Origin of the sequence: Bacteroides sp. DH3716P, assembly GCF_025914115.1 — a bacterium.
Lineage (GTDB): Bacteria > Bacteroidota > Bacteroidia > Bacteroidales > Bacteroidaceae > Bacteroides > Bacteroides ovatus.
The window spans coordinates 3476735-3570832 of sequence record NZ_CP083673.1; the positions used below are offsets into that span (position 1 = coordinate 3476735).

Genomic DNA, 94098 nt, shown 5'->3' on the forward strand with positions numbered 1-94098 from the left:
CGCCGTTCTTCTCATAGAGTTCCACGACCAGCAGCTTGTCGTCAGGAATGGTAAACTTCGGCAGGGCGTACACCGTGCGCACGGTCGATTTCCCGGCAATCTCTATCACCTCGTTGTAGCTGCGTACCGCATCCAGTACCGCTTCCTGAATAACCGTGCGTTTGGGCACTTTTTTATCGGTTATCTTAAACCTGATGAAGTCCGTGTCGAAAGGCACGTTGGAACTGTTCTTTGTCTGCGTGTGTACATAGAGCATCCCGTTATAGGTGTAAATCCCCTTGATTAAGAACTGTATGCCGAAACGCTTGCTACCCAAGTGGCGCACTTTCCGGTCATTGTTCTTGTAGATGCTCTGCATTATCAGCTTCACCAGTAGCGGGCTTTCACCCGCCAGTTCCCGGAAATGGATGTTCATCCGGGTATGCGAGAAGTCGGACGTATCTTCATTCTCCAAGAAGTCCTTCATTTCGATGTTGAGCATTTCCGGTTCACGGGCGTACTTGGCGTTGAACGAAAAGAAACTGCCGTCCTCGCAGATAACGGAGAAGTTCGTTTCTCCCGGAAAGCCCTCTGTCGTGGCTTTCACCCTGATTACGTTCTCCGCACCGTCCGCCTTGCCCGCTATGATGTGGTTGCTTCCCAAATCCACATAGCGGACGGCGGCGGGGAAGATGATATGCACCGTCTTGGCAAAGGTCACTTCCACGCCGTAGGGCGTAACCATTTGGCGGTACGGGAGTTTCCGGGTAATACCCCGGTACAAGTCGTTGCCAGCCGCATACTTCACGGTGTCAGCGGTTTGTGCGTTTGCCGCACACACGCCCAGCAAGAGGGCGAACAATCCAAAAATCTGTTTCATTGTCAATTGAAATTTTAACGGTTGATAAAATGGTTATTGTTGTTTGGCATACAGCATGACTTTATAGCCTGCTTTCAGCTTCACTTTCACGGTTCGGAACTTCTTGGCGAGGTAGCCGGACGTTCCTTGCAGCAATCCCCTTGTCACGTCCATAGCCACCTGCTGCCCGGCACTTTGGGCAAAGGAAATGCTTGTACCCAGCCCGCTTCCGATATTCGCCATAGCTTCGTTGAACGCTTCCTGCTCCATAGAGGACGGGACGGAAAGCCCCTTTTGCCCGTCCGTGTCGAACACGGCGAGTTCCACCGGGATGATGTTGCCAGCGTACTCAATCGAGGACACCAGTATGTCGAGCCGTTCGCCCTGCACCTTTGCCGTCCCCGCCACAAGGGTATTCTTCGGCACAACGATATTTCCCGCCTGCATGGGTTCGAGCAGCCGTAGTTTCACCGCCTGCCCGTCCACCAGCGTTTGGTCTTGGTGTATGCAGGCGGCTACCGTGTTCTTTCCCATAGCGTACCCTGTGCCTACCGCCGTGTTGAAGCCGTAGTTTCGTGGCTGGCTGTAAACCCGGATGAAATCGGCATCGCTCATGGGCTGCCGCAATCCCGAAACGGTCGTTTCCCGGATAGCCTGCACCGCCACCGCATCCGGCTTGCGTTCAATGCCGCCCGTTACCGGGACTTGTGCGACTTGTCCCTGCCCGCCGTTCATGTACCTTGCCGCCAGCTCGTAGGACTTTTCCAAGAGAGCCATTTGGTCGTCAGCCGTAGGCGTGGCGTTCTGCTGCTGTTTCAGTCGGTCGGTCAGTTCCGCCACCTGCCGTTTCAATTCCTCTTTTTCCTCGTCCACAGGGGGCGTTTCGTAGAACGTACTTAACTGGCGGTTGATGTCCCGGTAAGCCGCCCTTGAAGAAGCACCGCCGCCCCTTTGTGGCTTCGGATCTTCTTCCGGCATCAGATTGATTTCCTCTTGTGGTTCTTCCGTATCATCGTCCAGCGTGAAACCGAAGTCCTGCAAGGATTGTATCTTGTCCTGCTGTTTGCGGTTTGTCACCGCCTGCTCGTAAGCCTTTTGCTTGTCGGCTATAATCCCGTCCTCTGCGGGCAGGGGTATGTCGGCATTGAAGCCGCCCACGCTTTCCACATTCACGTCCTCTTTGCCGGAGGGTGCGAATATCAGGTACATGCACCCTGCAAAGGCAAGGAACATCAGCGGGAAGACTATCATTTTCCTGCGCTGCTGCACCTGCTGCGGGGTAAGTTCCCGTTTGGGTTTATTTTCCTTTTTCGGCTTCCCGTCCGCCTGCTGTGCGGTCGTGCCGTTCTCATTCTTCTGTACTTCTTCCATATTGCGGTCTGTTTAACGGGTTGATACTTTTGGTTGTGTCATTGCCGTGCAACGGCAGTTGTCTGATGTGTTCTATTTGCAGCCTTTGCCCGTCCCGTTTCCCGATATTGTAGATTGATGAAACGGTGATGTAGATAGACAAGCCGCCGAAAAAGAAGAACATCAGGAGGATAACCGCCAGCCTTTTGCCCGGCGTAATCCGTCCGCACATTCGGCGCAGGCGGTCGTCCGCCCAGTCCCGCACCTTTTCGATGTGGTTTCGTTTTCTCTCCATAAGGCTATCTTTTAATGGTCTGCAAATCCTTGTTCTCGGTAATGGTGAACGCTTCGATGATGAAGCCGTGCGGGTTGTTGTCGCTCCGTGTGGCGTTAAGCAACCGGCACGAGGTGACAAGGCTTCGCACCGTCAGGCTGCTTTCCCGGACAATCAACTGGCGGGCATACGTGTTCACCTTGTAGGGGTACTGGTCGAAGTCGCACTTCACGCTGTCAATCTCCACCGTCTGCGTGACGTTTCCGGAAATCACCCGGTTGTAGTAGCCCTTTTCCGCCAAGTCCTTGTAATAGTTGAAAGCGGTCTTGTCGGCGAGAAACAACGAGCGTTTGATGTTGCTTTCGATAGCGTCCTTGTCGGGTGAGAGCGTGAAGAAAAGTTCGTGGAAACGCCGCACGTGCGACTTGGCTTCCACGGGTCTGTTCTGTGCCATGTCCTGCGAGAGTGCCAGCATCAGGCTTTTGCCGTTGTCGAGGACGTATATCTTCTGCCGCTGCTTTTCGGCGAAGCTGTACGAGTTCCACACGGCAAAGCCCGTCACCAGTGCGCACAGGCAGATGAATACCAGCGCAAAGAGCCGGATTTGCCGGAAACTCGTTTCGATGTTCGTTAATGACTTAAATTCCATATACTAAATATTGATGTTGGTTATTTGAGTAGTTTCCCGGTTACTTTCCCGCTTGCCGCACCGACCGCAGCCCCGGCGATTGAACCAGCCCGTGCCACGTTGCGGTTATAGGCAGACGTACCGCCAGCCGACACTATCCAGCTTGCCACCGTTGGAATGGTGAAGTAGCCCACGATGCCGATAATCATAAAGATTATATACACGGTGCTGCTCCCGTCCGGGATGAAATCCGGGTCTGAAAGCTGCTCGATGTCTTTTTGGAGCATCAGGGTTTGTATGCGTGCCAGCACGCTGCTGAACAAGTCCGACACGGGCAGCCACAGGTAAATGGAGATATAGCGTGAAATCCACCGGGTCAGCGTGCTTTGGAAACCGTCATAGACGGAAATCGCAAACGCCAGCGGACCCAGTATGCTTAACACGATTAGGAAGAACGTGCGCAGCGTGTCTATAATCAGCCCCGCCGCCTGAAAGAGCATTTCCAATAACTCCCTGAACCAGTCCCGTACGGACTTCTTTATATTATAAGCCGTCCTGTCCATGTACATGCCCGTCATAGTCACCATGTCGGAGGGCGACCAGCCCAGTTCTTCCAGTTGTCGGTCAAATTCCTCGTCCGATGCGAGGTAAGCCGTTTCGGGGCTTCGCATCAGGGCTTCATATTCCAGTCGGTCTTTCTGCGCCCGGTACTCGTTCATGTCGAAAGTCTGCGTTTCCATAAGCTGGTTGCACCCTTTCACCACTGGCGACAGCACCGTGTTGATAGTCCCCAGCACGAAAGTTGGAAAAAACATGATGCACAGCCCCAGCGCAAAGGGACGCAGGAGCGGGTACACGTCTATGGGTTCGGCACGTGCGAGCGACTGCCACACTTTGGCGGCTACATAGAACAAAGCTCCCAGCCCGGCTATCCCTTTGGCTACCCCCGTCATGTTGCTGCACAAGGGCATCATTTCATCGTACAGCACCCGCAACACTTGGTGCAGGTTGTCAAAATCCACCGCTGCTAATAACATAGGCATACCGATTTATATGTTACCAGTAGCGTTCATCCGCCGAGCCGTAGAGAGCCAGCACCCGGTCGGTGTCGTTCTTCTTCTTCGCCCGCAGGTAGGACACGGATATGTTCTTTCGGGTGTAGTAGTTCACGAGGTTGCGGTAGTTGAGCAGGCTTTTATAGGCGTTGTTGATTACCGCCAGCCTTTCGGCATCCGTCAGCGACATGCCCGTCACGTTCACTACATTCTTCAAGTCCTGCAACACGTCCGCACTTTCGGAGAGCAGCTTTGCGTACCCGGCTGAAATGGCGGTGAGTTCATCCGGCGTGTAGTTCGGGTCTGCCAGCATGTTCTGATAATTTCGCACGTAGATTTCGGATATTTCCGCCACCAGTTCAATGGACTTCTTCACCTTGATGCCGCCCTTGACAACATCGTGTACCGCTTTGAGCGCATCGTAATATTTTTTACCCTGCTGGAAAATCTTCTGCGCTTCCATGAAGCCGTCCAGCGTGTTCTTGGCAGTGGTGGAAGTCTGCACTATCTGCTTGGTGGTGTTGATGATGCCCTGCGCCAAGTTGCCGGGGTCTGACACCACCCACTGTGCGGATGCCTTGCCGATGAAGCAAAGGCACACCGCCATAAGGAGAATTGTTCTTTTCATTATCTTTTGTTTTCAGGGTTTGTAACTCGTTTGTATTCGCCGCCGGGCATGAGCGTTATCCGGTCGGTCTTTTTGTCATAGGTGAACTGTATGCGGAAGCCCGTTTCGATGAACAGGCAGCCGTTCCGTTCTGTTACCGGGTAAGCCGTTTCCAGTATTCTGCCCCTGACATTCGCTTTCCGGGTGACGGTGTATCTGCCGCCCGTTTCCGAGAGTGTGAAAGCCGGGTGTCCCCTGACGTGTACCCAATAGCCCTGCATCCTTTCCAGCTCCTTGCTTCCGCTGTCCTCGCAGCCCGCCAGCAGGCAGGCGGACAATAGCGTGTATATCAGATTGTCAATCCATTTCATGTTCCTAATTTTTAAGTTGTTGATGATTGGGGATTTCTTTTGCTTTCTGCAAGCCGCTTGATAGCCAGTTCAAGGTTGCCGTCCAGCTTGTCGGCGAGGGCGAACAGTTCCATTTTCTCGCTTTCCTCGGTCGTGTACGTGTAATATTCTTCCAACGAAACTTCTGTGGCGTACACCGCCGATTGTGTGCCGCCCAGCGAGAAGAAAACTTCCTTGTACTTCCGTCCGGGGTGGTTCGCCATGTTGATAGACAATATCTGCGAACGCTCCTTGTCGGTCAGTCCCAAGAGGTTCTGTATGCTGTCGAACTTGTTAAGGTATTTCCTTTGGTCTAACAATATTTTGCAGTCCGAGTTATTGATGATACTTTCTTTCACGATAGGGGAAGAAATAATATCCTCTACCTCTTGCGTGACTACAATCGCTTCCCCGAAATACTTTCGGACGGTCTTGTACAAATATTTTATGTAGTCCGCCATGTTCGCCGATGCAATCGCTTTCCACGCTTCCTCAATTAGTATTAACTTCCTTATCCCCTTTAACTTGCGCATCTTGTTTATAAAGGCTTCCATGATGATGATAGTCGTTACCGGGAATAAAATTTTGTGGTCTTTGATGTTATCCAACTCAAAGACAATGAAGCGTTTATGCAACAAATCCAGTTCCTTGTCGGAGTTCAGCAGGTAGTCGTACTCACCGCCACGATAGTACGGTTCAAGCACGTTCAGGAAATTGTCAATGTCAAAATCCTTTTCCCTGACGTTCTTCTGTTCAAGCTGTCGGCGGTAATCATCCCGGACAAACTCGTAGAACGTGTTGAAGCAGGGCGTTACCGAACTGTCTTTGCCTATCAGGTCGATATAGGCACTTACCGCATTGGATAACGCCACTTCTTCCGACCGTTTGGGGGCTTCATCATCCCGCTTCCACAGGGTGAGTATCAGGGTCTTAATACTCTCTTTCTTCTCGATGTCAAATACCCCGTCCTCGACATAGAACGGGTTGAACGCTATCGGGTTCTCGTTGGTGTAGGTGAAATAAATCCCGTCCTCGCCGTGCGTGCGGTTGTGGATAAGCCGGGACAGCCCCAAGTAACTGTTACCCGTATCGACCAGCAGCACGTGCGCACCCTGCTCGTAATACTGGCGCACCATGTGGTTGGTAAAGAAGGACTTACCCGACCCGCTCGGCCCAAGTATGAACTTGTTTCTGTTGGTCGTGATGCCTTTCTTCATGGGCAAATCCGATATGTCGATGTGCAGCGGGCGACCGCTTACCCTGTCCACCATTTTGATGCCGAAGGGCGAAAGCGAACTCTTGTAGTTCGTTTCTTCCACGAACAGACAGAGAGCCTGCCCCAAGAACGTGTAGAAACTTTCCTCTGCGGGGAAGTCGGCTTCGTTGCCGGGTATGCCCGCCCAAAAGAGCGTGGGCGTATCGACCGTGTTGTGGCGTGGCTTGCACTCCATTAGCGCAAGCTGGCTTCCCACATCGTTGCGTATGCGTTTGAGTTCGTCCCTATCGTCACTCCATGCCATGACGTTACAGTGGCAGCGTACCGAAATAAGCCCCTTGCTGTGCGCTTCGTTCAGGTACTCGTCTATCCACTCCTTGTTCACTTGGTTGGCACGGGAGTAACGGGAGAGCGATTGCATGTTCCGGGCGGTCTGCTCGAAGTTCTTCAGGTTTTCGGCGTGGTCGTCTATGAAGATGAACTGATTATAGACATGGTTACACGACAACAGCACGCCCACCGGGGCGGCAAAACTTAACCTGCAATCGCTTCTGTCTGTGGACAGCTTCTCAAATCGGCAGTCCGTCCCGACCTTTCCGGGCAAATCTTCCACGTCTGAAAGCGTGTGCAGGCACAGTATATCGTCCCCGACCCGCATTTCTTCCGGGTACAGCCCGATGTCTTTCAGGCAAGTAGTGTCGGTTTGCGAGAGCGAGAAGTATTTCTCGATGATGCCCGCCTTTCCGTCCTGCCCGGTGATTTCCGATGCCGCCAGCCGGGTAAGGGTGACAAAACCGCTGTCGTTCATAATCCTTTCAAACTGCCCGACCGCTTCGATAAACTTTGCCGCCGCTTCCTTGTCGGCTATCTCCTGCGGTACAATCCTGCCCCGGCAGAGGGTGGAGAAGTCGCTCTGTCGGCGGCTTCTCTCCCTTGTCGTTTTCGTCAGGAACAGGTAGCAGTAATGGTTCAGGAACGGGCGTTCATTGAAGTGCCGTTCAAAGGAGCGGCTTAAAAAACTAAGCTCGCCCCTTTCGGTGTCGGGCTGGTAGTTCTCCTTGATGAAGAAGTCCTGCTTGTGTACTATGGAGTAGTCGGGCAGCACCTTGGCCGCCTTGTACCACGCCGAATGTATGGTTTCGTACTCGGCACTGGTGACGGTGAACAGTTCGGGCAGTTCCACCCTGAAAGCCACCGTTATGTCCGCATCCTTTGAAATGATGCAGCCGTTCTCCACCGCCAAAAGTGGAAATTTCCTTTCCAGCGTGGTAGCCTTTAACATATTCCTCATGTTCTTTCTTCCTTTCTTCTTTTGTAGTTGAACAGCCGGGGTATCGCCTTTCGGCTGATAATGAAGCGTGGGTGTCTTTTGCGTGCGGCAGCTTTCATCAGCCCGTGCGTGCCGTACTTGGCGTTGAGCCGGAACGTCTGCCACACGAGCAGCAGCGAAGCCGACACGATGAAACCGATACATAGCCACTGGTTCACGCCTGCCATGAACAGGACGATGAACACCACGAAGACGGCGAGCAAGCCGCCGCAAAAGATAAAGAGGTACTGGCTTTTCAGCCGTAGGCTAAGTACCCGGCGCCTTGTCGTATTACTACGGTAGGTTTCCAAGAACTCGCCTCCGAACCGTACGTACACGTCTCCATGTATACGGCTCTCCATTAACATATTCAGTCTATCCACCATGATGTATCTTTTTATGGCAAGGGATACAGACAGCCAATGTCTTCCTCCGACGTCCAATCATTTGGATTTCCCAAGGCTTTTTGCCTTTCAGGTCTTTGAGTTTTTTGACATGATGGATTTCAATACTCCCTTCTGAACCGCATAATTCACATTTACTCGCTTTCAACCGTTCCGTAAGACTGGTATAAGCTGTATTGTAAATTGTGTTTGCCAGATTATCACAATTTGATACTGTTGCGGTGGTTTTACGCTTAAAGCTACCGTTGAAGAAAACTCTCATTTTCCTTTCCCATTTCTTATTTTCATAGAATACTGCAAAATCCTTGTTATAGCGGTATTTGGCTATGATTCTGCGAACAGATATACGGTACTTTTTTGCAAAAGTCTTATACATACTGTATTGCATGATATATTTGAAAGAGTTAAGATGTGAACTGTTATTAGCAATAGAATAGTAGTTTGTAAAACCTCCTATTTCTGCATTGTAAGTGTCCAATATCTCAAGGTCGTCATTATGAAGCACCTTTGACCTGCTAATCGGTTTCCATTTCTCTTTATTTTCAAATTGATGAATTCTCATCACTTCGTAATAGAGAAGTTTTTTCTTCATAGCTTCCATTGGCATTTCTAATACTACCTTTTTACCATACACTTTAATCAGATTTCCAGATTTCTCACCTCTTTTGGTCATATCAGAGAACTTCCGAACATAGATTTCATATCCGAGGAATTTAGCATGTTTATTACCATGTGTTATCAAAGTTTTTTCCTCTGAAAGGGTAAGTTTCAGCTTATCATAGAGGAAGTTTTTAATATCCTCTTTGATTGTTTCGCTGTCTGCTTTACTCCCAATGACACCGATAATAAAATCATCCGCATATCTCACATACTTAATCCTTTTGTAATTCTCGTCCATCTCATCGACAGAGGGTATCAATCTTTTTTTCTGAATACATCTTATCGCTGTAATCAGTTCTTTCCGAGTAACTTCATTCTCGGTTTTCTTTAGCTTTGTGCCAAGCCACCAAATTTTTCCGGAATATCTTTTGTACTCTGGGTTCATTTTCCGTTTTATGCCTTTATCAAACTTTTCGGCATATTCTTTCATATACTTATCCAGTTTATCCAAGTATATATTAGCCAGAATCGGACTAATAATACCTCCTTGCGGTGTTCCGCTGTACGTTTTATGAAAGACCCAATCTTCGATATATCCAGCTTTTAAGAACTTTCTAATCAACCGAATAAAACGTTCATCAGCGATACGTTCTTTGAGGATTCCAATAAGTACATCATGGTTGATGTTATCGAAAAATCCCTCAATATCGCCTTCGACAAACCATTTGGTTGCAGTGAAGTTCTTCTGTACTTGTATTAACGCAGTATGGCAACTTCGTCTGGGTCTAAAGCCGTGAGACGTATTTTCAAAATATTCTTCGTACATTGCTTCTAACATCATTCTAATTACCTCTTGCACTAATTTATCATCGAAAGATGGTATTCCGAGAGGACGTAGTTTCCCGTTCTTCTTTGGGATATACGTTCTTCTCGCCGGATTTGGTTGGTACGATTCGTTTTTAAGCGCACCAATCAATTTTTCAATACGTTTAAGGCTCATTCCGTCGATTGTATTACCGTCGGAACCTGCCGTCATATTTCCGGGCTTACTCTGTATATTATTGTAAGCCAGCAGAAACATGTCTGCATTGTAAAGAACCCTGTAGAGCCGTTCAAATCTATAATCCGAACATTTGCTATGCTCTGACAGACTGTTTAATACTTTTTCTGGACTTCTCATGTCTCTCACATTTTCCGTTAATTGTATTAAAGATGTTAACTGCTTCCCTTCGCCATGTACGAGGCTTTCCCTCGCTCGGACTACTACGGAAGCTCCGTTACCGTGCCGGATATTCAGAAGCTAAACTTCATAGCCTTTCGGCATTCCGGTTTAGGTAATCCCCGTTTAGCTCTATGGCAACATAGCTTTGATAGATTGTCGGATACGACTTTCGTCCTTTACTGCTTATTGCAGTCGCGCTGTAACCTGTTCTGCTTCCAATTCTCAAAGGAGGAACTAAAAGTGTTACAGTATGGCGTTAATAACTACCTTCCGCCACAGTTCCGAGTTATACCGCTTGGACTATCGTTCAATCAATCCAGACTTTATCCTCATATCTATCGTTTCATCTCCTGATTCAGTCGCATATTGGTAGTTATATGACTTATCAGTTTATCGGCATGCTACACTCCCTGTCCGGTTTCCCTTTCAGATAAGCCGATTGATGATAGGCTATCGAACACTCGCCTAACGTCTTGCTATTGACGTATTTGCCAAAGAACCTCTACGGGCGCACCCTTGAACTCCACCGGCTTCCCGATACCCCTGTTTACCGGATATTCAGACATTGCCGCCTTTTTAGAGGAAGAACGAACGCAGGATAGTGGCGGCGACAATCAGGAAGATGCACGCCCCGAACCAACTGGCGGCGGTCTTTGAGGTGTCGGGGTCGCCGCTTGAAAACTTGTTATATACTTTTACCCCACCAATCAAGCCGCAGACCGCCCCGATTGCGTACACCAGTTTTGTTCCGGGGTCAAAATACCCGGTGATTAGGTTCGTGGCTTCGGTGATGCCCGCCTGCCCGTTTCCTTGTGCGTAGGCACTTACCACGGCGGCAAGTATAGCCGCCGACAAGAAGATTTTCTTTCTCATTGTGATTTGTTTTTAATGCCGGGCGGCGGGTGGATAGTCCGCCTTTCCCGGCTGGTGAATAATTTGAAATTTTAGTGGTCGGGGATAGTCCCGTTTGTCTGTTTGTTTTCAGGTTGCCAATCAACCGTAATCCCGTTGTTTCATGCTGTCAGGCTTATACATTATTATATTATAGGAAATCGTTCATGTCGAACGCTTCGTGTTCCTCGCTTGTATCGCCAGTTCCGGCAGGGACAGCAGCCGTAGCCAGTTCCGCTTCGTTGCGTCCCAGCAGTTCCGCCACCTTTGCCAGCCCGCCGTTGATGTTCTCCACCACCGCATCGTAGAGGTTCGTCCCCTCAATGCTTGCCAGTGTCCCGGCTGCTTGCCGTTTCTCCGCTTCGGTGGGGTTGTCGGCGTTCGCCGTGCGTACCGCTTCGCCCAGTTCATCGAAGCTCACGCCCGTAGCCCGCCCGGTATCATCGTCACCGTCCATGTACCCGGCTATTTCCTCGTCCTCGTAGTCGGGTTCGTCATTCTCGTAACCGGGCGTTTCTTCCGCTTCGGCTGCTGTTTCCGGAATGTTTTCTTCCGGCTGTCCGTCAGCCTGCGGCGCAAAAATAGTATCATTTTCAGCCGCTTGCGGGAGGTGTCCCGATTTGTCCTGCGCTGTCCCGATTAGTCCGCCCTTGTATCGGCTTTCACCTATCAGCGTGTAGCCTGAAACCCCGTTTCGTGGGAGTGGCGCATCATCCGTTCTGCCCGTTGATGTCCGGCTGTCCGTGTAGCGATACCACAGCCATAGGGCGATATAGTACACCAAAAGCCCGGTAAGTATGCAATAGATTATCATAGTCAGACAGGCTTTTGGAAGTGGCTTTCGTACAGGGTGTTTATCTCGTCTTGGTACTGCTCGAAGTGCCGCAGCAGAATGTTTTCCACGTAGCTGCTTACCGTCACCTTGCGCCCGCCTATCACTGTCACGATACGCATCAGCTTCTCGTGCGTGGTACGGCTCACGTATAAGGGCTGTCGGTCTGCCAGTTCCACTTTCTGAAAGTAGGTTTCCCGGTAGTCGCCCGAACCGCCCTTGCGCCTGCGGGGTGTCGGTTTCTCTACTTGCACCGTTTCTGTTTGTGTTTCTTGCGGTACATCATTCGTCTTATTATTATCTTGTTTACTGGGAACACCCTGCGAGATAAGCTCTTTCATGAAATCCTCGTCTATCTTCGGCATCCCGCCGCTTTGCTTTGCCATATCATTTTAATTTGATGTAGTACACTATTTCGGTTATCAGTTCTTCCAAGTTGCTTCCCCTTACCAGCGGGCGGCTGGCGGGAAAGAGCGTGGAGCGGAACACCGCCTTTTTATCCGCCACCAGTTCCTTTTTGTAGCGTTTGGTATCGGGGATAAAGGTTTTCATCAGCGGCAGTTCCAGTTCCTTAATGGTCTTGTCGTAGGCGGTGTAAAGGTCTGTTTTCTCCCTACCGTCCACCATGTTCCAAAAGAGGTACAGCCCGGCAAGTCGGCAGGCTTCATTCCTCACCAATAGCTTTTGGATAGCCATTGCGAACGACAGGCTGCTTTCCAGCACCACCTTGTCGGCTGAAATGGGGGTGAAAATGTAGTCCATGCCCGCAAGGGAGTTTATCACGCCCTCGCTGTTCACCGTGCCGGGCAGGTCGAAAAACACTATATCCGGCACGTGTCCGGTGGCTATATGTTCGTCAGCCGTTGCAATCGCCTTTTCAGGTGAACTGCACAATACCGGGTAGGCTTTCTTCCCCAGCCGGGTGAACTGCTCATACGCCATTCGCTTGTAATCTTCATCTGCCCCGACCTGCTCGGCATCCCGCTTGCGCATCCCGGCAATGGAGTGTTGCGGGTAGTCGCAATCGACCACCGCCACATCGTAGCCTTTGAGGTAATAGAGGTAACTCGCCGCCAGCACGGTAAAGGTGGTTTTGCCGACCCCGCCCTTTTGGGTGGAAAAGGCGACATAAAGGGGTGTTTTCTCGTTTTCCATATTGCTTCCGTTCATTATTGGTTGATAGATTTATTTATTGCTTTCAATCATTCATTCCATATTGCAATCTTGAAAGACTGTTTTATTTCAATCTTGTTTTCCTGCTTTCATTCTTTCTTGAAATATTGAAATCCTGCAATCACGTTTTATTGAAATCCTGCTTTCAATCATTCTTTCCTGATTGGAATATTTCTTTCAATCTTGCTTTCAATCTTGAAATCCGATGCAAAAAAAGGGAGAAAAAACGTCCCCTGAAAACCTTGTCCCGATTTGTCCTGCGCTGTCCCGTTTTGTCCACCAACCGCCTATTTTACAGCATTATAAATCACCGTTACTTTGCAGCGGAGTAACGAACCGCAGGGGGCGCAGGTGTAAAACAGGGCTGGTGAATGGCTGGGCTTATCGTTCCACGCTAACCCCAATCCGTCCGTGACGGATTTCGATTTTCGTCAGAAAATAGCAAGGTGTGTTTTGTATGCTACAAAACCGTTTTCCGTGCCTGAAAACGCCTTGCCCCTTGCGGGGGTAAAAATCACTCCGAAGTCGTAATTTTTTAATCCAAAGAAGTATGGAAACAAGAAGAACCAACAAGGGCGGTCGCCCCGCCCTCGCAGACCCGGCGAAGCATCGCCATGTCCTTTATCTGAACGACCGGGAGAACGCCCGCTTCCTCTCGCAGTGGGAGCAGTCGGGCGTCACGAGCAAGTCCCGTTTCATCGCCGCCCGGCTGTTCGGCGAACCGTTCCGGGTGGTGAAAGTGGACAAGTCGGCGGTCGAGTATTGCGCCCGCTTGACCGAATTTTATGCACAATTCCGGGCGGTAGCGGTCAATTACAACCAAGTTGTAAAGGCATTGCACAGCAATTTTTCGGAGAAAAAGGCACTGGCTTTTCTCTATAAACTGGAGAAAGCGACCACTGAATTATCTCTGTTGAACCGTCAGGTTATCGAGCTGACAAACGAGTGCAAGGAACTATGGTTGCCAAAATAAGCACGGGCGGCAATATGTTCGGCGCACTGGCTTACAACCAAAACAAGGTGGACAGCGAGGAAGCAAAGGTGCTTTTCTCCAACCGGATGCTGTTGAGCGAGGACGGGAATTTCTCTATCGGCGAGTGTATGCGCAGTTTTGAAATGCAAATGCCCGTCCAGCTATCCACCAAGAAGCCGATACTTCATATTTCCATAAACCCGCACCCGGAAGACGTGCTGACCGACCAGCAGCTTTCCGACATCGCACGGGAGTATATGCGGAAGTTGGGCTATGGCGACCAGCCTTATTTGGTGTACAAGCATACCGACATCGCTCGCCACCACATCCACATCGTGGGGTTGCGGGTGGACGAGAACGGCAAGCCGCTGAATGACAAGTTCGAGCATCGGCGCAGCAAGCAAATCACCCGTGAACTGGAAAAGAAATACGGGCTGCACCCGGCAGAGCGGAAGGAGCGTGCCGAACGCCCGGAACTGAAAAAGGTGGACTATGCCGCCGGGGACGTGAAGCACCAAATCGGTAATACAGTGAAAGCGGCTTGCCACGGCTACCGCTTCCAGTCGTTCGGGGAATACAAGGCTTTGCTTGCCGCTTACAACGTGTGCGCCGAGGAAGTCAAGGGCGAGATAAACGGCAAGCCCTATCAGGGCATTGTCTATTCCGCCATGAACGACAAAGGAGAAAAGGTGGGCAACCCGGTAAAGGCTTCCCGCATCGGCAAGTCGGTAGGTTATGAAGCGGTGCGGCGCAGAATGGAAAAATCGGGCGAAGCAATCAAGTACGGGAAACTGAAAGAGCGCACCCGGAAGATTGTCGCCACTGCCATGCAGACCGCCCGCAGCCGCAAAGAACTGGAACAGCAGCTAAGGAAGCGGGGCATTGACGTGGTATTCCGTCAGAACGACAGCGGGCGCATCTATGGCGTTACGTTCATCGACCACGACAGCCGGGTGGTGCTGAACGGTTCACGCTTGGGCAAGGAGTATTCGGCGAACGTGTTCAACGAACGTTTTTCGGGCGAAACCGGAAAGATGCACCAGCCCGAAGTGTCAGCACCGCAGCAAGACCACCCCACGCATCAGGAACAACCGGGCTTCACGCCGAAATCCGACTTCGTTCCGGGCGTGGCTTCCGTGCTGGGTGCTTTCGGCGGTTTGCTGGGCGGCGGTGCATCAGGCGGTGACGAGCCGCAGGACACCGCCCGCCAAAAGAGAAAGAAGAAAAAGAAGCGCACAAGGCGCATTGACTAACTTAAAAAAACATTACAATCATGCAACAGGAAGATGATTTAAGGGGGCTTGCACGGGTCATGGACTTTATGCGGGCTGTCAGTATTCTATTCGTGGGAATAAACGTGTACTGGTTCTGTTACTCCACCCTGAAAGAGTGGGGAGTGACCTTTGAAGTGATAGACAAGATACTGTGGAACTTCCAGCGCACTACCGGGCTGTTCTCGTCCGTGCTTTGGACGAAACTTTTTGCGGTGGTGTTCCTCGCCCTGTCGTGTATCGGCACTAAGGGCGTGAAAGAGGAAAAGATAACGTGGACGAAGATACATTGCAGCCTTGCGGCGGGTGTCGTGTTGTTTTTCCTGAACTGGTGGCTGCTGGAACTTCCGCTGCCACACACGGCGGATGCCGTGTTTTATATCGCCACGCTGTCGGTGGGCTATATCTGTATGCTCATGGCGGGTACATGGATGTCCCGGTTGTTGAAAAACAACCTCATGGAAGATGTCTTTAACACGGAAAACGAAAGTTTCCAGCAGGAAACAAGGTTTATCGAGAACGAGTATTCGGTAAATCTGCCTACCCGGTTCTACTATAAGAAGAAATGGAATAATGGCTGGATAAATGTCGTGAACCCGTTCCGTGCCAGCCTTGTACTGGGAACACCGGGTAGCGGCAAGTCGTATGCGGTGGTAAACAGTTACATAAAACAGCAAATCGAGAAAGGTTTTGCACTTTACTGTTATGATTATAAGTTTCCCGATTTGTCGGAAATCGCTTACAATCATTTGCTTAACCACTTGGACGGGTATAAGGTAAAGCCCAAATTCTACATTATCAATTTTGACGACCCACGCAAGAGCCACCGATGCAACCCGATAAACGCCAGCTTCATGTCGGACATTGCGGATGCTTATGAAGCGAGCTACACGATAATGCTTAACCTCAATCGCAGCTGGATAAGCAAGCAGGGCGACTTCTTCGTGGAAAGCCCGATTATTCTTTTGGCGGCTATAATTTGGTATCTCCGTATCTATCAAGGCGGTAAGTATTGCACGTTTCCCCATGCCATTGAACTGTTGAACAAGAAATACGCCGATGTGTTCACCATTTTGCGTAGCTATCCCGAATTGGAAAACTATCTTTCCCCGTTCGTGGACGCATGGGAAAGTTCGGCAGTTGAACAGTTGCAGGGGCAGATAGCCAGTGCGAAAATCCCGCTTTCAAGGATGATTTCACCCGCCCTTTACTGGGTAATGACGGGTGATGATTTCTCGCTGGACATCAACAACCCGAAAGAGCCTAAAATACTGGTTGTCGGTAACAATCCCGACCGTCAGAACATCTATTCGGCGGCACTGGGACTGTATAATTCCCGTATCGTGAAGCTGATAAACAAGAAAGGTCAGCTTAAAAGTTCGGTGATTATAGACGAGCTGCCAACGATTTATTTTCGAGGGCTTGACAATCTGATTGCAACCGCACGAAGCAACAAGGTAGCGGTTCTGTTAGGCTTTCAGGATTACAGCCAGCTTACCCGTGATTACGGGGACAAGGAAAGCCGGGTGATACAAAATACTGTGGGCAACGTGTTCAGCGGTCAGGTAGTCGGTGAAACGGCAAAAATCCTATCGGAACGTTTCGGTAAGGTGTTGCAGAAACGGCAGAGCATGACGATAAACCAGCGGGAAAAATCCACCTCGATAAGCACCCAAATGGACAGCCTGATACCTGCCAGCAAAATATCCAACCTCACGCAAGGTATGTTCGTGGGTGCTGTGGCAGACAACTTCGATGAACGGATAGAGCAGAAGATTTTCCACTGCGAAATCGTGGTGGACAATGAAAAGGTGAAGCGGGAAACCGCCCGTTACATGAAGTTGCCGCAGATAATCGACTTTACCGACAAGGACGGCAACGACCGGATGCAGGAGGAGATACAAGCCAACTATGACCGCATCCGTCAGGAAGTCCGGCAGATAGTCGAGGACGAGATAACCCGGATTAAGAACGACCCGGAGCTATGCCACTTGATTAAGGAGGAAGAATAGCTGTATATAATAATGTATGGAGTGAAGAACAGCCGATGTAGCTTTACGGTTGTTCTTCATTTTGCTTTTTGGTGCGGTAGGCTTCAAAACGCACTAATATTTCGTGCAGGTTCTTCAATGCTTCCACAGCCTTGCCTATCGGCGGCATCTTGCTTTTGTCGAAAGTCAGTTTCTTCAAATCGGTAGTGTACGCCGTAGCCACTTCGGGCAACGCCATGACCGCTTCGGCATCCTTGAATATCGGTGCATCAGCCAGCGACAAGTGCGAACGGGAGTTTTTATTTAGTCCGTCCTCTATCGTCACCCGGTACATGGCATCCAAGAAATCTTCCGAATGTAGGTAATCGTTATATTCCTGATTGTGGTAGAGTGCCGACAAGTCGTAAATGTCACGGATATGCTTTGCCAACAGTGCGGCTGCATCCTCATTGTAAGACAGCTTTACCAGCCTTGAAACCTTGTCGCATATAGTCTTTCGGGGGTTGATACATTGCGTTTCAAAACTTCCCAGCCCGTAGGTGCTTATCAGTTCCTCTTGCCCGATGCTTTCAAGAAAGGCGGTCACAATCGGTTTGATAACCCGCTTGTCCGCCGGGTAGAACATCAGTTTTTTGTCCGGCAGGTCACAGGATTTTATCTCTACTTCCAAATGTTCTTTCAGTCCCACGCCTTGAAATACATTGTCATACGAGAAATACAGTTTACGATAATTACCGCCCGTTTCCGACAAATCTTCCTTGTATATGTCACTATTGAGTTCGGCTATGTATTTGGAAAGTTTCTTGTTCAATGTCTTTTCCGCCTGCTTGGACGCACCTTTATCACCCGTGAACACGAACAAGTCCAAATCTTCCGAGAAACGTTCTATCAGCCCGTAGGCTTTGGAAAGTGAAGTTCCGCCTTTGAAGTAGGTCTTATCCGCATATTCGGACATGGAAATATCCCGCAGTATCTTCGATACCCAGTAATCCTTTTCCACGTGCGACTGCTCGTAGCTGAAATGTTCAGCCGCCAGTGCGATGATTTCCTTGAACGCTTCCTTGTCCGAATGTAAATTCATATTTCTGTCCTATGCTGTTTTATAATCCAAGTTGAACCGTGTCGTGGGAAGAATGGTCTTTGCCATTTCCGTTTGCAACACGGTTTGTCTGATGTCGCCCAGTATGTCCGCCACCACCTTTCTGACACGTGGCGGGTAACTTTTCGCCAAAGATACGATTTTTTCCAGTTCCGGCAGGCTATACCCGTTGAAATATTGGCTCTTGACCCGGTCGTAGATGTCCTGCCCGGTTGTTCCGGGTATGCGCTTCATGTCCTTTATCGCATCGAGCAGCCGCAAGTACGGGACAAGGCTTTCATCCGGGTAATCCATGCAGTAGGCTTTCACGCACTCTATATCCAAGTTCTTGAAACGGAAACGGCGAACCGGGTTAGGAGTGGCTATCGTTATGGTTGTGGCAACCTGTTCGGTCAGCCCCATTTTGTTATAGATGTAAGCCCCCGTGATATAGCCGTTCAGTTTTTCAGTCAGGTAGCGGAACTGTTCATCCTGATAGACAGGCAGCTTTCCCAGCCCCAGCACTGATTTCTTGGGACGGTAGTACGCCCCCTTTTCAACCCGTACCAGTACCCCTTTGCGGCTCTGTTCGGAAAGTAGCACCGCAACATTGGCGGTTTTTTCCGTTTCAAACGACAAATCCCGGAACGTGAATATACGCCCGGTATCTATCCGTTCAATCTGCCCAAGTATCTCTTTTCTGAATGAAGCCATATTTATCTCCTTTATTTCTATCTGCAAAGATAGTATATTATGTAATTACCTGCAAAAACATAACAAATATTTTACCGAAGATGTTTTCTTTTTGTCGTGTCACCTGATAATAGAAGAATAACGGAAACTCAATCAAAGGCTTGCCAAACGCTTCACAAACGTTCCAAAAATAAGCTGTATTTCAGTATTAATTTTGATATGTAGCTCATTATTAGTCTATTGATAAAATAGTAAACGTTCCATAAACGTTTCATAAACGCTTCACAAATGGCTCGCAAGTATAATACAAATTTTGTAAAACTGTTGATTATAAGCCGAAAACAATATATACAAATGGCTCACAAATGGCTCACTCAAAGAGAGTGATTAACTTCGCTCTCTTTTTTTTCGCCCTTTTCAATTCTGCGAATATTGCTCGCAGTAATTACCCCACCCGGACAATTTCAGACAACGCAGGACAAATTCGGACAGCCTTTGCCGCCCTTCCAAATATAGCATATTTAGTCGCTACCTTTGGGCGGGACTATTCCCGTAACCGCTAAAATTTCAATTATTTATGGCAAACAGAATGACCCCGCCCGCAGAGGGGCAGGAAAAAGACGTGCTGCTGGTCTTGGATAAACAGCAGGGAAAGGTGAGTGCCGTTAAGGGTATCGACAAGGAGGGCAATTTGCAGACCGTGCCGCCGACACATGCCGGCGAGTTCATGCAGGTGGACAAGAACAGCGATGTGTTCAGCAACTTCATTTCCAATTTCTTCCGCAAATTCCAGGACACTTCCGGGCTGGAACTGTTCAGCGTCAAGGCTTCCCAAGCGGAGCAGGACGCAAAGGCAATCGAGGACAACCACCGCAACCCGACACCGGAGGGCGGCAAGCGGGCTGAAATGTTGCGAGTTCCGAAGCCCGACTTCCACGAGTTCAAGCAGGGCTACCGCTTCGACCCTGCAAAAATCGACTGGGAGAACCTGAAAAAAGTCGGCATCACCGCCGACACCCTGAAAAACACGAATGACTTCGACCGGGTGATGCGTGGCTACAAGTCCCGCAACACCTACACCGTTTCGGGGACGGTGGGCGGCTTCTACCTCAAACCTACCGATGTCAAGCTCTCTTTCTATCAGGCAAAGGACGGCACGGTAGTACCCAAGCTGCACGGCGTGCAGCAGGACGAAAAACTGTTGCAACGCCCGTTCCACGAACACGAGTTCACCAAGCAGGAACAGGGCAACTTGCAAGGCACTGGCAACTTGGGCGGCATTGCTGAAATCAAAGACCCGAAAAGCGGCGAGCAAATCCCCGTGTTCGTCAGCCGGGACAGGTACACGCACGAACTGGAATATATGCGGGCTGACAAGTGGAAATGCCCCGACACCATTTGCGGCGTGCAAGTTAGCCCGGAGCAGAAAGCCGCCTTTGAAGCCGGGCAAGCGGTGAAAATGGAAAACCTGCAATTCAGGGACGGCACACGGCGCAGTGCCTATTTGCAGGTCAGCGCAGTGGAGCGTGGCTTGGAGTTCCTGCCGAGGTCTGCCGTCCAGTTCTTGCAGCAGGGACAGCAGCCCGCAGAGCAGCAGGTAGCCGGGTTAAAGGACGGAAAGGGCGTTGAGTTCAACGGTCATGTGCAGTCCGGCGCACAGGGCAAATCCCCCGACAAGGTGCAGCCGAAAGACGTTACCCCCGCCGCCGAGAGCCGGACGCAGGTAGCGGTCAATTCGGAGGGCAAGACCAACGAAGCCACCAAGCAGGGCAAAGAGCCGCTGAAACAGGGTCAGGACAAGCCCACCGCCAAGCAGAAAGAGAAGCAGGATAAGAGCCTGAAAGCGGACAAACCCAAGAAGTCCAAAGGAATGAAAATGTAATATCCACCATTAAAAAGTAAAGAATTATGATTGCATTGATAGCAGAAAAGCCCAGCGTGGCAAAGGACATCGCCCGCATCATCGGGGCGACCCGGCGTAATGACGGTTATCTTTCCGGCAACGGGTATATGGTGACATGGGCGTTCGGCCACTTAATCCAGCTTGCCATGCCGGAAGCCTACGGCGTGGCGAACTTCCGCAGGGAGAGCCTGCCCATACTGCCGCCCGATTTCCAGCTAATCCCCCGTCAGGTGAAAGCCGAGAAAGGCTACAAGGAAGACCCCGGCGTGCTGAAACAGTTGAAAGTGATAAAGGAAGTGTTCGACCAGTGCGACAAGATTATTGTCGCCACCGATGCCGGGCGTGAGGGCGAATTGATACACCGTTACATCTATAACTATTTGGGCTGTACCAAGCCCTTTGTGCGCCTGTGGATAAGCAGCCTTACCGACAAGGCAATCCGTGAGGGGCTGGAAAACCTGCAACCGGGAGAGCGTTACGATAACCTCTACCTCTCTGCCAAGTCCCGCAGCGAAGCGGACTGGCTGGTAGGGATAAACGCCACCCAAGCGTTGAGCGTAGCCGCCGGGCAGGGTGTGTTCTCGCTGGGCAGGGTGCAGACACCCACGCTTGTAATGATATGCAGCCGCTATTTGGAGAACAAGAATTTTGTACCCGCCAAGTTTTGGCAACTCAAAGTGGCGACCGCCAGCGGGGGAATAAGTTTCACCGTCCAATCTACCGCCAAGTGGGAGCAACAGCCCGAAGCCATAGCCGCCCTGCAACGGGTAAAGGATGCCGGGCGGCTTTCCGTGAAATCCGTCGAGAGGAAAGAAGCCAGCCAAGAACCGCCGCTTTTGTACGACCTTACCACGCTGCAAAAGGAAGCGAACACGAAGCTGAACTTTTCGGCTGACAAGACGCTTTCCGTAGCGCAAAGCCTGTATGAAAAGAAAGTGATGTCCTACCCGAGAACCGGAAGCCGCTATATATCGGAGGACGTTTTCGATGAAATGCCGGAGCGCATCGCCCTGTTAGGGCAATACCCCCGCTTTGCCGGGTATGCCGCCGGGCTGGACGGTGCAGCACTGAACCGCCGCAGCGTGAATGACGGCAAAGTGACCGACCACCACGCCTTAATCATTACCGAGAACCTGCCCGGCGAACTCTCCAAAGACGAGCGGGCGGTTTACGAGCTGGTAGCCGGGCGTATGCTGGAAGTCTTTTCGGGCAAGTGCGTGAAAGACGTTACCACCGCCATATTGTCGGCTGGAGATACCGACTTCACGGTGAAAGGTGCGGTGATGAAAATAGCAGGTTGGCGTGCCGTGTTCGGCGAGCAGGACACCGAAGATGAAGATAACGCCACCTTGCCGCCACTCCAAAAGGGCGAAAGCCTGCCGATTTCCAACGTGGAACTGTTGGAGAAGCAGACCAAGCCGAAACCGCTGCACACGGAAAGTAGCCTGCTTGCGGCAATGGAGAACGCCGGAAAGGAACTGGAGGATGCCGAACTGAAAGCCAGCCTGAAAGATGCCGGGATAGGCACGCCTGCCACCCGTGCGGCGATTATCGAAACGCTGTTCGCCCGCCAGTACATCGTGCGTGAGAAGAAGAACCTTGTACCCACCGACAAGGGGCTTGCCGTTTACAGGATTGTCAAGGACAAGAAGATTGCCGATGTCGAAATGACGGGCATGTGGGAAACCGCCCTTTCCAAGATAGAAGCGGGAAGCATGGATGCCGACACGTTCCGAAAGGGTATCGAGGTGTACGCAACGCAAATCACCGCAGAACTGCTATCGGTGCAGCTATCTGTCGCTACTGGTGAAACCTGCCCCTGCCCGAAATGCGGCAGCGGGCGCATCCTGTTCTACCCGAAAGTGGCGAAGTGTTCCAACGTGGACTGCACGCTTACCATATTCCGCAACAAGTGCGACAAGCAGCTTTCCGACAAGCAGATTGTCGAACTGGTGACGAAACGCAAGACCGGGCTAATCAAGGGCTTCAAGGGCAAGAACGGCAAGGCTTTCGATGCCTCGCTTGTGCTGGACGAACAGTTCAATGTCGTTTTTTCATTCCCCGAAAAGAAAGCGAAACCGAAGAAATAGCCTATCTTTGCCACTGAAATTTCATTGTGATAGGTTTTACAACTTATAATAATTGAAATTTTAGTGGTTGCGCCCGGCGGGAACCGGGCGCATTTTTTATACGCTCCCGCCAAACAGGTAGGTCGAACAGACCACCCCGTTATCCAGCACCCTGCTTTCCGAGAGTTTCCACAGCGAGCCGAATGTTTCCCCGATAAAGCCGATACCTTTGCCCGCCATGACCGGGACGGTGTAGATTGTCAGGCTGTCCAGCAACCCGGCTTTAATCAATGAAGTAAGCAGCTTGCCGCCGCCCACCACCAGCATGTCGGTTTCCTGTTTCAGTTCATGAATCCTTTGCAGCGGTTCTTCTGTCAGGAACTCCACGCCGCAGTCCGGCGTTACGTTGGTGTCGTAGTGTGACACCACAAAAGACCGTTTGCTTTTGTGCGGCCACCCGCCCCAGTGTTCAAAGATGTAGTTGTAGGTGTTCACCCCCATAAGCAGGCAGCTTGCGGCGGCGTGTTCCCTTGCCGCCAGTTCCTTGACCTCACGGGGCATCCAGTCCAGTTCATAGTCCGGCGTGGCGGTATGCCCGTCCAGCGATACGGCGATGTGCGCTTTGATTTGTTCCATATTGTCAGGTATTAAAGTGATATAAATCCCTACTGTCTTGGCACGTTAGCCGCCACCCCAAAAAGAAAGCGTGGCATGACGCTGTTTCGATGCGAGGTACTGGCATACCCAAATGTGGAAACAGTGCAGCCACGCTATGACAAACGCATAGCATATCCTGCGCTGAATATCCCCACATTTTGAAAAGTGCCAGTTTTCGCATCGGGACGTTCGGCGAACGTATATGTTATATATAAAGGCAATATTCCGGCAACCGCCGTCCAACTGCCGTTACTATTCCGTGTAACTTCTGCAAAGTTAAGCAAATACACTGAAAAATCACGTGCAAACAGAAAAAATCCTGCCGTGTTTCACAACAGGGCAGGACACAAGCACCTAAAAATACACAAGTTCCGCCCATACGCCTACGGGCAGCTTGCGTTCCTTTGAAGATTATATGAACCTATGACAAAACAGCTTTGGTTCGCCGTGTCTTTGGTGATGATGTCCCTTTCCCGCATGAAGCGGATATAGCTCTTTGCGGTGCGCTCCTTGATGTCCAATACCTGCTGCAACTGTTCGCAAAGGTCTATGTAGGTGATGCGTGTCTGCCGCCCGAAGATGTCACGTGCGACATTCACCAGTTCCCTTTCCTTGCGCTTCTCCTTTTCCTCACGGGGCTTCTCGCCCTTGTACACGTGCATCCCGGCTTCCTTGTCCCATGCAAAGAGCATCAGCGGTACGTCCAGCGGGCTTCCGTCCCTTACTTTCAGTGCTTTCACCACTGACTGGGCGGGTTCTTCGTCTTTCTCTATCGAAAGGATAGTAGCCGCCTTGCGCTGCAACTCGCTACCCAAATGTCCCCGCAGTTTCAAACCGTTGGGGACGAAATGCAGCACGCACAGAATACACGTGTTATAGATGCCAGCCAGCCGATAAAGTTCATCTATCACCGCCACGCTTTCCGCTTCATCGTTGGCACTCTTCACAAGGTCTGCGATGCCGTCAATGACGACCAACTGGATGCCGCCGTACTGGTAGTAGAACTTATCCATGCTCTGTACAATGGCGTTCAGGCGTTCTTTGCGTGACATACCCGTCAGGCAGAACGCTTTCAGTTCATCGGGTTTGTCCGGCTGTTTGGCACGTGCCAGCAGGTTGCTTACATTCTTGAACAGTTGCACTTCCGACTGTTCGGTGTCATAGAGCAAGACCGCCTTGTGCCTGCCGTTGGCGGTTATCTGTATGCCCAGCGTATCTACTTCCGCACCAGCCGGGCAGATGCAGCCCGCCACGATTGCGGCTACATAATTGCTCTTTCCCGTTCCCTCGCCCCCGGTGATGCCGAACAGGTTGCCTTGCGTTCCTAATGGAACGTCACCCGCCGAAATAATCTCTTGCGCTTTGGCGGGCGGGTTGTTGAAATCTATCTCGCATGATTTAAGCATAATCAATGTGTCGCTATACAGGTTGTCTAAAAATTCGATAAACAGTTTCAGGAAATCTTCACGGGTGTTCCCGGCTTTGAAGTAGTCGGATATGTCCTTTTCCTCTTTCGTTCCCGGAAGCGGTAGCAGCAGGCGTTTCACGCCAAATTCTTCCAGTAGTTTTTCCTGCTTGCGTGAACTTTCCCTGCCCGTCTTGTCCATGTCAAAGAGCAGGACGATGTGCTTGAATCGGAACGTCAGCCGATAAACCAGCGTGGGCGGTATCGTCACCGTTTCGCTGTTGAAACAGATAGCGTGAAAACCGTGCGCCGCCAGCGAAAGCACGTCTTTCTCGCCGCCCGTGATGAATAGCGTGTCGCCTTTGGCTGGCAGTTGCTCCAGCCCGAAACAATAGTTCTCGCCGAAGCTGCCGCCATAGAGGAAGCGGGGCGTGGAGAACGGGCGGTACAGCTTGATGTGCTGTTTGCCCTTGTAGCCGTACATGGGTTCTGCCACCGATGAAGTGTAGTTGTACGGCTTCCCCTCTGCCGTTTCGCTGTTGTATTCCCGGAGCGAGCAGACCTTGTAACGTTCCAGCAGTTCGGGCGTGATGCCGTACTGTTGCCAGTACACTAATTCGGCAAGCGGGAACTTTTGTTCCCGGAACTGGTAGGGCTTGACGGGCTTTTCGGGCGTTTCTTCGGGTTTGTCCGGCACTGCCCGGCGGACGGTTGCCGGGGGAACGGAAACCGGAGTGCCGGAAGCCAGCCCCAAGCCCAAATCCCGGTCGATGATTTCCAGTATCTCCACGAAGTCAGCCGCCCGGTTGCAGTCCAGCCCCTTTAACTGCCCCACGAGGAAGAAACAATCGCCGCTGTAACTGTCGTTGCCGAAGTCTTTCATCTTGTAGATACCGCCCCGGCGGTCGAAATAGATGTTGCAGGAAGCCTTGCTGTCCTCGTACAGCGGGTTAAGGAAGTTGCGACCTATGCGCCAGTTGCCGGGCAGGTAGTGTTTGAACACCGCCAGCCCGTTACTTGTTCTTTCTAAGATTTCCTCTTTCCTTAGCATACAGTTGGTGGTTGGTTATCAGGTTGTCGATGTTCTCCTTGTTGCTCCTTATCAGGCGTTCTTCCAGCATCCGGCGTATCTCGCTGACCTTGTAGAAGTAGCGTCCCCTGATGTTGGAATAGGCGATAGTCCCCGACACCCGCAGGCGTTGCAGGGTCTTTTCGCTTATTTTCAGGAACGTGCAGACCTCGTAGCTGTCCACCCACATGTCTTCCTCGCTTTGCCTTGCCGTTTCCACGTGGTTGAAGATGTAATCGGCAATGGCGGTAATCTTGTTGTCCAGTTCCTTGTAGGCTTTGGACTCGAATGTTATTATTTCCATAACGGTAACTAATTGATTTGCCGCAAAGTTCGGGTGTCCTGAAAAATAAAACGCCACAGATGTACCCACCTGTGGCGAAATAAATTTTGTTAAAGCACGGTTGCCTAATCCTGCTCCCTCATGCGCATCAGCAACCTGTCTTTCAGGGTGGAGAGGAAGCCCGTGCGGTCTTTGGTCTTGGCTTTTAGTTCCATGTAGGTGTGGTAGAAGTCGCCGAGGTCGATGTCGAACACGTATTCAAAGTAGGCTACAATCTCCTTAATATCAACTGTTCCCTTGTTCAGACAGCCGCAGGAGTCCAGCGCGTAGATAAGTTCCACCAACGCCCTTTTCGTTCCCGTCCAGCGCAGCACTTTTCCCGTGAAGCCGTTCTTCACCCGCTTGCGCCGTTCCCGGCGTTCCAGTTCGTGCAGGCGGTTGGTGAGGTATATTTCCAGCAGTTCGTTGGCTAAAATCTTTGCCACCTTGAAATCGTGACTGGTGCTGAACTGTGGGTCTGTTTCGTAATAGAAACTGTCCACGATGATTTGTATGTCAGGCTTCCCACGCATGAAATACTGCCTGTCCAAGTAGGTGGCTTTCGTGCGGTGGTACTGGTAGAACGCCAAGTTCCGCTGGAACGACTTTGAAATGCGGTCGGTTTCCGACAGCAGGTAGTCCCGCTGCACGTCCTCGCTGCCGCTGGGGAAACGCACCTCTATCTTGTAAACGGTGTTGTAATAGATGATTTTGCTCGCTAAAAGCGGTTTCAGTTCCTTGAAGAAGTGTATTTCCTCTTCCGTGCTGGCGAACGGGTAGGAGATTATAAAGGTTTTGAGTTCGCCCAGTATCTCTTGCAGGTAGTCCACGCACAGGCGGCAGAGCGTCAGCGTGTCCGCTGCGGTGTCCTCGTATTCCTGTATCTGCCATTCCACTTTTTGAAGCAGTCCGGCGAAGTATGTTTCCAACGGTATCTTATGTTCCATAACCTTGTGCTTATCTTTTATGAAGCACAAAGTTACGGGCATAAAAAATCTGTTTTATTCTTGATTTTTCACATTACGTTCTTGTAACTGTGCATTTTCTTGTTTCCTGCGCTTTTCTGCGTATCTCGCCCGGCGTGTCCAGCAAGTAAGCCTTGCAGAAGTCGTTCAGGTTCGATGTCGATGCGAACCCGGTGGTGAACGCCACTTCGGTAAGCGTGAGGTTGGTGTTCGTCAGGTAGTGTTCCACGTCCTTTGCACGTTCCTTTATCACCCATTCCTTAGCCGTGTACCCGGTCATTTTCTTTACCTTTCGCCGGAACGAGCCGTATTCCATGCCGCATTTGTCCGCCAGTTGCTCGGCATCATAGACCATGTAGCCTTTCAGACGCACCATTTCGGTGAACGTCTGCCTGCCCAGTTCCGGCAGCATCCGTTCGGCGTGGCGCAGCTCCTTTTCCGTCACCAGCAGGCGGTTGTCCCTTACCGGGTTTCTCCGCAGCAGGTGGAAAGCGTGGCATACCGTGTTGTACACGTTGCAGAGGTACTGCCGTCCCGGTCGCATCCAGTGGAGCGCATCGCAGTAGGCGGTCAGTTCGGGTATGTCGTCCCGCTTGCGGTGCTGTTCCGCCAGTTCGTCCAATACGGCGTAATGTGTGGTGGACATACCCAGCAGGATGATGATTGTCTTGTAGTCCTTGTACGCCGCCAGTGTCGGCGTTTCCGGCAGGCTTTTGAGCGTGTCGCACACGTGGGCGCACAGCCGCCCGTCCTTGCTGAACGGTTCAAGTTCCAAGTAGTTGTCCATTTTCCGGCTGTTGTGCAGCAGCCATGTTACCTTTTCGTCCAGTTCCTTGCAGGATGCTTCCAGCTCCGCTTCGGGAGCGGGAAGCAATAATGATGTAATCCGTTGTTCCATATCTGATGTTTTATATATGAATGACATATCATTCGTTCCACCTCACGCAATCCGTCCAACCCCATTCATCGAACAGCCATGTTTCTAAGAAAAAAAGTACAAAGGGCAGTAGGAACAGAAAATATGACTGCACTGCGCTGATATGCTTAGAGCGGCGGTAGTGGTTCAACAATGCCTGTACACGGGCTTTCCTGTATCGTGCAAGAATAAATACACAAATAAGCAAAAACATTGCACCTAAATAGCCAAGATGTAAGGACGACCATTGCGGTACACTGTTAATCAGGAGAAAGTTGCCGGGCAGAACTACTATCCACCACCAATACCAAAACAGCAGTATAAAACCTGACATCCGTCCTATCTTCTTGCCCCAAACCTCTCCCTTGAAATACAGGTAGTCAAAAAAATAATATCTGTAATTCGTCTGGTTTGCACGCTGCTTCACTCGTTCAAAATAGTTATCTGTCTTTTTTATTCCTTTATTCATAATGGCTTGGAAAGGAACACCGTCAGATGCTATCTTTCGTTGTTACTAACTTATTTACAAATCCCAATCCGGTGAATAAACACCCAATCCCAATAAGGGGATAAACAATGCCACATAAGACTGCAAGCATATTCAATCCTCGTTCATCTCCCGTGAAGCCGTCTAAACAAACAGCTTGCAATATGGAGTTTGTAATTTGCCAATCCAATAAACTTTGGTCTATACTGATAAAGGCAAGCCACAAAAGGATAGAGCAACATTCCAAGCCCAACAATAACATTATGGTTTTAGGTTGCATTGCATATAGTTTATAGACCTTGTAGATTACCAGTATATCTATTATTACAAGCATACCCAAAAGACAATATTCCATAATGCCATATATACCGAACAGACGACCAAAGCCTAAGCCACCACAAAATAATGTAATGGCTATCAGCAAAGCACTGAAAGCTGTCAATGATATTATGGATTGAACCGTTTTATTCATCGCACTATTGTTAATGGTTAGAAAGGAGCATCGTTAGATGCTATCTTTCGTTGTTAGATATTTATTGCCCTTTCCCGCTTGGGGATATTGAACAAAAGTTGCCTTTATAATTCGATTATTACAGTTAAATGGTACATAAGCCACGTTACTATCAACACTTAACGTGTCGTTTAGCTGTTTCAAATGGGAGTGTTCATTTCGTAATAAGACTTCCAATTTTGAAAAGTCCACAGAACTGTATATCGGATAGAAACCGGAAAAACATGTAGGCGTTATGTAAGCAATTTGATTTTCATAGTCAAAGAATAAGAAACGGTTTCCGTCTGCCACATTATCATACACGGCAAAATAATCAAACTTTTTTACTCCATTGATTGTATAGCTTTGCACGAAGTCAATACTACTATCATCTACCGCTTTCAATTCAAAAACAACATTCTTTTTACCTTGCTGGTTAAAACATAGCCTATATAGAATTTCAAATTCTGTTTTTTCTGTTTCTATATAAAGGGTGTCTTTTTCAGTCAAAGAATGATACTTTGCTGAATTTTGTTCCACATAGCCGTTTTTTGCTATAACATAGCTAAGTGGGAAAAAGAACAAGCAATATAATACAAATATTCTCATGCCTATTATATCTAATGGCTAAGCGGGGAACGCTGTAAGCGTTATCACGCTTTGTTATAAACTCAATTTACTTTGTATGATTGGCTTTTATTTACCCACCATTCCTGTTCTTCCGCTTCACGAGCCTTTTGTATCTCGTCCGTTGTCAGGTTCTCATTGTGATAGGCATTATATAGATTTTCCCAACCATTCTTACGATATTTCGGTGATACAATCCATTCGCCTGCATCATTAAACAGGCAGAAGTTTGCAGGAGTATCGGGTATAATCTCATCTGCCCAAGAACAGACTTTTGTCAGTCCATTTGCGGATTTCCACTTACCCCGATATTCAGATAAGTTCAATTTCAGTTCTGCTATTTCATTCCGTCCTTTCTCTATTTGTTGTCCGCTCATCCGATACCCCTGCTTGAAAGAACCGGAGAATGTACCGCTATATCGTTTATCTCCGTATTCCGCAAACGAGTAATGCCCGTATATGAAACCGTCCATTTCCGTATATTCACTTTTTATCATTTGAGAACAGGAAGAAATGCTATCTATACAAACCTTTCCCTTAAACGGACAGATTACGGATAATCGGGTACGACTGATACCCTTTATCTCATATTCTCTACTATCCATTTTCCGAACTTCGGTAATATGAATGTCAATTCGGCTACAATCTTCTCCTAATATGCCAATCATGCTTGAATTGTCAAACAAGCCCGAAAGGTCTTGCCGCAAAATATCCGCTTTTGGATTTTGTGAATAAGCTATTCCACAAATCCAAAAGAGTAGAAAGATAATGATATGGTATATTTTCTGTGTCATATTTTGCACTATTGTTTATAATGGTTAGAAAGGAGCATCGTCAGATGCTATCTTTCGTTGTTACTAACTTATTAAATCTTTATTGTATAATTTTTAGCCAATGACGATGTGTTATTATAAAATAAAGTAATACAACCAAAATGGGATAAATCATCCATGATATGAAGGAAGAAATCTTTTGACTATTAAATATCAGAGGCTTACTTCTTATAATTTCCATACCTTTTTTCCCTTTTATATAATACGTACAGAATGTCTTATATAATAAAATATAGATTATGATGAAAAACACAAAAGGGGTTTTATAATTGAAATTCTCCTCTATCAGTAGATATGTCAATACTATAACAGGAAGAAATAATATTCCACATATTATCTGTATCGTCCGCTCATGTGGATTTTCTAATATAAATTTATCCCTATTAAATATGAATATCTGATAATACATCGCATCTAAAATGAATTTTATCATAAAGAGTTATTCGTATTGTTAGTAATGGGTTGCAGCTTGCCGCCGTTAGGTGGCATAGGTGCTTGTTATCGCTATATTTCATTTTTTATATGATTCATTTTTTCTCTGCAAATATCAATACAGTGATTATATGAATTAATATCAAATGTGTATTCATATTTAGCCAATTTATTCAAAATTAAAATTCCATTTTTGTTCATTAGCTCGGTTATTATAAATATGAAGTAATCTAAATCTTTTTCCTTATTCCCAGTCCATTGTGTCCTGTCAATACAAAAACTAACCATATATTCTTTTTTAGCACTGTAATATCTCGGTTGATATACTCCTGTTCCATTATAGTAGGACGAAATATCACCATCAAAGAACAATGTCAACTTAAAAAAGGAAACGCTATCATTTTCAAATGAAGTAAAGGTATCTTTTATGATTTTCCTCATATTGCGCACAAAAGGACTTAAAGCTTTAGATGCATTAAGTTCTCCACCATATATTATATTTAATGCAAATTCCATACTTCTATCTTAATTAAGTTAGCGATAATGGGTTGCAGCTTGCCGCCGTTAGGCGGAACAGGTGCATGTTAGCTACGTTATTATTGTTCCAATTTTCGTTTTACAATATCTATAAATTCCTCTTTAGTCATGAACTTGTTTAGAAAGTCTTCTAATGCTCCCTCATTAGTAACATCTGTGAAAAACACCTCATGGTCTGTACTCCAGACAATCGGATTCTCTGGATTGAGGTCTGATAAACAGATGTAATAGTAATTGGGATAACTATCCGTATAAAGCAATCCTATAAAGGCGGGAGTGGCACAGGTTGAATGTTGAATGATTTCGCCCAACTCTGCATCATCTGAAAACCAATCATTCCATTCTTCAAAATCTTTTGTCCCTTCTTGAAACGGTGTAAAAGGTTTGGCAACCCAAAATAATTGTCTGCGAGGGTCTTCATTCAATGTATAGTAGGCATCTACCATTTTCTTATAGAATGCCTCTCTGTCAGAATTGAACAATTCAGTATTTTCATCCACCCAATCGCCCAAACCTTCAATCGGTTCTGTGTCTTCGGCAGATAGCCAAGGCGTATCTTCCGGCTTTTTATACAATGCGGTATTAAAAGTTATAGCACACAAGTCTTCGGATAAAGACGTTCCTTTTACATTGGTGACATTACCGCCTAATTGCTTTATTCGGTTTATGATTTCCTGTTTCATGACTTCTATTTTTTTCGTTCGTAGCTAATGGCTAAGCGGGGAACGCTGTAAGCGTTATCACGCTTTGTTACCAATGAATTTACTTTTATATATAGCGTACTCTACTGTGTAAGTAGCCAGCTTCACGCCTAAGAACATGCCTACAAGCAATATATATGCTACTAAGCAATATTGATTATACAAGAGGTCTTTTAAGAATACAGGTATCAATAAAGCTATGATTGTAGCGTTCTGAAACCACTTCTGTACTTTCAATAAGAGGTTAATGTATAAATGGTTTCCTATGTAATTGAACCCCCATTTATAATTATGCCGTTTCAGGTAAGACAATGAAAACCATAATCCTACAAGTGAAGCAATAAGGGCTACTCGCCACCATGCTCCCATGTATGGGAACATACCTTTTAAGAATGTCAGCAAAACAACACTTATTATGCTGCATTCATATACTATTCTTACTTTTGTTACATCATTCATATATGTACGCTATTTGTTGGTAATGGGATAGCGTGGAACGCTGGTAGGCGTTATCACGCTTCGTTATAAACTCATTTTATCTATTGGTATAATAGTCTTTAAGTAGAAGCGGGAGGAAAAACCAACTTACTGTGCCTATTATAGAGATAGCAACAAAAAACCAACTTTTCCTGTTGTTGTTATTGTTCCTGTAATGGTTGTTCCACCTTCGGTATCTTTTTGTTTCATCCCAAAATACGATTTCATTTATGAATATAAATAAAACAGAACAAGAGAGATAGATAAGAATCTTGTTATCATTAACAAAAGGTAATGGTGCTATCAGTGCCATTATCAATGCAATAAATGGGAGATAGAAAAACAAAAAGCCAATGTAATTTCCGGCTCTACCATATCCAAGTAATCCCCAGAAGAAATACTTGATTGTAAAACACCAATAGATATACCAGTTCATAATGTTAATCTCAAATTGTTTATAATTTATTTATAACCGCACCTTATGGTGTCGTTCCTACACTTCTATAACTGCACCTCACGAATTATCCAGTGTATCAAGAGGATTAGGGATTTTTGCTTTATGGGCACTTGACACATGAAGATAAATGGTTGTGGTCTTGATGTCGTTGTGTCCCAACAATTCCTGTATCGTGTGCAGGTCTGTTCCCTGTTCCAGCAAGTGTGTGGCAAAGGAGTGGCGTAGCATGTGTACGTGTACCCGGTGTTTGATGCCTGCACGATGTGCGGCTTCTTTCAGCACTTTCACCAATGCACTTGCCGAATATTGCTCTCCGGGTGTTTCGCCCTCAAACAACCATTTTTGTGGACGATATTCCCGGAAGTAGTGCCGTAGTTCTTCCAGCAACTTGGGCGAAAGGAGCGAATAACGGCATTTCTTCCCCTTGCCCATGATGCGAACCGACATTGTTTCGCTGTTGATGTCCTGCGGGGTCAGGTTAAGCAATTCGCTTCTTCTAAGTCCGGCAGAGTAAACCAACGAAATCATGCAGTGATGCTTGATGTTGGAAATTTGTGCAAGGATGCGCTTAATTTCATTCTTGCTCAACACTTCGGGCAGGCTCTTGTACTCTTTGGCACGGGTGATACCACCGTAGTATTGCCGTTTGCCGCCTTTCACCTGCTCGTAATAGAACTTGATAGCATTGATGCGCATATTCTGTTGCGACACCGAGATTTTCTTCTCGTTCACAAGATAGAGTATGTACTTGTTGATGTCCGGCACTTTCAGGCGGTCGATGTTCCGTCCCTTGTGATATTCCATGAAATCGCTGAAATAGGCACGGTATGTTTTGACTGTCGAGGGGCTGTAACGCTTTTGTTCCAGCAGTTCGAGATAGCCTTTCGGCAGTGTGTATTCCCTTTTGGGTTTGGGATGCCGCACGTAAACCCGGCTGTAATCAATATAGGCGTGGGGTGAATAGCGGTCGTAGAAATCCGGCAGGCTGAAAGCGGCTGACGCTATGTATGCAGAGCCGTTGCCAGCCATTTCCATGCCCGTGTCTTGGGCGAGCAGTTGGGCGACAGCCTGACTGTTCGCATACTCTACCCGTATGTAGTCTGCACCGTCCCTTGTTTCTTTGTGTAGCACGATGCTTCCTCTTTGTTTCTGAACCTTATCCATGTCGCTGAATTTTGCTTCATGCTCCAAAGATAAAACAAAAACGCCATATTTTGAACATGCGTTCAAAAATAATGGAAGTTAAAAAAACAAAACTGCATCAGGCTTTAAGTAGTGAATAGATATAGTGAAAGTTTTCTGCCAGTTCGTCCACGTTCAAACCGTTCAGAAATGCTTGTTCGTATGACAGTCCTAAAAACATTTGCCGGAACATGATAGCCGTTTTCTTCACGTCCGTGTCGCTCCTGATTTCCCCACTGTCTTTTGCTTTCTGCACGACTTTCGCCCACAGGTCATGGTCGTGGCTGAACATCCTTTCGATTTTCTGCCTGATGCCCGGATAGTACATACGCACTTGTGACAGGAAATGAAAGTAGTAGAAGTTGGGGCTACAATCATGCGGGTCGCCATTGTCGCCAATCAGTTCAACAATCCTTTTCATGGAAGCGGCTACCCCCGCCACGTATTGCCCGATGAACTCTGCCAACGTTTCGGCAGGAGCGGCAAACTTGTTTTCCGGCTCGTGCATTTTTAACACGTATTTGTCCGCCACAGCCATGAACAAATCCTGCTTGTGCGGAAAATAATAAACGATGCCCGTTTTTGTCACCCCGCAGGCTTTGGCAAGCGTGATGATGCTTGCTTTCTCGTAGTTCATCCTGACAAATACGCCGAACGCTTTATCTATTACTTCTTCACGGTTAGTTATTATCATACATGTTAGTTTTTAATTGGTTACGAAGATACGGATTTTGTTTTAACCATTTGTACTCCAGTGCTTTTTTTTAGTGCAAGGTGCAAGTATATATTTATATATATAGCTTGCACCTTGCACTAACCCAAAAATATTTATTATCAGATATTTGCGAGTTTCAAAAGAAAGCCGTATCTTTGAACCCGAAAGTTAGGCAGACAAACAGCGGTCAAAGTCGGACAGGCTTAACGGTTGAAAATCGTTACTGTTTCGTTACCTATTTGAAATTTTGAAAGCAAAGTAGCTGAAATATAAGCGGTTAGAGTTATAGGTTCAAAACCCTGTCTCTCCGCTAGAAAGCAGCTTTTTGCTGCTTTCTGTTTTTATGGAGAGTTTTTTCTCTAGTTGGTAATTGTAAGGAGAGGTGCTCGAGTGGTTGAAGAGGCACGCCTGGAAAGCGTGTATACCCCTAAAGGGTATCACGAGTTCGAATCTCGTTCTCTCCGCATCATTTTTTACATTTTAATATTAATGAACGGCTGTTTTGACTTATCAAGGCAGCCGTTTGTTTTATATTGTTTTCGGGAATTCGGTTATTCCAATTCTTCAATAATCTTCTTTACATCTACCGGTTGTAATCGACCATATACCTTCTCGCCGATCATCACTACCGGAGCCAGTCCGCAGGCGCCTACACAACGCAGACAGTCTAATGAGAACTTTCCGTCCGGGGTAGTGTCACCGACTTCGATACCTAATACACGTTTGAACTCTTCCAGCAGTTTTTCTGAACCACGTACATAACAAGCTGTACCCATGCAAACAGAGATGGGATGTTTTCCTTTGGGAGTCATGGTAAAGAAAGTATAGAAAGTGACGACACCATACACTTTCGATACGGGAATTCCAAGTTTGGAAGCGATAATCCGTTGCGTTTCCTCGGGTAGATACCCTTGCAAATGCTGTGCCTCATGCAAAATATTGATAAGTTCGCCCGGTTTGTTTCCATGCTTGTCGCAGATCGTTTTGATTTGCTCTGCCATGTCACAGGCTAGTTTGATATCTGACATAATACTCTTCATTTAAAAGTTAATCAATCGCTTTGTTGAAATAATGCGTATGCAGGAGAGTTTCCGATTTCTCACCTAGCGGTTTGCCGAGATAATCCTCGTATAATGTCTTGATATACGGATTCTCGTGCGATTTGCGCAAAGGTTTGTTGGCGTCTTCACGGTAAAGTGCGTTGGCGCGTGCATAGAGTATTTCCGAGTTGCCGTGATGCAAAGGCTGCCCGCCGCCACCGATACAGCCTCCGGGGCAAGCCATAATTTCGATTACATGATATTCGTTATGTCCGTTCCGTATATCTTCCAGTAGATGACGAGCGTTGCCTAGTCCGTGTGCGATGCCTACTTTTAATTCAAATCCGTTTAGGTTAATGGTAGCACGACGGACGCCATTTAGTCCGCGTACCTGTTCGAAATTTACATTTTTCAAAGGTTCTCCGGTATAGATTTCATAGACAGAACGGAGGGCGGCTTCCATTACACCACCTGTTGTTCCGAAAATGACACCGGCACCTGTCGATTCACCCATCGGGTTGTCGAATGGGCTGTCCAGTACGAGAGGGAACCCGATATTGGCACGTTTAATTAGTCGTGCCAGTTCACGGGTAGAGATAGAATAATCCACATCGGGGATACCGTTCACTTTGAATTCATCACGTGCACATTCGTACTTTTTAGCCAGACAAGGCATGATAGATACGACAACCAGTTTTTCTCTGGGTATGCCCATTTTCTCCGCCCAATAGGATTTGGCAATGGAACCGAACATCTGTTGTGGGGAGCGGGCGGTGGACGGAATGTCCAGCATGTCCGGGAAATGATGTTCGAAGAAGTTGACCCATGCCGGACAGCAGGAAGTCAGGATAGGTAATCGTACGGATTTATCTCCGTTGAGATAACGCGTCAGACGGTTTAGTATTTCCGATCCTTCTTCCATGATGGTGAGGTCGGCGGCAAAGTCAGTATCGAATACATAGTCGAATCCCAGTTCACGCAGTGCATAAACCATTTTTCCGGTTACCAGTGTGCCGGGAGGAAAACCGAATTCTTCACCTAAGGCAGCACGTACGGCAGGGGCTGTTTGCACAATCACCACTTTATCCGGGTTAGCTAAGTCGTCGAGCAGGCGGTTCGTATAATCGCGTTCGGTCAGTGCACCCACCGGACAGACAGCTACGCATTGTCCGCAATAGGTACATTCGCTTTCCGTCATCATCCGGTCAAAGGCAGGGGCTATCGTCGTGTTGAATCCGCGACGGATGGCACCGAGCGCACCGACTGTTTGAACATCGTTGCAGACACTTTCGCAGCGGCGACAGAAAATACATTTATCCATGTTGCGCACGATGGAGGCAGTGATTTCCCGCTTGCGGGGAGAGAGCTCGCCTCCATTGAAAGGCATTTCGCGGATATTAAAGCGTAGCGCTAATGTCTGAAGTTCACAATTGCCACATTTGGGGCAGGTGAGACAGTCGTTGGGATGATCCGACAGGATAAGTTCGGCTACCACTTTGCGTGCGTTCATCACACGTAGCGTACTGGTTTTTACTACCATTCCTTCTGTGCAACGGGTAGCGCAGGCAGGAGCCAGATTGCGGCGTCCTATAACTTCGACCACGCAGATGCGACAGGAAGCAGGATTGTTCTTTATGCAGGTGCCTTTCAGGTCGATGTGACACAAGGTAGGTATGTTGATGCCGATTTTCGTGGCAGCTTCAAGGATGGTACTTCCTTCGGGGACAGTGATGAAATGACCGTCTATCTGGAGAGTAATTTGTTTTTCTTCCATAGTAAATAAGATTTTAGCAGACAAGAATAGCATTGAATTTGCAGCGTGCCATACACATGCCGCATTTGATACATTTATCGGGAGCAATGACATGTGGCTTACGCACCAGCCCGCTGATAGCATCCGCCGGACAGTTTTTGGCGCATAGATGACAACCAATGCAACGTTCCGGACTGATGGTATATGTTAATAGTGATTTACATTGCTTGGAACGACAAGTCTTATCCCGTACGTGTTCCATATATTCATCGTAGAAGTTATCCAATGTGGATAAAACGGGATTCGGAGAGGTTTGTCCCAGTCCGCAGAGGGCCGTATCTTTGATGACTTGTCCCAAAGTGGCAAGTGTGTCCAGGTCTTTTTCTGTGCCTTTTCCTTCTGTAATCTTGTTCAGTAGTTCCAACAGACGTTTGTTTCCAATGCGGCAAGGTGTGCATTTCCCGCAGGACTCTTCCACTGTAAAATCCAGATAAAAGCGGGCTACGGATACCATGCAGTCGTCCTCATCCATGACAATCATCCCTCCTGAACCCATCATGGAACCGGCCGAGAGAAGGTTGTCAAAGTCAATGGGAGTGTCCAGATGTTTTTCTGTCAGACAGCCGCCTGACGGTCCTCCTGTTTGTACAGCTTTGAACTTCTTTCCGCCTTTGATGCCTCCTCCGATTTCGTAGATTACTTCCCGAAGAGTAGTTCCCATCGGCACTTCGATCAGTCCGACATTATTAATCTTTCCGGCAAGAGCAAACACTTTGGTTCCTTTGGAACGTTCTGTGCCAATCGTTGCAAACCAGTCGGCTCCTTTGGTTAGAATAATGGGAATATTGGCAAGCGTTTCCACATTATTTACATTGGTTGGTTTTCCCAGATAACCGGATTCGGCAGGGAAGGGAGGTTTCAGAGTCGGCTCTCCCCGTTTTCCTTCCATCGAATGAATAAGGGCAGTTTCTTCTCCGCAGACAAAAGCTCCGGCTCCGTATCGTATTTCTATGTCGAAACTGAAATCTGTTCCTAAGATATGATCTCCCAGTAATCCGTATTCGCGCGCCTGATTGATAGCTGTTTTCAGTCGGTTGATAGCTAACGGATATTCGGCACGGATATATACTAATCCTTTGGTGGACCCGATGGAATAACCGCAGACACACATCGCTTCTACAATCGAATGTGGGTCGCCCTCCATAATGGAACGGTCCATGAATGCACCGGGATCTCCTTCGTCGGCGTTACAAACCACGTATTTGACATCTGACTGTTGCTTGTTGGCAAATTCCCATTTCAGTCCCGTCGGGAAACCGCCACCACCACGTCCGCGAAGTCCCGAACGTTTGATAATATCAATAACGTCCGTCGGCTGTTTGTTAAGCAGGCAATCGGCCAATGCAAAGTATCCTTCACGGGCGATATACTCTTCAATATTTTCGGGATCGATAAAACCACAGTTACGCAATGCGATGCGGAGTTGTTTCCGGTAGAAATCCATGTGCTTGGAGTCGCTGACGGTATGTTCCGTTTTGGGATCTACATACAGCAACCGTTCGATTCTTCGTCCTCCGATGATATGCTCGTTGATGATTTCTTCCGCATCTTCGGGAGTGACTTGGGTGTAAAAGGTATTATCGGGGATAATTTTCACGATAGGACCTTTTTCACAGAAGCCGAAACAGCCTACGGTGATGACTTCTACTTTATCGGTGATTTCGTTCTTTTTGATGGCTTTTAGAAGATTGTCTGTAATACCCTGGCTGGAAGATGCCTTACAGCCTGTACCACCGCAGATCAGAATCTGAAGATGTTGCGCACCGGATGCCAGTCCGTAACACTTTTCAGTCACCTTTTCATTACTTTCTTCGCGCAATGAAAGATTGTGCTCTGCTCTCTTCCTGATTGTTGCCAAATCATGGATAGATAAAATTTTCATAAGTATCAGAATTGTTAGTCGGTTTTTTGCAAATATAATTCTTTGTTTGAAATAACAGCGTAGTCTCGTACAAATAAAATTGTTCTTTGACGGAGGATTTAGGTAAATAAATCTCTATCTTCGTATTTAATAGGTATCAAACCTAAAAAATATAACTGAAGTATGAGACGAATTTTACTTGGACTATGTTTTCTATCTTTTCTGAACAGCGCATCCGGACAAGAGATTCCTTTGCCGGAAAAGATGCCGCAGACACATCCGCGGGTACTGACTACTCCGGCGGGAAAGCAGGAAACATGGAAGCTGATTAAAAAAGAAGAATGGGCGAAAGATGTTTTCAATAAATTGAAGGAACGGACGGAAGTATATACGAACCTGACGGATGCTCAACCGGCGTGGTTGCTGTCTCGTTTGGCAATGTACTGGAAGTCTCATGCCACGGAAGTATATGTGAAAGGTGAAACGTTCGACCATGCAGGTGGTGAAAGAGCTCCTTATCCCACTGTGCGCTACACGGGAACCCGTGGCACAGCTGCCACCCACGGTCGTCCCAAATTGGCGGATGTCGTTCCTTATGATGATGAGGACGGGAATGTCACTTTCTGCAATAATGCACTTCCTGACCGTCCTATGGAAAGTGTACACCCATCCAAAACAGGCCGGAATATTGAAAGCCTGAACTGCGAAATCCTGGGAATTGCCCGTGATGCCGCTTTCCTTTATTGGATGACGGATGAAGAGAAATTCGCTAAACTTGCCGCAGGGGTCTTTGATACATATATGACAGGCATTTATTATAGAAACGTGCCCATCGACCTGAATCACGGCCATCAGCAAACATTGGTAGGATTGACTTCTTTCGAAGTCATCCATGAAGACGCACTCCATATCGCTGTCCCTTTATATGATTTTCTATATAATTACCTAAAGGCCAATTACCCGGATAAAATGGAAATCTACGCCGGAGCTTTTAAGAAATGGGCGGATAATATCATTGCGAACGGTGTACCTCATAACAACTGGAATTTGCTACAGGCACGGTTTATTATGAATGTCGGATTGGTATTGGAAGACAATAAAGAATATGCCGACGGAAAAGGACGTGAATATTATATCGACTATGTGATGAACCGTTCCAGCATCCGCCAGTGGAGTCTGACGCGATTGGCAGATTATGGTTTCGATATAAATACGGGAATTTGGGCAGAATGTCCGGGATATAGCAGTGTGGTAATCAATGATTATGCCAATTTCGTGAATCAGTTTGATACGAATCTGCAATATGATTTGGTGAAAGCAATGCCTGTATTGTCGAAAGCGGTAGCAACCACTCCCCAATATCTGTTTCCCAACCGTATGATTTGTGGCTTTGGAGATACGCATCCGGGATATTTGAGTACGAATTTCTTTATCCGTATGATACAGAATGCACAGGCGAACGGGAAGAAAGAACAGGAAAACTATTTCACGGCTTTATTGAAATGCCTGAACCCGGATTTGGGAAATGATAAAACAGAAAAGAAGAATGTGCGTGTATCTGTCAATTCTTTCTTTGAAGATAAACCGCTGACGCTAAATCCCAAAGTGCAGCCGGGAAAGATAGAAGATTATGTTTCTCCTTTGTTTTATGCTCCCAATGTGTCATGGCTGGTACAGCGTAACGGTATGCATCCGCGCAACAGTTTGATGATTTCGTTGAATGGCAGTGAAGGGAACCACATGCATGCTAACGGCATTTCGATGGAACTTTATGGAAAAGGATACGTATTGGGTCCGGATGCAGGTATCGGGCTTTTCCTGTATAGCGGACTGGATTATGCGGAATATTATTCTCAATTCCCCAGTCATAATACAGTTTGTGTGGATGGAATATCGAGCTATCCGGTGATGAAAAGTAACCATTCTTTTGATTTGCTTTCCTGTTTCCCGGCATCAGCGGAACCGGGCAAAGCATTTACGTCCGTTACTTACAGTAACCTTTATTTTCGTGAACCGGAAAGCAGGGCGGATCAGACCCGTATGATGAGTATTGTCACTACTGGGGCGGAGACGGGGTATTATGTCGATGTATTCCGCAGCCGGAAAGAGAAAGGAGGCGATAAGATGCACGATTACTTCTATCACAACCTTGGGCAGACTTTGACATTGACGGCAGCAGATGGCAGCGACCTGAATCTCCAGCCTACGGAAGAACTCGCCTTTGCAGGCGCACATCTTTACGCTTATTCCTATTTATATGATAAGAAAGTGGCTGCGACCAATAAGGATGTCAAGGCAACTTTCACCATAGATATGAAAGATAAGGACGGCGATGATATATACATGAATCTTTGGATGAAAGGCGAACCGGATCGTGAAGTCTTTACGGCTTTGGCGCCAATGACCGAAGGGCTAAGCCGTACACCGAATATGCCCTATAATATAAAGGAGCAGCCGACGCTGACATTTGTTGCCCGTCAGCATGGAGAAGCTTGGAATCGTCCTTTTGTCTCGATATATGAACCGAGTACGAAAAAGGAACCGTCTGCTATTCAGTCTGTTTCTTATTTTGATGCAGAAGGAGCAGGTTTGGAAGATTTTGCCGGAATCTGTGTGAAAAGCAAAAACGGACGTATAGATCATATCTTCTCTCTATCTGATGCTGCACAAACCGCTACTTATCAAGGAATGAAAGTGAAAGCGGATTATGCTGTTATCAGCAATGAATATGCAGGAAACCGGACGTTGTTTTTAGGGAATGGAACCCAATTGGTTGCACCCGGGGTAATGATTCAGACCGACAATGCCGCTAATGTATTGCTCGAAAAGAAAGAAGGGAAATGGTATATTATTTCTTCTGCTCCCTGTACGGTTGTTATCGGCGATAAGAAGATAAAATCCGATGCTTCGTCGGAGCCTATGTTGTTGCGTATCTGATGTTTCATTGGTAATAAAGAAAAATTGTATATCTTATCCGTAGTATGGTATATTATGGCCTAAGATGGAAATTGTTGCAATAAAAAACAAAAAAAGCGTGTTTAAACGTTTTTAATACTATATTTTTTCTAATTTTGTGGCTTTCTGTCCAAGTAGTATATAAAATGGACAGTAAGCCCTTTTTTTGTGGGTAAATATTTAGTGGTAAATATTTAGTGGGAAATAAATGATGGTATATGTGATGAGAAATGGTCGCAGGGTAATAGCTGCGTTATCATTTCTGTTATTATGTTGTGGTGTACATGTGCACGCACAACGGGTGGCTGTAAAGACAAATGCATTGGGTTGGCTGACCGCCAGTCCGAATGTAGAAGCAGAATTTGTATTGGGTAGTCATGTCTCCTTAAACATGGGGATTGCTGCGAACCCAATCAGTACAGACAACTTTAAAACGACTTTCACGCATTTTCAGCCTGAAGTTCGTTACTGGCTAAATCGTCCGATGGTGAGTCATTTTCTTGGAATCACCGCTTTCGTGAATAATTTTGATATGATGGTAAAAGATGTGCATCACAAAGGCGATGCATACGCCGCCGGTTTGACCTATGGATACGCATGGGTGCTGGGCGATCATTGGAACATCGAAGCAACTGCCGGAGTGGGTGTGTTGCGCTACCGTCAGTTTAAGTATGATAAGGGTACTCCGAAACCGGGTGCGGTCAACGATAGTAAGACCACCATTGCACCTGTCAAACTGGGGGTATCCTTTGTTTATATTATTCGATAACGAACATTAGCTAGTCAGAAAAGAGAATGAAAATCAATTTGAAACGTGATAGATTAACAGGTATACTTCTCGTGGCGATGATGTTCGTCGGTATGAATGTATCCGCCCAACGGATCCGCGTGCAGGGGCATATCACAAACCCGCAGGGAAAAAGTGTTCCGAATGTAAATGTGTTGAATCCGGTCAATGACGAACGTATAGAAATGTCCGACGAGGATGGTCGTTACAGTGTCTTGGTTGAGAAAAACGGCTCGTTGAAGTTTACATGTGTCGGTTATGAGGACAAAACAGTGAAGGTGGCAGGAAAGCAGATTTTGAATGTAGTATTGAAAGATGCCGTCATCGAACTGGACGAAGTTACGATTACTTCCAAAGTGAAGGACAAAGTGATTCCGGAACCTACGGACATCGAAATCAAAGGTAATTATTTTCATCTGAAAACCCGTGTCCCGGTGCCTAAGGAGATGTTTAACTCACATCGTCGCTTGGTATTGCAGCCTTCCATTTATGATGTGACACTGAAAAAGCGTCTGTTGATGCGTCCTGTTGTATTCGACGGGGATACTTATAATACAACGCAAAATCGAATGTACGATTATGATATGGATAAAGATCCTTTGCACGATTACATCCGTGTGAAAACTACTTCTTCACGCAAGGGGGATATTATTGCTTACCATGATTCTATCTATATAGAATATCTGCAACATGACTACCGTGCAGATGTGCATCTGGCGATGGAAAATTACCGGAATATCATTTATCGTGACTCTTTCTCCATTGCACGCGGAACGGTCAACCCGCTTCGTTTCTTGGAGTATAAATTCTCCGCTTTCAGTCTGACGGACGAGAAATATCTTCCGAAACCCGTGATGCAGTTGCGGGATACGAAAGGTGAGGTAAACTTAACCTTCCTGGTAGGTAAAGCCGACCTGGATGATAAGAATCCACAAAATCAGGTGGAACTGAACCGATTGAATCAGGAATTGCGTGGTATTGAGACGAACCCGGATGCCTCTTTGAAGAGTTTTCATATTACGGGGGTGGCTTCGCCGGACGGTTCTTACGCGACGAATCTTCGTCTGGCAAAATTGCGTACGGATAAAGCCCTGGAACGTATACTGGCACAACTGGACCCGGAAACACGTAAACTGTTGGAGGTGAAATCGGATGCATCGGTTGCCTCTTGGAAGGAGGTAGCTGAATTGCTGAAAAAAAACTCCAAGCCGGAACTGGCTAAAGAAGTAGAGGACTTAATCAAACAATATGCAGCTACTCCTTACCGGTTGAATGGGGTCTTGAAATCGAAACCTTTCTACAAGGAACTTGCGGCTACTTATCTGCCTAAATTGAGAAAGGTGCAATATACGTATGGTTATTCAATCTTCCGTTCTTTGACGGACGACGAGATTAGAGAACTTTACAGAAAGAATCCGAAGGAACTGACCCGTTTCGAATATTACCGTATGATTACGACAGCAAAAACTCCCGACGAAAGGGAAAAGTATTGTAGGGAAGCTCTTGAACTTTATGATAACTTTACGTATGCAGCCAATGAACTGGCAGTGGCAACGATACAGAAAGATACTCCGGATTCACGTATTCTCGAACCGTTTGTCAGTAAATCGGCACCGGCGGAGTTATTGTCCAATCAGGCTATTGCCTTGCTGCATGAAGGGAAATATACAAAAGCAGATTCAGTCTTGACCTTGGTTCCCGAAGAAGCGGTTTCTGAAGATTTGCAGGCCATTGTTCAGGCATTGGCCGGTTATTATAATGATGCTTTCGAAAAGGTGGCGGCTACCAGCCCTTTCAATGAGGTGGTGATGCTGCTGGCAATGAAGAAGAATCAGGAAGCATGGGATAAGATTTCTACCATGGATGTAGAGACCGCCCGCGAATATTATATAAAAGCGATTGCCGCCAACCGCCTGGAGAAAATAGGTGATGCGATTATGAGCATTGAGAAGGCCCTTGAACTTGATCCTTCCTTATTGGAAGTAGCGAAGGTGGACGGTGATATTATTGACTTGCTGCCGGAAGAGCAGAAAATTAAATAATGATATATACAACAAGAGTAAACGATGAATATCTTCAGAATCAACAATAAATATGTAGCAGTGGCAATCTTCCTGATGCTTGCTGTTACCTTACAGGCACAGGATTATGGTGCATTGCAATATATGTTACAGAAACGGCCTGCAAATGAAAAGTTCGAGAGCAATAAATTCAATGAACATCTCTTTTTCTCTGCCGGAATAGGGCCATACAGCTTGTTAACAAGTGGAGATAGTCAGGATGGAATGGGAATGACCGCCCATCTCTTTATGGGAAAGTGGATTACTCCGGTTCATGGACTTCGGATAGGGGTGAATTTAGGTTATCTGCCGTCGAGTATCTACGATTCTAAAATAAAAATGGGTGGCGGCAGCCTGGACTATCTGTTGAATATGTCCTCCCTGGCATACGGATACAATGCAAACCGTTGTTTTGAGTTAGTAGGGATTGCAGGTATAGAAGCCGGTTATTCTAAGGTGGGCGACAATAGCGATCGTTCCGAAAAGTATCCGGATTTGAAAGGCGGCGGTCAGCTTTATTACGGCGCTCATCTCGGTTTACAGGGAAATGTACGTCTTTCTTCTACATTGGATTTGTTTGTAGAACCGCGGATCGGATGGTATAATGACGGTTTTGCGTATACGGAAAGTTGGAGAAACTATAAAATGGCTGGTTCGGTTCTGGTAGGTCTGACCTATATGCCTGCTGCTCCGATGGGAACTAAGATTCATTTCGATGATTTCGATAAAAGTTCCTTCCTGAATCATATGTTTATCTCTTTATCCGGTGGTATCAGTACACTGAAAGTTCCGGGAATCAAGAATACGATTAAAGGATTAGGTCCCCAGTTCTCTGCCGGAATCGGTAAATGGTTCAGTCCTTCTTCCGGTCTGCGTTTGTCCGGGACGGTTGGACTTTCAGACACCCCTTCGGGCAGTGCAAGCGGCTACTTTAAACATGTCGATCTGCATGCGGACTATCTGTTGAATATCAATAATGTTCTTTGGGGATATGATGAAGACAGAATATTTAGTCTGATCGGTATTGCCGGAGTTAACCTGGCAGGTACGAAAGGAGTGGATAAAACCGCCAAGTATGCTCCGGGAATAGGAGTCGGTGTGCAAGGAAGTTTCCGTATCAACTGTTCTGTGGATTTATTTATAGAACCTCGCCTCAATGTGTATAATAAGAGATATGCAGGAGGTCGCGGAGTAGGTGGCAATACGGATCAGCTCGGAGAGTTGAATTTTGGTTTGACTTATCATACGATTGACCGTGCGGCACGTCCGAAGAACGGATTCTCAAGCAATCACATCGCAGACAATCTGTTTATGACTTCGGGAATCGGTGTGCAAATGTTCCTGAATAAGACGAATCTTGAAAACCTTGGTTCTTTAGGTCCGCAGGCTTCTGTCTCTATCGGTAAGTGGTTGAGCCCTTATTCCGGTTTGCGCCTGGTGGGTACGGGTGGATTCTTTACGAACTATGTAGTTCCGGGAAGTGTTAAAGCGGGCAAACTTAGACATGCCAGCGTCAGTGGTGGTCTTGATTACTTGTGGAACATAACGTCTACCATGAGTGGATATAATCCCGATCGTATCTTTGATTTAATAGGTTCGGTAGGTGTCAACCTTGCTTATACTTCCAAATCAGACCATAAGTTCCAACCGGGTATTAATGCAGGCATACAGGGATTATGGCATGTGAATGATTTTCTCGGTTTGTACATTGAACCGCAGATTCGCTTGTATGGAGATAAATTCATTGAAGGTAATCTGGGCTTTATGCAGAAAGACGTAATGGTAGGAGTCAATGCAGGTTTCCACTATCGCTTTGTTCCTTATTCAAAAGCAGCCAATCGCAGCGTGTTTGGTCAGGATGACAAGCGTTACTTCATCTCCGGTGCACTTGGATTGGGTAGCTTGCTCGTAGCCAACAAAGATTTGGTGAAGAATGCAGGTGTAGAAGCAAAAGGAAGCATAGGTAAATGGTACACTCCGTTATCTGCATGGCGGGTAAATGGAACAATTATGTACAAGGCCAAAACGTCGTCGAAGATGAATCTTCATTATGCCGGTTTGGGTATGGATTATATGATGAGTCTGGCCACATTGGCAAAAGGATACAGCCCCGACCATGTGATAGATGTTGTTCCTTTTGTGGGAGTTACGGCCGGACTGGTACGCCGTTACGGTAAGTTCCGAGCAGTGCCGGGACTGGATGCCGGTGTGCAGGTAAAGCTGAAAGTGGCTTCTTCTTTGTATCTGTATGCCGAACCTAAAGTCGGTATCCGTACCGATACATACGATGGCTCCGAACAGGGAAGACCTGACCGCGTAGCTTCCATGGTAGGTGGATTATTGTACAGATTCAAGATGCCTACTTTCCAATAAGAAGAAAAATAAGAAATCGAATAAAAAGGGTTGCGCAATACCGGATTAGTGATTGTGCAACCCTTTTTGTATTCCATTTCCAAGAAATTACGGTTACATAAACGTTACATTAATATTACTTCCATTTCTACCTGATAATGAATAAAATGAATCTTTAGAATTCATTTTCTCCCTTGCTATTCTCCTCTACTTTTGCTCCAGAAATTAAAACGAAAACGTATGAAAACGATTACTGAAGCAATATCGAAACAAAGTTCAAACAGAAGATTAGCCGATTTCCTCTTTATTCTATGGGCAGGTGGAGCAGCCCTTCTTTCTTACTCACTGGTTTATACATTGCGCAAACCTTTCACAGCTGCTACTTTTGACGGGATAGAAGCATTCGGCTTTGATTATAAAGTACTGGTTACTATCATTCAGATAGCAGGTTATCTGATAGCCAAGTTTATAGGTATCAAGTTGATTTCCGAATTGAAGAGAGAGAATCGCCTGAAGTTTATACTCGTTTCCATTGCCGTAGCGGAATTGTCATTGGTTGCGTTCGGAGCACTTCCCACTCCTTATAATATGTTTGCCATGTTCTTCAATGGATTGTCATTGGGCTGTATGTGGGGAGTTATTTTCAGTTTTATCGAAGGTCGCCGCACTACGGATATTTTGGCCAGTCTTTTAGGAATCAGTATTGTTATCAGTTCGGGAACGGCAAAATCCATCGGATTGTTCGTTATGAATACATTGAACGTCAGCGAATTTTGGATGCCGGCACTTATCGGTGCTTTTGCACTTCCTTTATTGGCTCTTTTGGGATATAGCTTAACCCGTTTGCCACAACCTACGGCACAAGATATAGAACAAAAAAGTAGTCGTGTAACTCTGAATGGCAAGCAACGGAAAGAACTGTTCATCGACTTTATGCCATTTCTTGTATTATTGTTTGTAGCTAACCTAATGTTGGTAGTGCTTAGAGATATTAAGGAAGATTTCCTGGTGAAGATTATTGATATGAACGGACAGTCCTCATGGATGTTTGCGCAGGTAGATACAGTCGTTACATTAATAATTCTGGCGTTATTCGGAGCGATGGTCTTTGTGAAAAGTAACATAAAAGTTTTGGTTGCCCTGCTGGGATTGGTCGTACTTGGGACAGCCACCATGAGTTTTATATCTTTCAATTATGATTCTCTGCAATTGGATGCAATCACCTGGCTGTTTGTCCAAAGTCTCTGTCTGTATATTGCCTACCTCTGTTTTCAAAGCATTTTTTTCGACCGCTTCATCGCTTGTTTCAAGATAAAAGGAAATGTCGGTTTCTTCATTGTGACCATTGATTTTATCGGATATACGGGAACTGTACTTGTCTTGATGTTCAAAGAATTTGCCCATGCAGACATAAACTGGTTGGAATTTTATAATATATTATCCGGTTACGTAGGACTGATCTGTACGGTTGCTTTCACCTGCTCCATGATTTACCTGATACAGCGCTATAAAAAAGAGAAACAACTGAAGAAAGCGAAAGAAGCCGAAATGAGCAACGGGATAAAATTTACGGGAGAAGGTATGGAGCCAACTACTTTTTCACAAATTTGATAAAAGGTGGACGATGAAAATAATAGGACTATATTTGAAATTCTCCTTCCTTCTATCTCTAATACTAACGACTTCCCGGATAACGGCACAGAATCTACCCGATGGCATACAATATAAAATCACCGGGCGTCTATTAATGGATGGAGGAGTGTATCTGAAGAATCCGAATAACTTTGGCAACGGCACGGAATTTAATGACCTTCGCATCGGTGTAAAAGCTACCTATCAGAACTGGGGAATGAAACTGGAAATGGGATATGCCGGAAACAAAGTAGCCATCAAAGATGCTTTTGCCACCTATTCCTATAAGAATAGTTCCATTCAGATAGGACAATTCTATGAGCCATTCAGTCTCGATATGATTTGTAGTACATTTGATCTTCGCTTCAACCAATCTCCGGGAGCTGTGCTGGCATTGACAAATAGCCGACGTATGGGAGTAGCCTATTCCTATCGTACCCAATATTACTATCTGTGTGGCGGATTCTTTACCGATAATGATTTGAGCAACCTGAAAAACGCATCGCAAGGATATGCCATTGACGGACGTTTGGTTTACCGTCCACTTTATGAGCAAGCGAAACTGATACATATAGGATTAGCAGCTATCCATCGTACACCGGACGGCACGCTTCCCGAAGATGAGAACAGGAATACGTTTACTTATAAATCTCCGGGCGTGAGCACGATTGATAATCGTACATTAATACAAGCAGATGTAGATCATGCAGCATCCCAATTTAAAATAGGAACCGAACTGCTAATTTACTATCATAAATTCTTTCTTCAGAGTGAATACATCCGCGCCCATGTAAAACGGGAAAAGGGTTTTGAGAACTATACGGCACAAGGAGCTTATCTGCAATGTTCCTGGCTATTGTTGGGACAGAATTATCTGTATGACGAAGAAGTAGCCTGTCCCGGAAGACCGGAAGGAAAAGCACTCGAACTATGTGCCCGTTTCAATTATCTCTCTCTGAATGATGCCGGAATAAAAGGCGGAACACAGAAAGACCTCTCCTTCGGATTGAATTACTATATCAATAAACACATTGCTGTCAAATTGAATTATAGCTACTTCATCCCCGGCTCGCATATCAAAGAGATCGAAAGCACAAACTTTAGTGTAGTACAGGGACGTTTTCAATTCATATTCTAGTACTTGGCAGTTCCGTTCGAATAAAGCTATAATAAAGAATAGGAAGGTGTATTGTATACTAGTTTTACTAAATGTTTCAAAGACATATCGAGAGCACTGCCGACTCAATATGCAGAACCGTATGTAAAAAGTAAAAAATAAGAAGACTGAAAAAACTGGAATGTTCTAGGTAAATCTCCTTTATTGTTCGTAATAGACAATAAAGGAGATTTTTTGCATTGGTTATTTTTTCTATAGTTTCTGTTACCAGTTTGCCAACCTGGGTGGAATAGAAAGTATAGTTTTAGAAAGAACTTCAATAAACAGAATAATTAAAATATAACATAGTTTAGTGATATGAATATAGTAGGAGTTTTATCAGGTAAAAGAAAATGTTTGTTAGCAATAGCTATTGCATTTTCGACATTCGGGAATGCCCAATTAGTAATCTATCCGGAAGGATTGAACACTGGTATGCCACATAATGATGATTATACAGTCAAAGTACGTGAAGCAGGTGGTGAATGGAAAGATGTATTCGAATATGAAGTCCAAGTAGATATGGATCGGGTACAATCTGCTTCAATGGTACAGTTTGATATAGGCAGTCCCGTAGAAGTGATGGTGAAAAAGAACAATGGCACCATTCAGGATGTGAAAATCCGTCCGTTAGCAATAGGTATACAACATACGGTAAACCACAATGCTATCTTTTTTACACTCACTAGACCTCAATGCCTGTCGATTGAGTTTAACGGTGATCGTTTGCATAATCTTCATTTGTTTGCTAATCCTTTGGAAACAGAAACTTATACTGAAAGCAGTGACAAAGTAATGTATTTCGGACCGGGTGTCCATCGTCCGAAAGATTTGCCGAATACACAGATACAGATTCCTTCCAATACTACTGTTTATTTAGCTCCCGGAGCTGTTGTAAAAGCTAAATTATTGATTGACAAAGCTGAAAATGTACGCATTGTCGGGCGTGGTATTCTCGACCATCCGATCCGTGGAATAGAAGTTACTCATTCTAAAAATATATGGATTGACGGTATTACAGTTATAAATCCAGATCACTATACAGTATTTGGTGGTGAGTCTACAGGGTTGACCATCAATAATTTAAAGTCTTTTAGTTGTAAAGGATGGAGTGATGGCATAGATCTGATGTGTTGCAGTGACGTATTAATAGACAATGTTTTTATGCGGAACAGTGATGATTGTATTGCCATCTATGCCCATCGCTGGAACTATTACGGAGGAAGTCGTAACGTGACTTTACAGAATTCAATCCTTTGGGCGGATATTGCTCATCCGATCAACATTGGAGGACACGGTAACCCGGACGATAAGGTTGGAGAGATTCTTGAGAATATAACTGTCCGTAATGTCGATATTCTGGAACATGATGAAGATGATCTTCTTTATCAGGGCTGTATGGCAGTGGATTGCGGTGATAAAAACTTGGTACGCAAAGTATTATTTGAGGATATCCGTGTAGAGAATATCCAGGAGGGAAGATTGTTTCATATTAATGTTCGTTTCAATTCAAAGTATGATAAGCAACCCGGCCGGGGAATTGAAGATATTATTTTTCGGAATATCATTTATAATGGAGTAGGGGAGAATCCATCTCTATTGAAAGGGTTTGATAAAGAACGTTCCGTCAAGAATATCATCTTCGATAATGTGATTATCAACGGCATGAAGATGAAAAATATAGATGATTTTATCACGAATGAATACATAAAGAATATCACAGTCAAATAGCATAATCTGGTATATGAAGTATGAATGGAAAAATCTCTTTGTATTAGGTGCAAACTTCTTTTCTTCTAATATCAAACTTTCTTTAGGTTAAACATAAACTATAAATGCAAGTTTCATTTATATAATTAGAACTTGCAATTATATAAATGAAACTTTCGTTTTTATAATCAAAGCTTGCAATTATAGATTTCTATTAGATAAGAGTAACTTTAGTATTAGAAGGAAAGAACTTTGCAATAGGAAGATAATAACTTATCTATTAATAGATGAGAGCAAAGCTGCACTGGAATCAGAATTAAGGAGTCTGGAAGAGAACCATGAGTATAAATACAAGAGTTTTATTCCCGGGTTTATGCTAATCAAAGTAAATGTTTCATTCACTTTGAACTCCTTTTTATTACTAAATACTATCTTTGCTTATCACTTGTATAAAAAACGAATCGCACTATGATTAACAAAATTATATGGATTATTGGGATTGTATGGATTGGGAATATTCAAAATGGAGTGCAAGCGCAACGACGTAACTTTATCCATCCCGGAATCACCTATACCCAAGGTGATTTAGACCGGATGAAAGCTATGGTCAAGGCGAAACATGAGCCTTATTATTCTACTTTTCTGAAATTAAAGGAATCTCCCTATTCTTCACTCAATACGCAAGTTATCAATCGGGGAAAACAAATCAGAGAAGGACGTTTTAATGCTACTATCGGAGTAGATGGCAGGCGGGCACATGACTTAGCATTGCTTTGGCATCTGACGGGCGATGAGGCTTATGCCCGTAAAGCGGTCGAATATCTGAATGCTAATTCTTATTATACCAATACAAGTAGTCGTGGAACAGGACCATTAGATAACGGAAAGATTTACCTTTTAATTGATGCCGCCGAATTAATGCGTGATTATTCCGGTTGGAAAGTAGAAGACCAGCAACGTTTTAAAAATATGTTGGTCTATCCTGGATATAGCAATACGGAAGATTTCTCTTCCAAATATGCAAATTACTGGGATGATTCAAAGAACGGAGTTACATTCTATTGGAATATTTTTAATTTCGATGCCGCAAGGTTTGGTAATCAAGGACTTTTCGCTGCTCGTGGAATGATGGCAATGGGTATTTACTTAGATAACGAAGTAATGTATGACCGTGCTTACCGTTATTTATTGGGAATGAAGCATCGACCGGATGATTTACCTTATCCTTCAGGACCGACGGTCACTAGCAAAGAACCGATTAAGAAATCACCAACCATGCTTGATTATAAATTGGAAGGAAGAGAAAACAAGATTTCAGATTATGGATACGATGAACAGCTACAGTATTATATCTATCCAAACGGTCAATGTCAGGAGTCGAGTCGCGACCAGGGACATGTATTGGCAGGTATCCACAATTATGTAGCTATCGCAGAAATGGCATGGAATCAGGGAGATTCTTTGTATAATTGTCTCAATAACCGTTTGCTTCTTGGTTTGGAATGGAACTATCGTTATAACCTCTCTAAAGTCCAGACCTATGAAGAGCAAAAAGAGCCTTGGGAACCGACAAGTTATAGTAAGAATTCAAATGAAGTTACCTTTGAGAACGGAAAATTTCTCCAGATAAAAAGCCGTAGTGGACGTTGGGAATCCGTAGCCGTATCTCCTCACGGACGTGGAGACGTAGCAGGTAGTGGCGGAACTCGTGAAATGGCATTGGCGCATTATGCAGTACGTGCTGGATTGCCGGAGAACAACTATACCTGGTTGAAACGTTACCGTGATTATATGATAGAACATCACGGTTGCGAAAACTGGGGGATAGCACCCAACTGGTTTTATGAATGGACTGGCTGGGGAACATTGACCAAGCGATTGACTCCCTGGATGGCAGGCGATCCCGTTTCTTTCTCTACGGGAAAGCGTGTATCAGGAATTCATTTGCTACCTTGTGAAATATCGGCTGCCGATTACGATTATTATTGTCTTGCGGAAGATCCCGAAGGGCATACCTATCACAATGTAGGAAAGAAACGTGGCAACGAATACAGACCTGACGGAGCAGTAGAGCTACGAAAAGAAGAAGATAATTACGTCGTTACCCAAATAGAAGATGGAGAATGGATGAATTATACTGTAAGTATTCCTACCGATGGAGATTATACCGTTTATCTTGTTTATCAATCAAAAGGAAATTCTTTATTGTCCGTAGCCTCTGATTCAGAAGTAAAGACAGAACCCATGCAATTACCCAGTTCTATACAATGGACGGAAAGAGAAATAGGAAAACTCACTCTTCCCGCAGGAGCTTGTGTACTTCGTTTACAGATAGAGCAAGCCGGAGATAAACTCGAAATTCAGAAAATAATAGTAAAGCAGGATAAGGGGATTTGATTCTTCGTTCGTACTTAATAATAGTACTACAAAAAAAGATGGCCATGAAAATTCGAATATGTTTGTTAATCATACTAATGGGATTATTGTATCCGGGTTATATTAGCTCGCAAGAATCCCCTTATGTATTCCGCCAGATTGGAGTTGTCGAAGGATTACCGGATAACTATGTAAAAAGCGTTTTCCCCATTCCCGACGGACGTATCGGTGTGCGAAGTACTGTGTTATTAAGCCTGTATGACGGTGCGAACTATTCAAATTTCCCTTTCAATATTCATGGCGAATATTCGATAGCATATAACCATATTATTCCCGAACAATATATTGATGCCGACAAACGTTTGTGGATGAAAGAACGCAAGAGCCTACGCGTCTTCGATTTGACTACCGAACAGTACATCTATAACGTAGATTCTTTATTTCAACAATTCGGCTTAAAGGATAAAGTGGCGGACCTGATTATTGATTCAGAGAAACATTGTTGGTTTCTGACGCCGGGTTCCTCTGTCTATATGTACGATGCAGAGACAAAATCAATCGAACAGGTTTGTAGGAATGATGAGTTTATGGAATACTATGGAGGATTACTCGGAGTAGAAAGTCATGGAAAATACAGTTGGATGGTTCATCAGAAAGGGGCTATCCGTTGCTACGATTTAGAAAAGAAACGTTTCGTGCATCAACTTGATTTCCTGAAAGACCAACTGAAACCGGATGACCGTGTGGTTTTGAAGATACTCGATAATGGTGACTTTTGGTTGATGTGGGATCGTGGAGTAGGCTATTATGATGTCTATAATAAAAAATGGAACCAAATTTCAGGTATCCAACTCGGACACTATTCATGGTTTACTTCTATGGATGTGGATAAAGGTGGAAATGCATGGGTAGGAACCGTTATTGATGGATTCTATGTCATTGATATGCACAATTTCTCTGTAACCCGGACACTGGATATTCCTTTATTATTAGGTAATACAGTACGAAACGGTATTCAAAGCATCTATTGCGACCGGGAAAATAATTCCGTTTGGATAGGACTTTATAATCAGGGAATGTGTTATTATCATCCCAGCATGAATAAAATAGTGCTGTACAATAAGAAGATGATAAATGGCGACTGGAAAGGAGAGGAAATCCGTTGTATGCTCGAAACATCTAGAGGAGAAATTCTGATGGGTACTACGCAGGGTGTCTATCGCTATGAACCGGAGACTAAAAGCATGAACAGATTCTATCATGAATTCAGTCAGAAGAATTGCCGTGTACTTTATGAGGACAGCAAGAAGCGTGTTTGGGTCGGAACATACCACGATGGGCTCTACTGCATAGATCATGGAAAGGTACAATCTTACGATTATCCCGATACGGATTATCAGAATGAATTGGATTTCAGTAATATCCGTGTCATGGTCGAAGATTCTTCCGGTCGATTGTGGGTAAGTATATATGGTGGTGTAGGATTATTCAATCCTGAAAACGGGCAAATAAACTTATTGTCCGAACAGTTTCCCGAACTCAAAAAATATAAAGTAGCGAATGCATTGGCCATAGATAATCGATCCCGGTTGGTCGTAGGCAGTGATAATGGACTCTACATTTACGATCCTGCAACGAATAAAATATGGATACCGGAGGAAGACGGGCAGGCTAATTCTATTTTCAATCAGGGAAGTATCAAGTATAATCAGATCCTCAAAGACCATGAGGGAACTTTATGGTTTGCTACACAATATGGCTTGAGCGTTTTGACTTACAATGGGCAAAGCTACACATTAGGGAAAGAAGAAGGTCTGTCTAAAGCTATCCTGAACGTAGTGGAAGATAAGAACCATGATATATGGATTTCGACAGTCACTTCTATTTATAAGATAAAAGTAGACAGAAGAGCAGATAAATACAGTTTTCATGTAATCAGCTGTCTGTCGGAAGATGAAATCCGTCAGGATGATTTATATAGTTTCCCTTCGTTAATGACCAGGGACAATCAGCTTTTCCTGGGGCTGATGAACGGCTTTATCGCTTTCTCACCAGAAAACATGATAGATAATCAGTGCCTCAATCGTCCTCTGTTTACTTCATTCCGCTTGTTTAATGTTCCGGTTGTTTCGGGCGAAGCATATAACGGACGTGTCTTATTTGATAAAGCATTAAGTTATTCGGACGAAGTACAATTAAAATATGATGAGAACTATATCACACTTGAGTTTTCTGGTCTGAACTTCCCTAATCCTTCTCAAACCTCTTTCCGTTACCAACTGGAAGGATTTGACAAAGAATGGACGGAAACCCTTTTTGAGAATGGACAAGGACGTGTGGTCTATAATAATCTCCCTTCGGGCGAATACATTTTCCGTGTGTCCGCTGCCGGAAACGACCGGATATGGGGACCGGAGTCTGCATTCAAAATTGTCATTCATCCCCCGTTCTGGGATACACTGGCCGCTCGTATTTTCTATGCAATTTTAGTTATTCTCTTAATCTTCGGGTTGATCTACGTAATAAACCGCCGCAACCGGCAGAAGATGATTCGTATGCAAGAAGAGGAAGCGTTGAAGCAGAAAGAAGAACTGGATCAGATGAAATTCCGCTTCTTCACAAATATAAGCCATGAACTCCGCACTCCGCTGACATTGATTATCACGCCATTAGACATGGTGATACGTCGATTGACAGACGATGCGATGAAAAAACAACTGAATACCATCTATAAGAATGCTCAAAACCTATTGTCATTGGTGAATCAGCTACTCGATTTCCGCAAACTGGAAATGAAAGGAGAGAGGTTGCATCTGATGAACGGCGATATGGAGGAATTTATTGTTTCTGCCTATAACAACTTCATGCCAATGGCAGTAGAGAAGCACCTTAACTTTGTGAACCAATCTGAACATAGAGCGCTTTATATGTTCTTCGACCGGGATAAGGTACATAAGATTGTGAATAATCTTTTGTCCAATGCCTTCAAATATACGCCGGAAGGCGGGACGGTAGACTTACTGCTTGCAACAGAAGAAATAGAAGGAAGAAACTACGTGAGAATATCCGTATCGGACACTGGAATCGGAATATCCGAATCAGACCTTCCTTATATCTTCGACCGTTTCTATCAGGTAGGAAATGAAGGAGACGAAAAAATAGGTAGTGGCATCGGACTTCATTTGGTAAGGGAATATGTAAATATACATGGTGGCCGTATTAAAGTGGACAGCCGGATAGATCGTGGATCAGTATTCACCGTTTGGTTGCCGATGGACCTGAAACCGGAACCGAACGAACTGCCGGAAGAAATCATCGGAACGGAAACACCAGACATTAAAGAGAAAGAAACCACTACATCTACAGTCGATGATAACCTGAAGAAACTGTTGTTAGTGGAGGACAATCAGGAATTCCGTACTTTCCTGAAAGAACAGTTAGAAGATTTTTATCAAATCATTGAAGCGGCAGACGGCGAGGAAGGAGAGCGAAAAGCGATAGAGGAAAATCCGAACCTGATTATCAGCGATATTATGATGCCGAAAGTAGACGGTATCGAACTTTGCCGTCGGATCAAGACGAACGTGCAGACTTCCCATATACCTGTGATATTATTGACAGCCCGTACTGCCGATGATATCAAGATTAACAGCTATGAAGTAGGAGCAGACTCTTATATGTCGAAACCTTTCAACTTTGATATGCTGATGGTACGCATTGAAAAGCTGATAGAGCAGCAGGAAAAGAGAAAACAGGAATTCCGTAAAAACATAGAAGTAAATCCGAGTGCTATCACCATTACTTCAGTAGACGAACAGCTCATACAGAAGTGTCTGGAATACATAGAAAAGAACATGGACAATCCGGAATATGGCGTAGAAGAATTGAGTGGCGATTTGGGTATGGTGCGTATGAGCCTTTACCGCAAGCTGCAATCCATCACCGGACACACACCGACAGACTTTATTCGCAGCATCCGTTTGAAACGGGCGGCACAATTATTACAAGGAAGTCAGTTGCCGATTGTTGAAATAGCGAACCGGGTAGGATTCAGTTCACCCAGCTATTTCTCGAAGTGTTTTAGAGAAATGTTCGGGATGCTTCCCAAGCAATATGCCGAGGAATCGGGAAGAAAAGAATGACATTGTGTTTGTGTTTGTAGTTTAATTATTACATTTGCGCTCAATAAGTGAGATAATTGTAAGATCTTGTTCACATTGGAGCAGAAAAAGTTTTATTTTATAATATATGTTGATATGAAAGTATTAGTTTTAATTTCATTGGTAGGAGGTTTGATGTTATCCTCTTGCGGAGGTAGCAGTTCAAAAAATAATGCAAATGTTAAGGAGGTAAATCCTGCAGATACCATCTATTTGGGAGACTTACGTGAAAAATTTGCAAATGATAGTGTTTTCTTTAAAATAGTGGCACCGGATTTGATGTTGATGGATTATCAGTATCTTTGGGCAGTAACAGAATCGGAAGCAGTAGAGAAAGGACTGACAAAAGAATACTATAAACGTGTGAAGAAAGAAATCAGCGATACGAATGAAGCGATCAAAAGAGGTGTGATGAAAGGTGCGAACGTAAAACGTATACCGGATTTCCAGGCATCACAGGAAAATAAATAATGAATCCTTCCGGATGAAAGCTTTCATCCATGCAAATATAAGAACAGGGGAGTCGTCAAATGTAACGACATCCCCTTTTTTATTGGTGTAACGGTTAGATTTATCCCGATGAAATGGGAAGTTTTTGCAAAAATACACGCTTGTTACGATAGTTTTGTTATCTGTTACTTTTGTGGTATTTGAATTTGAAACTTGTTCCTACTTTTGTATCATCGTTAAACGGATAAATTTAATGCCATGAATAAACAGCAAGCTACATTTGACGACTTCTTCTCTGAATGCTATCTTAAATATAAGGAGTATATCAAGAACTATATCGCTATCCGCATTTGCCATCCGCATGAAGCGGAAGATTTGGCACAGGATGTCTTTGTCCGCTTATGGGAACACAGGGCATTCGTGAACAAAGATACAGTCTGGTCTTTGCTTTTTACCATCGCTCGCAATATAGTAACCGATAAAATCCGTCGTTATTATAAACAGGAAGATTTCGTCGCCTACATATATAATAGGATGGAAGACACCAGTCGGAATACCACAGAAGATACCATTCATTTTCGTGAACTAAAGAAGATGCATGACCAGGTTATGGAAGCTCTTCCTGTTAAACGCCGTCAGATTTATGAACTTAGTTTCAATCATGAACTCTCTTGTCCTGCCATTGCAGGAAAGCTGTCCTTATCTCCCCGTACAGTAGAATGTCAATTATTACTGGCTCGTAAAACGGTTCGTACTTATTTGAAAAATGAATTCTCCAAAGTCGGTTAAATACCAGATTCGGAAAAACACATATTAACTTTAACAATTTAATAGTATTATGGAAATTAAATCCAAATTCTTATGTTCAAAAGGAGTCGCATTGGCTTTCGCCATGCTGCTGGGTGGTTCGCCCGGTGTATTGCTCTATGCAAATGATTCTGTAGAAGAGAGTTTGATGGTAGTCCAGACGGGCCGCATCATCAAAGGACTTGTGACAGATGCGAATGGTGAACCACTGATTGGTTGTAATGTAGTGGTCATAGGAAGCAATGCAGGAGTAATTACCGATATTGACGGTCGGTTTACGCTGAATATTCCTGCTGATGCCAAACAGATAAAAGTTAGCTATATCGGATATGTAGATCAGATTATTAACCTTCATGGCCGCTCTGATTTTAAAGTGGTATTAAAGGAAGATAATAATGCACTGGACGAGGTTGTTGTAGTGGGTTATGGCACGCAGAAAAAAGCGACGTTGACAGGGGCGGTAGAACAAATTGGTAGCCAGGTATTGGAAAGTCGTGCCATTACCAATGTCGGTGCTGCTCTGCAAGGAGCCACTCCGGGTTTGGTAGTCACTCGTTCTTCCTCACGTCCGGGTAATGAAGGTTTAAATTTCCAGATTCGTGGTCTGACATCTGTCAATGGCGGTAGTCCGTTGATTATTGTGGATGGAGTACCCGTATTGAATTCAGAGTCATTCCAAAATCTAAACTCGGATGATATTGAGAATATTAGTGTATTGAAAGACGGTTCAGCTTCCATTTATGGGGCGAAAGCAGCTAATGGCGTTATCTTGGTTACTACCAAAAAAGGTAAAGGCAAGACAACGGTTGATTATGGCTTCAATATGCGTTTCACTACCAATGGTATTATGGCTTTCTCTCCCAGTATGCAGGAATATGCTTCCATGTGGCTGGAAGCCAATAAAGAAATGCCGGAACATGACTGGTGGGGCTGGGGAGAAGAAAACCTGAAGAAGATGGCTCAAGGCATTGAAGGTATTTATGAGTCGACTGTAGCCGATTGGGGTACGATGTTCGTTGGTAATGCCAATCGCCTGGATGAATTGTTTGCCCGCCGTTATTCTTACCAGCATAACTTGAGTGTAGCAGGTTCTACGGATAAATCCGATTACCGCATTTCATTAGCTTATGCTGATAACCAGGCTAATCTGGCTACAGCCTATGACGGACAGAAACAGTTGAACTTGCGCTTAAACTACGGCATCAAATTGACTGATTGGTTCAAACTGGAGACTTTAGCCAGTATGATTAAAACAAATACCGAAACACCCACACATGGTATCGACCGTACACTTTACGGAAACGATGCTCCGTTTTTCCCGGCAAAAAATCCCTATGGACAATGGTACGCTAACTTCGGTAATGTAGGTGATCGCAATGCGGCAGCAGCTACAACGGATGGTGGACGTGACGAGAGAGAGAAGTTGACTACTCGTGTCGATTTTAAAGCATTGGTGGATATTTGGAAAGGAATCACTTTCGAGGGTACTGCTTCATTTCAAAATGAGGAATATCGCAGAGAACGCTATTCGCTTCCGGTACAGTGTTACAATTGGTTCGGCGAGCAGACGGCGAAGTTAGTATATGAAACAACACAAACCCTTAGTACTCCACAAGATGTGATGAATTTTAAAGACTCCCATCAGCCGGGATATTTGGTACAGGCAAATAATGCCCGGTATCAGTACTATTCAGGGTTATTGAAATATAAGCGTACATTTGCCGAAGTACATAATATAGATGCTATGTTCGGCATCAATGCCGAGAAATGGGTGACTAAGAAAGTTGTTACCGCCCGTGAGAAGTTTGAGGATGCCGGAATTTACGATTTGAATTTGGCTACGGGTACACAGGGTAACGGTGGAGGAAAGACTCATAATGGTACCTATTCATATATTGCCCGTTTGAATTATAACTATGCGGAAAAATATATGGTTGAATTGATGGGGCGTCGTGACGGAAATTCCAAGTTTGCTCCCGGTTATCGTTTTAAGAGCTTCGGTTCCGTTTCTTTGGGCTGGGCGTTCTCGGAAGAACAATTTGTAGAATTTCTAAAGCCAGTTCTTTCTTTTGGTAAGCTGCGTTTAAGTTATGGTAGCTCAGGTAATGATGTTGGGCTGGGCGATTACGATTATGTATCTACTGTTTCTCTTGGGACGGCCGGTTTTGGAACTATACCTGCCAACCAGGTATCTTCAGGTTTTGGCGGTTTAATTTCTTATGACCGTACTTGGGAGAAAGTTTCACAAAAAAACTTCGGTATCGATCTTAACTTTTTCGATAATCGTTTGAAAGCTACATTCGATTATTTTATAAAAGATAATACCGGTATGTTAGTGAATGTCACCTATCCGGGCGTATTAGGAGGTAAATCTCCTAAAACGAATAGTGGTCATTTGAATGTAAAAGGTTGGGAATTCACTATTGGATGGCGCGATCAGATTAAAGACTTTTCTTACTATGCCAACTTTAATATTGGTGATACAAAGAGTCTGTTGAAAGAGATGGAAGGAGCAGATTCTTATGGGGCTGGTTGGAATGCAGCTGTGAATGGGTATCCATTGAATTCGTACTTCCTTTATCGCACAGATGGTTACTTTAAAGATCAGGCAGAAGTAGACCGCTATTATGCACTCTATGGAGAGGGTAAAGAAGATTTGACTGGTGTAGGAGCAGGAAGTGCAAGCCGGTTGCGTCCAGGTGATACCAAACGTTTGGATTTGAATGGTGATTATAAGATTTCCGGTGCAGGGAATGAAAATAGCGATTTGCAATATCTCGGTGACTCCAATCCACATTTTGTTTTCGGTTTCACACTGGGAGGATCATGGAAAGGTATTGATGTGAACGCAATGTTCCAAGGTGTCGGCAAGCAGTATGTTATCCGTAATGACTGGATGGCTTATCCTTTTCAAACACGTACTGCCAATCAGAACCCGACATATTTGGGAAAGACATGGACAGAGAGCAATCCGAATGCTGAATTCCCTCGCTTGACTACCAATGCGAATCTCGCACGCTGGAATTATCAGAATAACGACTTTATGATGCAGAATAACCGCTATATCCGTTTGAAAACATTAATAGTCGGCTACACATTGCCGCAGATATGGACGCGCAAGGTGAAACTGGAAAAAGTGCGTGTTTACTTCTCTGGTAATGATTTATGGGAAGCTACCAGTATTCGAGACGGTTTCGACCCGGAAATGGGAGCAGCCTCCAACAACAGTGGATACCCGTTTGCACGTACTTGGTCGTTCGGTCTGAACATCACTTTATAGTAGCTATGGAAAATTAAATACAGAATAGAAGATATGAAAAAGATAACGAACTATATATTAATTTGCACCTGCGCATTGGGATTTTCTTCATGCGTGAATACGTTCCTTGACTTGGAACCACTGGATGCCAAGACAGATGTGATTTATTTCAAAACTCCGGAGCATTTCCGTGAATATGCTAACGGGCTTTACGGGCAATTATTGGGATGGCAGTCTTCCTATGGAAGTATATTCGATCACATGGATGCGGCATCTGATCTTTCTACTTGTTTCAGATATTCGTATGGTGTGGGGACCGGTGTGATGGGAGTTCCTAATGACGATAGCCGTTGGGGTAATTGCTATGGTAATATTCGTGCCACTAATCACATGTTTGAAAGAGCAGTTTCTTCCTATACAGGTAATTTAGCGGATATTAAAAAAGAATTAGCCGAAGGTCATTTTTTCCGTGCCTATAACTATTTTTACTTATTGAAGTTTTTTGGTGGAGTGCCTGTCGTTACGAAAGTTCTCGACGTGACTTCACCGGAGTTATATGGAAAACGTAACAGCCGTTATGAGGTTGTCAACTTGATTCTCTCCGATTTGGATGAGGCTATTGCAGGGTTGCCGTTGGAACAGAATATAACCTCTGCCGACAAAGGTAAAATCAGCAAACAGGCTGCACAGGCATTTAAGGCTCGCGTGTTACTTTATGAAGCTACCTGGCGTAAGTACAATGGTACTTCTACTGATTTTGAAGGTTCTGCCGGTCCGGCTTCCGATCAGGTAAATGCTTTCCTGGAAGAATCTGTTCAACTATCCGAAACAGTGATGGGGGATGCTGCTTATTCTCTTTGGAATTATAATAATGTGGCAGCAATGAAAAATTTGAGCAATCGTTACCTGTTTAATATTGAAGAAGAAGCTAGCAATCCTGCCGGTGCAGGAAGAGCGACGAACAAGGAATTTATCATCGCTTCTGTATATAGTCAGGAAACGCGTAAAGGACAGGTTGATTTGAATCAGGTGATTTATACGGATATGCGTCCCAGCCGGAAATTGATTGATATGTTTTTATGCACTGACGGGCTTCCGGTCAGTATGTCTGATAAGTTCCAGGGATATAAGAATCCGGGGGACGAATTTCAGAATCGGGATTTCCGTTTGACTTCTTATGTAGGTTCATATGCTACGAGCCTGACAGTTGAGAACTGTGGGTATGGTGTTTCCAAGTTTGCTATTACTGATATTCAACGCCAAAGTAAAGATGAATCGGCCAATTATCCGGTACTTCGGTTGGCAGAAGTATACTTGAATTATGCTGAAGCTGTGATGGAACGCTATGGTGAAATATCAGATGACCAGTTGAATAAGTCGATAAATAAAATCCGTGCCCGTGCGGGAATTGCCAACCTAACAAATGCATTGGCAAAGCGAATTCAGGAAGGAGTGCCGGCAAATGCGAGTAAGACAGTCAATCAGGTAATGCTGGATGAGATCCGCCGTGAACGTGCCTTGGAACTCTATATGGAAGGTTTCCGTTGTGACGACCTGAAACGTTGGGGTATTGCGGAGAAGAATCTGAATGAGTCTCGTTGCGGTGCGGTAGTAGGTAATGCCAGCTATCCGACGGCATTTATAGACGAAAACGGGAATGCTACCAGTGCTTTCAATCCGGCTATCTTTACGAAGGGGACGGAAGAAGTGGAAACAGGTAAAGGCAAATTACCTTGTGTAGTGCTTCTCAAATCATCCGACTGCGCATTTACTAAGGGAGATTATTTGTGGGCGATTCCAAGAAATCAAATCAACCTAAATTCAAATCTGGTACAAAATCCGGGATATTAATCATTCAATCGTTTAACGTATAATACCATAGATTATATGAAGTTTTTATTCAAATATACATTTCACTTGGCAATACTTGCTTGTGTTTCCGCACTTTTCTCCGGTTGTGAGCAAGACCCCAAGTATAGAGTTTATGATTATCCTGTACCAGTAGTGGAGAGTATTTATCCTACGGACGGATATGTCACTACACAGGTAGTTATTACGGGAACCAATTTTGGTGACCGTGCTGAAGCAGTGAAAGTTTTCTTCGGTGAAGCCCAATCCAATAAAGTGCTCGATTGCAAAAATAACCGTTTGGTAGTGGAAGTGCCGGAAACTGCAGTAACAGGCAATCTGTCTTTACAGATTTATAATAAAAAGGTGGAGAATATCGGTCATTATACAGTACTGCCTACGCCACGTGTCATTACAGTGACTTCTGATAGTGAAGACGGTGAAGGGGTAGCCGATACGGGAGACAAGGTCACTATAACAGGTGAGAACTTTGGTACGGATCCATCTGATATTTCTGTTAGTTTCAATGGAACGCCGGCCGAATTTGAGCTGGTGGATGAGTCTACTATTGTTGCGACAACTCCTGCTGATTATAAGACAGGTAATGTGACTGTAACTATTCATGGATATACAATGACAGGTAGTGCAATGTTTAATCCTAACTCAAAGGGTGATGTAACAGTGCTTTACCTTCAAAACTACAAGCAGCCGTTTGCCAAGGCAAATGATGAAAACTGGAAGAATGGTGAATGGTGGACTCCGGCAGTGTGGAATCAGAATAAGGCATCTTTCAATGCAAAAAACAATACTACTGTTACCGGAATGCAGTATAAAGCAGCAGAGGGCTTCACATTAGCGTTCCAGAATGGATGGGATAAAGAAGCTTATACGAATGGGAAAATATGGCAAGTTGCTACACTTCGTCCTGGTAAATACAGACTGGAAGTTACTTATGCCTATACGATGGTAGTAAGTGATGTGGGGAATTTTATTTCTGCATTGATGGCTAAAGGAAATAGTGAGAGTGATATACCGAATGTAGCTGATATTGAGCAATTAAATGGAGTTTGTGCGATCTATGACAAAGCTGGAACAAATGATGACTCGGGTATTTTGGTAACACCTTCATTTGAAGTGACGGAGACAACGGATGTTGTCATTGGATTCCTGACTTCTCTGGCTAAAGGTAATTCATACTTTAAGGTGACAGAATTGAAATTGATTCTTGAATGATGTGGAAAAAGAAAAAAGAGTAATTCATCGTGATAATATAATTAAGATTATGAAGAAAATATATAACTATCTGTTTCCCGTTTTTCTCTCGCTTTTCGCATTAGCTGCTTGTGACGAGGATAACGAAGAAATTGTTTCAATGAGTTACACTGATCCTGTGGCGACTGTAACAAAGATAGATCCCGTAGAAGGATATGTTGGGAATGAGTTTACCGTAAGTGGCAGTGATTTTGGTATCATAACAGAAGATGTGAAAGTATTTATCGGTTCTCAGGAGGCAGTAGTAGTCTCCTGCGCCGATGATGCTATCCTTGCGAAAGTGCCGGAATCGGCAACAAACGGAAAGATAACCGTTGAGGTTTTCGGGCAACGTGTGGAGACTGATCTAGTTTATCGTGTACTTGGTAAGCCGGGTGTCAGCGTAGTGAAACCTTCTTATGGTTTTCCGGGTGCCAGTCTCGTTTTTGAAGGACAAGAATTTGTTTCTTCTAAAACACTGTATACTTTGACTTTCGGGACTTCCACAGACAAGGCAGAGATTGTGGGTACACCTACTGATACCGAATTTACGGCCAAAGTTCCCGAGACAGCTGTCAGTGGAGTTATGACACTTATTATGGCAGAACAAACGATTGATTTGGCTTCTTATCCTTTCACTGTGTTGAAGCATGCAACGCTTGATACTCCTAAGGAAGACGAACCGGTTCCATCAGGTTTTGCTGGCAGTAAATTTGCAATAACAGGAACCAATCTTGTGCAAGAATTGCTGGATAAGTCTGTTGAAGGGTTGGAGCCTTTGAAAGTAACTTTCTTTAAAGCTGGCGGAGAACCTGTAGAAGCTGCAATAGATACAGATAATTTGACGGATAAGAGTATTCCACTCACTGTACCTGCTTCGTTGGAAGCCGGAGATTATACAATTACTGTCATTACTCCGTTTGAAACTATCGGGACACAGTTGAAATATACGGTATTACCGATGCCGACAGTAACAGGCATTTCAACGAAAGCCGGATATATTAATGCGGAAGTAACGATCATTGGTCAGAACTTTGGTACGAAAGCTGAAAATATTCAGGTCTTTTTCGGAGAAACAGTTTGTGATAAAGTGACACTGAATGATAAAGGTAATATCGTAGTGAATGTTCCCAAAGGAGTTTCATCTGAAGCTCCGGTGAAGATTAAACTGATAATTCAGGGTAAGGAAATAGAGATGGGCGAATCAGGCACATTTGAGGTTTGGGCAACTCCGGAAATCACTTCTGTTGAAACACTGTATATTTATCCTTATGGTACATTAGTAAAAGCCGGACAGGAAATAACATTTACAGGAAAAGGTTTTGGAACGGATAAGAATTCTGTTACAGTTACTTTTGAGGGAATATCCGTACCCGTTACGGTTAAAGAGATTACTACGACTTCTATTACTGTAACGGTTCCGCAAGGTTTCAATGGTGGAAAAGTAACAATGGTGTTTGAAGGTATTGCACAACCCGTAGAGAGTGATATATTGCAACCTCTACCGGTGGATGGAGATATTTCTCAATATGTACTCATGAACTATAAACAGCCTTTTGAATATGTAAAAGAAGGTGGAGATAAAGGATTCCATAAAAAAGGAGAGTGGGCAAAAGCTGCTTATTGGATAGTTCAGAACTCTAACTTGACTGCTGGTGAAGGAGGTGCTGCTGTTGATTTGGCATTTAAAACGAAATATGGTGATGGAAGTGATGCAGGTTTGGCTTTACAAACAGATTGGGGATTTGACAATCCTAAAAATGATGGTAAGGTATATCAGACTTCTCATCTTCAAAAAGGAAAATATAAGTTGACGGCACACGTTTATGAATATGACGGCAGAGGTTTTACCGGTTATGTTGCGGTTTGTAAAGGTAACGAGATGGCAAATACGAGTGATATACCAAGTAAGAGTCTGGCAAACGCTTCTATTTCGGGTACGGGTGATGTAGTAGTTGATATTCTTGTTGAAGAGCCTACCGATGTTGTCATTGGTTTTGTATGTACGATTACAGTAAAACAAGGACGGGCTAAGATAGATAATTTCAAATTAGAGTTAGTAGAGCAATAAACTATAATTGGGTGCACCGTAATCAATGGTAGATATGGTGTACCATTAAACCAAAAATATGATGAAAAAGATATATTATATAACCGCAGTATTTGCTACCCTGTTTTTGGTAGGATGTGGGGACGGCATTGACCTTCCGGGTGTCAATGTGGAAACTGATTTGAATAAAATTCCTCTTCCTGATAATAACGTAAATTTGGAACAAGTTGAACTTAAACCGTCAACGGAACCCATGCTGCATGAAGGGTTGCATACGGAGGAAGACTTCCAGCGTATCCGGGATAAAAAAGCAGCCGGAGAAGAGCCTTGGGTTAGCGCTTATCAATTATTAGTAGAAAGCCAGTTTTCGCAGAAGACGGCAGATACTTATCCTACGGAATGGATTAAACGTGGAGTTTCCGGTGATGAAAATTATATGAATGCAGCCAGAGGGGCCACTATTGCATATCAGCAGGCGCTTCGTTGGAAGATTGAACAAGATGATGAATATGCGGCAAAAGCAGTGGAGAATCTGAATAAGTGGGTACAGACTTGTGTAGGTGTAACAGGTAATACGAATTTATCGCTTGCTGCAGGACTTTATGGTTATGAATTTGCTATTGCCGGTGAATTATTGAGGGATTATGGAGGATGGGATCGTGCGGACTTCGCAGCTTTCCAGAATTGGTTGCTTAAAGTGTTTTATCCTGCTAATGATGATTTTCTGAAACGTCATCACGATACGAATGCGTTACATTATTGGGCTAACTGGTGTCTTTGTAATATAGCGGCTAAAATGGCTATCGGCATTGTAACCGATCGTCGTGATATTTATAATGAAGGTATTGCCCATTTGCAGACAGGTGATACAAACGGACGTTTACGTCGTGCTATCTATCACGATTATGCACCGGACTATAACTTTGCTCAATGGCAGGAAAGTGGCCGTGACCAGGGACATACATTGATGTGTGTTGGATTGATGGGAATTATCTGTCAGTTGGCATGGAGCCAGGGAGACGATTTCTTTGCTTATGATGATAATCTCTTCCTACGGGCCTGCGAATATGCCGCTTGTTGTAATTACACTAATGAGACTGTACCATATACTACTTATATATGGCAAAAACAGAGTCAATGGGGATATCCGATTCCGGAAGAACAAACAACACTTGGTGGCGGTAAATGGATCAAACGTGCGATATGGGCGTTGCCTTACTATCATTACAAAGGGGTAAAAGACATCTCGGATGATAATCTCAAATATACTAAGATAGCTACGGAATATGTAGGAATAGAAGGAGGAGGTGGGTATTATGACGCTAACTCCGGTGGCTATGACGTACTTGGGCTCGGTACGCTGATGTATGCAAGATAAAATGAATAAAATGTGTTAGACTTCGCCACAGATTCGGATATGCCAGTGTGGATGGATTATTTGTTTCAATCTGTGGTGAATTCCAGGACATTAACGGTATTAGTAAAAACTTGAAATGAATAAACTAATAAGAATAGCGCTCACATTTTTACTTGTAATGACCACAGGAGTCATACAAGCAGAAATAGTCATCTATCCGGTACCTCAAGGCATCTATTATGCCCGTCACAATGATGACTATACGGTAAAAGTACGGCAAGTGGGAGAAAAAGACTGGGTAGACCTTTATGAGTATAACGTAAAGGTGGATATGGATACGAAGTCCGATGCCACGATGGTTCAGTTCGACTTTTCAGGGAAAGTGGAAGTATTGGTACAAAAGAACAATGGGGAGATCCGTTCGGCAGTGGTGCGTCCTTTATCCAAAGGTATCCAACCGGAGATTGATGGTAACTTTTTATTGTTTACGATAGATAAACCACAAAAGTTGTCGGTCGAGTTTAATGGAGATCGCCTGAATAATTTGCATGTATTTGCCAATCCTATCATCAAAAATGTGCCGGATAAGAATGATCCGAACGTGATTTATTTTGAAGCTGGAATACATGAACCGACTGATACGGCTGGAAAATGCTTCCGTATTCCCAGTAATACGACGGTTTATTTAGAAGGTGGTGCCGTTTTGAAAGGTTGTCTCACTTGCGACAGTGTAGAGAATGTGAAAATATTGGGACATGGCATGTTGCTTGAACCGCAACAGGGAATTTCGGTTACCTACTCCCGGAATGTACTGATTGATGGAGTTACGGTGGTAAATCCACGGCATTATACTGTCTCTGGGGGACAATCTACCGGAATTACTATCAAAAATCTGAAATCATTCAGCTATCAGGGTTGGAGTGATGGGCTGGATTTTATGTCCTGCTCGGATGTGATGATTGATGATGTGTTTCTTCGTAATTCGGATGATTGTATAGCTCTTTATACGCATCGTTGGAATTATTATGGCGACTGTCGCAATATTCATGTACTTAATTCTACTCTATGGGCAGATATTGCGCATCCTATCAATATCGGTACACATGGAAATACGGAAACGGGAGATGAAGTTTTGGAAGATATAGTATTCAGGAATATTGATATATTGGAGCATGATGAGGATGATCGTGATTACCAAGGCTGTATGACTATCAATGTAGGGGATCACAACCTAGCACAAAACATTACTTTTGAGGACATTCGTGTGGAACATATTCAGGAAGGACAGTTATTTCATCTTCGGGTGATGTATAACCAAAAATACAATACAGGTCCCGGCAGAGGTGTCAAGAACATAACATTCCGTAATATTTCATGTACCGGGAAATATATCAATTCTTCTTTAATAGAAGGTTATGATAAAAATAGGAAGATTGAGAATATTTTGTTCGAAAACATTGTGTTGAACGGTAGGCGGATCACTTCTTTGGAAGAATTGAATATAGATAAAAAAGATTTTGTAGAGAAGATACGGATAAAGTAGCTAATAACTAAAAGATGAAAGATGCGACAAAAAACAGTTTTTCGTGCTTTTTGCCGCATCTATTTTATAGAAAGAGGAATAAACTTATCGTAAAGGAGTGAATGAACCTATATAAATGCGTTCTATTTTCAGGGAGGTGGCATTTATTCCGAATAGGTCGGTCACATCTGATTTATAATCTTCAGTCACATCTTCCACTAACCAATAAGGAATCGGGCCAAGGTCTCGTGTGGTGATACTCTTTGAAGTATCGGAACGTTCGGGAAGTTTAAATTTGCAGTCATACTCTTTACCATTGATTGTAATTTGGAATGTAGTGCCTGACTCTGATGTGGAGCGGGAGAAGCTTCCTTCTATTTTCGGAGCATTATCTTTACTAGTAACAATTGTCACTTTACCACTACTTTTTTGGTCATAAGAGAAAGCTATTCCTCCTGTAGCTTGTATACCCGCTTCATCCTTTATCTTTTTTTTGACCGCTTCTAGTTTTTCTTTTTGTTGTTCATCCAACAGACTTTCATCTATTCCTGTGATTCTTGCTTCCACGGAATTCACTGAAAAAGATTGTTTGCCGTTGACGACCTTTAGCCCTATTTTTATGATTCTTCCATCAGCGTCTTTTACCATCAATGACGTGCTGCCCAGTTTTATAGAGCTGATCTGAATATCATTGTTTTCGTCCACATAAGCTGTAGCAATTTGCCCATCGGCTATTTCTGCTGTATAAGGAGCTACGCCACCTTTAATTCCCAACTTTGTTCCTCCCGTGATTGACAAACTGGTTTCACTGATAGGAGGTTCCGGGTCGAACATCACTTCCCAATATTCATATAGGTAAAAAGCATCAGCTTCGTCGCTGCATGAATAAAATACAGGAAGGGAGCATAATAGAATAAATAGTAGACAGAGCTTCGCCATTTTTGCTTTCATAATATTCTTCTTTTTTATTTCTTCACAAAAGTAAAGCTCCTTTCCTGTATTTCAAAGTATATTGATGAAAAATAAGATTAAAACTCTATCTTATGTTGTTTCTCATCATCCACCACAGCCATCATTCCTTCTACCTGTGCTAAAGCCAGCATACGTCCGTGGAAAGAATAACCGGCATTGTAGCCTTTATCCTCATCTCCGAGCATCATTCGTCCATGATCTACGCGCATGGGAAGTCCTGGATTCTCTTTCTCGAAAATGCGGATGAGATCAATCAGATGTCCTCTTCCTGATAGATGAGAACTTTCGATGAAGTTTCCACCCGGCATGGTCTCTGTACTGCGTAGATGAACGAAATGGGTTCTTCCTGCAAACTTCTTTGCCAATTCACGAGTATCATTATGTGCGCCTGCGCTAAGAGAACCTGCACAGAAAGTCAGCCCATTATGCGGATTGTCTACGGCATTCAGGAACCAGGCTATATCTTCTTCATTGGTGACAATACGGGGTAGGCCGAGAACCTGGAATGGAGGATCATCCGGGTGTACGCACATGTTGATACCATATTCATCGCATACAGGCATAATTGCAGAAAGGAAGTAACACATATTCTCTCGTAAAGCGTCCCGGTCTATGTCTTTATATAAACCTAACAGACGTTTGAATATAGCAACCGGGTTTTTATCTCCTTCTTTGATATTACCGTTCACAAATCCTTGTGTCTTGACGATAATAGTATCAATCAAATCATCCTTTTCGGTCTCTGTAATCACTTTGTCCAGTTCGGCAACTTTATGCAGTTCTTCTTCTGTATAGTCTTTTTCAGCTCCTTCACGTTCTAGTATTTTGATGTCGAAGTAAGCGAAACGAATACGGTCGTAGTAAAGCGAACTGGTACCGTCCGGCCAAGGGTACTGTAAATCCGTACGTATCCAGTCGATTACCGGCATAAAGTTGTAACAGACTGTTTTCACTCCGCATTTACCCAGGTTGGCAAGACTTACTTTATAATTTTCAATCAACTGTTCACGTTCCGTACCCGCATACTTGATTGCCTCACAAACCGGAAGGCTTTCCACGACCGACCAGCGCAACCCATACGATTCAATATACGATTTTAAATCGTTGATGGCTTCTACTGTCCAAATCTCTCCGTTCGGTACCTCGTGTAATGCAGTGACGATTCCTTCAACACCTATCTGACGGAGCATCGGCAAGGTGATTTTATCTTTCTTGCCGAACCATCTCCATGTTTTTTCCATCATAGCGTTTGAATAAATTAAAAGATTAAATATTAAACGCCGCTGAATGCACTGAAACCACCATCGATAGGCAACATAGCTCCCGTTACGAAACTAGCGGCTTCACTACACAGGAATTGTACAGCACCATTCAATTCTTTGATGTCGCCGAAACGATTCATCGGAGTTTTGGCTAACACCTTTTTACTTCTGTCGGTCAATGAACCATCCGGGTTGATAAGTACACGACGGTTTTGGTCACCGATAAAGAATCCCGGAGCGATAGCATTAACACGGATACCATCACCGTATTTCAGTGCCATTTCGCTTGCCAGCCATTGGGTGAAGTTGGCTACTGCAGTTTTAGCGGCCGAGTAACCCGGTACACGGGTGATAGCACTATAAGCAGCCATAGAAGATACATTGATGATGCATCCTTTCTTCTGTTTTGCCATTACCTTACCGAATATCATAGACGGATAGACTGTCCCATTCATATTCAGGTTAGTCACTTTTTCCCAGCAAGAGATGTCCATATCATAGAAGTGCTGATCCGGTTCGAGAGTGGCTCCCGGCATATTGCCACCGGCAATGTTCAATAGAATATCGATCTTTCCCCATTTGGCTACAACTTCTTCGGCTACTTTCTCCAGGCTGGCGATGTCAAGTACATTACCAATGATGCCGATTACATCGTTACCATATTGCTTAAGTTCAGCTACGCGGTTGTCCAGTTGCTCCTGACGAATGTCAATAGCTACAACTTTTGCTCCCTGCTGTACAAAGTGTTGGGCAATATTTCCGCCCAGTACACCACCTGCTCCGGTAATAACAGCAACTTTACCGGCAATACTAAATAATTCGTTCATGGTTTCTATCAAATGTTTTTATGAATGGATGCAAAAATAGCGGGTTTTTATACATGCTATGATGCGTATTTTTGCAAGATATTTACCTATCTTTGCAAAAGCAGTTTAGAAAGGAGATTTATGAAGAAGATAATGAATGAGAAGTTGACTATTACGACTTCTAATCCCGTCCGTGCCCGCTTTTATGAATATCCACGTTTCACGTATCCGTGGCATTTTCATAGTGAGTATGAAATTATTTATGTGGAAAAGGGAGAGGGGGATTGTCTGGTGGGTGACAGCATTATCTCCTATTCAAAAGGTGATTTGATTCTTTTTGGTTCCGAACTGCCTCATAGTATGCAAAGTCCACCGGACGGCGGGGAAGAATCTGATAACGAAGAAAAAACCGAACCGAAAGTAAGAGGAGTCAATATTCAGTTTGAGAAAGATTTTATGCATTATTCTATTTCTCAATACTCCCAGTTTATTCCTATCAGGAATTTATTGGAGGATGCTTGCAGAGGGATTAAATTCACAATTACCCGTTCGGGGAAAATCATTAAATTATTGGAGCAAATTCCTTCTGCCAAAGGAGCAGATCAAATCATCCTGTTGCTTTCACTTCTACAGATGATGGCTACTAGCAATCATAAGAAATATCTGACTACTTCTCATTATACTCCGTCCCCTTCGATTATGCGTAATGAAAGAATGGAAAAGGTGATTGCCTATTTGAATAAACATTATACCGAGTCTATCGGTCTGGATGAAATTGCTTCTTATACAGCGATGAACCCTGCTGCTTTCTGCCGATACTTTAAAGAAAACACAGGAAAAACATTCAAAGAGTATGTACTTGATATGCGTATCGGATATGCTTGTAAACTATTGAATAGTAGTATGATGAATATATCTCAAATCAGTGCTACTTGCGGATTTGAATCACCTGTACATTTTAACCGCATTTTTAAAAGGGTGACAGGAATGACACCTACTTTATATAGAGAGCAGATGGAATAAGCTTTTCAGGCAATAAACATTTGAGTATAATTTCTTCCTCGTTCGTATATAATAGAAAAGATGAATAAACATGAGCGTAAATAGAATGAAGAAAAGAATTTTACTTTTGTTGTTGGTGATACCGGCATTGATAAAAGCGCAAGATGTGATGACAGAAACCCGTCAGGAACTGACGTCTCCCGACGGAGCTTATCGTTTTACCTTTTATCAGCGTGCGGTAGGAGAGGATAATACACAAATGTATTATACCTTGACTTATAAGAATCGTCCGGTGATTGAAGAAAGTAAACTGGGTGTTCTGATTGAAAATCAGTTATTTGAATCGGCGTTGGGTATACCGAATGATACTTGTCATTTTTGGTGTGAGAATCTGAAGTTGACAGAGACTGAACATCAAAAGACGGACGAGAGATGGAAGCCTGTATATGGCGAACGTGCGGAAGTACGTGATTGCTACAATGAGATGACTTTGAAATTCAAGAAGGGAGAAGGAAAAGGTAATCGGGATGGTGGTTATGATAAGCGTAAAAACTACTTTATGAATATTATAGTCCGCGCCTATAATGAAGGAGTTGCTTTCCGCTATCATTTTCCGGAAATGACAAACGGGCTTTTCTTGCATATTGTCGGTGAGCAGACTAGCTTCACAATGCCTGAAGGAACGATGGCGTATTATGAACGTTGGGCGCAAGGACCTTATGAACTTCGTCCGTTGAAAGGATGGGGTAAAGAGGAGAGTGAGCGTCCATTGACATTGAAACTTCCTGATGGATTATCAGTAGCTTTGTTGGAAGCAGAAATGGTGGATTATGTTCGTGGTAAATTCCGTTTATCGGCAGAGAAACCTTCCACTTTGGAGACAAGCCTGTATAGTAGCGTCGATATTATTTCTCCTTACAGTACTCCGTGGCGTGTAATCATGGTTGGCGAACGTCCGGTCGATTTAATTAATAATAATGATCTTGTCTTGAATCTGAATCCGGCTTGCAAACTGGCTGATACTTCTTGGATCAAACCCGGGAAAGTATTCCGTTCGGGCGACTTGAAACAAGATAGAGTAAAAGCAGCCATTGACTTTGCGGCAGAACGTGGTATTCAGTATGTGCACATGGATGCAGGATGGTACGGACCGGAAATGAAAATGAGTTCGGACGCTACTACTGTTTCTCCTGATAAAGACCTTGATATACCCGCTTTGTGTAAATATGCCGAATCGAAAGGAATCGGACTTATGGTGTATGTCAATCAGCGCGCATTAGTGCAGCAGTTGGATACTTTATTGCCATTGTATAAGAAATGGGGGCTGAAAGGTGTCAAGTTCGGTTTTGTACAGATAGGTAATCAGCGTTGGAGTACCTGGCTGCATGATGCAGTTCGTAAATGTGGAGAATATGGTCTGATGGTAGATATTCATGACGAATATCGTCCGACAGGTTTCAGCCGTACTTATCCTAACCTGATGACGCAGGAAGGTATTCGTGGAAATGAAGAAATGCCGGATGCTACACACAATATGACTCTTCCTTTTACCCGCTATCTGGCAGGTGCAGGAGACTATACGCTTTGCTATTTCAATAACCGGGTGAAGAATACGAAAGCACATCAGTTGGCGATGGCAGCTGTGTATTACAGTCCTTTGCAATTTATGTTTTGGTATGACAGACCGGAGTTCTACCAGGGAGAAGAAGAACTGGAATTTTGGAAAGCAATTCCGAGTGTATGGGATGACAGCCGCGCGTTAGATGGAGAGATTGGTGAATATATCGTTCAGGCACGTCGTTCGGGGAATGACTGGTTTGTAGGAGCAATGACGAATACGGAAGCCCGCACAATTACATTGACTACGGATTTTCTGGAACCGGGTAAGAAGTATATGCTTCACCTGTACGAAGATGATGACAAATTGAATACACGCACAAAAGTACGCAGTACTCATAAGAAGATAAAAGCCGGAGATAAGCTTGTTTTGAAGCTAAAAGCGAGTGGCGGAGCCGCATTGCATTTCACTCCGCTAAAGAAATGACTCAAATTATTTTGATGGTCATTGAGTATGTGAAAATGACAAGTAAATGATAATTTTGCGGAGTGCCCTGAAAGGGCTTAATTATATAATTGTAAGGCTTTCAGCCGAACTGCAAAATTCCCATTTAACCGCTAAATTCCCATTTGTAGTCTTTATTGGGATTTACTATTTACCACTATTTACCATAATTAATCAACCACTTCACCATCTCCGGATCATTGTGGGAGAAAAAGAGTGTTTTAGCTGTATCAAGCGCAGCGATGGCCGCTATGTCATCCGGTGCTAATGAAAAATCAAAGACATTGAAATTCTCCATCATACGTTCTTTATGAGTCGATTTAGGAATCACGATGATATCGCGTTGAATCAGATAACGCAGTGCGACCTGTGCCACTGATTTGCCATATTCTTTACCGATTTCCTGGAGAGTCGGGTTGGTAAAGAAGTCGTTTCGTCCTTCAGCAAACGGTCCCCATGACATAATTTTAGTACCATATTCTTTCATTACTTCCTGCAACTTTATCTGTTGATTGAAAACGTGTGTCTCCACCTGATTGACAGCAGGAGTGACTTCGCAGAATTCTGCCAAGTCGACAAAACGGTCTGGATAGAAGTTGCTGACACCGATTGCACGGAGTTTACCAGCCTTATATGCTTCCTCCATAGCCCGGTAAGTTCCATAATAATCACCGAATGGCTGATGAATGAGTAGTAAGTCTATATAATCACTTTTTAGTTTGCGAAGTGATTCATCAATAGAAGCTTTAGCTTTTTCGTAACCGGCATTTGAAATCCATACTTTTGTAGTGATGAACAATTCCCCACGTGGTACGCCGCATTTACTGATTGCATTTCCAACACCTTCTTCGTTATGATAGGCTTGTGCCGTATCAATAGAACGATAGCCCACACTGATTGCATCCGACACGCAACGTTCACACTCTTCAGGCGTAACCTGATAAACACCATAACCTAAAATAGGCATTTCAATGCCATTGTTCAATTTCACTTTTTCCATAATCGAGTATATTATTAAAATAAAAGCGTATTCTAATGTTTTTATTATCTTTATTTCCTCTATGCAAAGTTAGTCTGTAAAAGGTAATCTGTTTTTATATAGATTACGGGTTTTGCTACCTTTTTTACGGATAACGCTATCTTTGCATTTAATATCTACTATTATATATAGTCGTTTTTTGAGTATTTTGTTCTTCATATTCGTAGTATAGGAAGTTAAATCAATTAAAAGAAGCATTATGAATAAATATTTTCTTGTTGTATTGTTGTCATTATTCATGCAGGTTGCTAAGGTGGCAGCAGCTCCCTGGCAGTGGTCCGTAGAAATAAAAGAGCTGATTTCAGAAGAGACAAACGCCCATCCTTCTGCCTATCTATGGATACCGGAAAACTGTAAACAAGTCCGTGCCGTCATCATCGGGCAACACAATATGACCGAAGAAACAATTTTCGAGCATCCTGAATTTCGGAAGAATATGGGCAAACTGGGAATTGCAGAGATATGGATCACTCCCGGAATAGACCAACGCTGGGACGTGACAAAAGGTACCCAACAAATCTTTGAAACAATGATGAAGAACTTGTCTGAAACAAGCGGATATACAGAACTGGAGTTTGCCCCGGTTATACCCATCGGACACTCGGCAATGGCTACTTATCCGTGGAACTTTGCCGCCTGGAATCCTGAACGTACATTGGCCGTACTCTCTATTCACGGTGATTCTCCCAGAACTCATTTGACGGGTTACGGGCGTGCGAATTTGGATTGGGGAACCCGTACGATTGAAGGTATCCCCTCATTAATGGTAATGGGAGAGGACGAATGGTGGGAAGACCGGTTGATAACCTCTTTCGATTATCGTCGTGAATATCCGAATGCTCCCCTTTCATTTCTTGCTGATGCAGGACACGGACATTTCGACATATCCGATGAATTGATTGATTATCTTTCCCTCTTTCTGAAAAAGACAGTGGAATATCGGTTGCCGGAGCATTCGTCATTGGATGCTCCGATTCAGTTAATTCCGGTAGAAGCAAAGAATGGCTGGCTGGCAGACCGTTGGCGAAAGAATGAAAAGCCTACAGCCGAAGCCGCTTCCTATGATAAGTATAAAGGAGACAAGAACCATGCGTTTTGGTATTTTGATAAGGAAATGGCAGATGCCACAGAAAAATATTACGTCAATGAGCGTGGAAAGACAGAGCAGTATATCGGCTTTGAGCAAAAAGGAAAACTGATAACTTTCAATCCGAAATCCCATGTACGTATGTCTCCTTCTTTTCAACCCGAAGCGGACGGAGTCACTTTCCACCTGAAAGCAGTGTACACAGATACGTTAAGGAACGAATATTCAAAAGAACACAGTACGCATCCCATTCGAATGTCGAGAATTTGCGGTCCGGTGGAAGTGGTGAATGATACAACTTTTACTGTTCGTTTCTATCGGATGGGATTGGATAATCCTAAACGTACAGGAGGCATCTGCCTGATGGCTTCCGTAAAACAGGATCATAAATACCGGAGTGCCGTTCAGCAGGTAGAGATTCGTATTCCTTACCGGAATAAGGAAGGGATACCCCAACGTATAATTTTCCCGAAACTATCCGATGTAAAAGCTTCAGTGAAAGAAATAAGTTTAAATGGAACTGCTGACTCCGGCCTTCCGGTTTACTATTATGTAAAAGAAGGTCCGGCAGAGATAAAAGGAGATAAACTGGTATTGACTAAAATTCCCCCACGTGCAAAATTTCCGGTAAAGGTGACAGTGGTAGCCTGGCAATATGGGCGTAGCGGAGAACCTAAAGTGCAGACTGCTGAAGCAGTAGAACAGAGCTTTTATATTACTGCCCGTTAGTTTGACAAAGAGATTGTTCAAGGAATCAGAGTACTAATTCCTTGAACAATCTTTCCAAAGTCTTATCTAAATCAGTAGAAAATCCCGGATGTGGGCGAGATACTTGTATGCAGGAACTTTTTACTGCAGTCAGCCAACGAAATCTGTCAGAAATATCCATATTGGCTATGGCTCCTCCCTCTTTATTTCCCATGCATATCTTGTCAAAGACCTGTAACCCTTCTTTCAGGCAATTAATATCCAGTTCGGAAGAAAACAGTTTTAGTTTGTTCTCATCTATCGTATAGAGGGATTTCAGGTATTTGGCTTGTTTGGAAAACAACACAATCCCCATATTGATAAACTCCTCCCGTTCTACTTTAGGAACGAAACGGATGACTGCGTATTCATATAAGTGCCTTTCTTGCATTTTGCGCTTCATTTACAAATGTTTCGGAATGTTTCATCCTTTCTTCTAAAAATCGAATATAAATGTCTCTCAAATCCTGTGGAGTTTCTGTGCCTTCTGTCCAGTTCAACCAGTCGTCGGGAATAGCATTGACTATCTCACGGATTTTATCCGAAGTCAATATCTGTCTGAATTCGATATCTACCTCTTCCAGTTTATCGGCAAACGGCAATAATACATGGTCTTTTATCTGTACAAAAGGAACCAGTGCCTGTTTTTGCCAGTTAGTCCAGGAATGGTGGAAATAAAGGGACGCCCCATGATCTATCAGCCATAGTTCTTTGTGCCATATCAACATATTGGTATTTTTAATGGTACGGTCTACGTTAGTCAGCAAGGCATCCAGCCATACTACTTGCAAAGCCGTTTTTCCATCTACTTGATGTACTATCGGATCAAAAGTCAACGAACCGGAAAGGAAATGCAATCCCATATTCAGTCCTCGACTCCATTGAAGTAAACCCTGTATCTCTTCGTCTGCTTCCGTTCGTCCGAAGGCCTCGTCCAGATTCAGAAAAACTATTTCGGGGACTCTGAAACCTAGTGCACGGGCTATCTCCCCACCAATCAGTTCGGCAATCAGTGCTTTCGTACCGTGTCCTGCCCCTCTGAATTTGACTACATACTTAAATTCATCGTCAGCTTCGGCCAAAGCAGGCAATGAGCCCCCCTCACGCAGAGGAAGAATATATCTTGTAACATTTGCCGTACGTAAATCCATGTAGCTCCTTTCTTTGATTCGGGCAATAAAGATAGGACGTTTTTGTGGAATAGTAGGTGAAATGCTTTTGATTATAATAGTTTTTTATGTTTTTCGGTTGAGTATACGTTAGTGTCTTTGCGAATATCTTTCATTTTTTACTATCTTTGTCCTTGAAGTTTGAGAAGAACGGCATCTGCTTATGAAAAAATATATTCTGCAATTAATCATAGTACTGGTTTTTATACTACTTAAAGTTGAAGGAGTTTATTCTTCTTCTCCTATGAATTATTATAATATAACGACTTTTGAGGGACTGCCAAGTAATACAGTAAATGCAATAAAGAAAGATGCATCCGGGTTTATCTGGATTGGAACAAAGGTGGGGTTGTGCCGTTTCGACGGATGTGAGGTGAAAACTTATCCCTTACTGTCAGAAGATGATATTTGGTCGATAGAAGAATTGGATAGCGATACATTGCTGCTTGGTACAGTTTCCGGACTGAAATACTTTAGTCGTAAGACTAATGTAACGGTAAAACTGGACATTCCATCTGCAATAGTCAAATCAATCCGGAAGATTGCAGACAGCCAATTTTTTGTGGGAACGGAAGCTGGCCTTTATTTTATAAATAATCATACTCCTCGTCAGATATTTTTAGAAACCGGGCTTTCACCGTGCAATCATATCACGTCTATTATTTGTGAGGATAAGAATATATATTGGTTTTCTACCGCCGACGGGTTGGGTAGAATAGATATCCGGACGATGCAACCGGAGATTTACCGGATGCCGGAAGAGATATCAAACAGCAATTTCTTCATTTGTCTCACGCGTATGGGCAACCATATCTATTTGGGTAGTTTCAATAAAGGAATATTCAGCTTTGATATGTCCGGAAAGAAATTTGCCAAAGTGAACGGTTTTGAACATAATCTGATAATGACAATAGACGGACAGGATAACCAATTGTTTGTCGGTACAAATGGACAGGGATTGAAAGTGTTGTCTTTGGAAGATGGAAGTATCGAAGTTATTTCACATAAGGAGAAGGCACGGAATTCTATCAGTTCCAATACAATCACTGCATTTTTATATGATAATGGCATTCGTTGGATTGGAACCCAGTTTGGGGGAATCAGTTATACACCTCGTATTGGTGCCAAGTTCTCTTATTACAGTAAAAATGATTTTTACTCAACTGATTATCGGGTTCGTAGTTTTTATATGTTTCCTAATGGAGACAAGCTGATTGGTACAAGGACAGGGCTTTTCTTTATTTGTGAAAAAACAGGGGAAATAAGAAGTTATAGTTTGGAGAAAAACTTTTCTAATTTGCGGTCGGACATAGTAGTGTTTATAAATCGGATACAGGACAAAATATTGATAGGTACTTACGGTGGAGGGGTGCATGTTTTTGATGAAAAAACATGGTCTTTAAGGGACTTCTCCCATGAAGAGTTGTTTCTGTATGGTTGCATTCTTAATATTGTAGACGATGCGAAGGGGAATTTATGGTTTGCTTCTCAAAGTGGACTTTATCAGAGTACCCCTGAAGGACATGTGCTGAAGAAATATGATACGATGAACTCCGTCCTGACAACAAATGCCATATTATGTTTGTGTGTTGATTCGATGAATCGTCTATGGGTAGGTAGCAAATTCGGTCTGTTTTTATTGGATATTGCTACGGGGAAGATGCGTGCGGACTGTTTTAGTGTTCCGATAAAGGCTGAAATTAAGTATATTATGGAGGACTTGCGGAAAGATATGTGGGTTTGTACGGATAATGGTTTGTATAAGATAGGGAAGGATTTGGTTGTTCATGAACATTTTACTACTGATAATCTGCTTCCGGATAATCAAGTGCCTTGTATCCTGGAAGATAGTCATGGAATTTACTGGATCGCTACACAAAAAGAGATTGTACGTTACAATCCGATAGAAGAACAGCATTATACATATCAGAGACAGGATGGGTTGAGCGGTCTGGAATTTAATAATAGTGTCTTTGTTTCCAATGACAGTATTATCTGGTGGGTCAATGAAGGCGGGTTAGTCTATACCACAACCGGGAATATTAATACAGAACGTCGTATTATAAGTACCCCTATAATAACATCGTATGCTATTTCTAATATAGAATATGACTTTCCGTATATGGACATGTCGAAAGGAATTGAATTGCCTTCTTCTGAAAATACTCTTCGTTTTAAATTTTCTAATATGGATTATGCGTTGCCTTATGCTAATTTCTATGAGTATAAGTTGGAAGGGTATGATAAGGAATGGTTGAAACAGACAGGGATTAATGAAGTTTCTTATAAGGACTTACCAGGAGGACATTATGTCTTCAAGTTGCGTGTCCCGGGCGGTGAAAAACAGATGCAGACTGTGGATATCTATGTCCGGAAATCATATACTTTTATGGCAGGCATATTATTGATGGTTCTAATAATAAGTATTCTAGTAATATATTTCTGTTACCGGATATGGAAACTTAAAAAGCGGATGACGGATGAGCGGATGATATTAAGTAAGGTTCAGGAGAGAGGTAAAGATAAAAAGGCGGCATTGCCCGAAATGAAAGTGAATGGTATCTTGGATAATTTGCTTTCCTATTTGGAACATGAAAAGCCTTATCTGAATCCAAAATTAAGTATTGGGGACGTTGCTGCAAAATTGGACTGTACCGAGACAGAGCTTTCTCAATTGCTCAATAACCACATGAATGTGAACTTCTCTAATTTCATTAATGTATATCGTGTCAATGAGATTAAAAAACGTTTAAATCAGGAAAACCTCTCAAAATATACTTTGAAAGCTTTGTCGGAACAATGCGGCTTTAGTTCTAAGGCTACTTTCTATAGAGTATTCAAGAATGTAACTGGCATGACACCACTGGAATATTGTAAGAAACAGAACCTTGTGATAAAAGAAAATTGAGTAAAACCTATATTCTCATTTTTTTTGAGACAAGTTTTATGATGCTTATCTGCTTGTACAACAATGCTTTATGTTGAAAATGTAATTCTCATTTTAGTTGAGATAAAACAGCGCTTCTATTGTTTGGAAATAGGGTGAGATTATGTGTAGTTTTGCATCAGACAGGGACAGAAAGCCTTTCGAATAAGGCACGAATCCTTGCTGATGTTTAACTAAATAATCAATATTATGAAGAGCATTTTGGAAGTTATAATCCTTTTACTTCTTTCCTTTCTGATAGGGAGTAATAAGTCGGTTGATACTGCTTGTTCATTGCCCGACACCTCTCAATGGAGTGTGGCTAATAGTGATATTTGTTTAAAGGTGAATGGAGATTCGATTTTTTGGACTATGAAATCTGATAAAAAGGATATTCCTGCTATCACGGCATCTGCCAGATACAATTTGCTTACTTCCGGAAGAATCAGTCTGACGTACAGCTTACCTTTATTATCTCAAGATTTATCCTATATCTATGGAGAAAGGAATGAGATACTGCATCGTCATATTATCCATGCATCCTTATGTAAGCAGGAAGATGATAAATTGGTATTTTATTCATCTGCGGGTGATTCTATTGTTTTTTGTCGTAAAAACTAAAATGGAGACGGAAGATATGCAGACAATGAATTCTACTACAAATCAATTATTGACTGAAACTTACACATCCTTATGTCCCATAATCATTCATTATATAAATCGTAAAATCAATGATTATGAATCTGCCAGAGACATGGCGCAAGATGTGTTTCTTCGTCTCATGGAATATAAGCAAATACTTCGTAAAGAGACAGTGAGAAGTATGGTGTTCTTCATAGCTCACAATCTGGTGGTTGATTATTTGCGACGTTATTACAGGAAGCAGGAAATGTCTGCCTATTTCTATGAATATGGCGTGAACATTACTGATGATACAGAGAGCGGGGTGATAGCCAATGACCTGTCGGCACAAGAAAAACTGAAACTGCTTCAACTTTCTCCGCAGCGTCGGACAGTTTATATAATGAGTCGTTTTCAGGGTAAGACAGCACCTGAAATCTCTGAAGAATTGTGCCTTTCGCGACGTACCATAGAGAATCATTTACTGGCTAGCCGCAAAGAGATTCGTGAATATATCAAGTCATGTATTTGAGAGTTATACTATATCAACAAAATTGTTAATTTTAAATTTAAAAAATGTGAATAAGAAGTTATTGAAATTTTCATCGAAAAGAATATTATATTCTGCGATGATGGCTTCCGCTCTATTGGCAGGAAGCCCGGGGACTGCTTTTGCAGACACGGATAATATACTGGAAGTGTTGCAAAACAGTACCGTACGAGGTAAAGTTGTCGATGCTAGCGGTGAACCCGTTATCGGTGCCAGTGTTGTGGTGAAAGGCACAACAACAGGAGTGATTACAGACTTAGATGGAAATTTTATCTTAAGTAATGTTTCCGGGCAAGCGGTTTTAGTTATATCTTATGTGGGGTATAAGTCACAGGAGATTGCTGTAAGCGGAAAGTCCGCCATAAACGTCACGATGCAGGAAGATAGTGAAATGTTGGACGAAGTCGTTGTTGTAGGGTATGGTGCTATGAAGAAATCTTCATTGACCGGTTCCGTAACAGTTGTTGATAGCAAAATATTCGAAAATAAAGGAAGCATGTCCAATCCTCTTCAGGCATTGCAAGGACAGGCTCCCGGTGTTCGGATCACACGTTCATCATCAGCTCCGGGTGAAGAAGGTTGGGGAGTATCCCTTCGTGGTGCAGTTTCCAAAAACACAACAGAACCGTTGCTTATCATAGACGGTGTTCCTTCAGACGCAGTTTCAGACCTGCAATATCTGAACCCTTCGGATATCGAGACTATGAACTTCTTGAAAGATGCTTCGGCAGCTATCTATGGAGCAAAAGCTGCGGGTGGTGTAATTATTGTAACAACCAAAAGACCGCAGGCCGGTAAACTTAAGATAGAGTATAATGGCTCATATACCCGTAAGATGCCGGGACTTCAAGCTGAATTGATGAGCCTGGATGAGTGGGCTGGTTCATTTCTGCAAGCAATGGAGAATGACGGCCTTGACGATACTTATACATGGTATCGATATGTCAAGTTGATGCAGGCAAACAAAGGTGGTTTCATTAATGTACATGACGGGAGCAATCCTAACCCGATTCCAGGTATGGGTGTGAACGATTACGTTTTTCAGGATGTCAACTGGACGGACGTGATGTGGGGACCTGCCAATTCTACGCAACACGACTTGAGCTTTTCAGGAGGTAACGAAAAGGTCACTTACCGTTTGTCTGCCGGTTATTTGTTTGATGACTCCAACCTGCGTTGGGGAGAAAATAACAATCAACAGTATACTTTCCGTTCGAGTAATGTAATTAAGGCCACTGACCGTTTGACTATCGAGTCTGTCATATCAGCAGTCCGTAAAGAGCAAGTTACTCCTACGCAAATCGGAAGGGCGTTGAATGTTACGACTCCGTTGCCAGGTCGGCCTGTTTCAACTATTGATGGCAAGCCTTATTTGTGGGGTACCGACTATACAGCCAATTGGTTACTCGAATTAGGAGGTGAGAATAAATTGGTGGTGACAACTTTCAATTTGAATGAAACATTAAAGTATCAGTTTACAAAAGAACTGACTGCTTCTGCAACATTCGGATATTCAACGAACAGTGCTATACGTGACGAGAAAATGAAATCTATCCAATGGTATCATTATGATGGAACAGTGAATACCTCTACAGCAAATCCCTATCCTACTCAAGCGGAATCAAAATATACTAAACGTGCTTCCCGTACGGATAATTACTCTGTATCAGGTTATTTGAACTATGCGAAAACGATAGGTAAAAATCACAATATCAATGTAATGGCCGGTATGCAATATGATCGTAGAGATTATGAAATCACCGGAACGTCTGCCACTGATATCCAGTCGGAACTAGGTATCATTAATGGTAACGGAGTCATTTCTATTGCCGAAGCCAAAAAGAACAGCTATGCGCTCCTTTCCTATTTCGGACGTTTGAATTATAACTACAACCAAAGGTATCTGATAGAATTTAACGCGCGCTATGATGGTTCTTCAAAGTTTCAACCGGAAAACAGATGGAAAGGTTTCTATGGTGTTTCAGCAGGTTGGAGAATTACCGAAGAAGCGTTTATGGTGAATATTAAAAAGTATATTGAAGAATTGAAAATTAGGGCTTCTTATGGTGAGGTCGGCAACCAAAGCGGTATAGGGCTTTACGACGGGGTGCAACTCTATAACTTTAATACAGCTTCGGGCGCCTATATTGGCGACGGAAAAGTTTCATATATTGCTGCGGCTAAAGAACTGGTGACAACCAATAGAACTTGGGAAAGAATCAAAAATTATAACGTCGGTTTTGATTTTACAGTACTGAACAGCCGTTTGAGTGGTAGCGTAGACCTCTATATGAAGAAAAACGACAATATGTTGATCGGGTTGCTGTATCCCGGCACCTTGGGTGGCAATGCTCCGGCAAGTAACAACGGAAAATTCGAAAGTAAAGGATATGAAGGTATGCTTCGTTGGAGTGACAAAATAGGAGAAGTGAGCTATCATATTGGCGGAACATATACTTACATGGAAAATAAGTTGTTGTCAGGAGGTAATGATGTTATCTCTGCCGGTTTCAACAGCACGATAAACGGTTATCCGTTAAACTCTGTTTTCGGTTACCGATATGCAGGAAAAATACAGAATGAGGAAGATTTACAGGCATATAAGAACCTGTATTATGGAAACAATACGCTTTCAATGCCCTCGAATTTACGCGTGGGTGACCACATGTATGAAGATGTGAATAAGGATGGTAAGCTTACGCAGGACGATTTGGTCTTTCTCGGGACAGATGACCCCAAAGTAACTTTTGCCTTTGACCTTGGATTGGAATGGAGAGGTTTTGATGTGTCTGCTATTTTTCAAGGTGCGGCACAAAGAACGGTTTGTCGCGATGCAGACTCTTGGAAAGTTCCTTTCAAAGCAGTGTGGATGAATACGTCAAACCATACGATTGGAAAAGTCTGGAGTCCGGAAAACCCTAATGGCAGATACCCTGCCTATTCAACTAAATCAGAAATCAATAACTGGAATTATATGCCTTCTTCATGGTTTATAGAAGATGGTACATATCTCCGGTTGAAGAATCTGACAGTGGGATATACTATACCAAGAGCCATATTGACAAAGATAACCAAGGGGGTACTTGAAAATTTCAGAGTATATGTTACCGGTACGGATATTTGGGAAAACTCAAAAATTAATGATGGCTGGGATCCGGAAGCAACGCGTGCGGTAAGTGCCAGACAGCGCTATCCTTTTACTCGTTCATATACTTTTGGTTTAAGTGCAACATTCTAATACTATATATAATATGAAACTATCGAACTTATATACTACATTACTTTTTAGTTTGTGTTTGTTGTTCCAGTCATGTCTGGACATGAATCCCGAGGAGCAACTCTCGGATGGCGACATGTGGCAGAATCGAGGGCAATTCGAAGCTTTTGCCAAGAATTTCTATGGTTGGACACGCGATTTCGGTGGTTTGGGGGATGCTCACGGTGATGTACAAGCAGACTTGTTTAGTACAAATCCCAGGAATCTTTTCAGTAATGGAACATCTACCATTCCACTTACCGACAAAAGCTATACAGATGCTTATGCCAATCTTCGTCAAGTAAATCTGTTGTTACAAAAGGCAGAATCTTATGCTCTTCCCGAAGAAATTAAGATACCTGTTGGTGAGGCATATTTTTTCAGGGCTTATATCTATTTTGACCTGCTTCAACGTTTTGGAGGAGTCATTAAGGTGGAAGAACCGTTAGATATCACTTCTCCGGAGCTTTATCGCACTCAAAATACAAGAGAAGAAATTAACGAATTCATTATCTCCGATTTGAACGAAGCGATAGCGCTTTTGCCGAAGTTTAAGGATATCACTGCTGCAAACGCAGGCACTATTTCACTTGAGGGTGCACAAGCCTTTTTATCCCGTGTGGGACTTTATGCGGGGACATGGGAAAAATTCCATAATGGTAATGGAAGCAATACGGAATTGTCAAAGAAATGGTTGAAAATAGCATACGAAGCTGCTGATGCAGTTATTGAGTCGAAAACATTCGAACTCTTCAAACCGTCTGATTTGGTTATTGAAGGGGATGAAGGGGCTGCTTACCGTTATTTGTTTATACTGGAAAATGAGAAATCGAATCCGGCCGGTTTGAACAAAAGTGCAAATAAAGAATATATATTTTCCAGAAGACATGATACGACATTGGCACCTATTGGTATCAATATTACCGAAGGTCGTTTTAATAATGCGTTATATGTAACACGTAAATTGGCCAATATGTATCTTCAAAAGAGCACCGGATTGCCGATTGATATATCGAAGTGGAATTACGCTACTAAAAATTCGGAGTATTTCGACCGTGACAACCGCATGACAAGCATAATGATGGTAGACGGAGGTTTTTACTTCAGTAGCAACGGTGGACGTTATCGTAGAACGTGGTTGGGAGATGCAGCTGAAATTAAGGAAGCCGGAGTGACTGCTCACAATGCAGCAGGTGGTACCGGGTACCGTTGTCGCAAATGGTGTTCGGAAAGAGAAGTGGAAAACCGGAAGGAAGGATACGACTATCCTATTATTCGTTATGCGGAGGTGCTTTTAAACTATGCAGAAGCAAAATTTGAATACGATGACAATATCTTGGATCCTGATTTGGACAAATCGTTGAATCTGGTACGTTTGAGAGTTAATCCTACTATGCCTAAATTGTCTAACGGACTGCTTCGGGGTACAGGTACAAACATGAGAACGGAAATTCGTCGTGAACGTACGGTGGAATTGATTGATGAATGTTTCAGACTGGATGACTTGAAACGTTGGAAAACAGCAGAAAACGAAATGCCTGAAGATATGTTGGGAATCAAATATACGGGAACCGCTTTTGAAACTTCCGGTTGGGCAGGGGTTGTGACGAATACGGAAGGATGCTTGATTTGGGAGAGCGGCAGAAAATGGGACAATAAGCAGTATTTGTATCCTTTCCCGCTGGATCAGTTGCAACTGAATACGAACTTGCGGCCCAACTGGCAATCTACAAATCCTTATGTGAAATAATTTTAATGTTATAACTATATGAAAAGAATATATACATTAAGCAAGACGATGGCTTTCCTGTTTTCATGCATGGCACTGATAGGAACTGCAAGCTCTTGTGCGGACGATTACAATACCGATCCGCTGACTAAAAATACCATTCTATCATCGATAACGATTGATGAGAAATATGAAGTCTATACACTGGTAAAGGGCGAAAACTATACTTTACACTTCTCTACTTTGCCGGAAGATGCGACTAACCCCGGGGTGTCTTGGGTATCAGGTAACGAAGAGGTGGCTACGGTAGATGCTAACGGTAAGGTGACGGCTGTTGCTGTCGGAACATCGGTTATTACGGCAAAACCAGCTGTCGGATATGCAGATGGAGTATCGGCTGCCATAACAATTAGTGTAGTCGAAGAACTTGCGCTTACACAATCGGTTGAGATAACCAATTTGCCTGAAGAGCTTACCATGATGGAAACGCAATCGGTTCAGCTCAAAACGAAAACTGTACCGGAGAAACCTAGTTTCTATCTTCTATCGTGGAAAAGTAGCGATGAGAAAGTGGCTACGGTTGATGAAAACGGGCGAGTACTGGCTGTGGGAGAAGGAAAAGCGACAATTACTGCAACAACTACAGATGGCACGGATCTGTCCCATTCAGTTGAGGTAACGGTAAAACCTGTTATTCACGTGGAAACATTCGAGATGAGTTCTATACATAACAAACTTGCCAAAGGTGAAATATCTGTGTTGAAATACACTGTAACACCTGCGGATGCAACTGTATCTGCTTTGGTATGGACTACTTCCGATGCTACAGTCGCTTCCATTGAAAAACGAGTTTTGGGAGAAGAAGAGGTATTCGTTATCTTGGGAGGTGTAAATTCCGGTACAGCAACATTAACGGCAAGTATTACCTATGCTGACGGTTCTCCGGGCTTTGAGAAATCATTTGAAGTTTCTGTGGTAGATGGTAAGATTAATGATGATTTCCTCTTTACGGCAGGATGTTTCGAAGGTGGGGATTATGGAGTATTGGAGAATGGTAGATTAGTGAGGAAGATAGAAAAAGAAGCCAACTCGAAATGTGAAGCACAGTTCCGTGGAACGATGACTTTCTACCCGTCGAAATATCCTATATATGCAGTGAAGACTTTCTTCGAAGATAGTCTCGACCCGGCCAAGACTCCCACATTGTTACTTAATATCTGGAACAATAATCCACGAATCAGTATCGGATTCTATGGTGGTACTGCTGCGGGTAATGCACAAAATTTATATAAAGTAAGCATGACAAGAACCAGTGATGGCGGATATGTAACTTATGCCGACTTAAGCACCCCCAATATTTTCAAGGGAGCAAATGCCGACTTTTTAACAAACGGAGTGCTGAATGACGGAATTACATTAGACCGCTGTGAACACAGGTTCTATGATACTTACTATACTGAAGCAGTAACGGAACCTTTTGCGCTCGATTGGGTTAAGACCTTCGAATCATTGGAAGCATATAAGGCTTATCTGATAGAGAATGAAGGAGTTGTTTTTGAATAATTATTTAAATGAGATGAAATATGAAAAAGAAAATGATAACTCTAGCGATGGTGTTATTTACATTCCTGTCTTGTAGTAATAAGGACTATTTTGATGAGGGGCATGTTGACCTGACACCGGGTTATACAATAGAAGAAGAGGATACTTATAAAGTATACACTTTGAATCATCCCTGTCTGATGCATACCAATGACGATTTCCAATATGTAGTGGGGAAGATAAAAACAGGTGCTCAACCTTGGGGCGCTGCATGGGAGTTCCTGGAACAGAACCAATACACGCAACTTAACGAAAACTGGACAACTGACGCTCCCGAGATTCTTTTGAGAAATTCTTCAGGTGGTAACTTTAAAGTTGCCAGAGAACCGGGATTGGCCGCCTATTATTTGGCCTTGCGCTGGAGAATAGCAGAAGGACTAGGTGAAGAAGATGCATATAAGTATGCGGATAAGGCTGTGAAGATTCTGGATAACTGGTCGACTGTATGTAAAGCAATTCAAGTGGAGAATACGAATGACCATTATGCGTTAGTTACCGGATTTGACGGACATCGGTTTGCGCAAGCGGCGGAAGTAATGCGGGATTATCAGCCTTGGGTAGATAATGGAGGATTTTCTAAGTTCCAGACTTGGTTGAAAAATGTAGTTGCAGGTCCTGCAACCTACTTCATCAGTCAAAAAACAGATCCTTACTGGTCTTGGGGCGGATGGGAAGTTCCCAACGTGGCAATCATGCTGGCAATAGGTATTGTATGTGATGACCAGGATATGATTAATGAAGCGATAAACTATTATAAACATGGTCCCAGTTCGGGATGTATCCAGCACTTGGTGGTAGCACTGCATCAAGACCCTGCCGGTCTGGGTGAAGGATATTGCCTTGGACAAGCTGATGAATCGGGTCGCGACCAGGATCATGCCGGATTGAGTATGGCTACACTGGCTCCGATGTGTCAGGCTGCGTATAATATCGGAGAAGATTTGTATGGTATCAAAGCAAACGACTCTTTTACGACAGAAGACGGACGTGTATATAATCGTTACCCTAAATATGCTGAATATGGGGATGTGAAGTAAGCTCCTATAGAAATAAGAATACATTATCATAAGGAAAGCGTGTAGCTCAATGAGTTACACGCTTTTCTTGTTTTTGGCCGTACACAATAATATTGCTATCTTTGCGTTATTATTATAAACANGTAGCTCAATGAGTTACACGCTTTTCTTGTTTTTGGCCGTACACAATAATATTGCTATCTTTGCGTTATTATTATAAACATCTGTACCTCATTTGTATCTCGAAACTATAGTAGATAATGTGCGAAACTATGGGGCGCAAGATAATTAGTAACAATAACATAGAGATATTAGTATGCCTGGATCAAAGTATAAGATAGTGCGGAAGTGTCCTGTATGCGGAGAAGAATTCTTCGCACGGACTTTGGAGTCTTGGTATTGCTCGCCAAAATGTTCCAAAGTAGCTTGGAAACGCAAGCATGATGAAGAAAAGCGTCAGTTGGAATTAGACAGCATAGCCAAGAGTATTCCCAATTATAGGGATTATATCACAATAACAGAAGCGTATGCTTTGTTTGGTATTAGCCGAGATTCCATTTATCGGCTAATAAAACTGAACCGAATCTCATCTATTAAGCGTAAAGGAGCCAAAATCAAGGTCAGCAAAACGGAATTGATGAAGTTATACCCACTTCGGCAATCTCCGCTTGACACCAACCCAAGGAAACCAGTTACCATGTACCGCATGGAACCAGAGGATTGCTATACAATAGGTGAGATTTCCAAGAAATTTCATCTGGATGACAG

73 protein-coding genes and 1 tRNA gene (1 of these 74 running past the window's edge) are annotated in these 94098 nt (G+C 44.0%); 34 read left to right on the forward strand and 40 right to left on the reverse strand.

Annotated elements, in window-relative coordinates:
- From traN to KQP79_RS13005, 14 genes are all read right to left on the reverse strand, one after another.
- Positions 1-859, reverse strand: the 5' portion of a protein-coding gene (gene traN / locus KQP79_RS12940) for a conjugative transposon protein TraN (RefSeq protein ID WP_227035165.1). It extends 77 nt beyond the left edge of the window; the window shows 859 of its 936 coding nt (coding positions 1-859); it begins with the start codon at positions 857-859; its stop codon lies beyond the left edge, outside the window.
- 33 nt (positions 860-892) lie between these two features.
- The gene (traM, locus tag KQP79_RS12945) at positions 893-2209 is read right to left on the reverse strand and encodes a conjugative transposon protein TraM (RefSeq protein ID WP_264386514.1); all 1317 of its coding nucleotides are present in this window, start codon (positions 2207-2209) and stop codon (positions 893-895) included.
- The gene (locus KQP79_RS12950) at positions 2187-2483 is read right to left on the reverse strand and encodes a TraL conjugative transposon family protein (RefSeq protein ID WP_005924209.1); all 297 of its coding nucleotides are present in this window, start codon (positions 2481-2483) and stop codon (positions 2187-2189) included. The genes traM and KQP79_RS12950 overlap by 23 nt, the downstream gene beginning before the upstream one ends.
- Positions 2484-2487: 4 nt before the next feature.
- Complete coding sequence (traK, locus tag KQP79_RS12955; protein ID WP_070751071.1) at positions 2488-3111, reverse strand: conjugative transposon protein TraK; 624 nt, start codon at positions 3109-3111, stop codon at positions 2488-2490.
- 20 nt (positions 3112-3131) lie between these two features.
- The gene (traJ, locus tag KQP79_RS12960; RefSeq protein ID WP_007845741.1) at positions 3132-4127 is read right to left on the reverse strand and encodes a conjugative transposon protein TraJ; all 996 of its coding nucleotides are present in this window, start codon (positions 4125-4127) and stop codon (positions 3132-3134) included.
- Positions 4128-4146: 19 nt separating this feature from the next.
- A complete protein-coding gene (locus KQP79_RS12965; protein ID WP_008648479.1) occupies positions 4147-4773 on the reverse strand; it encodes a DUF4141 domain-containing protein in 627 nt (208 codons plus the stop codon).
- Positions 4773-5123: a DUF3876 domain-containing protein gene (locus KQP79_RS12970; RefSeq protein WP_004326111.1), complete on the reverse strand. Its 351-nt coding sequence runs from the start codon at positions 5121-5123 to the stop codon at positions 4773-4775. Before KQP79_RS12970 ends, KQP79_RS12965 begins: the two co-directional genes overlap by 1 nt.
- An 11-nt stretch (positions 5124-5134) precedes the next feature.
- Positions 5135-7648 carry a TraG family conjugative transposon ATPase gene (locus tag KQP79_RS12975; RefSeq protein WP_264386515.1) on the reverse strand — a complete coding sequence of 838 codons (2514 nt, stop codon included), beginning with the start codon at positions 7646-7648 and terminating at the stop codon, positions 5135-5137.
- Positions 7645-8052, reverse strand: coding sequence for a DUF4133 domain-containing protein (locus tag KQP79_RS12980; RefSeq protein WP_264386516.1), 408 nt, complete (start codon positions 8050-8052; stop codon positions 7645-7647). The genes KQP79_RS12975 and KQP79_RS12980 overlap by 4 nt, the downstream gene beginning before the upstream one ends.
- On the reverse strand, positions 8042-9850 hold the full coding sequence (locus KQP79_RS12985) for a reverse transcriptase/maturase family protein (RefSeq protein WP_264386517.1): 1809 nt from the start codon (positions 9848-9850) through the stop codon (positions 8042-8044). The genes KQP79_RS12980 and KQP79_RS12985 overlap by 11 nt, the downstream gene beginning before the upstream one ends.
- A gap of 618 nt (positions 9851-10468) precedes the next feature.
- Positions 10469-10765: a DUF4134 domain-containing protein gene (locus KQP79_RS12990; RefSeq protein ID WP_004308755.1), complete on the reverse strand. Its 297-nt coding sequence runs from the start codon at positions 10763-10765 to the stop codon at positions 10469-10471.
- A 169-nt stretch (positions 10766-10934) separates the two neighbouring features.
- Positions 10935-11597: a hypothetical protein gene (locus KQP79_RS12995; RefSeq protein ID WP_070753207.1), complete on the reverse strand. Its 663-nt coding sequence runs from the start codon at positions 11595-11597 to the stop codon at positions 10935-10937.
- A gap of 2 nt (positions 11598-11599) precedes the next feature.
- Positions 11600-12001, reverse strand: coding sequence for a DUF3408 domain-containing protein (locus KQP79_RS13000; protein WP_008648474.1), 402 nt, complete (start codon positions 11999-12001; stop codon positions 11600-11602).
- Position 12002: 1 nt separating this feature from the next.
- A complete protein-coding gene (locus KQP79_RS13005) occupies positions 12003-12785 on the reverse strand; it encodes a ParA family protein (RefSeq protein ID WP_070753205.1) in 783 nt (260 codons plus the stop codon).
- 553 nt (positions 12786-13338) lie between these two features.
- Here KQP79_RS13005 and mobA point away from each other — a divergent pair.
- From mobA to mobC, 3 genes are read left to right on the forward strand one after another with little or no spacing between them, the layout of a single operon-like run.
- Entirely contained in the window at positions 13339-13761 is a 423-nt protein-coding gene (gene mobA, locus KQP79_RS13010; protein WP_122338351.1) for a conjugal transfer protein MobA, read from the forward strand.
- A complete protein-coding gene (locus KQP79_RS13015) occupies positions 13746-15014 on the forward strand; it encodes a relaxase/mobilization nuclease domain-containing protein (RefSeq protein WP_264386518.1) in 1269 nt (422 codons plus the stop codon). The genes mobA and KQP79_RS13015 overlap by 16 nt, the downstream gene beginning before the upstream one ends.
- Before the next feature lie 20 nt (positions 15015-15034).
- Positions 15035-17044 carry a conjugal transfer protein MobC gene (mobC, locus tag KQP79_RS13020; RefSeq protein ID WP_117959299.1) on the forward strand — a complete coding sequence of 670 codons (2010 nt, stop codon included), beginning with the start codon at positions 15035-15037 and terminating at the stop codon, positions 17042-17044.
- A gap of 43 nt (positions 17045-17087) precedes the next feature.
- Here the strand turns inward: mobC and KQP79_RS13025 are convergent, their stop codons facing one another.
- Both KQP79_RS13025 and KQP79_RS13030 read right to left on the reverse strand, forming a co-directional pair.
- On the reverse strand, positions 17088-18104 hold the full coding sequence (locus KQP79_RS13025) for a nucleotidyl transferase AbiEii/AbiGii toxin family protein (RefSeq protein ID WP_122342095.1): 1017 nt from the start codon (positions 18102-18104) through the stop codon (positions 17088-17090).
- A 9-nt stretch (positions 18105-18113) separates the two neighbouring features.
- Complete coding sequence (locus tag KQP79_RS13030) at positions 18114-18815, reverse strand: DUF6088 family protein (protein ID WP_122342094.1); 702 nt, start codon at positions 18813-18815, stop codon at positions 18114-18116.
- 556 nt (positions 18816-19371) lie between these two features.
- Here KQP79_RS13030 and KQP79_RS13035 point away from each other — a divergent pair.
- Positions 19372-20676, forward strand: a complete 1305-nt coding sequence (locus tag KQP79_RS13035; RefSeq protein WP_264386519.1) for a DUF3945 domain-containing protein — start codon at positions 19372-19374, stop codon at positions 20674-20676.
- Between the two features lie 26 nt (positions 20677-20702).
- Positions 20703-22787 (forward strand): type IA DNA topoisomerase, encoded by a 2085-nt coding sequence (locus KQP79_RS13040; protein WP_264386520.1) that lies wholly within the window; start codon positions 20703-20705, stop codon positions 22785-22787.
- 96 nt (positions 22788-22883) lie between these two features.
- On the opposite strand, the gene KQP79_RS13045 is transcribed toward KQP79_RS13040, so the two are convergent.
- From KQP79_RS13045 to KQP79_RS13110, 15 genes are all read right to left on the reverse strand, one after another.
- A complete protein-coding gene (locus KQP79_RS13045) occupies positions 22884-23402 on the reverse strand; it encodes a dihydrofolate reductase family protein (protein ID WP_264386521.1) in 519 nt (172 codons plus the stop codon).
- Between the two features lie 404 nt (positions 23403-23806).
- On the reverse strand, positions 23807-25879 hold the full coding sequence (locus tag KQP79_RS13050; RefSeq protein WP_264386522.1) for a bifunctional DNA primase/helicase: 2073 nt from the start codon (positions 25877-25879) through the stop codon (positions 23807-23809).
- Positions 25842-26270: a helix-turn-helix domain-containing protein gene (locus KQP79_RS13055; RefSeq protein WP_413541946.1), complete on the reverse strand. Its 429-nt coding sequence runs from the start codon at positions 26268-26270 to the stop codon at positions 25842-25844. The genes KQP79_RS13050 and KQP79_RS13055 overlap by 38 nt, the downstream gene beginning before the upstream one ends.
- Positions 26271-26305: 35 nt before the next feature.
- Positions 26306-27208: an RteC domain-containing protein gene (locus KQP79_RS13060; RefSeq protein WP_264386523.1), complete on the reverse strand. Its 903-nt coding sequence runs from the start codon at positions 27206-27208 to the stop codon at positions 26306-26308.
- 31 nt (positions 27209-27239) lie between these two features.
- Positions 27240-28082, reverse strand: a complete 843-nt coding sequence (locus KQP79_RS13065) for a helix-turn-helix domain-containing protein (RefSeq protein WP_264386524.1) — start codon at positions 28080-28082, stop codon at positions 27240-27242.
- Between the two features lie 28 nt (positions 28083-28110).
- Positions 28111-28569, reverse strand: coding sequence for a hypothetical protein (locus tag KQP79_RS13070; RefSeq protein ID WP_264386525.1), 459 nt, complete (start codon positions 28567-28569; stop codon positions 28111-28113).
- Positions 28570-28591: 22 nt separating this feature from the next.
- Positions 28592-29059 (reverse strand): hypothetical protein, encoded by a 468-nt coding sequence (locus KQP79_RS13075; protein WP_264386526.1) that lies wholly within the window; start codon positions 29057-29059, stop codon positions 28592-28594.
- A gap of 33 nt (positions 29060-29092) precedes the next feature.
- A complete protein-coding gene (locus KQP79_RS13080; RefSeq protein ID WP_115485218.1) occupies positions 29093-29686 on the reverse strand; it encodes a hypothetical protein in 594 nt (197 codons plus the stop codon).
- Positions 29687-29748: 62 nt separating this feature from the next.
- The gene (locus KQP79_RS13085; RefSeq protein ID WP_264386527.1) at positions 29749-30498 is read right to left on the reverse strand and encodes a hypothetical protein; all 750 of its coding nucleotides are present in this window, start codon (positions 30496-30498) and stop codon (positions 29749-29751) included.
- A gap of 79 nt (positions 30499-30577) precedes the next feature.
- Entirely contained in the window at positions 30578-30970 is a 393-nt protein-coding gene (locus tag KQP79_RS26020; protein WP_413541947.1) for a hypothetical protein, read from the reverse strand.
- A gap of 71 nt (positions 30971-31041) precedes the next feature.
- The gene (locus tag KQP79_RS13090) at positions 31042-31485 is read right to left on the reverse strand and encodes an Imm12 family immunity protein (RefSeq protein ID WP_118420339.1); all 444 of its coding nucleotides are present in this window, start codon (positions 31483-31485) and stop codon (positions 31042-31044) included.
- An 80-nt stretch (positions 31486-31565) separates the two neighbouring features.
- Complete coding sequence (locus KQP79_RS13095; protein WP_117740845.1) at positions 31566-32189, reverse strand: hypothetical protein; 624 nt, start codon at positions 32187-32189, stop codon at positions 31566-31568.
- Positions 32190-32246: 57 nt separating this feature from the next.
- Positions 32247-32666 carry a hypothetical protein gene (locus KQP79_RS13100; RefSeq protein WP_264386528.1) on the reverse strand — a complete coding sequence of 140 codons (420 nt, stop codon included), beginning with the start codon at positions 32664-32666 and terminating at the stop codon, positions 32247-32249.
- A gap of 532 nt (positions 32667-33198) precedes the next feature.
- A complete protein-coding gene (locus KQP79_RS13105) occupies positions 33199-34305 on the reverse strand; it encodes a tyrosine-type recombinase/integrase (RefSeq protein ID WP_264386529.1) in 1107 nt (368 codons plus the stop codon).
- A gap of 97 nt (positions 34306-34402) precedes the next feature.
- The gene (locus tag KQP79_RS13110; RefSeq protein WP_264386530.1) at positions 34403-35017 is read right to left on the reverse strand and encodes a TetR/AcrR family transcriptional regulator; all 615 of its coding nucleotides are present in this window, start codon (positions 35015-35017) and stop codon (positions 34403-34405) included.
- 397 nt (positions 35018-35414) lie between these two features.
- On the opposite strand from KQP79_RS13110, the gene KQP79_RS13115 reads away from it, so the two are divergent.
- A tRNA-Ser gene (locus tag KQP79_RS13115) sits at positions 35415-35502 on the forward strand.
- 87 nt (positions 35503-35589) lie between these two features.
- On the opposite strand, the gene nuoE is transcribed toward KQP79_RS13115, so the two are convergent.
- From nuoE to nuoF, 3 genes are read right to left on the reverse strand one after another with little or no spacing between them, the layout of a single operon-like run.
- On the reverse strand, positions 35590-36066 hold the full coding sequence (gene nuoE, locus KQP79_RS13120) for an NADH-quinone oxidoreductase subunit NuoE (protein ID WP_004305841.1): 477 nt from the start codon (positions 36064-36066) through the stop codon (positions 35590-35592).
- A gap of 19 nt (positions 36067-36085) precedes the next feature.
- Positions 36086-37852 (reverse strand): NADH-dependent [FeFe] hydrogenase, group A6, encoded by a 1767-nt coding sequence (locus KQP79_RS13125; protein WP_138343412.1) that lies wholly within the window; start codon positions 37850-37852, stop codon positions 36086-36088.
- 13 nt (positions 37853-37865) lie between these two features.
- Positions 37866-39773, reverse strand: a complete 1908-nt coding sequence (gene nuoF, locus KQP79_RS13130) for an NADH-quinone oxidoreductase subunit NuoF (protein ID WP_004310195.1) — start codon at positions 39771-39773, stop codon at positions 37866-37868.
- 162 nt (positions 39774-39935) lie between these two features.
- Between nuoF and KQP79_RS13135 the strand changes: the two genes are divergently transcribed.
- The 17 genes from KQP79_RS13135 to KQP79_RS13215 all read left to right on the forward strand — a co-directional run bounded on the left by KQP79_RS13135 (position 39936) and on the right by KQP79_RS13215 (position 71505).
- A complete protein-coding gene (locus tag KQP79_RS13135) occupies positions 39936-42689 on the forward strand; it encodes a heparinase II/III family protein (protein ID WP_138343410.1) in 2754 nt (917 codons plus the stop codon).
- 241 nt (positions 42690-42930) lie between these two features.
- The gene (locus KQP79_RS13140) at positions 42931-43476 is read left to right on the forward strand and encodes a DUF3575 domain-containing protein (RefSeq protein WP_004305849.1); all 546 of its coding nucleotides are present in this window, start codon (positions 42931-42933) and stop codon (positions 43474-43476) included.
- Between the two features lie 26 nt (positions 43477-43502).
- Positions 43503-45536, forward strand: coding sequence for a tetratricopeptide repeat protein (locus KQP79_RS13145; RefSeq protein ID WP_015532778.1), 2034 nt, complete (start codon positions 43503-43505; stop codon positions 45534-45536).
- 24 nt (positions 45537-45560) lie between these two features.
- Complete coding sequence (locus tag KQP79_RS13150; protein WP_138343408.1) at positions 45561-47927, forward strand: hypothetical protein; 2367 nt, start codon at positions 45561-45563, stop codon at positions 47925-47927.
- Between the two features lie 219 nt (positions 47928-48146).
- Positions 48147-49517: a DUF5690 family protein gene (locus KQP79_RS13155; RefSeq protein WP_138301630.1), complete on the forward strand. Its 1371-nt coding sequence runs from the start codon at positions 48147-48149 to the stop codon at positions 49515-49517.
- Between the two features lie 13 nt (positions 49518-49530).
- A complete protein-coding gene (locus KQP79_RS13160) occupies positions 49531-50676 on the forward strand; it encodes an OprO/OprP family phosphate-selective porin (protein ID WP_138343406.1) in 1146 nt (381 codons plus the stop codon).
- A gap of 336 nt (positions 50677-51012) precedes the next feature.
- Complete coding sequence (locus tag KQP79_RS13165; RefSeq protein ID WP_138343404.1) at positions 51013-52425, forward strand: glycosyl hydrolase family 28 protein; 1413 nt, start codon at positions 51013-51015, stop codon at positions 52423-52425.
- Positions 52426-52872: 447 nt separating this feature from the next.
- Positions 52873-54801 (forward strand): alginate lyase family protein, encoded by a 1929-nt coding sequence (locus KQP79_RS13170; RefSeq protein WP_074556339.1) that lies wholly within the window; start codon positions 52873-52875, stop codon positions 54799-54801.
- A 44-nt stretch (positions 54802-54845) separates the two neighbouring features.
- Positions 54846-58922 (forward strand): hybrid sensor histidine kinase/response regulator transcription factor, encoded by a 4077-nt coding sequence (locus KQP79_RS13175; RefSeq protein WP_061448547.1) that lies wholly within the window; start codon positions 54846-54848, stop codon positions 58920-58922.
- 114 nt (positions 58923-59036) lie between these two features.
- Positions 59037-59411, forward strand: coding sequence for a hypothetical protein (locus KQP79_RS13180; RefSeq protein ID WP_008770872.1), 375 nt, complete (start codon positions 59037-59039; stop codon positions 59409-59411).
- A 237-nt stretch (positions 59412-59648) separates the two neighbouring features.
- Positions 59649-60179: a sigma-70 family RNA polymerase sigma factor gene (locus KQP79_RS13185; protein ID WP_004302348.1), complete on the forward strand. Its 531-nt coding sequence runs from the start codon at positions 59649-59651 to the stop codon at positions 60177-60179.
- A 49-nt stretch (positions 60180-60228) separates the two neighbouring features.
- The gene (locus tag KQP79_RS13190; RefSeq protein WP_138343402.1) at positions 60229-63477 is read left to right on the forward strand and encodes a SusC/RagA family TonB-linked outer membrane protein; all 3249 of its coding nucleotides are present in this window, start codon (positions 60229-60231) and stop codon (positions 63475-63477) included.
- Between the two features lie 33 nt (positions 63478-63510).
- On the forward strand, positions 63511-65307 hold the full coding sequence (locus KQP79_RS13195) for a RagB/SusD family nutrient uptake outer membrane protein (protein ID WP_008774960.1): 1797 nt from the start codon (positions 63511-63513) through the stop codon (positions 65305-65307).
- A gap of 36 nt (positions 65308-65343) precedes the next feature.
- Entirely contained in the window at positions 65344-66537 is a 1194-nt protein-coding gene (locus KQP79_RS13200) for a DUF5013 domain-containing protein (RefSeq protein WP_061448502.1), read from the forward strand.
- Positions 66538-66586: 49 nt separating this feature from the next.
- Complete coding sequence (locus KQP79_RS13205; protein ID WP_061448548.1) at positions 66587-68626, forward strand: IPT/TIG domain-containing protein; 2040 nt, start codon at positions 66587-66589, stop codon at positions 68624-68626.
- Between the two features lie 58 nt (positions 68627-68684).
- The gene (locus tag KQP79_RS13210) at positions 68685-69983 is read left to right on the forward strand and encodes an alginate lyase family protein (RefSeq protein WP_061448503.1); all 1299 of its coding nucleotides are present in this window, start codon (positions 68685-68687) and stop codon (positions 69981-69983) included.
- Positions 69984-70098: 115 nt separating this feature from the next.
- The gene (locus KQP79_RS13215) at positions 70099-71505 is read left to right on the forward strand and encodes a glycosyl hydrolase family 28 protein (protein WP_004310211.1); all 1407 of its coding nucleotides are present in this window, start codon (positions 70099-70101) and stop codon (positions 71503-71505) included.
- A gap of 84 nt (positions 71506-71589) precedes the next feature.
- Here the strand turns inward: KQP79_RS13215 and KQP79_RS13220 are convergent, their stop codons facing one another.
- From KQP79_RS13220 to KQP79_RS13230, 3 genes are all read right to left on the reverse strand, one after another.
- Positions 71590-72435 carry a pilus assembly protein N-terminal domain-containing protein gene (locus KQP79_RS13220; protein ID WP_004310212.1) on the reverse strand — a complete coding sequence of 282 codons (846 nt, stop codon included), beginning with the start codon at positions 72433-72435 and terminating at the stop codon, positions 71590-71592.
- A gap of 77 nt (positions 72436-72512) precedes the next feature.
- Positions 72513-73700: a mannonate dehydratase gene (gene uxuA, locus KQP79_RS13225; protein WP_138343317.1), complete on the reverse strand. Its 1188-nt coding sequence runs from the start codon at positions 73698-73700 to the stop codon at positions 72513-72515.
- Between the two features lie 29 nt (positions 73701-73729).
- Positions 73730-74545 carry an SDR family oxidoreductase gene (locus tag KQP79_RS13230; RefSeq protein ID WP_004310214.1) on the reverse strand — a complete coding sequence of 272 codons (816 nt, stop codon included), beginning with the start codon at positions 74543-74545 and terminating at the stop codon, positions 73730-73732.
- Between the two features lie 120 nt (positions 74546-74665).
- Here KQP79_RS13230 and KQP79_RS13235 point away from each other — a divergent pair, with 120 nt between their 5' ends.
- Both KQP79_RS13235 and KQP79_RS13240 read left to right on the forward strand, forming a co-directional pair.
- The gene (locus KQP79_RS13235) at positions 74666-75547 is read left to right on the forward strand and encodes an AraC family transcriptional regulator (RefSeq protein ID WP_055236566.1); all 882 of its coding nucleotides are present in this window, start codon (positions 74666-74668) and stop codon (positions 75545-75547) included.
- A gap of 70 nt (positions 75548-75617) precedes the next feature.
- Positions 75618-77570 carry a glycoside hydrolase family 97 protein gene (locus KQP79_RS13240; RefSeq protein ID WP_061448504.1) on the forward strand — a complete coding sequence of 651 codons (1953 nt, stop codon included), beginning with the start codon at positions 75618-75620 and terminating at the stop codon, positions 77568-77570.
- Between the two features lie 175 nt (positions 77571-77745).
- Here the strand turns inward: KQP79_RS13240 and KQP79_RS13245 are convergent, their stop codons facing one another.
- On the reverse strand, positions 77746-78588 hold the full coding sequence (locus KQP79_RS13245; protein ID WP_061448505.1) for an aldo/keto reductase: 843 nt from the start codon (positions 78586-78588) through the stop codon (positions 77746-77748).
- A 238-nt stretch (positions 78589-78826) separates the two neighbouring features.
- Here KQP79_RS13245 and KQP79_RS13250 point away from each other — a divergent pair, with 238 nt between their 5' ends.
- Positions 78827-80443, forward strand: a complete 1617-nt coding sequence (locus tag KQP79_RS13250) for an alpha/beta fold hydrolase (protein ID WP_234120704.1) — start codon at positions 78827-78829, stop codon at positions 80441-80443.
- A gap of 25 nt (positions 80444-80468) precedes the next feature.
- On the opposite strand, the gene KQP79_RS13255 is transcribed toward KQP79_RS13250, so the two are convergent.
- On the reverse strand, positions 80469-80852 hold the full coding sequence (locus tag KQP79_RS13255) for a DUF3037 domain-containing protein (RefSeq protein WP_061448507.1): 384 nt from the start codon (positions 80850-80852) through the stop codon (positions 80469-80471).
- Entirely contained in the window at positions 80830-81612 is a 783-nt protein-coding gene (locus KQP79_RS13260) for a HipA family kinase (RefSeq protein WP_061448508.1), read from the reverse strand. The genes KQP79_RS13255 and KQP79_RS13260 overlap by 23 nt, the downstream gene beginning before the upstream one ends.
- A gap of 181 nt (positions 81613-81793) precedes the next feature.
- Between KQP79_RS13260 and KQP79_RS13265 the strand changes: the two genes are divergently transcribed.
- The 8 genes from KQP79_RS13265 to KQP79_RS13300 form a co-directional block, all read left to right on the forward strand.
- Positions 81794-84538, forward strand: a complete 2745-nt coding sequence (locus KQP79_RS13265; protein WP_138343315.1) for a two-component regulator propeller domain-containing protein — start codon at positions 81794-81796, stop codon at positions 84536-84538.
- A 228-nt stretch (positions 84539-84766) separates the two neighbouring features.
- Positions 84767-85177, forward strand: coding sequence for a hypothetical protein (locus KQP79_RS13270; RefSeq protein ID WP_004319616.1), 411 nt, complete (start codon positions 84767-84769; stop codon positions 85175-85177).
- 1 nt (position 85178) lies between these two features.
- Complete coding sequence (locus KQP79_RS13275) at positions 85179-85709, forward strand: sigma-70 family RNA polymerase sigma factor (RefSeq protein WP_081104643.1); 531 nt, start codon at positions 85179-85181, stop codon at positions 85707-85709.
- Positions 85710-85806: 97 nt separating this feature from the next.
- A complete protein-coding gene (locus tag KQP79_RS13280; RefSeq protein WP_081104644.1) occupies positions 85807-88965 on the forward strand; it encodes a SusC/RagA family TonB-linked outer membrane protein in 3159 nt (1052 codons plus the stop codon).
- Between the two features lie 13 nt (positions 88966-88978).
- The gene (locus tag KQP79_RS13285; protein ID WP_052587867.1) at positions 88979-90733 is read left to right on the forward strand and encodes a RagB/SusD family nutrient uptake outer membrane protein; all 1755 of its coding nucleotides are present in this window, start codon (positions 88979-88981) and stop codon (positions 90731-90733) included.
- A gap of 18 nt (positions 90734-90751) precedes the next feature.
- Positions 90752-92275 (forward strand): Ig-like domain-containing protein, encoded by a 1524-nt coding sequence (locus KQP79_RS13290; protein WP_061448510.1) that lies wholly within the window; start codon positions 90752-90754, stop codon positions 92273-92275.
- Between the two features lie 20 nt (positions 92276-92295).
- Complete coding sequence (locus tag KQP79_RS13295) at positions 92296-93351, forward strand: alginate lyase family protein (RefSeq protein ID WP_264386531.1); 1056 nt, start codon at positions 92296-92298, stop codon at positions 93349-93351.
- Between the two features lie 295 nt (positions 93352-93646).
- Positions 93647-94098 (forward strand): helix-turn-helix domain-containing protein (locus tag KQP79_RS13300; protein WP_264386532.1); only part of this gene is annotated, 452 nt, incomplete at its 3' end.

Coding starts and splice junctions, on each gene's coding strand:
- KQP79_RS13280 (WP_081104644.1), top strand. CDS start 85,807: ATGATGGCTTCCGCTCTATTGGCAGGAAGCCCGGGGACTGCTTTTGCA.
- mobA (WP_122338351.1), top strand. CDS start 13,339: ATGGAAACAAGAAGAACCAACAAGGGCGGTCGCCCCGCCCTCGCAGAC.
- KQP79_RS13145 (WP_015532778.1), top strand. CDS start 43,503: ATGAAAATCAATTTGAAACGTGATAGATTAACAGGTATACTTCTCGTG.
- KQP79_RS13220 (WP_004310212.1), bottom strand. CDS start 72,435: ATGAAAGCAAAAATGGCGAAGCTCTGTCTACTATTTATTCTATTATGC.
- mobC (WP_117959299.1), top strand. CDS start 15,035: ATGCAACAGGAAGATGATTTAAGGGGGCTTGCACGGGTCATGGACTTT.
- KQP79_RS13160 (WP_138343406.1), top strand. CDS start 49,531: ATGAAAATAATAGGACTATATTTGAAATTCTCCTTCCTTCTATCTCTA.
- KQP79_RS12985 (WP_264386517.1), bottom strand. CDS start 9,850: ATGAGAAGTCCAGAAAAAGTATTAAACAGTCTGTCAGAGCATAGCAAA.
- uxuA (WP_138343317.1), bottom strand. CDS start 73,700: ATGATGGAAAAAACATGGAGATGGTTCGGCAAGAAAGATAAAATCACC.
- KQP79_RS13015 (WP_264386518.1), top strand. CDS start 13,746: ATGGTTGCCAAAATAAGCACGGGCGGCAATATGTTCGGCGCACTGGCT.
- KQP79_RS13070 (WP_264386525.1), bottom strand. CDS start 28,569: ATGAATAAAGGAATAAAAAAGACAGATAACTATTTTGAACGAGTGAAG.
- KQP79_RS13080 (WP_115485218.1), bottom strand. CDS start 29,686: ATGAGAATATTTGTATTATATTGCTTGTTCTTTTTCCCACTTAGCTAT.
- KQP79_RS13215 (WP_004310211.1), top strand. CDS start 70,099: ATGAATAAACTAATAAGAATAGCGCTCACATTTTTACTTGTAATGACC.
- KQP79_RS13030 (WP_122342094.1), bottom strand. CDS start 18,815: ATGGCTTCATTCAGAAAAGAGATACTTGGGCAGATTGAACGGATAGAT.
- KQP79_RS13190 (WP_138343402.1), top strand. CDS start 60,229: ATGGAAATTAAATCCAAATTCTTATGTTCAAAAGGAGTCGCATTGGCT.
- KQP79_RS13245 (WP_061448505.1), bottom strand. CDS start 78,588: ATGGAAAAAGTGAAATTGAACAATGGCATTGAAATGCCTATTTTAGGT.
- KQP79_RS13255 (WP_061448507.1), bottom strand. CDS start 80,852: ATGCAAGAAAGGCACTTATATGAATACGCAGTCATCCGTTTCGTTCCT.
- traJ (WP_007845741.1), bottom strand. CDS start 4,127: ATGTTATTAGCAGCGGTGGATTTTGACAACCTGCACCAAGTGTTGCGG.
- KQP79_RS13265 (WP_138343315.1), top strand. CDS start 81,794: ATGAAAAAATATATTCTGCAATTAATCATAGTACTGGTTTTTATACTA.
- nuoE (WP_004305841.1), bottom strand. CDS start 36,066: ATGTCAGATATCAAACTAGCCTGTGACATGGCAGAGCAAATCAAAACG.
- KQP79_RS13240 (WP_061448504.1), top strand. CDS start 75,618: ATGAGCGTAAATAGAATGAAGAAAAGAATTTTACTTTTGTTGTTGGTG.
- KQP79_RS13110 (WP_264386530.1), bottom strand. CDS start 35,017: ATGATAATAACTAACCGTGAAGAAGTAATAGATAAAGCGTTCGGCGTA.
- KQP79_RS13275 (WP_081104643.1), top strand. CDS start 85,179: ATGGAGACGGAAGATATGCAGACAATGAATTCTACTACAAATCAATTA.
- KQP79_RS13230 (WP_004310214.1), bottom strand. CDS start 74,545: ATGAACGAATTATTTAGTATTGCCGGTAAAGTTGCTGTTATTACCGGA.
- KQP79_RS13060 (WP_264386523.1), bottom strand. CDS start 27,208: ATGCCCGTAACTTTGTGCTTCATAAAAGATAAGCACAAGGTTATGGAA.
- KQP79_RS12980 (WP_264386516.1), bottom strand. CDS start 8,052: ATGGTGGATAGACTGAATATGTTAATGGAGAGCCGTATACATGGAGAC.
- KQP79_RS13140 (WP_004305849.1), top strand. CDS start 42,931: ATGAGAAATGGTCGCAGGGTAATAGCTGCGTTATCATTTCTGTTATTA.
- KQP79_RS13205 (WP_061448548.1), top strand. CDS start 66,587: ATGAAGAAAATATATAACTATCTGTTTCCCGTTTTTCTCTCGCTTTTC.
- KQP79_RS13065 (WP_264386524.1), bottom strand. CDS start 28,082: ATGGAACAACGGATTACATCATTATTGCTTCCCGCTCCCGAAGCGGAG.
- KQP79_RS13005 (WP_070753205.1), bottom strand. CDS start 12,785: ATGAACGGAAGCAATATGGAAAACGAGAAAACACCCCTTTATGTCGCC.
- nuoF (WP_004310195.1), bottom strand. CDS start 39,773: ATGAAAATTTTATCTATCCATGATTTGGCAACAATCAGGAAGAGAGCA.
- KQP79_RS13155 (WP_138301630.1), top strand. CDS start 48,147: ATGAAAACGATTACTGAAGCAATATCGAAACAAAGTTCAAACAGAAGA.
- KQP79_RS13125 (WP_138343412.1), bottom strand. CDS start 37,852: ATGGAAGAAAAACAAATTACTCTCCAGATAGACGGTCATTTCATCACT.
- KQP79_RS13290 (WP_061448510.1), top strand. CDS start 90,752: ATGAAAAGAATATATACATTAAGCAAGACGATGGCTTTCCTGTTTTCA.
- KQP79_RS13135 (WP_138343410.1), top strand. CDS start 39,936: ATGAGACGAATTTTACTTGGACTATGTTTTCTATCTTTTCTGAACAGC.
- KQP79_RS13180 (WP_008770872.1), top strand. CDS start 59,037: ATGAAAGTATTAGTTTTAATTTCATTGGTAGGAGGTTTGATGTTATCC.
- KQP79_RS13045 (WP_264386521.1), bottom strand. CDS start 23,402: ATGGAACAAATCAAAGCGCACATCGCCGTATCGCTGGACGGGCATACC.
- traM (WP_264386514.1), bottom strand. CDS start 2,209: ATGGAAGAAGTACAGAAGAATGAGAACGGCACGACCGCACAGCAGGCG.
- KQP79_RS12995 (WP_070753207.1), bottom strand. CDS start 11,597: ATGATAATCTATTGCATACTTACCGGGCTTTTGGTGTACTATATCGCC.
- KQP79_RS12990 (WP_004308755.1), bottom strand. CDS start 10,765: ATGAGAAAGAAAATCTTCTTGTCGGCGGCTATACTTGCCGCCGTGGTA.
- KQP79_RS13250 (WP_234120704.1), top strand. CDS start 78,827: ATGAATAAATATTTTCTTGTTGTATTGTTGTCATTATTCATGCAGGTT.
- KQP79_RS13175 (WP_061448547.1), top strand. CDS start 54,846: ATGAAAATTCGAATATGTTTGTTAATCATACTAATGGGATTATTGTAT.
- KQP79_RS13210 (WP_061448503.1), top strand. CDS start 68,685: ATGATGAAAAAGATATATTATATAACCGCAGTATTTGCTACCCTGTTT.
- KQP79_RS12970 (WP_004326111.1), bottom strand. CDS start 5,123: ATGAAATGGATTGACAATCTGATATACACGCTATTGTCCGCCTGCCTG.
- KQP79_RS13235 (WP_055236566.1), top strand. CDS start 74,666: ATGAAGAAGATAATGAATGAGAAGTTGACTATTACGACTTCTAATCCC.
- KQP79_RS13165 (WP_138343404.1), top strand. CDS start 51,013: ATGAATATAGTAGGAGTTTTATCAGGTAAAAGAAAATGTTTGTTAGCA.
- KQP79_RS13095 (WP_117740845.1), bottom strand. CDS start 32,189: ATGAAACAGGAAATCATAAACCGAATAAAGCAATTAGGCGGTAATGTC.
- KQP79_RS13270 (WP_004319616.1), top strand. CDS start 84,767: ATGAAGAGCATTTTGGAAGTTATAATCCTTTTACTTCTTTCCTTTCTG.
- KQP79_RS13200 (WP_061448502.1), top strand. CDS start 65,344: ATGAAGTTTTTATTCAAATATACATTTCACTTGGCAATACTTGCTTGT.
- KQP79_RS13100 (WP_264386528.1), bottom strand. CDS start 32,666: ATGAATGATGTAACAAAAGTAAGAATAGTATATGAATGCAGCATAATA.
- KQP79_RS13260 (WP_061448508.1), bottom strand. CDS start 81,612: ATGGATTTACGTACGGCAAATGTTACAAGATATATTCTTCCTCTGCGT.
- KQP79_RS13090 (WP_118420339.1), bottom strand. CDS start 31,485: ATGGAATTTGCATTAAATATAATATATGGTGGAGAACTTAATGCATCT.
- KQP79_RS13195 (WP_008774960.1), top strand. CDS start 63,511: ATGAAAAAGATAACGAACTATATATTAATTTGCACCTGCGCATTGGGA.
- KQP79_RS13170 (WP_074556339.1), top strand. CDS start 52,873: ATGATTAACAAAATTATATGGATTATTGGGATTGTATGGATTGGGAAT.
- KQP79_RS13050 (WP_264386522.1), bottom strand. CDS start 25,879: ATGCTAAGGAAAGAGGAAATCTTAGAAAGAACAAGTAACGGGCTGGCG.
- KQP79_RS13000 (WP_008648474.1), bottom strand. CDS start 12,001: ATGGCAAAGCAAAGCGGCGGGATGCCGAAGATAGACGAGGATTTCATG.
- KQP79_RS12950 (WP_005924209.1), bottom strand. CDS start 2,483: ATGGAGAGAAAACGAAACCACATCGAAAAGGTGCGGGACTGGGCGGAC.
- KQP79_RS13025 (WP_122342095.1), bottom strand. CDS start 18,104: ATGAATTTACATTCGGACAAGGAAGCGTTCAAGGAAATCATCGCACTG.
- KQP79_RS13040 (WP_264386520.1), top strand. CDS start 20,703: ATGATTGCATTGATAGCAGAAAAGCCCAGCGTGGCAAAGGACATCGCC.
- KQP79_RS12965 (WP_008648479.1), bottom strand. CDS start 4,773: ATGAAAAGAACAATTCTCCTTATGGCGGTGTGCCTTTGCTTCATCGGC.
- KQP79_RS13185 (WP_004302348.1), top strand. CDS start 59,649: ATGAATAAACAGCAAGCTACATTTGACGACTTCTTCTCTGAATGCTAT.
- KQP79_RS13105 (WP_264386529.1), bottom strand. CDS start 34,305: ATGGATAAGGTTCAGAAACAAAGAGGAAGCATCGTGCTACACAAAGAA.
- KQP79_RS13085 (WP_264386527.1), bottom strand. CDS start 30,498: ATGACACAGAAAATATACCATATCATTATCTTTCTACTCTTTTGGATT.
- KQP79_RS13295 (WP_264386531.1), top strand. CDS start 92,296: ATGAAAAAGAAAATGATAACTCTAGCGATGGTGTTATTTACATTCCTG.
- KQP79_RS26020 (WP_413541947.1), bottom strand. CDS start 30,970: ATGATAAAATTCATTTTAGATGCGATGTATTATCAGATATTCATATTT.
- KQP79_RS13075 (WP_264386526.1), bottom strand. CDS start 29,059: ATGAATAAAACGGTTCAATCCATAATATCATTGACAGCTTTCAGTGCT.
- traK (WP_070751071.1), bottom strand. CDS start 3,111: ATGGAATTTAAGTCATTAACGAACATCGAAACGAGTTTCCGGCAAATC.
- KQP79_RS13150 (WP_138343408.1), top strand. CDS start 45,561: ATGAATATCTTCAGAATCAACAATAAATATGTAGCAGTGGCAATCTTC.
- KQP79_RS12975 (WP_264386515.1), bottom strand. CDS start 7,648: ATGAGGAATATGTTAAAGGCTACCACGCTGGAAAGGAAATTTCCACTT.
- KQP79_RS13285 (WP_052587867.1), top strand. CDS start 88,979: ATGAAACTATCGAACTTATATACTACATTACTTTTTAGTTTGTGTTTG.
- KQP79_RS13035 (WP_264386519.1), top strand. CDS start 19,372: ATGGCAAACAGAATGACCCCGCCCGCAGAGGGGCAGGAAAAAGACGTG.